Below are 112,447 nucleotides of genomic sequence, written 5' to 3'. Positions count from 1 at the left end.
CCAGGAGCGGAGGCTCTCCGGCCACGATGGCGGGCACGACGAAGAACACCAGCACGGCGAACGTGACGCCCAGCCCGGCCAGCGCGGTGACCCCTCGCCACCGTCCGAACGTCACCAGCGCCAGGGCGAACGCGGCGGCCACCATCCAGAGTCCCGTGGCGCGCTGGTGGTCCACGATCGAGTAGGACTCGCCGTCGGGCGTGGTGCTCCGGACGAGGACGACGTCGTCGCCGGCCTCGACCTCGGGAGCACCGGTCCCGTTGGGCAGCGCCACCTGCACGGAGCTCCCCGCGTCGGGGCCGTCCGTCAGGCGTACGACAGCGGAACCGCACCCGTTCACCTCGTCGGGCAGCGCCTCGGGGCACGGCTCGCGATCGAGCTCGATGATGGCTCCGTCCACCTGTGGCAGCGGCGGCTCACCCGTCGACGGCACACCGGAGGGCCACATCCAGATCATCGCGCCGAGGGTGGCGATCCCCACGACGAGGACGACGGCGAGGCCCACGCGGAGCTCACGTCGGGAGGCCGGGCCCTCACGTCGATGACCGTGTGCGCCCATGGACTGGCCACCTCATCAGATCGGGGGCCGGGAAGGCCCCGACCGTCATCGCTCGTGCCCTGGCACCGAGAGCCGATGCTACCCACGCCGGAGACTCGTGCCGCCGGGGGCGAGACCGAGCAGCCCCGAGGTCAGGGCAGCTGCTGCACCGCGATCTCGTGGCCGAGTCGCTCGAGGAGCGGGAGCGGCTCGGCGAGGCAGGTCGCGACGTCGGGCTCGATGTCGAGCAGCGCGAACGAGCCGAGGATCCCCACGCGTGCCAGCTCCGCTGGCGTGAGCGTGCTCCGGCCTGCCACCGCCACCACCGGGACGCCTGCCGCGCACGCCCGGTCGGCGACCCCGACCGGGGCCTTGCCGTGGAGGCTCTGCGCATCGAGCGAACCCTCACCAGTGACGACGAGCTCACAGCCGGCCAAGGCCTGGTCGAACCCGACCAGGTCGAGCACGAGGTCGATGCCGGGTCGTAGCGAGGCTCCCAGGACTGCGATCGCGGCGAAACCCACACCTCCTGCCGCGCCCGCCCCTGCCACGTCGCGGTGATCGGCACCGGTGGTCACTGCCACCACGTCGGCCCACCTGCTCAGCGCGGCGTCCAGCAGGCCCACCTGCGCGGGGTCGCAACCCTTCTGTGGCCCGTAGACCTCGGCAGCGCCCACGGGCCCGGTGAGCGGGTTGTCCACGTCGCAGGCCACCACCAGGCTCGCCTCCGCGAGCGCCGGGTGCAGCCCGGACAGGTCGAGCCGCGCCACGTCCGCCAGCGCCGCACCTCCGTCGGCGAGGACATCACCGGAAGGACCGCGCAGCACGGCGCCCAGGGCCGAGAGCATGCCGGCGCCCCCGTCGGTGCTGGCAGAACCCCCGATCCCGATCACCAGGTCACGGCAACCGGCATCCAGGGCTGCGACGATCACCTCGCCGAGCCCGCGACTGGACGCAGCGAGCGGAGACGCGACACCTCCGGGCAGGCGCGAGAGCCCACAGGTGCCAGCCAGCTCCAGCACGGCCGTGCAGGCGCTACGCGCATAGGTGGCAGACACCTGCTCCCCGGTAGGACCCGAGACCGTCAGCGGCACGGGGTCGAAGCCGGCCGCGAGGGCCGCGTCGACGGTGCCGTCGCCCCCGTCGGCGACCGGAACCTGTGTGATGACCGCGTCCGGGCGCGCCCGGCGGATCCCCCGGGACACGGCGGCAGCCACGTCGGTGGCCGACGCCGAGCCCTTGAACTTGTCCGGGGCCACGAGCACGCGCCTCATGCGGGTGCGGCGGTCGAGTCGCGGACGACGAGCTCGTACGGCGCGTGCCGGCGGCGCGGCCGCGCGGACGGTTCCTTGAGCGCCATCAGCAGTGCCTGCTCCCCCATGTGGGCCATCGGCAGTCGCACCGTCGTCAGCGAAGGGGAGAGGTCGCCGGCCACGGCCACGTCGTCGAAGCCGGTCACCGAAACCTGTCCCGGAACGGCGACGCCACGGGCCCGGAGCACCGACAGGATGCCGATCGCCATGTCGTCGTTGAGCGCGAGCACGGCAGTCACCTCGGGATGGGTGTCGAGGATCTCCTCCGCGGCCGCCTTACCGCCTGCACGCGTGAACTCGGCCTCCACGAGGGGCACTCCATCCACGTCGAGGCCGGCGGCGCGGAAGGCTGCCCAGACGCCTTCCAGCCGATCGGCGACCGTGGTGAGCTGACGCGAGCCCGTGGCGACAGCGATACGGCGGTGGCCGAGGTCGAGAAGGTGCGTGGCGACAGCCGTGGCCCCCTCGGTGTTGCTGGGCAGCACGGCGTCGACACCCAGGTGGTGCCGACCGATCACCGCCACCCGGCCGCCGGCCCGCTGGTAGGCATGCAGCTCCTCACGGGCCGTGGTCTGCATCGCCGGGTCGACGAAGCCCGAGCCGGCGATGATGATCGCGCCCACCCGATTGGCGATGAGGGTCCGCAGCTGGGTCAGCTCGCGCTCGGGGTCACGACCGGTGTGGCAGATCTGGACGGTCAGGCCCTCCAAGTCACCGACACCCAGGACGCCGCTGGCGATCTCGGCGAAGTAGGGGTCTCCGATCTCGTGGACGACCAGTCCGACCGAGCGCGAGGGACCGCCGGCCAGGCTCCGGGCGTGCACGTTGGCGACGTACCCCATCTGGCGAGCCAGGTCGCGCACGCGCTCGGCGACCTCCTCGCTGACGCCCGACGTGCGCGAGAGGCTGCGCGACGCCGTCGCGATGGAGACTCCTGCTGCCTCGGCGACGTCCTGCAGACGCGGTGTGGGCCGGTCCTGTGCCATGGGTCCTCCGGATCCTCGAACGAATTGGCCTGTGACCCTTGCCACAGCCGCCGACCGATGCCTACAGTAGCCGAAAGCGCTTACGAAAGCGCTTACGTTCAGTGTAGAGGAGCGACATGAAGGTCACCATGCACCACCGCCTCGGCGTCCTGGCCCTGGCTTCCTGCCTCACCCTCACGGGGTGCATGAGCTCCGGCTCGAGCAGCAGCGGCGACGACGGGGACGGCCCGATCACCATCGGCATCTCCCTCCCCCTCACCGGCGACTTCAGCGAGCCGGGCAAGGGTGTGCAGCGCGGCTACGAGGCCTGGGCCGACTACGTCAACGAGAACGGCGGCCTGCTGGGACGCGACGTCGAGCTCAAGATCCTCGACGACCAGTCCAACGCCGACCGCGTCGCCTCCGACTACGAGAAGCTGATCAACCAGGACGGCGTCGACCTCGTCTTCGGGCCGTTCTCCACCCGCTTGGTGGTGCCTGCGGCCCAGGTCGCCAAGGACTACGGCTTCCTCTTCGTGGAGCCGGCCGGTGCGGCCGAGGAGGTCTTCACCCAGGGCTTCGACAACCTCTTCTACGCCGCCCCCGCGGTCGCCGACGACCACTACAACTACCTCGCTGACGCGATCGAGGCACTGCCGGAGGCCGACCGGCCGAAGACCGCCGCCTACGCCGCGATGGACGACCCCTTCGCCATGGGCACCGCCTACGGGCTCAAGACCCGCCTCGAGGAGATGGGGGTCGAGACCGTGGTCGACGAGGTCTACCCGCCCAACACCACCGACTTCGGCTCGATCGCGGCCAAGATCGCCGACAGCAAGGCCGACGTGGTCGTCGGGGGCACCCAGTACCAGGACGCGGTCAACATGATCGTCGCGCTGCGCCAGCTCAACTACCAGCCCAAGATGGCGGCCTTCTCGACCGCGCCGACCAACCCGGAGTTCCCGGAGGCGATCGGCAAGGAGACCGAGGGCATCTTGTCCCCGACGGGCTACACACCGGAGGCGGACTACCCCACCAACGCCGAGTTCGTGGAGTACTACACCGAGAAGAACGGCACCCCTCCCGCCGAGGACGAGGCCAACGCATGGACCACGGGCCAGGTCGTGGCGGCCGCGGTCGAGGCAGTCGGCTGTGCCGATCCCGACCCCGAGTGCCAGCAGCAGCTCATCGACTGGCTGCGGGAGAACGAGGTCGACACCGTCGTCGGCCCGCTGTCCTGGGACGCGGAGGGCCGGCCGGAGGGCGCCCACCTCATCCAGCAGTACGTCGACGGCAAGATCCGCATCGTCCTGCCGGAGGACGCGGCAGAGGCCGACCTCATCCTCGAGAAGCCGCACTGGTGACGGGTCACCTGACCCACCGAAAGGCATCCTGATGTCCCTGTTCTTCCAGAGCGTGGTGCTGGGCGTGCTGCTGGGCGGGCTCTACGCCCTCCTGGCGGCCGGCCTCACCCTCTACTTCGGCGTGATGCGGGTGGTGATGATCGCCCACTCGGCGTTCCTCATCCTGTCCGCCTACCTCGCGTGGTGGTTCACCACGGAGACAGGCCTCGACCCCCTGCTGTCGCTCGTCGTGACCGTCCCGCTGTTCTTCGTCGCCGGTGTCCTGATGCAGCGGCTGCTCATCTCGCGGCTGCGGCCGGCGACGCTGACGATGATGTCGGTGCTGCTGACCTTCTCGGTGGCACTGGTCATCGAGGGAATGCTCGGCTTCGTCTTCAGCGGGACCCAGCGCCGGATCCGGCTCCCCTACAGCGGGGACAGTCTCGAGCTGTTCGGCGCCAACATCGCCGTCGTGAAGCTGATCGCGTTCGGGCTGGCGGCCGTCTCCCTCGGGGCGCTGTTCCTGATCCTGAAGAAGACGCAGTTCGGCCAGGCGCTCCGGGCCACGATCCAGCACCCCGACGCCGCCCGCCTGATCGGCATCAACACCGACCGGATCGCCGGCTACGGCTTCGGGCTGGGGCTCGCCACCGCCGCCATCGGCGGCACCGCGCTCGCCCTGGACTCGACGATCTACCCGTCCCTGCACTGGCACTGGATCGGCCCGCTGATGGCGATCATCGTGGTGGGCGGTCTCGGCAGCATCCCGGGCGCCGCCATCGCGGCGATGCTCCTCGGCCTGGGGCAGAGCCTGCTGCAGATCCCCCTGGGGACCACCTGGGCCCAGACCATCTTCTACCTCGCGCTGTTCGCCACCCTCATGGTGCGGCCGCAGGGATTCTTCGGAGGTCGTCTTGCGCAACGCTTCTGACCCCACGTCGGACTCCACGTCTGACCCCACGTCGGACTCCACGTCTGACCCCACGTCTGACCCCACCGTCCGCACGGACGCCGGCTCGAGAGGTCGCGCGGTGCTGCTCGCCAAGGGCATCGGCCTGCTGGTGCTCGCCGCCGCCGTCCTGTCCTTCCCCAGCCTCGCGCCCGACGCGTTCATCCTCTCGGTGGGCGTGGTGATCATGAGCTACGCGGTCCTCGCCACGTCGTGGAACTTCGTCGGCGGCTTCACCGGCTACATCTCGCTCGGCCACGCGGCCTACTCCGGCCTCGGCGCCTACGCCACCGCCCTCCTGGTGATCCACACCTCGCTCAACCCGTGGGTGGCGATGCTCCTCGGCGGCCTGCTCGTGGCGGCCCTCGCCGTACCGATCGGCATCGCCAGCCTCCGCGTCCGCGGCGCGTCGTTCGTGATCGTCTCGATCGCGATGGTGCTGATCCTGCTGCTGGTCTTCCAGTCGTGGGGCGAGGTCACCGGCGGCTCCAACGGGCTACGTGTCCCCCGTCCCTTCGACGAGTCGGTGCTCCGCCCGGAGCAGCACGAACGCTTCTTCTACCTCCACGTGGCCCTGCTCGCAGTGGCACTCCTCACCTGGTGGGCGATCGACCGCTCCCGATTCGGCACCGGTCTCAAGGCCATTCGCGAGGACGAGGACAAGGCGCAGTCGCTGGGGGTGCCGACCTTCAACTACAAGCTCGTGGCGTTCATCGTCTCGGCGTTCTTCACCGCTCTCGGCGGAGGGATGTACGCCCTGTGGTTCGGCTTCCTCGACCCGATCTTCCAGTTCTCGATCCTGGTCGGCTCCTACATGGTGCTGATGAGCCTGCTCGGCGGCATCCGCAGCCTCTTCGGCCCTCTTCTCGGCGCGGTGATCGTCGGCTACGCCGTCGAGTTCTTCAAGAACCAGTACGGCGACACCCAGTTCCACCTCGTCGCCATGGGCCTGCTGCTCGGCATCGTCGTTCTCTTCATGCCGGACGGCATCATCCCGGCGCTCTCGTCGCTGATCAACCGGTTCAGCCCGCAGGCCGCCTCCATCCGTGAGGTCAGTGCCGGTGAGCTCGCCGAGCAACGCAGAGCGGCGGCGAGCGAGGGCAAGGACCTCGACGCCACCGAGGCCGAGCCGACCGACAGCCTCCCCGAAGGAGCGAAGCGATGACCGAATCCGCGGGCAGCACCGCGACCGACACCCGCATCGGCCTCGCGACCGAGGGCCTGACCAAGAGGTACGGCGGCGTCACCGCCGTCGACGGCGCCTCCGTCCAGTTCCACCACGGCAAGGTCAACGCCCTGATCGGTCCGAACGGGTCGGGCAAGACCACGTTCTTCAACTGCGTGACCGGGATGATCAAGCCCGACTCCGGTCGGGCGACCTACCTCGGCGACGACATCACGGGAAAGGCCTCGCACCGGATCGCCCGCGCGGGGATCGGCCGCAGCTTCCAGCTCTGCCGGATCTTTCCCCGGATGACGGTGATGGAGAACATGCTCGTCGCCGTCCGGTCCACGAGCCTGCGCCACGTCCTGGCCCCGTCGCGCAGCGCGGGCGAGCTCGACCGGGCCCGCGAGCTCCTCGCCCGGGTCGGCATCGACCACCTCGAGAACAGCGAGGCCCGAGACATCTCCTACGGCCAGCAGAAGCTGCTGGAGCTCGCAGGAGTGCTCATGGCCGACCCGGAGACGATCATGCTGGACGAGCCGGCGGGTGGCGTGAACCCCGCCCTCATCGACCGCATCGCCAGCCTGGTGCGCGACCTCAACGCCGAGGGCAAGACGTTCCTCATCGTCGAGCACAACATGGAGCTCGTCATGAGCCTGTCGGACCACGTCGTCGTCTTCGACCGTGGCCGCCAGATCTGCGAAGGCCCGCCGTCGGTCGTGCAGAACGACCCCCGAGTCCTGGAGGCCTACCTTGGCATCTGACACCCCACCCTCGACCGAGTTCCTGCTCGAGCTCACCGACATCCAGGCCGGCTACGGCCGAGCGGCCCTCGTGCTGCGCGGGCTGACCGTCCAGGTGCCGCCGGCCACCGTCGTCTGCCTGGTCGGCCCCAACGGCGCCGGCAAGTCCACCGTCCTCAAGGTCGCCAGCGGCATGCTGACCCCGCGCTCGGGGACGATCCGGGTCGCCGGCAAGGACGTCACCAAGAACTCGCCGCAACAGATGCTGACGGCCGGCCTCTCGCACGTCCTGCAGGGACACAGCGTCTTCAAGGAGATGACGGTCTCCGAGAACGTCCTGCTGGGCGCCTACTCCGTCAAGGACAAGTCGGTCGTCTCCGACCGGGTCGACTTCGTCAAGTCGCTCTTCCCGGTCGTCGCGGACAGGTGGAACGCCCTCGCCGGTGCCCTGTCGGGTGGCCAGCAGAAGCAGGTCGAGTTCGCCCGCTCACTGATGGTCAGCCCCCAGGTCGTGCTCCTCGACGAGCCGTCGATGGGCCTCGACCCCAAGGCCACCGGCACGGTCTTCGAGCAGGTGGTGCGGATGCGCGACGCCGGCACCGCCGTGCTGCTCGTCGAGCAGAACGCGCGCCGCGCGCTGGAGACCGCCGACCTCGGCTGCGTCCTCGACCTCGGCCGCGTGCACATCCAGGGACCGGCCGACGAGCTGCTGCGCGATCCCCAGCTGGCCGAGCTCTACCTCGGTGGCCGTCCGGCGACCACCCCGACCCACTGACTCGACGTACCTCCAGGAGACCACTGTGTCCGACACGACCTACCGCATCCTCATGAACGGCGTCACCGGCCGGATGGGCTACCGCCAGCACCTGCTGCGCTCCATCCTCGCGATCCGTGAGGACGGCGGGATCCCGCTGCCTGACGGCAGCCGTCTGCAGGTGGAGCCGGTGCTCGTGGGCCGCAACGCCGACAAGCTCGCCCGGCTGGCTGCCGAGCACGGCATCGCCGACTGGTCCACCGACCTCGACACCGCGCTGGCCGAGGACCCGGCCACGATCTACTTCGACGCGCAGGTCACGAGCGAGCGCAAGAAGGCGATCCTCAAGGCCGCCGCGGCCGGCAAGCACGTCTACACCGAGAAGCCGATCGCCGAGTCCGTCGACGAGGGCAACGAGCTCGTCGACGCCGCCAGGCGCCACGGGATCATCAACGGCGTCGTGCACGACAAGCTCTACCTGCCGGGACTGATGAAGCTCAAGCGGCTCGTGGACTGCGGCTTCTTCGGCCGGATCCTCTCGGTGCGCGGGGAGTTCGGCTACTGGGTCTTCGAGGGCGACTACCTCGCGGCCCAGCGACCGAGCTGGAACTACCGCGCCGAGGACGGCGGCGGCATGGTCCTCGACATGTTCTGCCACTGGAACTACGTGCTGGAGAACCTCTTCGGCCGCATCGAGGCCGTGACCGCCAAGGCCGTCACGCACATCCCCGAGCGCTGGGACGAGCACGGCGAGCGCTACGACGCGACGGCCGACGACGCGGCGTACGCCATCTTCGAGCTCGCCGGCGGCGTCATCGCCCAGGTCAACTCCAGCTGGGCCGTGCGCGTGGAGCGCAAGGAGCTCGTCGAGTTCCAGGTCGACGGCACCCACGGATCTGCCGTGGCCGGCCTGTTCAACTGCCGCATCCAGCCGCGCGAGTCGACGCCGATGCCGGTCTGGAACCCCGACCTCCCCACCACCGAGGACTTCCGCTCGCAGTGGAACGAGATCCCCGACAACCAGCAGTTCGGCAACGGCTTCCGCGCCCAGTGGGAGGAGTTCCTGCTGGACGTGCACCACGGACGACAGCACCCCTACGACTTCGCTGCGGGCGTGCGCGGCCTCCGGCTCGTCGACGCCGGCCTCCAGTCGTCCGCCGAGGGTCGCCGAATCGAGATGCCGTGACTGCCACCACCACCACGCGGTCCGGCCACCGCACCACCGTCGCGATCCCCACTGCCGACGGCGGGTGGCGCGACGTGCAGATCCGCGAGCCGCGCGAGTGGCAGCACCGACCGGGCGGCTCGACCAGCCGGGTCGCGTTCGCGGCCGCACACGTCGTGGCGGACCCGCGCGGCGAGAACGTCCCGGGCTCCCCCGCCGTCGTCGACTGGGACTCGACGCTGGCCTTCCGGGCCCACCTCTTCTCCTACGGCTTCGGCGTCGCCGAGGCGATGGACACCGCCCAGCGCAACATGGGCCTGGACTGGCCGGCGGTGCAGGAGCTGGTCCGGCGCAGCGCCGAGCAGGCCCGCGACCACGGCGCCCGCGTCGCGTCCGGCGCCGGCACCGATCACGCCACCGCTCTGGCCACGCTCGCCGACGTGCGGGAGGCCTACCTCGAGCAGGTCGCGTACGTCGAGTCGTGCGGCTCACAGGTCATCGTGATGGCGTCGAGGCAGCTCGCCGCCCTCGCCCGCACCCCGGACGACTACCTCGGGGTCTACGACGCGGTGCTGAGCCAGGTGCGCGAGCCGGTGATCCTCCACTGGCTCGGCGAGGCCTTCGACCCGCAGCTGCGCGGCTACTGGGGAAGCCCGGACGTCGACGCGGCCACCGCGACGTTCCTCGACCTGGTGCGCGCCCATGCCGACAAGGTCGACGGGGTGAAGGTGTCGCTGCTCTCCGCGGACCACGAGATCGGCCTGCGGGCGGCACTGCCTGCGGGCGTCCGGCTCTACACGGGCGACGACTTCAACTATCCCGAGCTCATCCGTGGTGACGGCACGCACCACTCCGACGCCCTGCTCGGAGCGTTCGCCGCCATCGCGCCGGCCGCCGCGGCGGCGCTCGCCGCCCTCGACGAGGGCGACCTGGCGACGTACGACACCGAGATGGCGCCGACCCTGCCGCTGTCGCGGCACGTCTTCGAGGCGCCGACCTGGCACTACAAGACCGGAATCGCCTTCCTGTCGTGGCTCGGCGGGCACCAGCCCGGCTTCACCATGGTCTCGGGGTTGCAGTCGGCCCGCAGCGCCGTCCACCTCGGCCGGCTCTACGAGCTCGCCAACGACGCGCAGCTCCTCCCCGACCCCGACCTGGCCGCGCACCGCCTCGGGGTCTGGCTCGAGGGAGCGGGGATCGTCCGGTGACGGCCACCGAGCAGGCACTCGACCTCGACGTCCCGAGCGGCGTCCCGGCTCGCACGGCCACGCCCCCTCCGGGCGACGCCCGCCTGGCGCGGCTCTCGCTCAACCAGAAGACCGTCGACGGCTGGTCGCTGCGCGAGGCGATCGACGGCTGCGTGGCCGCCGGGATCCCGTCGATCGGGGCCTGGCGCGAGCCGGTGGCCGAGGTGGGCGTCACCAGCGCGGCGGGGTGGTTGCGCGACGCCGGCTTGCGGGTCTCCTCGGTCTGCCGAGGCGGCTTCTTCACCACCGCTGATCCGGCCGAGCAGCGCATGAGGCACGACGACAACATGCGCGCCCTCGACGAGGCGGCCGAGCTCGGCGCCCCCTGCCTGGTGCTGGTGCCCGGTGGGCTGCCCGCCGGCGACCGCGACCTGGTGCGTGCGCGCGCCCGGGCCGCGGCCGCGATCGAGGCACTGGTCCCCCACGCCCTCGACGTCGGGGTCCGCCTGGCGATCGAGCCGATGCACCCGATCTTCGCCGCCGACCGCGGCGTCGTGTCCACGCTCGCCCAGGCTCTCGACCTGGCAGAGCCGTTGCCGGTCGAGGCGGTCGGCGTCGTGGTCGACACCTTCCACGTCTGGTGGGAGCCGGGGATCGAGGAACAGATCGCTCGCGCGGGAGACCGGATCGCGAGCTACCAGGTGTGCGAGTGGATCACTCCGCTCCCCGCCGACACCCTGCTCTCCCGCGGGATGATGGGCGACGGTCACATCGACTTCCCCCACCTCACCGCCTGTGTCGCCGCTGCCGGCTACCGCGGCGACGTCGAGGTCGAGATCTTCAACGCCGAGGTGTGGGCCGCCGACGGGCATGCCGTCCTCGCCACCTCGGCGCGCCGCTACGTCGAGCTCGTGGAGCCGCACCTCTGACCTTCGGCACCGCCGGTGGAAGCACTCGCACCCCAACTCGGAAAGGACGTGAGCAGATGTTGCACAGACGGAGGACGATCGCACTCGTGGTCGGAGCGTTGGCCGTCTGGCCCGCGGCCCCGACCGGAGCCGCCACGGACGCCGTGCTGGAGGCGGGGCCGGAGCAGGTGCACGTCGTGGCACCCGCCACCCCCGAGCACTGGGACCCGCTGACGGACAGCCTCTGGGACTACGACGGCAACCAGCTCGTCCTGACCAGGCCCGGCACCAACCCCAACGACGGCGTACGCCGCCCGTTCGAGTACGCCGTGGTGACCAAGGGCCCCGAGCTCACCGACGTCAGCGTCCAGGCGGAGGTGCGGCTCGACGAGTCCGTGCAGGTCAGCAACCGCGACGTGATCATCATCTGGAACTACCAGGGGCCGAAGCGCTTCTACTACGCGCACTTCTCCCAGGACAACACGATCTATCCCCACAACGGGATCTTCGTCGTCGACAACGCCGACCGCCGTCGCATCGACGACCAGTGGACCGGCACGGTCGGCGCCCCGCCGGCCGTGACCGACGCCGAGTGGCACGACGTACGCGTCGACTACACCGCCACCACCGGGGAGATCGAGGTGTACGTCGACGGCGCGAGCGAGCCGCTCATGACCGCGACCGACACCACGTTCACCGGCGGACGCGTCGGCTTCGGCTCCTTCGACAACTTCGGGCGGACCCGCCACGTGCATGTCGTCGGGACCCCCAGCCCTGCACCCGCCACCTCATGATCCCCGCTGGTCCCCGGTCTGCCCGGGGACCAGCGAGGGCTGCCACGACCGGCCAGGGCCGTGTCAGCAGTTGTGTCACCAACCACCCACCACAGTAGGGACGCACCATGCGAAAAGCATCCTGGTGGGTCTCCGCGGTCACGGCCTCCGTGCTCGCAGCGACCCTCACCCCGTCACTGACCTCGGCCTCTGCCGAGGACGCCGGGTCCGGGCCCGGGGCTCCGCCGATCCCGCCCGACCCCTCACCCTCCACCCTCGGCCTCGTGCTCGAGGAGTACGCCCAGCTGCCCGCCTCGACCCCCAACGGGCCGTGGACCGACGTCCGCATCGGCACCCGGCACAACCGCATCAACCACATCGGCGAGCTGCCTGACGACTCGGGCCGTCTCTACGTCCCCGACCTCAACGGCAACCTCTACCTCCTCGAGGACCGTCAGCCGTCGGTCTACCTCGACGTGAAGGCGCAGTTCCCTGAGTTCCTCGCATGGCGCGGCCTCGGCTCCGGCTTCGGGTTCGTGGCCTTCCACCCCGAGTTCGCCGAGAACGGGAAGTTCTACACCACGCACACCGAGAACCCGACGGCTCCCGGAGAGCAGACCTATCCGGGCCAGCCGCTCCGCTCGAGCGGCGTCCAGAGCGTCGTCACCGAGTGGACGGCCGACGACCCGACGGCTGACACGTTCTCCGGCAGCAGCCGCGAGCTCTTCCGCTACCGCTTCGCCGGCCAGATCCACGCCATCCAGCAGATCGACTTCAACCCGACCGCCGAGCCCGGCGACGACGACTACGGCCTGCTCTACCTCGCCGTCGGCGATGGCGGCTACGGCGTCGAGAACGACATCCCGCAGCGGCTGTCCGACCCGTCGGGCAAGATCCTGCGGATCGACCCGGCCGGCACCGACTCGCCCAACGGCGCGTACGGGATCCCGGACACCAACCCCTGGGTCGGCGAGCCCGGTGCGCTCGGCGAGATCTGGGCGATCGGCATGCGCGACCCGCACCGCTTCAGCTGGGATGCCGAAGGCAAGCACGAGATGTTCCTCGGCCACATCGGCCAGCGCGCCATCGAGGCGGTCTACGAGGTCGACGGCGGCGACGACTTCGGCTGGCCCGACGTCGAGTCGCGCCTGGACTACCAGAACGACACGCAGTGCCGCCTCGACCCGATGACCGAGGAGCAGGCCGCCAAGGGCTACGACTTCCCGGTCGCGTCGTACGCGCACGAGACACCCGCCAACTGGAGCTGCAACGCCGACTCGGGCCACGCCATCTCGGGTGGCCACGTGCACCGCGGCGACCTGCCCGGGCTCAAGGGCAAGTACGTCTTCGGCGACCTGGTCAAGGGCGAGGTCTACTACGCCACCGCCGCGCACCTGCGCGACGACTCCGACCGCGAGGCCACCGTGCAGGAGATGCAGCTCTACGACACCTCCGGCACGCGGATGCGGATGTCCGACTTCGTCGGCGACGGCCGCGTCGACCTGCGCTTCGGCACCGACTCCGATCGCAGCCTCTACCTCCTGGCCAAGGCCACCGGGACGATCTGGAAGGTGGTCGACACCAGGCGCGCGCCGGTGCCCCAGGACGTCGAGCCGACCCTGCAGGACGCCCTGGTGGCGGCGTACGACTTCGAGCACCCCTTCGCCGCCAACGACTCCTACGAGGTGGACCAGGGGCCCAGCCGCACCCTCATCCGGCTCGTCAACGGCGGTGAGCAGATGCGCGTGGACGACGGCGCCTACCCCGGCTCCCTCAACGCGCTGCAGCTGCACAGTGCCGCCGAGTCGCCCACGGGCCAGGCCTGGAAGGCGGGGATCTACGAGAGCGATGCCGACGGAATGGCCTCGCTGTCGCGCTTCGCCGGCGCCGAGGGCATCACCGTGATGGGCTGGTTCAAGATGGACGGCACCAACCCGACGCCCGGCTACAACGCGATCGGCCTGGCCGGAGTCCTCTCCGGCAACTCCGACGGGCACGGCGTGCGCGCCCTGCTGGAGCTGATCCAGGTCAACGGTGAGCTCAAGCTGGTCGCGCTCGGTCGCCGGCTCGACACGGGGTCGTCGCAGACCTTTGCGGCCTCGGCGCCGTGGCAGGAGCTGCTCCCGGACGGCGAGTGGGTGCACCTGGCCGCGACGTTCGACTACACGACAGGCACCATGGCCCTCTACCGCAACGGGGAGGCGGTGGACGGCTTCTACACCAACGCCGGTGACCCGTGGCAGGTCGACGGCACTGGTACGTCGCCGACCAACCCGCGCGGCATCAAGATCGGCGGCTCGTTCCCGCAGAACGGGACCGAGCGCAACCCGTGCAACTGCCGCATGGACGGGCTGATGTTCCTCGACGAAGCGGCCTCGGCCGCCGAGGTGGCCCGGCAGCACCGCCGGCTGCTGCGGTAGTCGGCACCGTCAGCACCGGACCTCGGCCCGGGAGGCAGGCACCACGTCCTGCCTCCCGGGCCGCACCCGTCGGTCCAGTCCGGCTGCCGGTCTCGTCCGCAGGTCTGGCGAACTCCACGCCTCTCGCCCATGATGCAGGGACTGATACCTCTGGGAGGGGACATCGATGAGGCTTCCGCTGCGGTCGTGGGCAGGGAGGGCGGCCGTTGCCGCCGCCGGAATCAGCGTCGCCGTGGCGGCCGCGGGGACCGTGCCGGCACAGGCACGCCCGGATGATGCCCGCACCACCGTGACGGTGATGACCCGCAACGTCTACCTGGGGGTCGACATCCAGCGCCCGATCAGGGCAACGGCCGGCAAGACGGGCCTGGACGCGCTGGTGGCTCTCGGGAACTCGAACGTCGAGACCCGCAGCATCGTGGACCAGACGAACTTCCCGCGGCGCAGCGAGCTGCTCGCGGCCGAGATCGCTCGGACGAGGCCCGACCTCGTCGGCCTCCAGGAGGTCGCGCTGTGGCGGAGCGGCCCCCTCGAGCTGCCGCCCCCCTTCGGCTCGACGCCGCTGGGGACGCCGAACGCGCAGGAGGTCGACTACGACTACCTCCAGCTCCTGCTGCAGGACCTGCGCCAGGAAGGCGTGCCCTACAAGGCCGTGGTGGTCCAAGACGAGATGGACCTCGAGTCTCCCGCCTTCCTCGGCAACCCGGCCCTCGGGACGGTCAGCCAGGGTCGCGACATCCGGCTCACCATGCGCGACGTGATCCTGCTGCGCGCCAGCAGCACCCTGCGGGTGCTCGACAAGGGCAGCGCCCAGTACGACACCAAGGTGCCGGTGAACGTCGGCGGCTCGACCCTGAACATCATCCGGGGATACGGCTGGGTCGACGTGGCCCAGGGCTCCGGCACGTCGTTCCGCTTCGTCAACACCCACCTCGAGGCCTTCAGCTCGCTCGCGGCACTCGGACAGACCCAGGAGCTGCTGGCCGAGACGACGGCTGCGGACCGCACCACCGTGATCGCGTGCGACTGCAACTCCGACCCGTTGAACAACACCACCAAGCCGACCGACCCCATACCCGTGCCGCACTCGGCGCCCTACCGGCTCATCACCGGGGCAGGTGGTTTCACCGACATGTGGCTGGAGTGGCTCCCCGCCAACCAGGGGTGGACGTCCGGGCTCAACGAGCGGGTCGACGAACCGGCGCCGGGCAGCTGGACCCACCGCATCGACATGGTCTTCGCCAGGCCCGGACCCGGTCAGCACCTCGACGTGGTCGCGGGAGAGGTCACCGGCGACGAGCCGGCGGCCAAGGATCCTGCCACCGGTCTGTGGCCCTCCGACCACGCCGGCGTCGTGCTGACGATCTCCGGCGCCCGCAGCTGAGGCCAGCCCGTCACCGCAGAGCGGGCCGCACGTCTCCCTCGTGCTCGAAGGCGGGATGGCGGGTGCCGACCTTGCGCGCCGCGGCCAGGTGTCCGCCGAGGTACGCGCCGACCCCGGAGACCGCCGAGCCCACCAACGCCAGGGACACGCCTGCCCGGTGCCGACCCTGTCGACGCGCCACGTAGGACGCCGCGTACGTGCCGATCGCGACCGCGTTGGTGGCAGCGTGGACGAGTCCGACACGCTGCTCACGCGGCCCAGCCGCCGACCACTCGGCCCACCCGGCCCAGGCCGTCGGTCCCACCGCGAGCAGACCGGTGGCGACGAGTCGCTGGGCTGCGGGAGCCGAACCGCGCCCTCCGAAGAGGTCCAGGACAGTCGCCGAGGTCCAGGTGCCGATGACCACGTCGGTGAGCTGCGGATGCAGTGCATGACCGAGCCAGTCACCCCGCAGGACCGAGCCGCGGATGCCCGACCCGAAGAGTGAGGCGACACGGGGCTCCAGCGTTCGGACCGCGCGGTCCAGGGCCGTGGTCTCCTCGAGGCGTCGGACCCCTCGCACGAGGACGTTGGGCTCCATGTCGTCCCTCCCTACCGTCTGACCCAGGGGCCGAACGTCCGGCGACCCGGCGCCCAGTCCACGGTGCCCGTGGTCTCGTCCTTGAACCGGACGGCGACCCTGACTGTCCCGGGGTCGCCCAGGCAGCGACGCGGGACACGGATGGACACCGGCTGGTCGGCGAAGATGTCGGCGCGGGCTCGCAGGCCCGGGCACGGCACGTTGCGCGAGGGGCGGTCGCTGAAGGAACGCACCAGTCCCAGCGCGTCGTCGAAGTCCGAGTTGGCGTAGAAGGCGACGTGATAGTTCGGGCCCGGGCCGCGCCCGGCGTCGATCCAGAAGGAGTACCGCTGTCCGGCTGCCAGGGGGACGGCCGACCGGACCCGCACCGTCACGGCATCGCGGTGCACCACGCGTACGCGGGAGATGTCCACGAAGGTCGAGTCGCCCACGGGGTCGTCGACCGCCCGCGTGTCCGCCACCGCCGGGCCGGAGACTGTGGCCACGACCATGCCCAGGGTCATGCCCAGCGTCGTCCGCACAGACACTGCACGCGTGCGCCGCGACATTGCGACCATGACCTACCCCGTTCCCGAAGCGACCTGCCGACCTCCATCGTGCTGCGCGGGGACGCTCCCGGCAAGGGTTGCCCACGAAGCGGTGGTAGGACACTCCGACCGGTAGATTCGGGCGGTGCCCGACACCCGCCCCCGCCGTACCTTCGCCGTCATCAGCCACCCCGACGCGGGCAAGTCCACCCTGACCGAGGCGCTGGCCCTGCACGCGCGCGTGATCACCGAGGCCGGCGCCGTCCACGGCAAGGGCGACCGGCGCGCCACGGTCTCGGACTGGATGGCGATGGAGAAGGCACGCGGCATCTCGATCACGTCGGCCGCCCTGCAGTTCGTCTACCGCGACCACGTGATCAACCTGGTCGACACCCCGGGCCACAGCGACTTCTCCGAGGACACCTATCGCGTCCTCTCGGCGGTCGACTCCGCGGTGATGCTGGTCGATGCGGGCAAGGGGCTCGAGCCGCAGACCCTCAAGCTGTTCAAGGTCTGCGCGCTGCGCGGCATCCCGGTGATGACGGTGATCAACAAGTGGGACCGTCCCGGGTTGTCGGCCCTCGAGCTGATGGACCTCATCCAGGAGAAGATCAAGCTCCGGCCGACTCCGCTCACCTGGCCGGTCGGTGAGGCCGGCGACTTCCGCGGCGTCCTGGACCGCCGGACGGGCGAGTTCGTGAAGTACACCCGCACCGCCGGTGGTGCCACCCGCGCCCCGGAGCGACGGATGGCGCCCGCCGAGGTCGAGGAGTCCGACGCCGACCTGTGGGCAGCCGCGGTCGAGGAGCACGAGCTGCTCACCCTCGACGAGGCCGACCACGACCAGGACCGCTTCCTCGCCGGGGAGACCACCCCGGTCATGTTCGCCTCGGCGCTGCAGAACTTCGGCGTCGCCCAGCTGCTCGACCTGCTGCTCGACATCGCCCCCGATCCCAGCCCGACCGTTGGTGTCGACGGGGCGGTGCGCCGCGTCGACGACGACTTCAGCGCCTTCGTCTTCAAGGTGCAGTCGGGGATGAACAACGCCCACCGCGACCGCCTCGCCTACGCGCGCGTCGTGTCCGGGACGTTCGAGCGGGGCATGGTCGTCACCCACGCCACCACCGGACGCCCCTTCGCGACGAAGTTCGCCCAGTCGGTCTTCGGCCGGGAGACGACGTCGGTCGAGACGGCAGCGCCCGGCGACATCATCGGCTTCGTCAACGCCCAGGCCCTGCGGGTCGGCGAGACCGTCTACGTCGGCGACCCCATCGAGTACCCGCCCGTCCCGAGCTTCGCGCCCGAGCACTTCGTGACCGCCAGCGCCGGCGACATCGGCCGCTACAAGCAGTTCCGGCGCGGCATCGAGCAGCTCGACCAGGAGGGCGTGGTGCAGGTGCTGCGCTCCGACCTCCGCGGCGACCAGAACCCGGTCCTGGCAGCCGTCGGCCCGATGCAGTTCGAGGTGGTCGAGGACCGGATGACCAACGAGTTCAACTCCCCCATCCGCTTCTCCCGGCTCGACTACCAGGTCGCCCGCCGGACCGACGCCGCGGGCGCTGCCGCGCTCGCAGGGATCCGGGGAGTCGAAGTCCTCGAACGCAGCGACGGCACCCACCTGGCGCTGTTCGTCGACCAGTGGCGCGCGATGGTCACCGCGCGGGACAACCCCGACGTCATGCTCGAGGCGCTGCCCGCCGGCGGGAGCTGACCGGGCGGTTCATCCACCCTTCCTCGTCCCGGCGTAGGGCGTTTCCTCCCGGCGACCCGGGACTCCGGGCCCATGACGCCCGCAGGTCGGCTGCCGAACGATCGGTGCATGCACACGACGATCGATCGCACCCCCAGGGTGGTGGGCACCACACCCCACGCCGCGCCTGAGCACATGCTCGACATCCAGGGCCTCCGCGCCGTCGCGGTGCTGCTCGTCATCGCCGACCACGCGGGCGTTTCCTGGCTCACCGGCGGGTTCGTCGGAGTGGACGTCTTCTTCGTGCTCTCCGGCTACCTGATCACTCTCCTGCTCCTGCGCGAGGTCGAGTCCCGGGGTGGCGTGCGGATTGGCGACTTCTACGCCCGGCGCGCCCGGCGCATCCTGCCGGCCGCCACCCTCGTCCTCGTCGCGACGATGGCGTACGCCGCTCAGGTCGCCTCGGTGTCGCAGGTCCAGCGGCTGCGGGACGACGCGACCTGGTCGGCCCTCTTCGCCGCCAACTTCCACTTCGCCGAGCTCGGCACCGACTACTTCGCCCAGGGCCGTGCCCCCTCGCCCTTCCAGCACTACTGGTCGCTGGCCGTGGAGGAGCAGTTCTACCTGGTGTGGCCGGCCCTGCTCGCGATCGTGGTCCTCGTCCTCCGGAGGAGTCGTCCGCGTGGCGCCAGGACGGTCATGAGCGGGCTCCTGCTCGTCGTGGTCGTGGCGTCGCTGGCCTGGTCGGTGTGGACCACGAGCACGGCGCCCGGCCCCGCCTACTACTCGTCCCCCGGGCGGGCGTGGGAGCTGGCGATCGGCGCCCTGCTCGCGGTGCAGCGCCCGCGCCTCGGTGCGCTGGGACCCAGGGCACGGACGTGGCTCTCCTCAGCCGGGGTCGCGGCGATCGGCGTCTCGGCGATCGCGTACGACGCGGGCTCGCTGTTCCCCGGCTGGCGCGCGCTGCTCCCCGTGCTCGGCACCGCGGCCGTCGTGGTCGCCGGAGCCGGCGGCTCGACGATCGTCAACCGGGGCCTCGGCACTTGGCCCCTGGTCCGGCTGGGTGACCTGTCCTACTCCCTCTACCTGTGGCACTGGCCGTTCCTGGTGCTCGGCCCCCTGCACCCCGCCGTGCCCGAGGGCCGCACCGGGACGGTGGTGCTGGTCCTCCTCACGCTCGTGGCGTCCTTCCTCACCTTCCACCTCGTGGAGAACCCGTTCCGCCGCGGCGGTCTGTTCCGCTCAGTCCGCCGCGCTCTGGTCCTCTGGCCCGTCGCGCTGGGCCTCGTCCTGATCACGGTCGACCAGTCCGAGCAATGGGCCACCACCCAGCTCGAGGCCCGCCTCGCCGGAAACGGGATCCCCATCCCGGAACTGGCGGCCCCCGCGGCGGCGGAGCGTCACCACGGCAAGCCGGACCAAGGACCTCCCCGCCCGACCCTGGCCGAGCGCATGACCGGTGCCCTGCGGGCGGCGAGCTCGGCCGAGCCTGTGCCGTTCCCGCTGGTCAACCTGGCCGACCCCACGAAGGGCAGCCTGCTCGGAGAGGAGTGTCGGGCAGACCCTCCCGAGGCCTCCACCGCCGTGTGTCCCCTGGGCGCCGACCGCGCCCGCAGGACGATGGTGGTCCTCGGTGACTCCCAGGCCGGGCAGTGGCTCCCTGCGCTCGACCGTCTGGCCGAGCGCAGCGGGATCCGGGTCCTGCCTCTCATCAAGCTCGGATGCCCGCCGTTCGACGTACCGGTGGTGGACGGCGGAGGAGCGGACTTCTGGCAGTGCACGCAGTTCCGGGAGTGGGCGCACGCCTACATCGAGCGCGAGCGCCCGGAGCTCGTCGTGATCGCCTCCGAGGCGATGTCGCCGCGCCTGCGTCCTGCTCCGGGACTGGCCCTGGACACGACCTGGGCACGCGGGGTCGACAGCACCCTGCGCCGACTCAAGGGGCTGGGCGCGCGCGTCGTGGTCGTGGCCGACACCCCCGACCTCGCCTTCGACCCGGTCGACTGCCTGACCGCCCCCGGCTCCCGCCTCGACGATTGCGTCGGAGCTCCTCACGCAGGGCTGGAGGCGGCGAATGCCCTCACCCGACGGGTCGCCCTCGACGGAGGGGCCGGCTTCGCCGACGTACTCGAGCTGCTCTGCGTGCGCGGCCGGTGTCCCCTCGTGGTCGACCGGACAATGACGTTCTGGGACTACTCGCACGTGTCCCCCATGTGGTCGGCCGCCCTGGCCGGCGACTTCGAGACGCTCTACCGGCAAGCCCTCCGCGAGCTGCGTCAGGCCTCGTAGACGCACTCCCCGTCGATCCAGGTCGACCGCACCCGCGCAGCGCCGATCTCCTGCGGGTCCTGGAACGGGTCGCGGTCCAGGACCACCAGGTCCGCCACGGCGCCGGGACTGATGGTGCCGGCGTCGTCGCGGTGGTTCACCCACGCCGATCCACTCGTGTAGGCGGCGAACGCGGTCTCGATCCCGAGTGCCTGGTCCGGCAGGAAGGGCTCCGTGCCGGCGGGGGCCGGCTCGCCGTAGGAGGTGCGGTGGACGGCCGTGTGGATGGCGGCGAGCGGATCGGGGGTGCTGACCGGCCAGTCGCTCCCGGCGACGAGCCGGGCACCGGCGGCGTACAGGTCGCCGAAGGGGTACTGCCGACCCCCGCGCTCGGCTCCGAGGAACGGGATCGTCAGCTCGGTCATCTGGTCGTCGTTGCAGGCCCAGAGCGCCTGGATGTTGGCGGCGACCCCCACGTCCCGAAAGCGGGCGAGGTCGTCGGGGTGCACGAGCTGGAGGTGCGCGATGTGGTGCCGGTGTGCCGGGTCGGTGCCCTCGAGCGCGTCCAGGGCCTCCCGCACGCTCCTGTCCCCCAGTCCGTGGAAGTGGACCTGGAACCCGAGGCCGTCGAGCTCACCGACGTACTGGCGCAGGCGTCCCGGCTCGACGAAGGACAGCCCGGAGTTGCCCGTCGCGTGGCCGCACCGGTCGAGGTAGGGCTCGACGAGAGCGGCGGTCCCGTTCTCCGCGATGCCGTCCTGCATGATCTTGACGGCTGTGGCCGCGAACCTGCCGTGCGTGTACGCCTCGCGCTTGGCGAGGAGCTCCGCGACCTGCTCGGTGCCCCGTTCCCGGTCCCACCACAGGGCACCGACCACCCTCCCCGTGAGGTCGCCGGCGGCGGCAGCCCTGGCGTACGTCGGGCCGGCGTCCCGCATGCCCGAGTAGGAGCCGACGATGGCGTCCTGCCAGCTGGTGACGCCCAGCGAGTGGAGGTAGCGCTGGCCCTCGAGGAGGGCGGCGTACAGCTCGGCGTCGTCCGCGGGCGGGAGCACGTCGGCGAGGAGCTGCATCGCGCCCTCGTGGAGGACACCCGACGGCTGCCCGTCGGCATCGCGCTCGACGTGACCGTCCGCCGGGTCGGGGGTGCGCGCGGAGACACCGGCCGCCAGCAGGGCAACCGAGTTGACCCACAGGCCGTGGTGGTCGCGGTTGGCGAGTGCCACGGGACGGTCGGGCACGACCTCGTCCAGCTCGCGTGCGGTCGGCAGGCCGCCGGGGAACGCCGCCATCGCCCATCCCCCGCCCTGGATCCAGTCCAGGTCGCGATGCGCGTCCGCGTAGTCGCGGATGTGCTCGAGGTAGGCACCCCGGTCGGCCTCGAGTCCGCTGAGGTCGCAGCCGAGGCGCTCGAGCCCGCCCTGGACGGGGTGGACGTGGGCATCCGTGAAGCCGGGCAGCAGGAGCCCACCGGCGACGTCGACGACGCGCGCCCCGACCGGCGTCGTGTCCGCGCCGATGCCGATGATCCGGCCGCGGTCCACGACGACGTCACCGACCTGCCCGCGGTAGGCGACGCCGTCGAAGACGGTCGCGTTCTGGAAGACGGTGACGCTCACTGCTGTCGCCCCTCGACGTCGTGGATGACGGAGTCGATTCTGCACCGCGACAGGACGCGACCAAACCCCGGACGGGGCGTTGCACCTGGCCGCGGTTCAGCAGGTCCGCCGCAGACGCTGGAGGACCCGGCGTCGGCGTTGCGCGCGGATGGCGGCGGCCTGTCCGCGAGAGAGGATCACTGCCCGGCGTGCGGCCTGCTCCAGGTCAAGGCCCGCGGTCTTCATGAGGGATCCCGCAGGATGAACTGCACACGGCCGTGCTGGTCGGACTCGGCGTCCAGCTCGTGTCCCGCCACGTGGTGGGCAGGATCGGGGTCGAGGTACAGCCGGCCTCCGTCGTGCTCCACGACGTCGTCCCCAGGGCTTGGCCGCTTCACCGCTCGGACCTGCATCGGCCCGGGCTGCCCGGGACGGAACACGCGAAGCCCCGAGGTCGGCGCGAGCAGCGGATGCGCCGTGACGCGTCGAATCACGGAGCGGGCCTGACAAGTGATCGAGAGCATGGTGGGCTCGCCTCCTTGGTCTGCGGTTGCCCCGTGTTGCTGGTTCTGTTCCACCAGACACCGGCGTCCGCGCCGGGGCAAGACCCTCACCTGCACTGGTCGCACCTCGTCCGATGCCTGTCACACAACTGCAAAGTGGCGCGTGGATCGACCGTCATCCGGTCCGTGCATGGTGACGGCATGACGGGGAACCAGGGTCACCCGAGGGCCGCGCCCGCAGGATCCGCTACACCACGTCGCGTCGGGCGGCCGAGACACGCCGCGGCCAAGAGCATCCAGGAGCAGCAGCATGAACAACAGTCCGAGCACAGTTCGGGTCCGAGCGACTCGGCAAAGAGGAGCCTGTGAAGCCACCGTTGTCCGTTCGCCCACTTCCGAGGGGAGAGTCCCAGGCGGAGCTGGTGGCTCGTCGCCTCGACCGGCCCATGGGGGTGCTCGGTCTGCTGTTCGTGCTGGTCCTGACCGGACAGCTCGTCGTCACGACCCCCGGATGGTCACAGGCGTTCAGCGTGGCCGGATGGGTGCTGTGGGGCACGTTCGTCGCCGAGTTCGCGCTACGGGCGTACGTCGCTCGTGACCAGCGCCGATTCTGGCGGCGCAACTGGTGGCAGCTCCTCTTCCTGGTCCTCCCCTTCTTGCGATTCACGCGTGCGATGCGGCTGCTGCGCACCGCACGCATCGGTGGCGTCGTGTCAGCCACGGTGCGAGGCTCCCGGTCAGCGGGCCGTCTCCTGAGCGGGAGGGTCTCGTGGCTTGCCGTGACCACCACGGTCGTCGTCGTGGGGTCGAGCCAGTTCCTCTTCGTCACGGGGACGTTCACCGACTACACGCGGGCGTTGCATGGCGCTGCACTGGCCACCGTGACCGGGGAGCCCCTCGCTGCCGAAGGTGCGGTCGCGCGGGTCTCCGAGGTGGTGTTGGGGGTGTACTCGGTGGCGGTCTTCGCCACCCTCGCCGGGGCGGTGGGTGCCTTCTTCCTGCAACGAAGCGACCGTCCCAAGGAGTCAGCTCCATGAGTCCACATCCGCCGCGCCGGTGGCGAGGATTCCTCGAGGAGACGCGGACCAGTCTCTGGCCGCTGCCGGTCGCTGCACTGGTCCTGGCGGTCTCCCTCGGCGTCGCTCTGCCCCGACTGGACGCGGCCATGGGGGGCGACCTCCCCGCGTCGGTCTCGGCCACCCTCTTCGGCGGCGGGGCCGAAGCGGCCCAGATCTTGCTCAGCGCCATCGCCACGTCGTTGATCACCGTGACGTCCCTCACCTTCTCCCTCACGGTCGTGACGCTGCAGCTGGCCAGCAGCCAGTACTCCCCCAGGTTGCTGCGGACCTTCACACGTGACCGCTTCGTCCAGCGGACGCTCGCACTGTTCCTGGGGTCGTTCGTCTACGCCCTCACCGTGCTACGCACCGTGCGGACTCCAGAGGGCAGTGGCGCCGGGTTCGTGCCCCAGCTGTCCGTGACCGTGGCCTTCGCGTTCACGTTGGCCTCCGTTCTCGGCCTCGTGCTCTTCTTGGCGCACCTGGCGCGCGAGATCCGCGTCGAGACCGTCATGCGCAACGTCCACAAGGACGCCGACCACTGCATCGAGCGGGTGCTCGGCGAGCGGGAGACCTCGGTCGCGCTCCCGCAAGGGCCAGAGGGTGACGCGATGCGGCCCCTGCTCGCGCCGTCCTCGGGATTTGTCGTCGCCGTGCGGGGGGAAGCGCTCTGGGAGGCAGCTCGCGCCGTGGACGCCGTGGTGGTGGTGGACAGGCGCGTGGGGGACGCGGTCGTCGCCCACACGCCCGTTGCCCGTGCCTGGTCGGTCTCGGGGGACGTCCTGTCGGAGGAGGACGTGGAAGGGCTGCAGGAACGACTCGGACGAGCCGTGGAGATCGGGTACGAGCGAACCGCCCAGCAGGATGTCGCCTTCGGCCTTCGCCAGCTGACGGACGTCGCGGTGAAGGCGCTCTCACCCGGCATCAACGACCCCACAACTGCCGTGCACGCGCTCAATCACTCCGCCGCGCTGCTCTGCGATCTGCTCCGGCGGGACCTGGGAGCCGCGACGGTTCGTGATGACGTCGGCCGGGTCCGGGTTGTCCTGCGCCAGTGGAGCTTCCGTGAGCTGCTGGACCTTGCCGTGACCCAACCACGCATCTACGGGGCCGACGATCCCCTGGTCATGGCGGCACTGCTCGACCTTCTCGAGGCGGTGGCCTGGGCCGGCGCCGGGCAGGGTCAGCAGATCGGTGTGGAGCACCAGCTGAACCGGTCGCACCAGGTCATCGAGCAGGGTGACCTCGATGAGTCCCATCGCGAGGAGCTACGTCGTCGAGCAACCGCCGTCACAGAGGTGCTGCGCGGAGGGAGCTGACCAAGGAGGGCTCGTCCTGGTGGCCGACTCCCGGATGTCGTCGCTGACGGACTGGCCCGTTGGCGAAGTGGGTACTGTCGCGCAGAAGAGGCCCTCCCGCGGCCCCGGCGAGGAGGTCACATGAGCTCGGACCTGTCGCACGGCCGCGCGGTCGCGGGGCCGGCACTGAGGGGGCTCGTCGGCACGGCACACATCGGCCCCGCGCTGGCCGTCACCGTCCTGTCCGGCCTGCTGGCGGCGGCCCAGGGCCTCGGCCCCGGACGCGGAGCGCTCGTCGTGGCCGCGGTCCTGGCCGGCCAGCTCTCGGTGGGGTGGAGCAACGACCTGCTGGACCTCGATCGCGACCGGCGTGCCGGGCGCACCGACAAGCCTCTCGCCAGCGGCGAGGTGTCCGCCTCCGTGGTGCGCGCCTGCTGCGCGGTCGCCGTGGCGGCCTGCCTCGTCCTGTCGCTCGCCTGCGGCGCCGTGGCGGGCGTCGTCCACCTCGGCTGCGTCGCCGCCGCCTGGGCCTACAACCTGGGGCTGAAGTCGACGCCCTGGTCGTGGCTGCCGTACGCCGCGGCGTTCGGTGGCCTGACCGCCTTCGTCACACTGGCCGACGGCCAGGCACCGCCCTGGTGGTGGCCGGTCGGGGCCGCTCTGCTCGGGGTCGGCGCCCACCTCCTCAACGTGCTGCCCGACCTCGAGGACGACGCCGCCACCGGCGTGCACGGACTCCCCCACGCGCTCGGACGCCGTCGCATCGCGCCCGTCGCCGCGGCCGTCCTCGTGTCCGCCACCGCCGTGGTCCTCCTCGGCGCTGCTCCCGGCGCGGTCGTGGCCGCCGTCGCGGGGGTCGTGGTGGTCGCGCTGGCCGTCGTCGTGGTCACCGGCGCCGGACGGCGCCCGTTCGCCGCAGCCGTGGGCATCGCCCTCGTCGACGCCGTCCTGCTGGTGGCGGCCCGGTGACCTCGATGCGTACGCCCATCGAGCACTGGGACCTCGTGGTGGTCGGCGCCGGTCCGGCCGGCGCCTCGACCGCCCTGGGTGCGCTGGCGGAGGAGCCGGGACTCCGGGTGCTGCTGCTCGACCGCAGCGACTTCCCGCGCGACAAGTCGTGCGGCGACGGCATCGCCCCCCACGTCCTCGACGCGCTGGCCGAGGTGGGGGCCGCCGACGTCGTCGACGACTGGGCGCCGCTGCGACAGCTCTCGCTGTCCCACGGCGACGTCGTGGTGTCCGGTCCGATGCGCCGGGAGGTCCACGTTGTCCCGCGCACGGTGTTCGACGCCCGCCTCGTCGAGCGCGCCGTCGCCGCGGGTGCGGTCCTGCGCCGGCACCGCGTCTCGTCCCTGAGCGCGGGCCCCTCCGCGCCGGTCGTGTCCGGCGTCCTGGCGGCCAGCGTCGTCGTCGGGGCCGACGGCGCGCACTCGCTCGTCCGCACAGCACTCCTCGGCAAGCGACGCGACCCCCGAGCGATCGCGATCCGCGGCTACGCGCCGACCACCCCCGAGCTGCGGGGGCGCCAGGTGATCCGCTACGGCGAGCGCCGCCAGCCGTCGTACGCCTGGGCCTTCGACCGCGGCGACGGCCTGGCCAACGTCGGCTACGGGGAGCTGCTCCCAGGCGAGCGCGACGGCACTCCGGCTCCGAGCCGCAGGCTGCTGCTCGACCAGCTCGAGCAGCTGATCCCCGGCGCGGCTCGGGGCGGGAGCGACTGGCGCGGCCACCACCTGCCGCTCAGCAGCTGGCGATGGGCCCAGCCCGACGGCGCCGTGCTGCTGGCGGGTGACGCCGCGGGGCTGGTCAACCCGATGACGGGCGAGGGCATCTACTACGCGGTGGCCACCGGCCTGGCGGCGGGACGCACCGCCGCCCGGTGCGTGGTCTCGGGCCGGTCGTCCGAGGCCGGCGCCGAGCACCGCCGGGCCGTGCGTAGGCTGCTCGGCCAGCACCTGCGCCACACCTGGGTGGCGTCGCGGCTGGCGCAGTCGCCCCGCATCGTGGACGCGGGCATCCGCGCCGCGGACCGGGACCGGCACGTCTTCGACACCCTCGTCGAGATCGGCCTGGGAGACGGACGCATCGACGCCCGGCTCGCAGGCGGCCTGCTCGGCGCCCTGACCCGACCTCACCGACCTTCTGCACTGACCCCGAGAAACCCGAGGTGGCTGACATGAGGATCCTCTCCGCGCGCGGGGCGCTGCCCCCGCACTCCCACCCGCAGTCCGAGATCACCGAGGCGTTCGTGGACGTGATCGCCGAGGGCAGCCTCGACCGCGCCCTGCTCCGACGCTTCCACGCCAACGCGGGGGTGGAGCGCCGGCACACCGTGCTGCCGCTGGACGAGTACGCCCGGCTGGGCGACTTCGGCCACTCCAACGACCTCTTCATCGAGCACGCCGTGGAGCTCGGCTCGCGCGCCCTGGTCGACGCCCTCAAGGCCGCCGACCTGACCCCCTCCGATCTCGACCTCGTGGTGACGGCGACCGTGACCGGGCTGGCGGTGCCGTCGCTCGACGCCCGCATCGCGGCGCAGGTCGGCCTGCGCGAGGACGTACGCCGGATGCCCCTCGTCGGGCTGGGGTGCGTGGCAGGGGCCGCGGGGATCGCCCGGGTGCACGACTACCTCCTCGGCCACCCCGGCCACACCGCCGCCCTGGTCGCGGTCGAGCTGTGCTCGCTGACGCTGCAGCGCGACGACGTGTCCGTGCCCAACCTGGTGGCGAGCGGCCTGTTCGGGGACGGCGCCTCCGCCGTCGTCGCGGTCGGCGACGCGGGGCGGCCCGGGCCGGTCGAGGTGCTGGACTCGCGCAGCCGCCTCTACCCCGACAGCGAGCGCACCATGGGTTTCGACGTCACCGCGAGCGGCCTGCGCATCGTGCTCGACGCCGAGGTGCCCCACCTGGTCGAGCGCTACCTGCGCGCCGACGTCGATCTCTTCCTCGCCGACCACGGCCTGACCCGGGCCGACATCGGCTGGTGGGTCTGTCACCCCGGCGGCCCCAAGGTGATCGAGGCCCTCGAGGCTGCCCTGGAGGTGCCGCGGGATGCCGTGCAGCTGACGTGGGACTCCCTGGCCAAGGTCGGCAACCTGTCCTCGGTCTCGGTCCTGCACGTGCTCGAGGACACCTTGCGGGAGCGCCCGCCCGCCCCCGGCAGCCACGGGGTCCTGCTCGCCATGGGTCCCGGGTTCTGCTCCGAGCTGGTCCTGATGAGGGCGGAGTCGTGACCACCCTCGTCGCCTTCACGGTCCTGGTCGGCCTCGTCGGGCTCGAGCGCATCGCGGAGCTGGTCGTGTCGGTGCGCAACGCAGCCTGGAGCAAGGAGCGCGGCGGCGTCGAGACCGGGCAGGGGCACTTCCCCTTCATGGTCGTCCTGCACACCGGGCTGCTCGTGGGCGCCCTCCTGGAGGCCTGGGTCCGGCATCCCGACGTGCCGTCGCTCCTGGCGTGGTCGATGCTCGGCCTCGTCCTCGCGTCGCAGGCGCTGAGGTGGTGGTGCATCGCGAGCCTGGGACGCCGCTGGAACACGCGCGTGATCGTGGTCCCCGGCCTGCCCCCGGTGCGATCCGGCCCCTACCGACTGCTGGGCCACCCCAACTACGTCGCGGTCGTCATCGAGGGCGTCGCCCTGCCGCTCGTCCACGCCGCCTGGATCACGGCCGTGGTCTTCACCGTGCTCAACGCCGGGCTGCTCGCCGTCCGCATCCGCGCCGAGGAGGCCGCCCTCGCCACCCTGCCGTCCGACCTTCCCTCCCATCCCGGGACGGACCCCGACGCGGAGTCTGCGCGTGCGTGACCTCGTGGTCGCCGGCGGTGGGCCGGTCGGGATCGCGGCAGCCCTGCACGCCCGGCGGCTCGGGCTGGACGTCGTGGTGCGCGAGCCGCGCACCGGGCCGATCGACAAGGCGTGCGGCGAGGGGCTGATGCCGGGTGCGGTGACCGAGCTGGCCGCGCTGGGGGTCCACCCGGCCGGTCGTCCGCTGTCCGGCATCCGCTACCTCGACGGCGCCTCGCCCGACGGCGCCACCGCCACCTTCCGCCACGGTCCGGGGCGAGGGGTGCGACGCACCGTGCTCCACGCCGCGCTGGACGAGCGGCTCCGGGCCGCGGACGTCCCGGTCGAGCACCGCCCGGTCGAGCACGTCAGGGACGGCGGCGACCACGTCGTGGTCGACGGGGAGCCGGCGCGCTACCTCGTCGCGGCGGACGGCCTGCACTCGACCGTACGTCGCCTGCTCGGCCTGGACGCCCCGGCACCCGCACGCCAGCGGTTCGGGCTGCGCTGCCACGTCCAGCAGGAGCCGTGGACGTCGCACGTCGAGGTGCACTGGTCCCCCCGGGCGGAGGCCTACGTCACGCCTGTCGCCGACCACCTCGTCGGCGTGGCCCTGCTCGTGGACAAGGGCGCGCGCTTCGAGGACGTGATCGGGGACTTCCCGCTGCTGCGCGAACGGCTCACCGGCCCCATGACCCGGGTGATGGGCGCCGGCCCCCTGCGCCAGCAGGCGCGCTCCCGGGCCGCGGGCCGGGTGCTCCTCGCCGGCGACGCGGGGGGCTACGTCGACGCCCTCACCGGCGAGGGGATCGCTCTCGGGCTTGCGCAGGCCCGCGCCGCCGTGTCCTGCATCGCCGCGGACCGGCCGGAGGCCTACGACCGCCAGGCACGCCGGCTCGCGTTCCGCCACGAGCTCCTCACCCGCGCGCTGCTGCGTGCCACGCACCACGCCCCCGTACGCCGCCTGCTGGTGCCCGCCGCGCGGCGTGCACCATGGCTCTTCAGCGCCGCCGTCGACCAGCTCGCCCGACCGATCGAGGTTCCCGCATGACGTCACCCGTCCCGCTCTCCGGCACGGCCCACACCGAGTCCGTCGTCCTGCTCGACGAGGGCGGCCACGCCATCGGCACCACCGACAAGCGCTCGGTGCACCACGCCGACACGCCGCTCCACCTGGCCTTCTCCTGCTACGTCTTCGACCCGGACGGCAACGTCCTCGTGACCCGGCGCGCGCTGCACAAGCACACCTGGCCGGGAGTGTGGACCAACGCGTGCTGCGGCCACCCGGGTCCGGGCGAGGGCCTGGAGGAGGCCGTACGCCGGCGCGTCGGACAGGAGCTGGGCGTCGAGGTCGCCGACCTGCGGCTGCTCCTGCCGGAGTTCCGCTACCGCGCCGAGATGGACGGCGTGGTGGAGAACGAGATGTGCCCGGTGTTCGTCGCCACGGTCACCGGACCACTGCGCCCCGACCCCGACGAGGTGGCCGAGGTGGCCTGGGAGCCGTGGACCTCGTTCCGTGCCGGCATCCTCGACGGGACCCGCGACGTCTCGCCGTGGTGCCGTGACCAGATCGCCCTGCTGCCCGAGGACCCGGTCTCCGCACCGGCCGCCCCGCCGGACGCCCTGCCCCCGGCCGCGCGCGGCTGACCTACTGCAGCCTCGGGTCCTCGCTCGGGTCGGCGTACGTCCCCGGGCACCCGTCCGCGACTGCGTCGGGGCGCAGCTCGTAGTGCCAGGGCTCGTTGTCGTAGACCTGGCAGAGCCCGTACGTCGCGCCGTGCTCGCCCAGCCACGCCCACGCAGCCTCGGGCCCGATGTCGACCGCACCACCGGTCTCGTGCACCGACGTCCCCGGGCGGGCCACCCACTGCGCAGCCTCGGCCTCCGAGCCGCGGTCGGCGACGGCCTGCGCGAACAGTCGCTCCTGGTGTGCCTCGGAGCGCCATCCACTGGTGAGGTGGAGCACGACCCCGTCACCCGCCGCGTCCTCCGCAGCCTCGTCGAGCGCGCTGAGCAGCGCCGGATCGAGCCGGCTGACCTCGCGCGAGCGGACGTCGAAGGATGCGGCGGCCCCCTTCGGGGGCAGGTGCTGGGGACTCTGCCTGTCCCACACCCCCACGGTGCTCGGGTCTGCCGAGCTCGACGACCCCGCACGGGCCTCGCACCCCACGACCCCGATCAGCACGGCGACACAGAGCAGCAGGACGGCGGGAGATGACTGGAGCCGGGACATGGATCCAGTGAAGGGAGAGCCGCGTTGTTGGCGCGTATGCGGTTTTCGATATGCCGGCGATACGTCCCGGCTCACTAGCATCCAGACATGCGCGTGCTGGTCGTCGAGGACGAGCCCTACCTGGCCGAGGCCGTCCGCGACGGCCTGCGCCTGGAGGCCATCGCGGCGGACATCGCCGGTGACGGCGACACCGCACTCGAGCTGCTGTCGGTCAACGCCTACGACATCGCCGTCCTGGACCGCGACATCCCCGGTCCTTCCGGCGACGAGGTCGCGCGCCGCATCGTCGCCGCCGGCTCCGGCATGCCGATCCTGATGCTCACCGCGGCCGACAGGATCGACGACAAGGCCTCGGGATTCGAGCTCGGCGCCGACGACTACCTCACCAAGCCGTTCGAGCTCCAGGAGCTCGTGCTCCGGTTGCGGGCACTCGATCGCCGTCGCGCCCACCACCGGCCGCCCGTCCACGAGATGGCCGGGTTGCGACTGGACCCGTTCCGGCGCGAGGTCCACCGCGACGGTCGCTACGTCGCCCTCACCCGCAAGCAGTTCGCCGTGCTCGAGGTCCTCATGAGCGCGAGGGGCGGCGTCGTCAGCGCCGAGGACCTGCTGGAGCGGGCATGGGACGAGAACGCCGACCCGTTCACCAACGCCGTACGCATCACGGTCTCGGCCCTGCGCAAGCGCCTCGGCGAGCCCTGGCTGATCGCCACGGTGCCCGGTGTCGGCTACCGCATCGAGCCGGGGCACGAGTCGGGGCACGAGTCGGGGCATGGGTAGGGCGCCCGGACTGAGCGTCCGGCTCAGGCTCACCCTGAGCTACGCCGGGTTCCTCATGGTCGCCGGCACCCTGCTGCTCGCCACCGTGTGGGTGTTCCTCCTGCGCTACGTGCCCGACTCGACGTACCTCGGCCCCGGCCCGTTCAGCCCCACGCGCTCCGACCTCATGGACGCCTTCGTGCCGAGGGCCGCCCAGGCGATGGCGTTCCTGCTGGTCTTCGGGCTCGTCGGAGGCTGGTTCCTCGCCGGCCGGATGCTGGCTCCCCTGACCCGCATCACCAGCGCGACACGGCGGGCGGCGTCCGGGTCGCTGTCGCACCGCATCGACCTGGAGGGTCGGCAGGACGAGTTCCGCGAGCTTGCCGACAGCTTCGACGCCATGCTCGCCCGCCTGGAGGCGCACGTCGCGGAGCAGCAGCGGTTCGCGGCCAACGCCTCCCACGAGCTGCGTACGCCGCTGGCGGTCATGCAGACCCTCCTCGACCTCGCCCGGAGGGATCCTGGCGGCGACACCAGGACGCTCCTCGACCGCCTGTACGTCGTCAACGGCCGGGCGATCGACCTGACCGAGGCGCTGCTCGTGCTCAGCCGCGCCGACCAGCGGTCCTTCACCCGGGAGCGGGTCGACCTGTCCCTGCTGGCGGAGGAGGCGACCGAGACCCTGCTGCCGCTCGCCGAGCAGCGTGGCATCGTGCTCGAGACCTCGGGTGACGTCGCCCCCGCCATCGGCTCACCGTCGCTGCTCCTGCAGCTGACGACGAACCTCGTGCACAACGCGATCGTCCACAACCTCGCCGAGGGCGGCACGGTGCGGGTCACCACGAGCGTGCGCCCCGAGACGGTGGAGCTGACCGTCGAGAACACCGGCGACGTGCTCGACCCGCGGCGGGTGCCCACGCTCGCCGAGCGGTTCCGCCGGGGCTCGGAGCGCATCCACGCCGACCACGTGGGGGCCGGTCTGGGTCTGGCGATCGTCGCGAGCATCACCGAGGCGCACGACGGCGCGCTCACGCTCGCCCCAGGACCGGCCGGTGGCCTCTGCGTCACGGTCCGGCTGCCGCTCGCTCCTGCCTGAACCGGACCTGGGGTCCCCCTCAGGGGTTGGACGAGTCCGAGACCGGGACCGGAACCCCTTACCGGACCGATCGTTGAACACATGTCTCAGCTGAACGGCTGAGCCGAGGAGGGGCACTCCGTGGGGGTGCCCCTTCGTCGTGGCACGATGTCCCGGATCGCCATGACCGTCACCCCCACCGACTCCCGCAGGCTCCTGCTCGTCGTCGACGCCCCGTCGCTGCTGCACCGCAACCACCACGCGCGGGCCCACACCGGTCTCAGCGACCGCGCGGGACGACCGATCTGGGCGCTGCACGGAATGCTGCGGCAGATCCTCGAGTCGATCGACTCCTTCGCCCCGGACGCGGTGCTCTTCGGCCTCGACGACCGGACCGCATCGGTGCGCCGCGACGCCTACCCCGACTACAAGGCCGGGCGGGCCGAGAAGGACCCCGAGCTCATCGACCAGCTCGACCGCGCCGGAGCGCTCCTCGACGCTCTCGGGCTGGCGACCTTGACGCCGCCCGGACTGGAGGCCGACGACGTCAACGCCTCCGGCGCGACCTGGGCCGAGCGCCAGGGGTGGGACTGCGTGATCATCACCTCCGACCGCGACGCGTTCGCGCACATCAGCCCGCACACCCAGGTCCTGCGGCTCATCGACGGCGGTATCCACGGCTCCCCGATGCTCAACCCGGCGCGGCTCTTCAACATGTACGGCGTCCGCCCCGCCAACTACCTCGCGTTCGCCGCGCTGCGGGGCGACGCGAGCGACAACCTCCCGGGCGTCCAGGGCATCGGCGAGAAGACGGCCGCGATCCTGCTCGAGGTCGCGGGCTCGATGGAGGCGGCCTGGGCCGACGTCGACCACCTGGGCGGGCGCTCCCTGGCGACGGCGCTCGACGACTGGGCGGCGGAGAACGGGGCCAGGCGCCTCGGCGAGACCGTCGTACGACGCCTCTCGGCGCCCGGCGCCCGCGAGCGCTACGACTTCAACGTGCAGCTGATGGCTGGCCAGGACGACCTCGACCTCGGGCTGACCCCCGACGTGCCGGGGTCCCGTGGCCTGCTGCCGCTCGACCTCGACCGGGTGACCCGGGTGGTCGGGTTCCTCGACAACGACTTCACGACCGACTTCGCGGTCCGGGTGCTGACGGGCCGGCCGGCGTCGGGCTGATGGGCGTGCCCCAGGCGCGGAGGTTCAGTACCCGGCCCGGCTCGGCCAGCCGTCGGTGGCGACGTACCACGCTGCCGACGTCAGCACCACGACCATCAGAAGCGTGAAGAGCATCCCGCCGGCCACTGGCAGGAACCACCCTGGAGCACGCCGGGACCGCACTGCGACCAGCTTGACCACGACGGCACCGAAGACCGCGCAGCCCAGGACGCCGTGCACGACCGCGCGCACCGGGACCTTCTCCCCGTTGTGGAGCGTGCCGACCTCCAGACCGAGGGCCCACAGGCAGCTGTAGCCGACGAAGACCGTGAGGAGGAGGGCGACGGCCCCGGAGATCCGGTGCGCCGTGCCCAGCCAGGACGGCACGCGGCGCCCGAGGACGCCGTACAGCCACAGGCCACCGACGAGCTGGAGCACCACCAGCACGCCGATCACGGTCGAGACCACGACCTTCATCTCGATGACCGTCCGGAAGCCGAGGTCGGTCGTCCCGCTCAGGGTCGGGTCGTGCACCCGACCGAACACGCCCAGCAGCACCGCGACGACGGCCCCGGCGGCGAACGCGCCCAGCGGCACGGCCATGCTCCTCGTCACGGGCCCCGTCGCGGCATGCTCCGTCATGGGCTCAGGATGGCGTCGAGGGCGGGTGTTTGGCCAGCGGCCCGGATCAGCCGGATCCGGCGCCTGCGGCGATGGCGGGCAGGACTGCCGCGGTCATGATCGCCGCGTTCATCGCCGCGATCGCGCGGGCCACCGCTTCGCCGGCCTTGACCTCGGTCGAGACCTGTTCGATCCGCCTCTTGAGGTCACGCCGACCGAGCGTTCCCTTCTCCTCGGCGAGCACCTTCCCGACGACGCCGAGGCCCTGCAGGATCGCCAGCAGGGTCGCGTCCTCGGGGCGAGGTGTGCCGCCGTGCAGCACGAGCCTCAGCTGCTCGCGGGTGCGGCGCTCCGGCTCCGGGTCCACCACCGGGTACTTCGCGGGCACCAGGCCCATCGCGCGCGTCTCCTCGACCTCGATCACCCGCGCAGCGGCGAGTGCCCTCGCGACGGGCTCCTCGACGGCCAGCTTGCGGTCCGTCACGAGGGAGGACAGCTTCTTCCCGTCGCGCTCGACCAGCCGCGCGAGGGCGGCGTCCAGCGCGGGGTGTCCCGAGGTTCCCGGCACGAGGACAGTCACCCGCGGGTCCTTGTCCTCACTGAGCGTGACCCGCTCGGCCAGCACCAGGTCCGTGATGACGGCCGCGGCGATGCCGAAGCCGCGCTGCGTCGAGGCCCTCTCGGGCTTGCCGTCATCGCGACGCAGCAGCAGGAACAGCTCCTCGGCGATCAGCATGACGCGAGCCTAGGGCGCAACGCCCTGCTCTGCGTCGTCGTTCTGGTGCAGGTCGACGTTGATCAACCGGGCCGCCAGGTCGACGGCCGGGCCGAGCAGGAAGATCACTGCGAGGGTGCCCACACCGACGGTGGCGCCGAGCAGCCAACCCCCGAGCGCTCCCCCGCCCTGCACCAGGCTGTAGCTCCACTTGAAGGCGGTCGGCGGGTCCCAGGCGAGCGCCGCGGCCTCGGCCGGACCGGCACCGGTGTGGCTGCCGAGGTAGAGGGCGATCCCGATCGCGAGGACCGGGAAGGCCGCGGCGAGCAGGACGCTGCGCCAGACCAGGTGGTCGGGGGTCTCGAGCAGGTCCAGCACCACGGACACCGTGACTCCGACCAGCACCACCTGGACCACCGTGCCGACGCCCGGGTAGACCTTCCGCAGCGCCGCCAGCGCCACGAGCACGACGCCGACGACCAGGTTGACGATCCAGAACCCGACCCCGGTCGCCAGGGAGAGCCCGTTCACGAACGTCGAGTAGCCGTCCGACCCGAGGTCGGCAGCGAGCAGCATCGCCACGCCCGCGCCCAGCACCACGCAGCCGACCAGGAGCATCGCCGTACGGCGTGGGCTGGGAATCACGGTGCCAGCATCTCAAAGGTCCCGGCGCGGCTGCTCGGTGGTCGGGTGCCGGCCGTCGCCTCCGCCGTTCTGAGGTGCGAGCGGAGCGAGCCTAGAAACCACGGTCGGCGCGGCGACGGTCGTGCCCGGCGAAAAGACTCACGCGGGGAAAGACGCACGCCCATCCGCATGGGTAAGCCGCTTCGGACATCCGGCTCCATCGTCCGCCGCGAGAAGCATCTGTCTGAGCAATGGTCGAGGCGCCTAGGAACACGCTGCCGCGCGCACACGGCGATCGCGGCTGTTGGACGCCTGTAGAAAGGGATTGTCAACCGGACCTGGAGCCGATGGACGGGTCACCATGACGATCTAACGCCAGCCGGTGAGCTTGCCGGGGTTGACCACCATCCACACGTCGGTGACGAGGCCGCCGACGACTCGCAGGTTGACGACTGCTCGCACTTCGCCGTCGTCGGTCATGGTGAGCCCGAGCCCGTCGGCGGTGACCCGCACCGCAACTGCCCAGGTCCGCCTCTTCCTGAGAACGCCGAGCAGGAACCGCGCGACGCGCGTGGGCCCGACGACGGGATTTCGGGCCGCGCTCACCACGCCGCCACCGTCGGAGCGGAGGGTGACCGAGGCATCCAGCAGCCTGGTGAGCGCGTCCAGGTTGCCGCCCGCGGCGGCCGCGACGAACGCCCGGACCACCGCATCGTGCTCGGCGGGCGGGGCGACGATGCCGCGGTGGTCCGCGACTCGGCGCCGAGCGGAGGTCGCGAGTTGCCGCACCGCCGTCGGTGAACGGCCGACGATCTCGGCGATCTCGGGGAAGGGCAGCGCGAACACGTCGTGCAGCACGAACGCCACGCGCTCCGCGGGCGTCATCATGTCGAGAACCACCAACAACGCCGTGCTGACGGTGTCGTCGAGGGTCACTCGATCGACCGGGTCGGGGGCCGAGCCGTCCCCGAGAAGACCCGCCGGCACCGGCTCGGGCAGCCACTCGCCGACGTACTGCTCCCGCCGGGCGCGCGCCGACTTCAACACGTCGAGGCAGATCCTGCTCCCGACCCGGGTCAGCCAGCCCTGCGGGTTGCCGATCGCCCCGCGCTCTTCCTCGGTGAGGCGGTACCAGCGCAGGTAGGTCTCCTGCACCGCGTCCTCGGCCTCCTCAAGGGTGCCGAGCATCCGGTAGGCCAGGGCAATCAGCCGTCGCCGTTCCGCCATCACCACGTCAAGGTCGTCCATCGGCCCTCCCTCGCTGCTCACCCCAGGATGACGAGGCGCACAACCGAAGTGTGAGGTCACGACCTCACACTTCGAGGCGCCGCCTCGTCATCCCATGAAACGCCCGCGAACCGCCGGGCCATCGAGGACAGGAAGTCATCATGCTGCCGCACGTCAACCTCACGAAGCTCTTCCCGGCTGCCTACGAGGCCCAACTCGCCGCAGACAAGGCCGCCGAGGAGGCCGCGGTGACCGCAGGCCTCGACCCGCTGCTCGTCGAGCTGGTCAAGGTGCGCGCCTCGCAGCTCAACGGATGCGCCTTCTGCCTGCGCATGCACACCCGCGACGCGATCGAGAAGGGCGAGATCCCCGACCGCCTGGCCCTCGTCGCGGCCTGGTGGGAGTCGCGATACTTCACCCCACAAGAGCAAGCCGCCCTCACCCTCGCCGAACGGATCACCCGGATCGGCGACGAGCACACCGCCGCCGCCCCGCAGGTCGACATCGAGGGCGTCCTGGAAGAGAAGCAAATCGCCGCCGTCACCCTGCTCATCATCGTCATCAACACGTGGAACCGGCTCGCCATCGCCGGCCACTATCCCGTCACCCCCTGACAGCGGCACAGAAGAAGCGCGGAAGGCCAGCGCATCGCGTCACAGCAGGAAACCTGGCCGGGGAATGGGGCCCCGGCGAAATTCCAGCAGTGGTGATGACGCCGCTTCCTCGGAGACTGCTTCGCTACGCTGCGTTGAGCAGACCTGTTGACCTGATTGGGAGGAACGATGGGCAAGCCCCGCATCTTCTTGGGTTCGTCGGGCAGGCAGGCGAAGTTTCTCCAGGCGCTCGGCCGCGGGCTCGCGGACGTTGCGGACGTCGAGCCATGGACGGCGACGTTCAATCCCGGTACCACCACCCTCGGGCGCCTGGTCGAACTGACCCGCGAGGTCGACTTCGCCGCATTCGTCTTCGCCCAGGACGACTGGACCAGCGGCGAACCGACCACACTGGACGCCGATGCAGCGGCCGCCGGCATGGCTTCCCCGCGTGACAACGTCGTCTTCGAGGCTGGGCTCTTCGGAGGCGTCCTTGGCATGGAGCGAACCTTCATCCTGCACGCGAACGGCGCGAAACTGCCGACCGACCTACTCGGCCTGACCTGCGTCCGTTACGGCGACGCCGCCAAGGCAGCCGAAGTCAAAGTCGTCAACCAGAAGCTGCGCAAAGCGATCGAGGACCTCGGCGGCCTCTCCCGAATCGAGGGACTCTGGTGGCAGTTCTCGATCACCGAGCGAACCACCCTGGAGCCCTCCGCGGTGAGCCTGCTGCGCATCTCACGCGATCGCGAGCGGATGCTCGAGGTGAACGGGCGCGCCTGGCAGGAGGACGGCACCCTCTCCGCCCGCTACTGGAGCGAGGCGACCAAGGAAACGAAGGGCCCCGCAGGCGTCTTCTACGCCTGGAAGGGCGAGCGCCCACGCCACCTGAACGCACCGGCGATCCACGGCACCGCCGAGATCAAGCTCGAGACGGAAGACCGCGCCTCCGGCTATTGGATCACCCGGTCCGACGCCGAACCCACGCTCAACGCCCGGACGGCAGGGGTCTACCTGCGCGCCGAGGCCGACGATCTCGCCATCTTGGACGGACGCGACAACCACGCCCGTGCCGCACTGATCGCCGAGCGGATCGAGGACTGGAAGTCGCTCGCGAACTCATGAGGGACTCAATGCCCGCGCCCGCAGAACTCCTGCAGCGATGGGCGCGCGATCCAGAGGACGAGTCTCCGTCCTCTAGCGCTGCAGCTGTGATCAGCAGCCCTGTCTAGACACTGAGCGCCTGCTGTCCATGCATGATGGCCTCTGTTCGGCAGACTCGTCGGCATGGGCGGCACAGCGCGTAAGGGGATGCGCCGATTCTGTGCGCCATGTGCAGCCCGTAGGACCCAGCAGAGGAACCGGCCGTTGCCAGGTCGGTGTGTCAGCGGTTGAGGTGCGAGCGGAGCGAGCCTCGAAACCATGCCTGAGGACCCCGCGATCTTGACGTTCTCTGGACTTCCAAGACCGGGGGGAGTGTCGGTGGCCTCCCGTAGAATCGAACACATGATCGACACGCTGGCAGGGCCCGGGACCGAGGTCGACGACGACCTCACCGCCGCCGGCCTGCTCGCCCTCGCCCGCGATCGCAAGTCCGCCGAGGACCGCGCGGCCGCCGACCTGCTCGACCTCGCCGCCCGATGGGCCGACCTCCACCCGCCCGAGTCGATCCACCACGCCGCCACGTTCACCAGCGGCGGCGGGATCGGACTCGAGGTCGAGGAACCCATCGCCGGGGACGGCTGCCCCACGGTGGCGGAGTTCTGCGTCGCCGAGCTCGGCACCGTCCTGGGCATCTCCACGGTCTCGGCGAAACGGCTCATCGGGCACGCCCTCGAGCTGCGGCACCGGCTCCCGCGGTTGTGGGCGCAGGTGCAGTCCGGCCGGGTGCCGGCCTGGCGGGCCCGTTCGGTGGCCGAGGCCACCATCCACGCCACCCCGTCCCTGACTCCTGAGGCGGCCGGGTGGGTCGACGCCCAGGTCGCGGCCGTGACCGGAAGAGTCGGGCCCGCGCAGCTGGACCGGCTGGTCGCGGAGACCATCAAACGTTTCGAGCTCGCCGCGGCGGATCCGGCGGCGGACCCGGAGGACGGTTACCTCTCGGTGGACCCGCGGCACGTCACGGTCCACGGCGAGGACGTCCACTTCGCCGGCACCGTACGGATCGAGGCGGAGGTCGACCTGGCCGACGCCCTCGACGTCGACCGCGTGCTGACCCACGGCGCCGAGCGGCGCAAGGCCCTCGGCTCCACCGAGTCCCTCGACGCCCGAAGGGCTGCCGCCCTCGGTGACCTCGCCCGCACGCAGACCGCACTCGACCTCCACCGTCAGGGCGGGGCCGGTCCTCGTGACGGCGATGATCTGCCCCCGGCGCGCGAGGTCGTGCTGCACGCCCACTTCGACGCTTCACTTGATGGGCTGAGCACCGTCTTCGGGCCGACCGGGCGGCTCGAGGAAGGCCAACGTCTCCTGCTGCTGGAGCAGGTCCGGGCCTGGTGCGGCGAGTCCCGGACGAAGGTGACCGTCAAGCCCGTCATCGACCTCAACGCTCACCTCGAAGCGCCCGGCTACGAGGTCCCCGACCGGATCCGCGAGCAGGTCATTCTCCGCGACAGATCGTGCGTGTTCCCCTTCTGCACCAGACCCGCCCGCCGGTGCGACGTTGACCACGTCATCGAGTACGGCCACGACGCCGACACAGAAGGCCGACCACAACCCGGCCCTACCGTGACGCCCAACCTCGCCGCGCTCTGCCGGTTCCACCACCGCCTCAAGACCCACACCGCCTGGCACTACGACGTCATCGGACCGGGTGAGTTCGTGTGGACCAGCCCCCACGGCCACCGCTACCGCCGCGACCCCACCGGCACCACCGCCCTCGACCCGCCCGGCATCCCTCGACCACGACGACCATGACCCCGCCCCACACCCCGCCACCGATGCGATGGCGGGGCCACAGGCATGTCGGCGCCTTACCTCACTGAACGCTCCGCGGCCATCCCCGATGACTCCCCGGCTAACACCAGGCGAGAGCTCGACCAACCAGCCCCGACACACCTTCCCGCCGAGGCCGACCCGTCGTAGGTTGGCGCGGACCCCTCTCGGAAGGTTCTCCCATGCGTTCTCGGCCCCTTCGTCCGACCCTCGTCGTCGCGGCGGCACTCGCAGCCGCTGGACTCGTGGTCCCGGCGCTCACCGCGCCGGCCAGCGCAAGTGACGCGCGAGGCGGGTCGCGAGAGGCGTACAGCGAAGCCGTCGAGCTCCGCTTCGCGACTTTCAACGCCTCGCTCAACCGCGCCGCCGCCGGGCAGCTGCTGACCGACCTCAGGTCGGGCACCAACCAGCAGGCGGCCAACGTCGCCGAGACGATCCAGCGCACCGATCCCGACGTCGTGCTGGTCAACGAGTTCGACTACGAGCCCGACGGGGAGGCCGCGGAGCTGTTCCGCGACAACTACCTCGAGAAGTCGTGGAACGGGTCGACGCCGGTCGACTACCCCTACTACTTCGTCGCACCGAGCAACACCGGGGTGCCCACGGGCTTCGACCTCAACAACAACGGCGTCGTCGGGGATCCCGGCACCCAGGCCGGCGGCGACGACTCCTACGGATTCGGGCTCTACCCGGGCCAGTTCGGCATGGTCGTCTACTCGAAGTACCCCATCGCGACCGACGACGTCCGCACCTTCCAGCACTTCCTCTGGAAGGACATGCCCGGCGCCGTGCTTCCCGACGACCCGGCCACTGCGGCCCCGGCGGACTGGTACTCCGCCGAGGAGCTCGCCGTCCTCCGCCTGTCGTCGAAGTCGCACTGGGACGTGCCGATCAGGGTGCCGGGCCGCAAGCCCGTGCACTTCCTCGTCTCGCACCCCACGCCGCCCACCTTCGACGGCACCGAGGACCGCAACGGCACGCGCAACCACGATGAGATCCGGTTCTGGGCCGACTACGTCAGCGGCGGCTCGCGCGCGGCCTACATCTACGACGACGAGGGCGGCGAGGGCGGGCTCGGCCGCGCACAGGACTTCGTCATCGCCGGTGACCAGAACGCCGACCCGTTCGACGGCGACTCGTTCAACGATGCGATCCACCAGCTGCTCGGGCACCCTCTGGTGCAGGACCCGCACCCGAGCTCCGCGGGCGCCGTCGAGGCGGCGCTGCGCGACGGTCGCGCCAACCTCACCCACCAGGGACCGCACGCCGAGGACACGGCCGACTTCGCCGACGGCGCACCCGGCAACCTCCGTGCCGACTACGTCCTGCCCAGCGCGCGCCTCGAGCCGCTCGGCGCCGGCGTGTTCTGGCCGGTGTCGACCGACCCGCTGTTCCGCCTGGTCGGCACCTTCCCCTTCCCGACGAGCGACCACCGCCTCGTCTGGGTGGACCTGCGGCTCCCGGAGGGACGCGGCCGCTGACCCTGCCGCTGACCTCGGGGGAGGTTCGCGCAGGGGCCCGGTGACGTTCACCTGCCGTGCACCTTGCGTCTCCCCGCCGGGCGACGGCGGTGGCCAGAGTCGTGGCCACATCCGCTCGTCCGACCACGTCCCGGGAGATCTCCATGCCCCCTTGCCCGAGCCCCGCCGCCGCGCCCTCCGCCGCCACCTCCGCCGACATCGCCCCCCGCACGTTGCTCCCGATGGCGGGTCGCACGCACGGCAACCGGAGCCCGGTCACCTGCCACCTGCGGTGCGGGGACGCCTGCTCGGTCCCGGCGCCCAACACCACCGAGACGTCGTACTTCCGTGACGTCGCCGCGCGGGCGCTCAGTCGCCGATCCGTTGTCGGCGCCGGCCTGACGGCGGCCGCGGTCGCGGCGCTCCCGATGACCCCGGCGGCAGCCAGGCCCGGGCTGGCTGCCGCCAGGCCGACGACCGGCGGGACGGGCCTGCCCTTCACGGCGATCGCCCCGCAGGCCGTGACGGTCGACGACGTCACGGTGCCGGCCGGCTACCGGTGGGACGCGATCCTCCGCTGGGGCGACCCGATCCTCCCCGGTGCGCCGGCCTTCGACGCCGCACACCAGACGCCCGAGGCGCAGGCCGGGCAGTTCGGCTACAACAACGACTACCTCGACATCATCGAGACCAACCGCGCCGGGACCAGCGCCCTCCTCGTGTGCAACCACGAGTACACCAACGAGGCCCTCATGTTCCCGCCCGGCACCGCGCCGGAGACCGTGATCCGCACGGCCTGGGCCGCGCACGGCATGTCCGTGGTCGAGCTGACGCGCCGCAACCGCGGCGACGCGTGGACGTACGTCCCCGGCGCGCGGCTCAACCGGCGGATCACCCTCGACACGCCCTTCGCCGTCGACGGGCCGGCGGCCGGGTCGGGCCTGCTCCAGACCGTGGCCGACCCGACCGGCCGCACGGTCCGCGGCACGATGAACAACTGCGCCGGCGGTACGACGCCGTGGGGCACGGTCCTGTCCGGCGAGGAGAACTTCAACCAGTACTTCCGCGCCACCGGCACCAACCCCCGGGAGACCCGCTACGGGCTCGGCGCCCAGGACGCCCGCAACTGGCGCTCGATCGACCCCCGCTGGGACGCCACCACCACCGACTTCGCCAACGAGCCCCACCGGTTCGGGTGGATCGTGGAGGTCGACCCGACCGACCCGACCTCGACCCCGGTGAAGCACACCGCCATGGGCCGCTTCAAGCACGAGGGCGCCCACGTCATCGTCAACCGCGACGGCCACGTGGTCGCCTACATGGGCGACGACGAGCGCTTCGACTACCTCTACCGCTTCGTCTCGCGCGACACGTTCCGCCCCGGCAACAGCGCCAAGGCCCGTCGGCACAACCTCCAGCTCCTCAGCGAGGGCGACCTGTCGGTCGCGCGCTTCACCGGTGACGGCCTCGAGGACGGCGTCAGCGACGGGACCGGCGAGTGGATCCCGCTGACCAGCGGCGGACAGTCGATGGTGCCGGGATTCAGCATCGAGGAGGTGCTGGTCTTCACCCGGCTGGCCGCCGACGCCGTGCAGCCCACCAAGATGGACCGGCCCGAGGACGTCGAGCCCAGCCTGCGCAGTGGCCGCGTCTACGTCGCCTGCACCAACAACACCGACCGCGGCAAGGTGGGCAAGGAGGGTCCGACGGAGCCCAATCCGCGGGCCGCCAACAAGGACGGTCACGTCGTCGAGCTGCTGCCGACCGGCGGTGACCACACCGCCGCGACCTTCGGCTGGAACCTGTTCCTCATCTGCGGCGACGCCGCGTCCGCGGGCACGTACTTCGGCGGGTGGACCGGTCCGGTCTCCCCCATCTCCTGCCCCGACAACGTCGCGTTCGACAGCGAGGGCAACCTCTGGGTCTCCACGGACGGCCAGCCGAACGCCATCAAGCTCAATGACGGCCTGTTCAAGGTGCCGGTCGAGGGACCCGAGCGCGGACACGTGCAGCAGTTCCTGGCCGTGCCGTCCGGCGCCGAGACCTGCGGGCCCGTCATCCACGACCGCGAAGGCTCGGTCTTCGTGGCCGTCCAGCACCCCGGTGAGGACGGGTCCTGGGCGGCTCCGCAGTCGCGCTTCCCGGACTACGTGCCTGCCGGCGGCACGCCGGCGGCCGGCCAGTTCGCCGGCCCGCGCCCGACTGTGGTGCAGGTGACGCGCGCCTGAGCGGCCCTACCATCGCGGGGTGCACCGCCCCCTCATGATCGCCAGCAGCGTCACCGTCCTCTCGGTGGCGCTGCTGGTGTTCGCGATCGGACTGGGGTGGCTCGGTCCGGACGTGGGCCGGGGAGGGAACTTCTGCGAGGCGCGCGACGGCGTCGTCCGACAGCCGGTCAACACCCTCTCCAACGCCGGATTCGTCGTCGCCGGGCTCCTCGTCGCCCGCCGGGCCGCGCGCGCCTCCTCAGCGGATCGCGTGATGTCGCGGACCGTCGCCACCGTCTACGCCTGCGTCGTGGTGCTCCTCGGTCCGGCATCGGCGGCAATGCACGCCACCCAGAGCGAGTGGGGTGGCCACCTCGACATGCTGAGCATGTACCTCGTCGCCGGGTTCGTCGCGTCGTGGGCCTGGGTCCGCTGGACCGGGCGCGGCACGACGGCCTTCGTGGCGGTGTACCTCGTCTGCGTGGCGGCGTGCGAGCTGGTCGGCCTCTGGCCTGACCCCGTCCCGGTGGTGCTCCATGCCGGCAACCTGGCGTTCGGGGCGCTGCTGCTGGCGGCGGCGGTGCTGGAGGCCATGCTGTGGCGGCGCGGCGACACCGACCTGGTCCTGCGCCACGGTGTCGTCGCCCTGGTCGCCATGCTGGTCGCGTTCACGATCTGGCTGCTGAGCAACGCCGGCTGGTGCGACCCCACCTCGATCTGGCAGGGCCACGCCGCCTGGCACCTGCTGTGCGCGGTGGGGGCGTACTGGTTGTTCCGGCTCTACGACTCCGAGGTGAGCAGGACCTGACGTGGGCCTTCCTCGTCCCGCCGGCGGGCGGCCACCGCGCCGACCAGCAGCCCGAGCAGTGCTCCCGGCACCACCCACCGCCAACCCGTGAGGGAGAACCACGAGGCGTCCGGCTCGTCCGGGCTCGCGGGCGCCGACGTCGGCTGCGCGACCTCCGCTGCCAGCGTGACCACCTGGGGAGACGCACTCCGGTCCAGGACTCGCGTGAGGAGCTCCACGAGGTTCTCCGGGGAAGCCAGGGGCTGCCACCCGGCGCCGCTGTCGGCGGAGAGCGACGTCGACACCCACGCCGTGCCGTCGCGCGCGACGTGGACGCGGTCGAACCGCCACGGCGACACGTCGTGGATCATCCAGGTCAGGCTGTAGTAGTCGCCTTCCCCACCGGGCGGCTGGGACTTGCCCCGTGTGTCCGTCGCGGGGAGGAGCCCGAGCAGGGCGTCGTACGCCGCGTCGTCGTAGTAGAGCGCAGCGGCGGCCTGCCCCTGCTGGGTGATCAGCACGCTCGTGGGGCCGCCGGCGTGGGCCGCGCCCGGAAGGCCGACTGCGGCCGAGAGGGCGATGAGCGCTGTGGCCAGGATCCTGTGCATGGCTCCTCCTCGGAGACGTTCGATGCACGGGATACACCGCCGGTGGGGACCGGGTTCCGGCTAGGAGCCCGACGCCGCGATCTCCGTCGCCTCCTCGAGGTTCAGGTCACCCTCGAGCCGCAACGTGAGGTCGCCGTCGAGCCAGACCAGCGTCGGCGCGGCGAGTCGCGACGGCAGCTGCCTGACGTCGCCCTCGGCAGACATCACCGTGACCTCGTGCGCCGTCGGCAGCCAGAGCGCGTCACCATCGGACACCGTCACCCGCACCGCCCCGGGGGCCGTCTTCCAGAACAGCGGCTCCACCGATCCGCGGAACTGGTCGAGGCGCAGCGTGCCGGAGTCCGTCGACCAGCTCAGCGACACGACCAAGGCGTCCGCCGAGACCTCCACGCCGTCCGGCGGCCCCAGCGCAGGAGGCACGACCGGCGTGAAGCCCACGACCTCTGCCGCCTGGCCGAGACCCAGGGGCCCCGCGGCCGTCGGGACGACGGGCGTCCCGGTCGCCGGGTCGCCGGACTCCACCGCGACGCCGTGGAACCCGAGCCACTCCCGGATCGTCGCGCCGACCGGGGACACGACGACCCCGCCGCCCAGGAGGCCCAGGAGGAGGCCGGCCACCCAGCGGCGCCAGCGACTGCGCGGCCGAGCCGAGCCGATCCGCGACATGACTGCGGTGTCCAGCCCGTCGGGGACGGGCACCCGCAGGTCGTCCGCCAGCTCCGCGAGGCGTCGCTCGAGCGCGTCAGGCATGGTCCACCTCCTCGATCATGGAGCCCAGGTCGTCCCGCAGCCGGCCGAGCCCCCGGCTGAGCCGCGACTTCACGGTGCCGCGTGGCACGCCGAGGACGACGGACGTCTCCGCCTCGTCGAGCTCGAGGAGGTAGCGGCAGACCACCACCCGGCGCTGCGTGGCGGGCAGCCGCTCGACCGCCGCCAGCACCTGCTCCTTCGCCTCGCGGTCCGCCACGTCGACGGACGGGTCGTCGAGCAGGGTCGGCAGTGCGCGTGCGTCCCGCTCCTCCCGCGCCGAGCGTCGTACGGCGGACCGGTGCGCGTTGCGGGCCTCGTTGGCGACGATCCGCAGCAGCCACGGCCGGAACGGCCGGTCGACGTGGAACCGGTCGAGCGATCGGAACGCCTTCACGAGAGCCTCCTGCACCGCGTCCTCGGCATCGCTGCCTGCCCCGAGCAGCACCGCGGTGCGCATCGCCATCGAGGCGTGCCGGCGCACCAGGACGGCGTACGCGTCGGTGTCTCCGGCGCGCACCCGGCCGATCAGGGTGGCATCGTCGTCGGCGCTGATCGTCACTCCGTCCAGAGGGGTCCCAGCACCGTGTCTACACCGTCGGGGCGCAGGTGGTTCCCTGCCTGCCTCGGCCCGTCGCTCAGGCGTCGGCCATCGCGACGAAGCGACCGTCGGGGGTGACGGGGTTGTCCTCGTTGATCGCCGCCACCGCCTCGGTGAGCTCGGCGTCCGCCAGAGGACGGCGGTGGTCGAGGTGGACGCCGGCGATCATGCAGCGCACGGACCCGCCGGCCAGCTCGATCGTCGGGATGTCGACGGCGACGATCTCGCACGACTCCTCGATCGCGGCTACCTGCTCGGGCCGCAGCGACCGCTTGGCCCGGGCCGACATGGCCATGATGTAGCGGCGCCTGCCGTCCGGCGTACGACCGCACAGCTCGACGGCGTTGCCGGCGAACTCGCGGACCTGCTGCTCGGTCAGCTCGATGATCGTGCGGCCCGTCACGGCCAGCCGCTCGCGCACCTGCTCCCGGCGGTGCTCGTCGGGGATCATCTCGAGCGCGATCATGGCGACCTCGGTGCCGACGCAGGCGATGACGTTGGTGTGGTAGACCGGCACGCCTGCGGAGTCGACCGCGTCGAAGGCCATCGGCTCGTAGTTGAAGTCCGTGCAGAACCGCTCGAGCACCGCGACGTCGGCGCGATAGCTGCGCGCGGTGTAGGCCACGCGGGAGACGTGGTCGAGCACCATCGCGCCCGTGCCCTCGAGGAAGATGCCGTCCGGCTCGAGGCCGGAGTAGTCGACGATCGCCTGGACGCGGTAGTCGGACTTGAGCATCTCCAGCACGTCGGTGCGGCGCTCGTGGCGGCGGTTGGAGGCGTACATCGGATAGACCGCGACGGTGCCCCCGGCGTGGGTGGAGAGCCAGTTGTTGGGGAACACGCTGTCGGGGCGGGTGTGGTCGTCGTCCTCGAAGACGTGGACCTGTACGCCGGCCTCCCGCAGCGCCGCGGAGAGCGCGTCCATCTCGGCGAGCGCCTTGGCCGAGGTCGCCTCGTCGGACTGACCGGCCGGGGGATCGGCCTGGAACGCGTTGTCGGCAGCGGTCGCCGGGTTGGGGACGAAGCTGGTCGCGCGGATGAGGATGACTGCTGAAGGGGCCTGGGCGCTCACGGGAGGAATGTAGGCCACCCGGGGGCGCGGGTCAGAACCCGCGGGAGCCCCCGCCACCGCCGCGGCGCGAACCGCCCCCGCTGGCGGCGGTCCCCGCTACGTCCCGGGGTGACTCTCCCCGACGGCCGCGGCCATCAAACCAGCCACCTCGGCCGGATCGTGGCTGATTGCCGATTCGTAGCAGGTCAGCTCGGTCACGACCCAGCCAGGCACCTCGCTCGCGCGCCACAGGCCGGACGGCACGATGCCGCGCTCCTCGGTGAAGGCGAGCACCCGTTCGTTGACCTCGTCGGCCGTGCCCCGGCCATAGGCGAGGAAGGTCGCGATGTGCGGCTCCTCGGGGAACGTGGTGAACCCGTGGTCGCCCAACGCCGCCGCGAGCTCGATGGCCCAGGCGCGGTAGTCGGCGAACTTCGTCAGCTGCTGGCGCAGGCCCATGAGCCCACCGACGGCGGCTGTTGTCATCGAGAAGATCGTGCCGCCCATCCGCGCACGCCACGTCCGCAGCTCGCCGGCCAGGTCCTCGGGGCAGACGACGACGGCGCCGCTGGACCCGCCGAGGCCCTTGTAGAGAGAGACGTACATCGAGTCCACGAGCTCCCCCACCTCGGCCAGGCTGCGGTCCCAGTGGGGCACCGACTCCCAGATCCGGGCGCCGTCGGCATGCAGCGGTACGCCGCGCTCCCGCGCCGCCGCGGACAGCTCCACGAGCTCGTCCCAGGTCGGCAGGAGGCAGCCGGCATCCCGCAACGGCAGCTCGACCAGCACCGCACCCAGCCGGCCGCCGACCTTCGCGAGCGCGTCCGCGGTGGCCGTCTGCCGACCGGTCGTCAGCCACTCCAGCTCCAGGCCCAGCACCCGGCGAGGACCGTCCTGCTCGTGGTGGACCAGGTGCGAGAGGTCGGGCAGCGCGACCCGTCGCGACCCCGACCGGTCGCACCATGCCCGCAGGGTCGCCTGCTGGGCCATCACCCCGCTGGGGAACAGCACAGCGGCGGGCTTGCCGAGCAGCTCGGCGACGTCCGCCTCGACCTGGGCGACCGCACCGCGCTCGCCGTAGCGGTCCCACTCGATCCCCTGCTCCTCGGCGAACGTCGCGAGGTCGCGGAACATCTCGGCCGGCGTCGACGGCGGGCGCCAGAAGATCGCCTCGGCGGACGCCGACGCCGCCCGAAACCGGGCCGGGAGGTCGTTCACGCCTGGCGCTTGAACCAGTACGTCGTCCGCGGACCGGGGATCACCTGAACGAGCTCCCATCCGTTGACGCCGAGGGTGGAGAGCAGGTCCTCCCACGACTCGGTGCCCTCGACCAGCGCCTCGGGATCGGCGTTGTAGCCGCCGACCTCCACGTTGTCCTGGTCGTCGACAGTGATCTCGAGGTGCGCCCAAGAAGCCATGCCGCGATCCTGCCACGACGCTGGTCGTGGCGGTCAACAGCCGTCAGCGCCAGCAGCGCGACCAGAGGCCTGTGCCCAGTCGCTCGGATCGGGCCTCGGCCCGCCGGTAGGCGTCCGTGCGGCGGAAGGGATCGCCGCGGTGGACGTACACCTGCGCATGGCCGGACGCGATCTGCGCCTTGCCCACGTCCCGGCCGCCGCGCTCGACGTACCGCAGCAGCCGGTCGTAGCGGTCACGGTCGGCCTGGGTCGGGTCCGAGACGAGCCGCACCGTCGACCCGACGGGGGCGAGCGCAGCCATCGCGGCGCTGGCGTCCGGGCCGCCGCACTCCACCTGCTCGTGGACCTCCGGGGTGTCGATGCCCAGGACGCGGACGTACTCCTCGCTCCCGTCCGCGAGCCGCACCTTGAGCGTGTCGCCGTCGGTGACGCGTACGACGCGGGCGCGGTCGCGGTCGGCCCCACCCCCTGCACCGAGCAGGTCGCGCACCTGCGGTGGCAGGGCGGTGGTGGTGGTGACCAGCTTCGGGAGCGCGACGAGCACGGCTGCCACCAGCACGAGCAGGGCCAGACGACGCATGGGAGAAGCCTCCCGGATCAGGCGCGCTGCCGCCCGCGTTTCCGGAGTTCTGTGCGGATCATCCGCCGAGCCGCCACTCGTGCATCACCCGGCAGTCACCCGACTCCCACCAGGCGAGCTGGAGCCGGTCGAGGAGCGCGTCGACGGGGAGGACGCCGGAGAGCAGGTCGCGCGTGGAGGTGATGCTGACCCCCTCCGACGCCGCGTCGACGGTGAGGTGGGGCTGCACGTCGTCGCCGAACTCACCGCCGTACGGCGGCCAGTCGGGGAACGCTGTCACGAGCCGGGCGGTGAGGTCCCGCAGCTGGTCGTCGGGGTCGGGCACCAGGTGGATGATCCCGTTGGGGAACTGCGCCAGGTCGGCCAGCCTGAGCCGGAGCGGCTGGGTCGATGCGGCCAGCGCGCCGATGGTGGTCAGTGACGCCGTCGACGGTGCGGGGTCGAAGGGTCCCAGTGCGGTGATGTGCGCGTGCCCGAAGCATGGGTCGGCCGAGACGAATCCCGCGTCGTAGTGGGCCGTCCGCGCCCGCACCCAGTCCTCCAGCGGAGGGACCGGGAGCTGCAGGACGGAGTGGCCGGTCACGGGGACAAGACTGGCAGGACCGTCCCGGCCGTCCGTGGCTAGGCTGGCGCGGCCATGGATCACGACACGCACCAGCCCCGCCGCATCGCCCCGCCCTCCCCCGCAATCGCCGCGCTGGCGCAGGAACGCCTCGCCGGGCTGGCGACGCCACCCGGCGCCCTCGGCCGGGTCGGCGAGGTCGGCGCCTGGCTGTCCGCGGTCCAGGGCGAGGTGCCACCGCACCCCCTGACGGACGTACGCCTGGTGGTGTTCGCCGGTGACCACGGTGTCGCCGCGCACGGCGTCTCGGCCTACCCCGCCGCCGTCACCGAGGCGATGGTGCGCACGATCGTCGCCGGCCGTGCAGGGGTCTCGGCCCTCGCGAAGGAGCACGGCGTCACGGTGACCGTCCTCGACGTCGCGGTCGACGCCGACCTCGCGGACCTCCCGGCCGCCATCACCGCCCACAAGGTCCGGCGCGGTTCCGGAGCCATCCACCTCACCGACGCCATGACGCGCGAGGAGGCCGACCGCTCCCTCGCACTGGGCGCCCAGGTGGCGCGGGAGCTGGTCGAGGACGGCGCCCAGCTGCTCATGACCGGCGACCTCGGCATCGGCAACACCACGCCCGCCGCCGCGCTCGTCGCGGCGGTGCTCGGGCTGCCGGCGGACGAGGTCACCGGCCGCGGCACCGGCATCGACGACGACGGCTGGACGCGCAAGCGTGACGTGATCGCGCAGGCGCTCACCCGGGCCGAGGGCCGCACCGCGGACCCGGTGGAGGTCCTCACCGCGCTCGGCAGCGCGGACCTGGCCGCCGCCACCGGCTTCCTCGTCGAGGCCGCCTCGCTCGGCGTGCCGGTCGTCCTCGACGGGCTGATGTCGCTCGCCTGCGCCGTCGTGGCCGAGGCGCTCGCTCCGGGCGCCAGTGCCTGGTGGGTCGCTGGGCACCGCTCGACCGAGCCTGCCCAGGCCCACGCGCTCAAGTCGCTCGGCCTCGAGCCGCTGCTCGACGTGGGGATGCGGCTCGGCGAGGGCTCGGGCGCCGTCGCGGCGCTTCCGGTGCTGCGCTCGGGGATCGCGGTGCTGCGCGACGTCGCGCTGCTCTCCGAGATCCTGCCTTCGTGACCGTCGTGCGCGACGCCTGGTTGCTGGCCACCGGGACCCTGACCGCCGTCCGGGTCCCGCCACCCGCTCGGGTCGACCGGTCGGTCGCCGGGCTGGCGATGGTCCTCGCGCCGTTCGCCGCCCTCCCGCTCGGCGCCGCCGCCGTCCTGGTCGTGCTGGTCGCGGACCTGGTCGGCCTGCCCCCGCTGGCGACGGCGTACGTCGTGCTGGTCACGCTGGCGCTCGGCACGCGCGCGTTCCACTGGGACGGGCTCGCCGACACCGCCGACGGGCTCACTGCTTCCTACTCCCCCGAGCGCTCGCTCGAGGTCATGCGCACCGGTCCCGTCGGCCCGGCGGGCGTCGTCGCGGTCGTCCTGGTGGCCGGCCTGCAGGCGGCCGGGCTGACCGCCGTCCTGCGCCACGAGCACGCGTGGTGGGCGGTCGGCCTCCTGGTCTGCGCCTCTCGCGCGTGCCTGGCCGTGGCCTGCGTACGCGGGGTCCCGGCAGCCCGCCCCGACGGCCTCGGCGCCCCCCACGTCGGGGCGGTGCCCGTCCTCGGAGCCGCGGCGTCGCTCGTCGTGGCCACGGTGGCTGTGGCGCTCGCCGGCCACGGGCTCGGATCGGTGTGGCCGATGCTGGCCGGGATGGTCGTGGTGCTGGCAGTCGTGGTCGCCCTCCTGCTCCGGTGCGTACGACGCCTCGGCGGCATCACGGGCGACGTCCTGGGCGCGGCCGTGGAGGTCTCCTTCGCGGTGCTGGCGCTGGCGGCGGCCACCGTCTGAGGCGCCCTCGGCCGTCGGCGGTCCCTCTGCGAAGATCCTCGCCATGCGGATCCTGGTCACCGGCGGCGTGCGGTCCGGAAAGTCCACCCACGCCGAGGCCCTGATCGGCGACGAACCCGCCACCTACGTGGCCCCGGGCCCCACCCCGGACGCCGAGGCGGACCCCGACTGGACCGCCCGGGTCGCGGCGCACCGAGCGCGTCGGCCGGCGTCGTGGACGACGCTCGAGACCCAGGACCTGGCCCACGTCATCAGCCACGCGGAGCACCCGGTGCTGGTCGACTGCCTCGGCACCTGGCTCACCGCGCTGATCGACGCCGCGGATGCCTGGGAACAGGACGCGGACACTGTCCACGACCTCGTCGTGTCCCGCGCCGACGAGGTCGCCGAGGCCGTGCGAGCGTGCGGGCACGACGTCGTGGTCGTCACCAACGAGGTGGGGCTCGGGGTGGTGCCCGAGCACCGGTCCGGTCGCCTGTTCCGCGACCTCCTGGGCACCGTCAACCAGCGTATCGCCAGCGCCTGCGACGAGGTGCACCTCGTCGTGGCGGGTCGCGTGCTGCGGCTCTGAGTCGGCGAAGAGAGGACACCGGATGAGGACCTTGTACGTCGTCACGCACCCAGAAGCCACGCACCACGTAGAAGGCCTCGTCGGTGGACAGCACGACTCCGCACTCACTGCGAGGGGGCGGCGGGACGCCGAGGCCATCGCTGCACGTCTCGGCCAGATGATCCCGCGCGACGTCGAGGTGGACCTGTTCACGTCGGACCTGAGGCGTACCTCCGAGACAGCCGAGGCCATCGCGAAACGACTGGGCCTGGCGACGATCCCGCTGCGCGACCTGCGTGAGAAGTCGTACGGCGTCGCCGGGGGGAGGCCGCAGAGCTGGCTCGACGAGCGCTTCGTCCCGCCACCCGCCGTGGGGGAACGCATGCACCACGATGAAGGCGTCGAGGGCGCGGAGACCAAGGCCGAGCTCGCCCACCGCGTCTATCGGGCTGTCGACCACGTCCTGGCTCGCGACAGCGAGCACCAGATAGTCGTCACCCACGGCATGGCCCTCACCTTCGTCATCTGCGCATGGATCCGGATGCCCATCGAGGCAGCCGGTTATGCCGCGTTCCGGTCGACCAGTGGAGGCATCACTGTTCTCCGCGACGACCGCTTCCACAACCGGGCGGTGGTTTCACTCAACGACGCGTCGCACCTGGGTGCCCAACCGGCGGATTAGGAGGTGGCGGCACACGACACCCGCTCAGGGCAATCCGTTGTCGTACGCCGCCAGGGTCACCCCCGCCACGCTCAGGACAGCAGGACGAACGAGCCCAGCGCCACCAGCCACGATACGAACGAGCCGAGGAGGAAGTACTCGGTCATCTGGTGGATGCGCTCCTGGTCGTGGCGCGAGGACAGCTCGGGGAAGCGCAGCAGGCCCTTGGCCGCCACCACGATGCTCGCCGCGGTGACCTGACCGCCCAGCGCGAGCGCGAGGATGAAGATCCGCTCCAGCGGCCCCAGCAGCCGACCGCCCTTGAGCCGCGTCGGCGGCATGTCGCCGTTGGCCAGGGGATGGATGGTGCCGGTGGACTTGAGCACCAGCCTCACCAGCACGTTGCCGGTGGACAGCTGGATCCCGAAGGCTCCGGCCATCAGCAGGAACCGGTCGGGGCTGACGCCGTCCAGGATCGGCAGCGTGACCGACCCCAGCCAGCGCTCGAGCGGACCGGACGCCTCGGGAGCGAGACCGGACAAGGCCACGACGAGCGACACCGCCAGCACGAAGACACCGAGCGGCAGCCAGGCCGGCCCCGGGTGGCCGAAGCCCCACGTCACCGTCAGCCCCCACAGCAGCACGACCGCGACGATCGCAAGCAGAGCCCCCACGTCGCGCCCAGAGGTGAGCCCGGCGAACAGTCCGGCGCTCAGCGCGACCAGGGCACCCACGCACTCGGGCAGGAGGCGTGTCTTGCGCACCGAGTGGGTCAGGTCGGTGACGGCGAAGCCGATCAGCAGGATCCCGAGCCAGCTCATCGGTCCTCTCCTCCTTCTGGGTCCACCAGGGGTCCGCTCTGCGGCCCCATCAGCTCGTGGGCGGCGACGATCGCCGCCAGTCCGTCGGCACGCACACGCTGTGACACCGCCGAGGCACTGATTCCCAGCGCATCGGCGAGGTCGCGCTGCGTCTCGTGGGACAGCAGACCACGCAGCACCGACACCGAGCGCTCCGACAGGCCGCTGACCCGCTCGTCGCGCAGCATGAGGGCGGCGTTGACCAGCCCGGGATCGGGAGCATCCGGTGCACCCTCAGCCGCGGCGTACGCCGTGCGCAGAGAGCGCGACGCCGGCGTCCGCTCCGCTTGGGCGACTGCCTCGATCGCGGCGCGCGCGGCCCACCAGCCGGGGCCGTCCTCGATGCCGGACTCGTCGTCGAGCACCGTCGTGGCGCCCCAGCCGATGCCGTGGCGCACGTCGTACGCCGGCGCCAGCCGCACCCGGACGAGGAGCGTGGCCTGCATCGCGGCGCCGACGGTGGCGAAGGTTCCCTGGTACTCGTCGCCCGCCGTGATCCACAGCGGGCGCACCGGCTCGAGCACGTGGTTGACCTCGGCGAGCGCCGCGTCGAGCCGCCGGTGCAGGTCGGCCCGATCGCCGGACGTGCGCGACCCGACGAGGTCACCGATCACGGTCGCCACGACGGTCATGCCGTCAGCATGAAGGTCATTGCTTCATCTGTCCAGAGATGAAGACATTTCCTTCATTCCCAGAACGCCCGTTCGACGACCGCGTGCGCTCGCCGGGTGGTGCGGAGATAGTCGTTGACCATCTGGTCCGAGCTTCCTTGAGGATAGCCGAGCACGCGGGCCACTGCTGCCCGCTCACGCGCGTCGCGGGGCAGCTGGTCGGACGGCTTGCCGCGCACCAGGGTCACCGCATTGCGCACCCGGCTGACCAGCCGCCAGGCCTCGGCCAGCGTGCGGGCGTCGGCCTCCGCGATCAGCCCGGCCTCGGCGGCCGCCTCCAACGCAGGCAGGGTCTGCGGCGTGCGCAGCCCCTCCACCGTGCCCGCGTGGCGCATCTGCAGGAGCTGGACGGTCCACTCGACGTCGGCCAGCCCGCCGCGCCCGAGCTTGAGGTGCGTCTGCCGGTCGGCGCCCCGCGGCAGCCGCTCGTCGTCCACCCGCGCCTTGATCCGGCGCACCTCCATCACGTCGCGCTGCGAGATCCCCTCGACCGGGAACCGGATCGGGTCGATCAGCTCGGTGAAGCGCCGTCGCAGGTCCTCGTCGCCGGCGACGGGGTCGGCGCGCAGCAGCGCCTGGAACTCCCACACGTGCGACCACTTGGCGTAGTAGGCGGCGTAGGACTCCACGGTGCGCACCATGGGGCCGTTCTTGCCCTCGGGACGCAGGTCGGGGTCCACCTCCAGAGGCGGGTCGCTCGCCGGGAGCGACAGCAGCCGCCGCACCTCCGAGACCACCGCCTTGGCGAAGGACGCGGCGACCTGCTGCTCGACGCCCTCGACCGCCTCGTGCACGAACATCACGTCGGCGTCGCTGCCGTAGGACAGCTCGAAGCCGCCGTAGCGACCCATGGCGATGACCGCGATGCGGCTCGGCGGCGCCTCCAGCCCGCGCTGGGCGCACACCGACTCGGTGGCGATGTCCAAGGTGGCCTGCAGCGTCGCGTCGGTGAGCCGGCTCAGGCCCTGCCCGACCACGGCCACGTCGGTCCCCGCGACCAGCTCTCCACACGCGATCCGCAGCAGCTCGCGACGGCGTACGGCTCGCACCGCACCGACGGCGGCCTCGGGTGACTCGGCCCGCTCGAGCAGCGCCTGCATCTCCGCGAGCGCGGCCTCCGCGCTCAGCGGCACCAGGGGCTCCCCCAGCATCTTCACGCCCTGCGGCTCGCGCTCGAGCAGGTCGGTGGCGTAGCGCGAGGTGCCGAGGACGTGCGCGAGCCGCTGGGCCACCTCGCCCTCGTCGCGCAGCATCGTGAGGTACCACGGCGTACGTCCCAGGCTCTCGCTGATCCGTCGGAAGCCGAACAGCCCGGCGTCCGGGTCTGCCGAGTCGGCGAACCACTCCAGCAGCACCGGCAGCAGCGTCCGCTGGATGTCGGAGGTGCGCGAGACGCCGCTGGTCAGCGCCTCGAGGTGGCGCAGGGCCGCCTTGGGGTCGGCGTACCCGAGGGCCGCGAGCCGGGCCTCCGCGGCCTCCAGCGACAAGCGGGCCTCGGTGCCGGGGAGCTTGGCGACGGCGCCGAGCAGGGGCCGGTAGAAGAGCTTCTCGTGCAGCCGGCGCACCTCGCGGCGGTGGTAGCGCCACTGCTTGTCGAGCTGGACGGCCGGCTCGGAGAGGTGGCCCAGCGACCGGCCGAGCCGGCGCAGCGACGCCTCGTCCTCGGGCAGGACGTGGGTGCGCCGCAGCTGGTAGAGCTGGATCCGGTGCTCGAGGGTGCGGAGGAAGGCGTAGGCCTCGTGCAGCTTCTCGCCGTCCTCGCGCCCGACGTAGCCGCCTCGCGTCAGCTGCGTCAGCGCGCTCAGGGTGGCGCCCTCCCGCAGGGAGGGATCGGCGCGACCGTGCACCAGCTGGAGGAGCTGGACGGCGAACTCGACGTCGCGCAGGCCACCCGAGCCGAGCTTGATCTGGCGCTCGGCCTGGTGGGCGGGGATGTGGTCCACCACTCGACGTCGCATCGCCTGGACGTCCGTGACGAAGCCGTCGCGCTCGGCGACGCTCCACACCATCGGCTCGATCATCTCGAGGTAGGCCCGCCCGAGCCGGCGGTCGCCGGCGACCGGACGCGCCTTGAGCAGGGCCTGGAACTCCCAGGTCTTGGCCCACTTCTCGTAGTAGCCGCGGTGGCTGGCGAGGGTGCGGACCAGGGGCCCCTGGCTGCCCTCGGGACGCAGGTTGGCGTCGACCGGCCAGATCGCGCCCTCGCGGGTGTGGTCGGCGCAGATCCGCATCAGGTGCGAGGCCAGCTGGGTGGCGACCCGCAGCGCGGTGCCCTCGTCGGCGCGCTCCCCCGACTCCAGCTGGGCGGGCTCGTAGACGAAGACCACGTCGACGTCGGAGATGTAGTTGAGCTCGTGCCCGCCGCACTTGCCCATCGCGATCACCGCGAGCCGGGCCGAGCAGGCGGTCTCCCCGACCCGCGCCCGGGCGACGGCCAGCGCCGCTTCGAGCGTCGCCGCCGCGAGGTCGGAGATCTCCGCGGCGACGTCGTCGACACCGACGTGGTGCGCGAGGTCGCGCGCGGCCAGCCGCAGCAGGATGCGGCGGTACTCCACGCGCAGCAAGTCGAGGGCCTCCGCGTCCGGGAGGCCGGACACCGGCACGTCGTCCCGCGGGTCGGCGCCGACGGCCTCGAGCATCGCCTCGCGGACGGCGTACGCCGCCGGCCGGGTGCTGCCGAGCGTCGGGTCGGTGAGCTCGCGCCAGTGCTCGGGATGCCGGACCAGGTGGTGCGTCAGCGCCACGCTGGCGCCCAGCACGCTGCACAGCCGCATCGCGGTGCCCTCGTCGTCGGCGACCTCGCGGAGCATCGCCGGGCCCGCTCCTGCCGCCTGCTCGTCGAGGGCGTCGGCGAGGCGGAGCAGCCCCGCCAGCGCCGCATCGGGATCGGCGGTCGCAGCGAGCTTGTCCGTCAGCGGCCGGCCGGCCGCGCCGAGCCGCTCGATGCCACGAGCAGCGGCGGCGCCGTCGACGAAGCCGATCCGAACGAACGTCCCGGACGAGCTCATCTTTCGTCTCAGAGGACCGGCAGCATCCGGTCGCGCTCGTAGGCGGAGACCTGCGTGCGGTACTCCTCCCACTCCGCGCGCTTGTTGCGCAGGAAGAAGTCGAAGACGTGCTCGCCGAGCGTCTCGGCCAGGAGCTCGGAGTCCTCCGCGATCCCGATCGCGTCCCACAGGCTCTTGGGCAGCGGCGAGATGCCCAGCGACTTGCGCTCGCGCTCGGTGAGCGACCACACGTCGTCCTCGGCCTCGCGCGGGAGCTCGTAGCCCTCCTCGATCCCCTTCATGCCGGCCGCCAGCACGACGGCGAAGGCGAGGTAGGGGTTGCAGGCCGGGTCGACCGTGCGCAGCTCGATGCGGGTGGACTGGCCCTTGTTGGGCTTGTACATCGGCACCCGGATCATCGCCGAGCGGTTGTTGTGGCCCCAGCAGATGGAGGAGGGAGCCTCACCGCCCCCGAGCAGGCGCTTGTAGGAGTTGACCCACTGGTTGGTGACGACGCTGATCTCGCTGGCGTGGCGCAGGATGCCGGCGATGAACTGCCGGCCCGTCTTGGACAGCTGGTACTGCGCGCCGGCCTCGAAGAACGCGTTGCGGTCGCCCTCGAAGAGCGAGACGTGGGTGTGCATGCCGGAGCCGGGGTGGGTGGTGAACGGCTTGGGCATGAACGTGGCCCAGATGTCCTGCCCCAGCGCGACCTCACGGACGACGGTGCGGAAAGTCATGATGTTGTCGGCGGTGGTGAGCGCGTCGGCGTAGCGCAGGTCGATCTCCTGCTGGCCGGGACCGCCCTCGTGGTGGCTGAACTCCACCGAGATGCCCATCGCCTCGAGCATCGTGATCGCCTCGCGGCGGAAGTCGGAGCCGCGCGACTGCGCGGTGTGGTCGAAGAACCCGCTGCGGTCCACCGGCTCGGGCTCGTCGCCCTTCCCCGGCGCGTTCTTGAAGAGGTAGAACTCGATCTCGGGGTGGGTGTAGAACGTGAAGCCCTTGTCGGCCGCCTTGCTCAGCGTGCGCTTCAGCACGTGCCGCGGGTCGGCGTACGACGGGCTGCCGTCGGGCATGACGATGTCGCAGAACATGCGGGCCGTCGCCGGTCCGCCGTCCTCGCCGGTGCGCCACGGCAGGATCTGGAACGTCGAGGCGTCGGGGTGGGCGAGCATGTCGGACTCGTAGACGCGCGCGAAGCCCTCGATGGCCGAGCCGTCGAAGCCGATGCCCTCCTCGAAGGCGTTCTCGAGCTCGGCCGGAGCCACGCTCACGCTCTTGAGGAAGCCGAGCACGTCGGTGAACCACAGCCGGACGAACCGGACGTCACGCTCCTCGAGCGCGCGGAGTACGAAGTCCTCTTGCTTGCCCATGGCTGCAGCCTAGGGGGACGCCCGGTCCCCACGGGCGGCAGGCCGAGGAGCGGTCGGTGCCAGCGCGCGGGATCAACTGCCCGACGCCTCAGCGACAGATGTTGACGTCCTGCGAGCCGAGCACGCCGTCCCACACCTGGCGCATCGGCGGGAGCCAGCTCTGCGTGGTCGGCACGAAGGCGATGCTGCCGGGCACGCGCCCGTGCACGCCGTCGACCTCGACCTCCTCGACCACCAGCGGGACTGTCACCGCGCGGCGGCGTACGCCCTCCCAGCAGGCCGACGCCCGCTTCTTCGTCACGGCCTCGTCGAGGGTGATGCTGTCGCCGACACCCTTGCCGTTGTAGCGCCACGCGACGGTGGTGGCGTAGCCGGTGTGGCCCTCCCAGGGCGCGCCGACCGTGACGGACAGGCCCCACGTGCGCTTCGTGGCGACCCGGAAGGTGACCGTACCGTCCTCGACGGTCCGGGTGCGCGACTGCCAGACGTGGACGACGTCGGCATCGAGGGTGCTGCGGGCGTTGACGAGCTGGATCTCGCAGCCCTCGCAGTCATCGACGGTGAACGTCAGCCGCGTGCGGGGCGCGCCGCGCTCGTCCCCCGCGGCGGTGCCTGTGGTGGCGACGGTCGCGGTCGGGGCAAGCACCGTGGCGAGAAGTGTCGCGAGAAGGGCCGCGCCTGCCAGTGCGGTCGTGCGGACGGTGACGGGACGTGTGGGCATGCTCGTTCTCTCTCCCCTGGGTGGTGGACTCCTACTGGACGCGGTCGGCGGCCCAAAGGTTGCCTCCGCCCGTCAGTCGTCACCCAGCGTGTTGCGCTCGATCTCGGCGAGCGTGGGCCGGCCGCGGTTGCAGAACACCTCGAGGTCCACGGAGCTGCGGCCGTCGCTGAAGACCGCGTCGACGTCGTCGTCGGGTCCCTCCTCCCAGCTGACGATCCGCCAGCCGGCGGCCTTGTCGGGCCGGGCCGCGACGCCGTACGCCCAGGTGTCGCGGCACTCGACCACGAACGCACCCCACTCGCCGGCCACCTCGTCGCGCACCGGCGGCCCCTCCGGCACCGAGGCGGGCGGCTTCACCGTGTCGTTGCGGAGCACCTCGTCGCCCACCGGTCCCCGGTCGCGGATGGTGGCGCCAACGGTCGAGACCGCGAAGACGCCGACCAGCACGGCCACGGCCGTGGTGGCGGCCCACAGGCCGACGAGCAGCATCCGACGTCTCACCGGCCCATCGTGCCCGCTGGCACGTCAGCACGAGGCCATGCGGTGGTTAAGGCGTTGCTAAGGGCGGCTCCGGCCGGTGCGGTGGACGGTACGGTCTCGGCGTGGCGGAGGTGCTGATCATCGAGGACGACGACCGGATCCGGCCGTTGCTGGTTCGGGCGCTGCGCGAGCTCGGCCACACGGTCACCTCCGCGCCGACCGGCATGGCCGGTCTCCAGCTGGCAGTCGACTCCTCGCCCGACCTCGTGGTGCTCGACCTGGGGCTTCCCGACGTCGACGGCACCCAGGTCCTCTCGATGCTCCGCGCGGTCAGCAGCGTCCCGGTGATCATCGCCAGCGCCCGCGACGACGACCCGTCCCTCGTGGGCGCCCTCGACGCCGGCGCCGACGACTACGTCGTCAAGCCCTTCACCAGCGCCCAGCTCGACGCCCGGGTGCGGGCGGTGCTCCGCCGGGTCGAGACCGGCCGCGAGCGCCCCGCCACCCTCACCGTCGGCGGCCTCTCCGTCGACCTCGCGGGCCGCCGGGTCCACCTCGACGGTCGGGAGGTCGACCTCACGCCCCGCGAGTTCGACCTGCTCGCCCACCTGGTCGAGCGACCCGGCGAGGTCGTCACCAAGCGCGACCTCCTGGTCGAGGTGTGGCGCCAGCCGTGGGGCGGCTCCGACAAGACCGTCGACGTCCACCTGTCGTGGCTGCGGCGCAAGCTGGGCGAGACCGCGGCCGCGCCTCGCTACCTGACCACCGTCCGCGGCGTCGGCGTACGACTCGCGGCCCCGCCCGAGGCAGGCTGACGTGCGGCGCAGCCTCCTGGTCACCGCAGCCGCGGCGATCTCGATGGTGCTGCTCGCGATGCTGGTGCCGATGGCGATCCTGGTGCGCAGCTATGCGCTGGAGGACCGGCTGGCGCGCGCCGCGCTGGAGGTGCAGGCCGTCGAGACCGTCGTGTCGGGGCAGGACAAGGGCGCCGTCGCGGCGTACGTCGACCGGCTCAACGACGCCGACGAGCACGCGCAGGTCACCGTGCTCTACCCCGACGGCGAAGGGGTCGGACCGCAGCCCGGGGAGGATGCGAAGGTCCTCGACGCCCGCAACACCGGCCGGGCGCGCGTCGACGACGTCGCCGGCGGCTCGCAGATCCTCGTCCCGGTCTCGCGCGGCGGCAACTCCGCGCTTCCCGAGCAGACCCCGGTGATCCGGGTCGTCGTGGACGAGCCTGGCCTCAGGTCGGTGGTGGGCGTGGCCTGGGGCTTACTGGCGCTGCTCGCCCTGGCGTTGCTCGCAGGCTCGCTGGTCGTGGTCGACCGGCTCGGTCGTTCCTTCGTGGACCCGATCCGGCAGCTGGCGCAGCACACCCAGTCGCTCGGTCGGCCGGGCTCCGCGGCGCCGCTGCCGGCGGTCGAGGGACCGCCCGAGGTGCAGGAGCTCGCCGGTGCCGTCCGCCGCCTGGTCGGCCGCATCGAGCTGCTCCTCGCCCGCGAGCGCGAGTCCGTCGCCGACCTGTCCCACCGGCTCCGCACGCCCGTGACCGCGCTGCGACTGCGCGTCGAGGCCGTTGCCGACCCCGACCTGCGCGAGCGGCTCGGGTCCGACCTCGATGCGCTGCAGGCGACCGTGGACGAGATCGTCCGCGAGGCGCGTCGCTCCGAGCGCGAGGGACTCGACCCGCGCACCGACGCGGTCGCGGTCATCGCGGACGGCGTACGCCACTGGGAGCCGCTGGCCGAGGACCAGGGCCGGTCGTTCACGCTCGACCTGGCCACGTCAGGTCCCCTGCTGCGCACCAGCCGCGCCGACCTCGAGGCGATGGTCGACGTCCTGCTGGACAACGCCTTCAGCCACACCGCCGACACCGACGCCGTACGCATCACGCTGACCGCCACCGACGAGCAGGTCGAGCTGGTCGTCGAGGACGCCGGGCCGGGACTGCCCCCTGGCCTCGACGCGACCGGACGCGGCGCCAGCGGAGCGGGGTCGACCGGGCTCGGCCTCTCGATCGCGGCCCGGACCGCAGAGGAGTCCGGCGGCTACGTGACCACCGGGTCCTCGGACATGGGAGGAGCCCGGGTCGCCATCACGTTGCGGACGGCCTGACCCGGGCTCCTCCGAACCCGCAGGCGGGCTCAGCGCAGGCTGACCGACAGCGAGCAGGCGCTGCCGCCGACGGGCTTCACCGACAGCGTGAACGTGTCCTTGCCCCCGGTGTTGCGGCGCCGGGTCTCGACGTCGAGCTCGCCCTCGTCGTCGGCGCGCAGGACCCGCGAGGTGGCGACCGTGCCGTCGTGACGGACGGTCACCTTCCACTCGCTTCCGGCGCGGGCGCCTTCGAGGTCGCCGCTGACCTCGAAGCCCCCGCGCTCGCGGTCGACGTTCAGCTCGTAGACGGCACCTGCGCAGCTGCCGCGACGCTCGACGTCGGCGTTCGCAGGAGCGGCGGTCAGCACAGCTGTGCCGGCTGCTGCGGTGGCGACCAGGGCGGTGGTGGCGATCAGGTTCTTCTTCATGGATTCTCCTCAGGAATGGGGTGGGGCGGGTGCGGTTGGTCAGGAGCCGAGGCTGGCCGTGCAGGGCTCGCCGTCGGCGGGGGTGAAGGTGGCGGAGTACGTCGCGTCGCCGGGGTTGCCGTCGCTGAACGCGTCGACGTCGATCTCGCCGTCCTCGTCGGTGGTGCGCGTGCCGGTGAGCAGCGAGGAGTCCCCCCGCACGAGCGCGACCTCCCACTCCTCGCCGGGACCCGACGACTGGAGCTCGGCACTCACCTCGGTGCCGCCGTCCTCGGCCTCGGCGCCGAGCTCCCACGTGGCGGAGCCGCACGTGCCGCGCTCAGTCGTCTGGGCCTCGACCGACTGGTCGACCGCCCACCAGGCTCCGAGACCGATCACGACCGCGGCCGCGGCGGTGCCGCCGATGACTGCCTTCTTCTGCACGATTCCTCCTTCGTCCAACGACGTCGGGCGACGTCGTGACCAGAAGGCTCGTCCGCGTGCGGCTAAACCCGCACCAGCCGCTCGTTAACGGCGGGCAAAGGCTGGTCGAGACCGGAGTCAGCCGGCCGGGACGTCCCGCTCGATCTCCGTGAGCCAGGCCGTGCCCTTGGCGTCGCTGGGCATCCGCCAGTCACCGCGCGGGCTCATCGTGCCGCTCGCGCTCACCTTGGGGCCGTTGGGCAGGGCGGAGCGCTTGAACTGGTTGGCGAAGAACCGCTTGACGAAGACCTCCAGCCAGCGGCGTACGGTCGGCAGGTCGTAGGCGACACGGGCGCCCTCGGGATAACCGGGCGGCCACTCCCCCGACTCGGCGTCCTTCCACGCGTGCCACGCCAGGAAGGCGATCTTGCGGGGCCGGAAGCCGTGGCGCACGACGAGCGCGAGGGTGAAGTCCTGGAGGTTGTAGGGGCCGACGGAGTCCTCCGTGGCCTGCGGCTTCTTGCCCTCCTCGGTGGGGATCAGCTCCGGGGTGATCTCCTGCTCCAGGATCTCGGCCAGCACCTCGTTGGCCTTCTGCTCGAACTCGCCGTGGCTGATCACCCAGCGGATCAGGTGCTGCACGAGCGTCTTCGGGACGCCGGCGTTGACGGCGTAGTGCGACATCTGGTCGCCGACGCCGTAGGTGCACCAGCCGAGCGCGAGCTCGGAGAGGTCGCCGGTGCCGACGACGATGCCGCCGCGCTGGTTGGCGAGCCGGAAGAGGTAGTCGTAGCGCAGCCCGGCCTGGACGTTCTCGAAGGTGACGTCGTAGACCTTCTCGCCGAGGGAGTAGGGGTGCTCCATGTCCTTGAGCATCTGCTCGGCCGCCGGGCGGATGTCGAGCTCCTCGAAGGTGACACCGAGCGCCTGGGACAGCCGGATGGCGTACCCCTTGGTGGTGGAGCCGGTGGCGAAGCCGGGCATCGTGAAGGCGAGCACGTCGCTGCGCGGGCGGCCGAGCCGGTCCATCGCCTTGCACGCGACGATCAGGGCGTGGGTCGAGTCGAGTCCGCCGCTGACGCCGATGACGGCCTTCGGCGTGCCGATCGCGGCCAGGCGCTGCTCGAGGCCGGAGACCTGGATGTTGTAGGCCTCGTAGCAGTCGAGCTCGAGCCGCGCCGGGTCGTCGGGGACGAACGGGAAGCGGTCGACCTTGCGCAGCAGCCCGATGTCGCCGGTCGGCGGCTCGAGCTCCCACTCGACCGTGCGGAAGCGCTGCACGCGCTCGGAGTGGGTGCGCCGGTTGTCGTCGAAGGTCCCCTGCCGCAGGCGCTCCTGCCGCACGCGGTCGAGGTCGACGTCGACGACAGTGCGGCGCGGCCCGTCGGGGAAGCGCTCGCCCTCGCCGAGCAGGTCGCCGCACTCGTAGACCATCGTCTGGCCGTCCCAGCTCAGGTCGGTCGTCGACTCCCCCTGCCCGGCCGCGGCATAGACGTACGCCGCGGAGCAACGCGAGCTCGCGCTGCGGACCAGCAGCCGACGGTCCTCGGCGCGAGCGACGGTGATCGGCGACCCGCTGAGGTTGGCGAGCACGGTCGCCCCGGCCAGCGCAGCCTCGGCACTCGGCGGCACCGGCACCCACATGTCCTCGCAGACCTCGACGTGCAGGTCGAGTCCGGGGACGTCGAGGCAGCGGAAGACGAGGTCGGGCCCGAACCGCGCCTCCTGGCCGGCGACGCTGATCCACTCCAGCTCGCGGTCGTCACCGGGCGCGAACCAGCGGCGCTCGTAGAACTCGCGGTAGTTGGGCAGGTAGGCCTTGGGGGCCACGCCCAGCACCTGGCCGCGGTGCACCACGACAGCGCAGTTGTAGACCCGGTTGCCCTGGACGATCGGCGCCCCCACGACGAGGAGGGTCATCAGGTCGCCGCTGGCCGCCACGATCTCCGCCAGCGCCTCCTCGACCGAGGCGAGCAGGGCGTCCTGGAGGAACAGGTCGTCGACCGAGTAGCCGGTCAGGCACAGCTCGGGGAACACCGCGACGGCGACGCTGTCGTCGTGACAGGCCCGCGCCTGCTCGATGACGGCCGCCGCGTTGGCGGCGGGGTCGGCGAGGTGCACCGGCAGCGTGCACGCGGCGACCCGCGCGAAGCCCTGGGCGTAGGCGGAGTAGAAGTCCACGCCCTCACTCTAGGGAACCACCGCGCGTAGACGCGCGGACACAACCCTGCCGAGCGGGCCCCGGCCACGCCTGGGCCCGTCGCCGGACGGGCACCAATGTCCGCGCGTCTACGTCCGCGCCCCGGGAAACCCGGTGGACACTCGATCTACCGTGAGGGTGTGGACATCACGCGGTGCGTCACCGACGCGGACTACGAGCAGTGGCGGCAGGTGCGCATCGCGGTCGTGCCCTTCGAGCGGACCCAGTCCCTGGCCGAGCTCCGGGCCGGCGACTCCCCCGACCGTCTCCTGCTGCTGGCCCGCGAAGGCGGCACCGTCCTCGGCCACGGTCTGGCGCAACGAGCGGAGAGCGCCAACTCCGGCGGTGTCATCCCGCGCGTCCTGCCCGAGCACCGGCGCCGCGGCGTCGGCACGGCGCTGCTGCGCCAGCTGGCCGACCACGTCGCCTCCCTTGGGCTCCCCCTGCTGCGGGCGAGCGTCGACGACGAGCCCTCCGAGCTGTTCGCGCGGCGCTTCGGGTTCGCCGAGGTCAACCGCGAGATCGAGCAGACCTACACCATCAGCACGACGCCCGATGTCATCCCGCCTCCTCCGGGCATCGAGGTGGTCGCCGCCCACGAGCGCCCGGGACTGTGGGAGGCGTCGTACGAGCGGTTCGGACGCGAGGCGCTGACAGGCTTCGCAGTCGACACGCCCTTGGACGTCAGCCTCGAGCGGTGGACGCGTGACTGGCTGGGCGACCCCATGTTCCTGGCCCTCCACGACGGTGAGGTCGCCGGGTGCGCGGGTCTCGGCCTCGACACTGACGAGCCGACGCGTGCGGAGAACTCCCTCACTGCCGTCCGCGGCGACTGGCGGGGCCGGGGACTGGCGATCCACCTCAAGCAGCGGACCCTGGCGTGGGCGGCGGAGCACGGGATCACCGAGGTCTACACCTGGACGCAGGACGGCAACGCGGCGATGCGCACGCTCAACACCCGGTTGGGCTACGCCACCACCAGGACCGGCATCCAGCTCTCCCGCGAGCTGCCGCTCGACTGATCGGCGGCGTTCACAACGACGTCGGTGACGGCTAGCGTCCTCCGCATGGTGCGTCTTCTCGCTTCGTCACTCGCCCTCGCCATCACGTTGGCGCTCGCTCCCCTCGACACCCCGGTCGCGCCCGCCGCGAGCGCGCCGTCGCCGTCCGCGTCACACCGCCCCGCCGCCCCGGCACTGAAGGTCCGCACCGTCGTGCGCGGACTCCAGAACCCGTGGGACGTCCAGCAGGGCGCCGGAGGGCGGTTGCTCGTCTCGGAGCGCGACCGCGCCCGCATCAGCGTCGTACGCAACGGCAAGAGGCGCACGCTCGCCCGGCTCGGACGGCTCGTCTGGGTCTCCGGCGAGACCGGCCTGCTCTCGCTCGCCGTGGATGCCGGCTCGCGCACGCTGTGGGCCTGCCACGGCGCGAGGACGAGCAACGGCCCCGAGGTGCGGGTGACGCGGTGGCGGGTCGACCGCCGGTGGCGCACCCTCTCCCACCGGAAGGTGCTGCTCAGCGGGTTCCCGGCCACGTCCGGGCGCCACGGCGGCTGCCGGCTGCTGCTCGAGCGCGAGGGAGACGCACTTCTCGTCGGCACCGGTGACGCGGCGGTCGGCACCAACCCGCGCGACCTCGACTCCCTCGGCGGCAAGGTGCTACGGGTGCACCGCCGCACCGGCGGTCCGATGCCCGACAACCCGTTCGCCGGCTCGACCACCGCCCGGCGCTTCGTCTGGACCTACGGTCACCGCAACGTGCAGGGCCTCGCCCAGCGCGCCGACGGGTCCGTGTGGTCGGTGGAGCACGGCAGCGACCGCGACGACGAGGTCAACCTCCTCGTCCCCGGCGGCGACTACGGCTGGAACCCGGTGCCGGGGTACGACGAGTCGGTGCCGATGACCGACCACTCGCTCCCCGGCGTCCAGCAGGAGGCGGCATGGTCCTCCGGCGCGCCGACCATCGCGACGTCAGGTGCGGCGTGGGTGCGCGGCGAGCAGTGGGGCTCGCTGGACGGGACCCTCGCCGTCGCCGCCCTCAAGGGGTCCGAGGTGATGTTCCTCCGCTTCGACGACCAGGGCGGACTCCTCTCCGTGACCCGACCGAAGGTCCTCCAGCGCTTCGGGCGGCTCCGCTCGGTGACGTCCACGCGCAACGGGGACCTGCTGGTGACCACGGACAACGGCGCCGGCGACCGGGTCCTGCGGATCTCGCCGCGCTGACTCCTCCCCAGACCCGGCCGAGGGGGTTTGAGCAGGGCTCGGGCGCGGGAGAAGGAGGACATGACGCCTCGCCCACCCGATCCGGCGGCACCCGACCCGGCCCTGGCCGACCCGATGCTGCGCGTCCTGCGCGAGCAGCACCCCGAGGTCGACATCGTGGTGCTGCCGCAGCCGGCGCCCGCGCCGCAGTCGCCCGAGCTCACCCTCGCGCAGCGAGGCACGCTCGCAGCTGACCTCGACGGAGCGCTCGACGACCTCCTCGCCCGCCTCTCCACCGACCCCGCGACCGGACCCGTCGCCCGCGACGGCGCCTGGCGCACAGACGAGTGGCACCAGACCTGGTACGAGTGCGTCGCCGTGGTCGACGCTCTCGAGGCGGGCGGCAACATCGCGCTCCTGCGCTCGACGGGCCAGGCGCTCGTCGGGCTCGGGTGGCAGGCCAGACCGGTTCCGGGCGACCGTCCTCGGCTCGTGGCCCGCCATCGCGGCGGCCTGTGGGCCACCGCGACCGTGCGTCCCCAGTCCCTCGTCCTCACCCTCCGCACAGCCAAGGTGCGGGCCGCCGACGAGGAGGCGTCATGACCCTCCAGATGTGGACGGCGACCCTCGCCCGGGCGCGGACAGCCTGGGAGGAGCAGTCCGAGGGCCTCGACGGCCCCCGCAAGAACCTCGCCCAGGCTGATCCGACCCTCTTGGGCGACGCCGTCCAGGGGGCCGCCGACGCGTTCCTGACCACGTGGGAGCAGCGGGTGCTCGTCCTGCGTGACCTGGCCTCGGGCCACGCCGACGCCCTCGCCCAGTCGATGTACGACTTCCTCCTCACCGACCAGGACAGCGTCCGCGCCACCCAGGACCTGCTCCCGTGGGAGGACCGCGACACCGCGCCGGTCTCGGCGGTGGGCCCGTGACCACCATCGCCGTGCCCGCGTGGCTCCCCCGTGAGCCCGAGCTGAAGGTCCAGGAGAGTGCGGGCGCCGTCCTCACCGACGTACGCGCTGCCGCCACGGCCGTGAGCGACGTCGCCGAGTGGGCACGCGCCAACGGCGCCCCCGACGACTTCAGCGGCGACGCCGCCGACGCCGCGTCGCACGCGGTCACGCGGTTCGCCACCGACACCGACGCCGTCGGGGCCGCTCTCGAGCGGGGTGCGCTCGCCATCGACGCGTTCCTGACCCAGATGCGACAGCGTCGATCCGAGCACGCCGACCTCATGGAGCGGCGCCAGCGCCTCAACAGCGACCGTGAGGCGCTGCTGCAGCGGATCGAGACCGCCACCGAGGACCAGGTCCCGGCCCTCCAGGCCGAAGCAGCCCAGCTGCGCGCGGCCTTCGACACCTATCACCAGGACCTCCAGGCCTGGCGCGACCGCGTGGACGCCGACGAGCAACGGTGCGTACGCGCGCTCGCCGCCGTCGACCAGCTCGCCGAGGGCCTGGCGGCCGCGGCCGACTCGTCCCGCGCCGACTCCGACGCGCTCGCCGCCGAGCTGCGCCGGCTCGGCACCGACACCGACGCGGTCAACGCCTGGTGGAACGGCCTCTCGCAGGCCGAGCGCAATGCCCTGCTCATCAGCGACCCGAGCCTCGTCGGCAACACCAACGGGGTGCCGACCGGCGACCGGGACGAGGCCAACTCCGCCGCCGTGCAGCGCGACCTCGAGTACCTCCTCGCCCGGCAGGCCGCCGGTGACACGTTGAGCGCCTCGGAGCAGCGCTGGCTCGAGAACGCCCAATCCATCCAGAAGGCCGTCGACCAGGCGTCGTCCCCCGCGTGGGACGGCCTCGACGTCGACGCCTTCATCATGGCCTACCAGCCGCACGCGTTCGGCGGCGACGGCATCGCCGCCGTCGCCTACGGCGACCCCGACACCGCCGACCACACGGCCGTCTACGTGCCGGGCATCATGCAGGACGGCACCATGATCGACGAGAACGGCAGCCAGGCGCTCAACCTCTACGAGGAGACGGTCAACCAGATGGCCGCCGAGGTGCCGCCCCGCGAGGGCTCGGTGTCCACCATCGCCTGGATCGGCTACGACTCCCCCAACTTCAACCCCGAGTCGATGTGGCCGTGGGACCTCGGCGACTCCGCCGGCGACGTGTCGCACACGATCACCGAGGCCAACGCGGCGGCGGGCGGCCTCGCGCTCTCGCAGTTCGTCGACGGCCTCAACAGCACCCACAGCAGTGGCGACCAGCCCCACCTGACGGTGATCGGCCACAGCTACGGCTCGACCACCTCGTCGTACGCCGCGGCCGGTGGCATGGACGCCGACAGCCTCGTGCTCATCGGCAGCCCCGGCGCCAGCGAGGGCGTGGACCACGTCTCCGACCTCAACATGCCGACCGGCCAGGTGTTCGTCGGGGCCGCCGACCACGACCCCGTGTCGTGGCTCGGCGGCGAGGACGGGCTGTTCCCGGGGACGTGGGACGACAGCCTCGGTCTGGGTGCCGACCCTGCCCAGCACGACTTCGGCGCGGTCAACTTCGCCGTCGACAACGGTCAGGAGTTCCACGGGACCGGGCTGGTCACCACCGGGTTCATGGAGAACCACGTCAACTACTTCGACGACGCCAGCGCCACCCACGACAACGCCGCACTGGTCAACATGGCCAACATCGTCTCGGGCAACACCGACGCCGTCGAGGACACCGGAGGTCGCACCCAGGAGGCCCACGACTACCTCTACGACTGGGTCGGCGGCGAGGTGCAGCACCACGTGGTCGACCCGGTGGTCGAGACCTACGAGGGCGTCCGCGACGGGGTCGTCGAGACCTACGAGGGCGTCCGCGACGGCGTGGTGGAGACCTACGAGGGCGTCCGCGACGGCGTCAACGACACGGTCGACGGTGCCCGGGACGCGTGGGACGACCTCTGGCCGGACCAGTGGCCGTGAGGGCTACGGTGACTGCCATGCGCGCCACGCTGACCGTCCTCACGCTGGTCGCCCTCGTCGTCGGCGTCTCGTCCTGCAGCCTGGGCTCCGACGACGTGTCCGCGCGGGATCGGGAGAAGCAGGTGGTCGACGCGGTCTCCGAGGCCGTCCCCCTCGCCGAGCAGGCGCTCGGCGCCACCGAGGTCGAGATCGGCGGCGGGTGGAGCTCCTGCCCGGGCGGGGTCGGGCACACCTACTCCGGGGGCGGGACGCTGGTCGCGCCGGAAGGTGACGGCGCCGCACAGCTCGACGCCCTTCGCACGGCGCTGACCGACGCCGGCTTCGAGGACGGCACCCAGGTCGACGGGCACGTGAGCGTGCGCCGCGGTGAGGTCGACCTGGACTTCCAGCCCTCGGCCGCCCGCGGCCAGGGGGCGTGGAAGGTCAGCTTCAGCGGGCCCTGCAAGCGCTACGCCGGCGACGACGAGGACTACGTCCAGGAGCAGGGCCTGGCTCCCGCCACCACCCTGCTGCCGTGAACCCCGCACGCCGGGGTGACCATCGCCACACCGTCGTTCGCCCTCCTCCGGACTAGCCTGACGAGTGGTCCGTGGACTCCATCAGGGAGCTGCGAGATGACGAGGAGCTACCCATGTCTTCACAGCCCGAAGAGACCGCCCCCTACGGCTCCGGCCCGGCGGCCCCGGCGGCCCCGGTCAAGCGAGTGCGCACCCATCATCTGCGGGAGATGAAGGAGCGCGGCGAGAAGATCACCATGCTCACGGCGTACGACATGTACACCGCGGCCACCTTCGACGAGGCCGGCATCGACCTCCTCCTGGTGGGTGACTCGGCCTCCAACAACGTCTTCGGCAACGAGACCTCGCTGCCCGTCACTGTCGACGAGCTGCTCCCCCTCACGCGCGCGGTGGCGCGGTCGGTCAAGCGGGCCATGGTCGTCGGCGACCTCCCCTTCGGCAGCTATCAGGCCTCGCCCGAGCAGGGCTACCTCACGGCCGTCCGGTTCATGAAGGAGGCGGGTGCCCACTGCGTCAAGCTGGAAGGCGGCGCCGAGATGGCACCCGTCATCGAGAAGTGCACCCGCGGCGGCATCCCGGTGATGGCCCATATCGGCTTCACCCCCCAGTCCGAGCACGCCCTCGGCGGCTACCGCGTCCAGGGCCGCGGCGACGCGAGCGAGCGGATCGTCGCCGACGCGCACGCCGTCGAGGAGGCCGGTGCCTTCGCCGTCGTCATGGAGATGGTGCCCGGTGACGTCGCCGAGCAGATCAGCAAGGAGCTGACCATCCCGACGATCGGCATCGGCGCCGGCGCGGGCTGCGACGGCCAGGTGCTGGTGTGGCAGGACGCCTTCGGGCTGCGCACCGGCAGGATGGCCCGCTTCGTCAAGCAGTACGCCGACGTGCACGGTGTGCTGCTCGAGGCGGCCAAGGCGTACGCGGACGACGTGCGCGGCGGCACCTTCCCCGGACCCGACCACACTTTCTGACCCCTGCCTGACCCGCCGGCCTGACCCGCTGGCCTGACCCGCCGACCGGGTCACGCCCAGTCGAGGAACCTCGCGCCACCCACGACGCTCGCGACCCACACGAGCGCCACGAGCAGCGGGAGCAGGGCGACCACCTTGGGCCGGGTGCCGAACCAGCCGATGGCGAGCAGCAGCGCCGCCACCCACACGAGCGCGAGCAGCGTGATCGCCCACCACGGCGCGCCCACCGCCACCGGAGTCGCGCCGATCAGGAAGGCCACGCACGCCAGGCCCACCAGGCCGACGAACGGCCAGGGCGACAGGGGCTCTCGGACGCGACGCTGGTGCACGCCGACACGCTAGTCGGTGACAACGCGACCGGCGCGCGGCAGGATCAGGCTTCCGACGAAGCGAGGAGTGAGCTGTGAGCGAGACCCCGGTCAAGAAGACGGCAGCGAAGAAGACCGCAGCCAAGAAGGCCCCCGCCAAGAAGACCGCAGCCAAGAAGTCAGCTGCGAAGAAGACAACGGCGAAGAAGTCGACGACCAAGAAGACCCCAGCCAAGAAGACCCCAGCCAAGAAGACCGCTGCGAAGAAGACGGCTCCTGCCAAGAAGGCCGCGCCGGCACCGCAGGCCGCCGTCCCGAAGCCGACCAAGGCTGCCAAGCGCTCGCCTGCCGAGCGAGCCGTCGAGGCCGGCAGCCATGCGATCGAGGCCGGCACGCATGCGATCTCCGAGGTCACCAAGACCTTGGACAAGGGCACCAAGCGGGCGCTGAAGAGCGTGCGCGCTGCTGCCGACCTCGCTCAGTCGGCCTCACCCCTCAAGGGCAAGAAGAAGAAGTGATCAGTGGTCCGGCGTGCCTGGGGTGATCCCGTCCCCGGGGTCGGGAGCGTCGTCGTCGTTCCAGGCGGGGTCGTTGTCCCAGGCCTCGTTGCGCTCCCGGACCTTCTCCAGGGCTCGGGAGGCCTCCTCCGACGATGGGTAGGGGCCGAGGCGGTCGGCGTTCTTGCAACCGTCGTGGCCCTCGACGGTGTGGTGAGTCAGGCAGAACCAGTATTCGTTCTCGCTCATGGCCCGAAACTACACTCGCCCACGTGTCTGCCGTAGCCCCTGCCGTCATCTCGCCGCGTCGCGTCGTGCCCGCGCACATCGCCCGTCCCGAGTACGTCGACCAGCCCGCCCCGGAGCGCTTCGCGGGCGAGGAGGTCAAGGACGCCGAGACCATCGAGAGGATGCGGATCGCCGGCCGCCTGGCCGCCCAGGCCCGCGAGCTCGTCGGCGCGCACGTCGTGCCGGGAGTGACCACCGACGAGCTCGACCGGATCGGGCACGAGTTCCTGTGCGACCACGGGGCCTACCCCTCGACACTGGGCTACCGCGGCTTCCCGAAGTCGCTGTGCTCCAGCGTCAACGAGGTGATCTGCCACGGCATCCCCGACTCCCGCGTCGTGGAGGACGGCGACATCGTCAACATCGACATCACCGCCTTCATCGGCGGCGTCCACGGCGACACCAACGCCACCTTCCTCGCCGGCGACGTCGACGAGGAGTCGCGCCTGCTCGTCGAGCGGACGAAGGAGTCCCTCGACCGGGCGATCAAGGCGGTCAAGCCGGGCCGGCGGGTCAACATCATCGGCCGGGTGATCGAGGCCTACGCGCGGCGCTTCGGCTACGGCGTCGTACGCGACTTCACCGGCCACGGCATCGGCACCGCGTTCCACTCCGGGCTGATCATCCCCCACTACGACGACGAGCGCTTCGACGACGAGATCCGCGTCGGGATGACGTTCACCATCGAGCCGATGCTCAACCTCGGCACCCCCGACTACGACATGTGGGACGACGGCTGGACCGTCGTGACCAAGGACCGCCGTCGCTCCGCGCAGTTCGAGCACACCCTGCTGGTCACCGAGGACGGCGCCGAGGTCCTCACCCACCCCTGATCCCCGCTAGGATCGTGGGTGAGTGGGTCGGCCGGGCGGCCGCGGTCCGACACGAAGGTGGCGGGTCGAGGAAGGTCCGGGCTCCACAGGGCAGGGTGGTGGCCAACAGCCACCCGGGGAAACCCGCGGGACAGTGCCACAGAGAACAGACCGCCGCTCCTCACGGAGCGGTAAGGGTGAAACGGTGGTGCAAGAGACCACCAGTGCGCCAGGCGACTGGCGCAGCTAGGCAAACCCCACCCGGAGCAAGATCAGACAGGATGCGTTCGAGGGCGGCCCGCCCGAGCATCCGGGTAGATCGCACCAGGCGGCCGGCAACGGTCGTCGCAGATGGATGGCCGCCCCCGCGCCTGAGCATGTCTCAGGTGAGGGACAGAACCCGGCCTACAGGCCGGCCCACTCCTCAGACACCCGGCAGGTGCAGCACATGGCCACCGTGCCGGGCCTTGGCGGCCAGGTAGTCGACGTTGCCCGGGCCGACGTGCAGTCCCGTGTGCACGTGCTGCTCGACCCGGATGCCGGCGTCCTCGAGCTGGGCGGCCTTGTCGGGGTTGTTGGACAGCAGGCGCAGCCGGTCGACGCCGAGGGCGCGCAGCATCTGCACGGCGACCGTGTAGTCGCGCTGGTCCTCCGCGAACCCGAGGGCGCGGTTGGCCTCGTAGGTGTCGAGTCCCTGCTCCTGCAGGGCGTAGGCGTCGATCTTGTTGTAGAGGCCGATGTCACGGCCCTCCTGGCGAAGGTAGAGCAGGTAGCCACCCTCTGCGGCGATGCGGGTGACCGCCTCCTGCAGCTGCGGTCCGCAGTCGCAGCGGGCGCTGCCCAGCACGTCACCGGTCAGGCACTCGCTGTGCAGCCGCACCAGCGGGGTCCGCGCGCGCCGGCGGGCGTCCTCCAGCGACCAGTCACCCAGGCTCACCGCGACGTGCTCGCGCCCGTCCACCAGGCCCTCGAAGGTGAACATCCGGGCCGGCACGGAGGACCCGTCGGGCGTACGCATGGGCAGCCCCACGTGACGGCGGATGGTGGCCGCGACCGGCTGGTCAGGGAGGCGTTCGACGCTCATGCGGGGTCCCCGCGGAAGTGTGGGCTGGAGGAGCGCAGCGGGGGAAGCCCGCAGTTTCGTGGGGTGTTCATGCGGTCTCCTCGAATCGGGTCGAGAGGGCGTAGCGCAGCAGCACCACGTCACCGATCTGTCGTGTCTCCGCCAGGCGGGCCCGGTGCCCGGGGTTCCACGGGAACGCGCCGTCCCCCACGAACCTGCGGGCCTGCGAGGTGCCGACGAAGAAGGGGGCGACGACGAGGTGGAGCTCGTCGGCCGCCGCGGAGGTGAGGAACTGCGTGTGCACCCGGCCTCCCCCCTCGACCATCAGCCGCCGCACGCCGCGGTCGTAGAGGTCCTCGGTCAGCCGGCCGACCTCCACCTGCTGGCCGCCGTCCACGACGGTCGCGACCCGCGCCAGCCGGCTGCGCGCCGCGGCGACCGAGGCGCTCGTGCAGTAGACGATCTTCTCGCTGTCACCGGTGGCGAAGAAGTTGCTGGCCGCGTCGAGGTGCGCGTGCCGCGTCATGGTCACCTTCGCCGGCGACTCCGGCAGCCCGCGCGCCCGCCGGCGCTCACGCAGCGCGGGGTCTCGGACGAGCAGCCGGGGGTTGTCGTCGCGGACCGTCCCGGCGCCGACGAGGATGGCGTCGCACTCGGCGCGCACCCGGTCGACGCGGTCGAGGTCCGCGTCGTTGGACAGGACCAGCCGCTCCTCGGTCGCGCCGCCGAGGTAGCCATCGAGCGAGATGCTGCAGCTCAGGATCGTGTAGGGGCGCTCAGGCACGGGCCCGTCCTCCTGCCTCGACGTGGATCACCCGGGCCCGCTCCGGCCCGCGAGCGCGGAGGAGCACGACGACGCCCGGGAGGTTGGCGACCAGCACGATCGCGCCGTAGGCCACGGCGGTCGCCACACCGGTGCCCGCACCGAGGCCGGCGGCCGCGAACACCCACGCGGCGATGCCCTCGCGCGGTCCCCACCCGGCCAGGTTCAGCGGCACTGCGGCGACGACCAGCACCACCACGGCGAGCGGCACCAGCGTCGTGACCGGTGCGGAGACGCCCACTGCCCGCGCAGCCACGACGTACGTCGTCAGGTGCCCGGCCACCGCGACGACCGAGGCCACGACGATCCCGGGCCAGGACCGGCGTACGAGGAGCGCGAGCGTGATGTCGTCGCGCACGACGCGTGCCACGCGGCTCCACCAGGTCGGACGCTCCGGGGTGTGTCGCACCAGGAGCACGACGCCGATCACCGCCATCACGACTACGGCGAGCGCCCACGGGAGCGCCGCCCGGACCGGGGACGGGAGCAGAAGCAGGACGACGAGAGCGAGGAGCGCCTGCACCACCTGCCCGGCGAACCGCTCCCAGCCGACCGCCCGCAGGGCCCGTCCGGTCTCCCCGGTCGAGCGTCCGTGCACCAGCCCGCGGTGCACGTCACCGAGCACGCCGCCGGGCAGGACCGTGTTGAGGAGCTGGGCGCGGTAGCACGCCGCAACGGCCGTGGGCAGCTCGATGGCGACCCCCAGCTCGCGTGCGACGAGCTGCCAGCGCCAGGCGCAGGCAGCGGTCGTGACCAGGGTGACGCCCAGCCCGAGCGCGACCACCCCCGCGTCGAGGGCACGCAGTCCTGCCACCACGGACTCGCTCCCCACCTGCCAGACCACGAGGGCGAGCACCAGCGCGCCGACCAGCCAGCGCCACCTCGCCACGGAACTCGCCGCGGAGCTCGCCACGGAAGAGGCGCTCATGCCGCCACGTCCCGTACGACGGATCCCACGAGCTCGGCGGTGACCGACCATCCGGCCAGCTGCGATCGTCGTTCGAGTGCCGCGGCGCGCAGGCGCGAGCGCAGCGAGGTGTCCGAGAGCCACGACCTCAGCGCCGCCGCCAGCTCGGCGCGGTCGCCCGGACGCACCACGATGCCCGGCACGGCACCGTTCGCCGTCTCGCCGATGGCCTCGCGCACCCCGCCGACGTCGTGGGCGACGACCGGCAGCCCGTGGGCCAGTGCCTCCGTGACGACCATGCCGTAGGTCTCTGCGCGGCTGGGCACCACCAGCAGGTCGGCGGCGGAGTACGCCGACTGCAGCGCGTCCCCTGCCAGCGGCCCGGGGAACCGGCAGCGGTCGTCGATCGCGAGTCCCGCGGCGGTGACCTGCACGGCTGCCGCGAAGTCCGGCTCGACCGACGTCGAGCCGACGGCGCTCCAGGTCCAGGAGAGGTCGCGCAGGTGCGCGAGGGCCGCCACGAGGTGGTCGTGCCCCTTCACGGTGCTGACCGTCCCGACCGTCAGCAGGGACGTGCCGCCCGGCGAGCCCGCGGCCACGGCTGCACGCTCGACGCCCGGGTGGGCGACGTGCACGCGCCCGGGCTCGACGTCGTACTCCCCCACCAGCCAGTCCCGGCACCAGGCGCTGGGCGTCAGGACGGAGGCGGCGGCGGCCACCACGCGGCGCTCGTCCGGTCGGGCGGCCTCGTCGTCGACGCCGGCCGGCAGGTGCATGAGCAGCACGATCCGCAGCCGTCCACCCTCGGGCACCATCACCGAGGGCAGCCGTGAGGCGAGCAGCCCGTCGACGAGCACGGTCGCGCCGTCCGGGAGCCGGCGCAGAGCCCGCGCGAGGCCACATGACCCCAGGTCGGCGGACCACGGCCAGCCGCCCTCGACCTCGATCACGTCGACCGGCCGGCCCTGTCGCGCCAGTGCGGAGCACAGCTCGCGGTCGTAGGTGTTGCCGCCGCTCGCCCGTGCCGGGTCGTCGGATCCTCCCGGCACGACCACGTGCAGCATCCCGGGCGTCACAGCGATCGCTCGTAGCTCGCCCACGCGACGTGGGACTCGTGCAGCGTGACCACGAGCCCGCTGAGTCCCGGCGCGGGCCCGAGCGCACCGGCCGCCACCTGCTCGGCCAGTCGGTCGGCCACGTGGCGCGCCAGCACCTCGGTCGTCGTGTTGGTCCCGGCGAAGATCGGCTCCTCGTCGAGGTTGCGGTAGGACAGCTCGGAGACGACGGCCCTCAGCGCGTCGGTCGCCTGGGCGATGTCGACGAGGATCCCGTCCTCGTCGAGGACGTCCCCGCGGAACGTCGCGTCCACGACGAACGTGGCGCCGTGCAGCCGCTGGGCGGGTCCGAACACCTCGCCCCGGAAGCTGTGGGCGACCATCATGTGGTCGCGGACCGTCACGCCGAACACGGGACCTCCTCCTCCTCGTCGAGCGGGCCGTAGGTCACGCCGTGGCACAAGGCGGGCAGCTCGCGCGAGACCAGCCGGGGCATCACCTCGGGCAGCGACTCGAAGGCCGACTCCCCCGTCAGCAGGCTGTCGAACGCCACGTCCCGCAGCAGCCGCAGCGCGAGCGCGAGGCGTTGCGAGGTCGTCCGGCTGTCGCGGCGCGCCGGGGACACGCGGCCCACCTGGCTCCCCCTCAGGGTCAGCCGTCCCACGTGGAAGCTGCCGCCGAGCGAGAGCGTCGTGGGCTGGTCGCCGTACCAGCTGAGCTCGAGCACCGTGCCCTCCGGCGCGAGCAGCTCCAGAGAGCGTTGGAGGCCGGCTGAGGTGGCGCTGGTGTGCACCACCAGGTCGCACCCGCCCTCCGCGTCCTGGGGCAGCGCGAAGTCCACGCCGAGCGCGGCCGCAACGGACGCGCGTGACGGGTCGATGTCGACCAGGGTCACCGTCGTGCCGGGAACTCGCGCGGCCAGCCGGGCCACGGAGCACCCGAGCACCCCCGCCCCGACGACCGCCACGCGGTCGCCCACCAGAGGCGGCGCGTCCCACAGCGCGTTGACCGCCGTCTCCACGATGCCGGCCAGCACCGCTCGTGCCACGGGCACCCCGTCCGGCACGGGGACGACTGCCGAGGACGGAACGACGTACGCCGTCTGGTGCGGGTGCAGGCAGAACACGTTGCGGCCGCGCAACGTGTCGGGGCCGTGCTCCACGAGACCGACGTTGAGGTAGCCGTACTTCACCGGTCCCGGGAACTCGCCGTCCTGGAAGGGCGCCCGCATCGCGCTGCGCTGGTCGACCGGCACGTGACCGCCGAAGACCAGGCTCTCGGTCCCCCGGCTGATGGCCGAGCGCAAAGTCCGCACGACGACGTCCTCGGGCCCCGGCGGCGGCAGCGAGACGTCTCGGATCTCGCCGACCCCCGGTTCCCTGAGCCAGAAGGCCCGGGCCTCTCCTCGCACTCGTCCACCTCTGCTCGTTCGGTGTGAACCAGGAGGGACCGTGCTCCGTTCCCTCTCCTGATGCTCCCTGTACGCCGGGATGAACGGAGTGGGTGTGCCGTCGGTTCAACGCCGGGCCTGGTCGGTCGTGCTGACCCTACTGTCGCTCACCCTCGTGGCGGTCGCGCTCACGTCGCCCAACCGGCTCGAGGAGATGACACCGACCGCCCTCCTGCGGCTGCCGCTCGAGCTGCTCGTCCTGCTCGCGGTGGTGCTCGTCCTGCCGGAGCGCTTCGTACGCCTCCGCCGGCTGCTGGTCGTCACCGCCGGCACGCTGCTGGGCGTCGTCACGATGTCCAAGCTGCTCGACGTGGGCTTCTTCCAGGCGCTGAACCGGCCGTTCGACCCGATGATCGACTGGCGCTACGCCGGCTCCCTCGTGGAGACGGTGCGGGGTGCCGCTGAGGGACCGCTCGGGGTCCTGCTCCTGGCAGGCGCAGCCGCAGCCCTCCTCGCCGCTCTCGTGCTGGTGCCGCGCGCCGTCGTACGTGTCTCTGGCGCCGCCCTGCGCCACCGGACCGCGACTGTGCGCCTGGTCTCCGTGCTCCTGCCCCTCTGGCTGGCTCTGAGCCTGCTCGGGGTGCGTCCCGGCACCCTCCCCGTGGCGTCGCGGGACACGGCGTCGTACGTCTACGGGCAGGTCGCGCGCGTGCCGTCGCAGCTGCGCGACCAGCGCGAGTTCGTCGCCGCGGCGGAATCCGACCCGATGCGCGACCAGCCCGCCGACCAGCTGCTCACCGCCCTGCGGGGCAAGGACGTCGTGTTCGTGTTCGTCGAGAGCTATGGACGCGTCGCGCTCGACGACCCGGGCCTCTCGCCCGCTGTCGACGTCGCCCTCGAGGACGGCGCGCGCGAGCTAACGCGTACGGGCTTCAGCGCCCGAAGCGGCTGGCTGACCTCGTCGACCTTCGGAGCGCTGAGCTGGCTCGCGCACGCCACGCTGCACGCGGGCCTGTGGGTCGACACCCAGCAGCGCTACGACCACCTCGTCACGACGCCTCGCGAGACCCTCTCGAGCCTGTTCGGGCGGGCCGGTTGGCGCACCGTCGCGGCCGTCCCTGCCAACACCCGCGCCTGGCCGCAGGGGGAGTTCTACAACTATGACCACGTCTACGACTCGCGCAACATCGGCTACCGGGGGCCACGCTTCGGCTACCCGACCATGCCCGACCAGTTCACCCTCGACGCGTTCCGGCGGCTCGAGCTCGAGCCACGCGACCGCGTGCCGGTCATGGCCGAGATCGACCTGATCAGCAGCCACGCCCCGTGGTCACGCACCCCACGCCTCGTCGCACAAGAGAGCGTGGGCGACGGATCGGTCTTCGACGGGATGCCCGAGACCCTGCCCTCCGAGGCCGACATCTGGCCCGACCCGTCCCGGGTGCGCGCGGCGTACGCCGGGTCGATCGCCTACTCGCTGCAGTCCGTCTTCTGGTTCCTGTCGAGCACCAGCGACGAGGACCTCGTGGTCGTCATGCTGGGCGACCACCAGCCGGCGACCATCGTGTCCGGAGAGGACTCGGGACACGACGTGCCGGTGACGGTGATCGCGGCCGACCCGGCCGTCATGGACCTGATCAGCGGGTGGGGGTGGGACGACGGCCTCCGACCCTCGGACGAGGCGCCGGTCTGGCGGATGGACGCGTTCCGCGACGAGTTCCTCGCGGCATTCGGCCCGGAGGGCAAGACTGTGAGCACCCGAGCGAGCACGCGGTGAACCGTTCGGAGTCGCCGGGCGTCTCCCCGGGCAGGAGGAGTGAGGTGCCGAAGGACGAGGTCGCGCAGATGCGACGGGTGCACGACGAGCACGCCGACGTGCTCTGGCGCTTCTGCCTGCGCCTGGTCGGCAACGACCGCTCCCACGCCGAGGACGTCACCCAGGAGACGCTGCTGCGCGCCTGGCGCCACCGCACCATCCTCGAGAGCTCACCGGCAGCCGTGCGCTCCTGGTTGTTCACCGTGGCCCGCAACATCGTGATCGACGACTGGCGCAGCCGCCGTGCCCGACCGGAGTCCCCGGTCGAGGAGGTCCCCGAGCCACGACGCTCGGCGGAGGACGACGCGAGCGACCAGCTGCTGCTCTCCTGGATGGTGGCCGAGGCGCTCACGCACCTGTCCGAGGACCACAGGATCGTGCTGCTCGAGTGCTACTACCGCGGGCGGTCGGTCGCCGACGTGGCGCGCCGCCTCGGCATCCCCCCGGGCACCGTGAAGTCCCGCACCCACTACGCCCTGCGCGCGCTCCGGCTCGCCCTGGAGGAGATGGGGGTGACCGGATGAGCTGCGACTTCGCCCACGACGACGCGGCCTACGTGCTCGGCGCCCTCAGCCCCGCCGAACGCCTCGAGTTCGAGCGGCACCTCGAGACGTGCGACGCGTGCACGCGGTCGGTCCGCTCACTGGCCGGCATGCCCGGGCTCCTGGACCGGATCGACGCGAGCGTGCTCGAGAACCCGCCGGACGACCCGCCCCTGCCCTCCACCCTCCTGCCCGCGCTCAACCGTGCCGTCGAGGACCGCCGTCGGCGGCGCACGGCCGTGTTCGCCGGCCTCGCTGCCGCGGCCGCGGTCGCAGCCCTCGCCGTGCCGGTGGTCCTGACCAGGGGCGACGACGCTCCGCCCGTCAGCGGACCGGGCACGAGCAGCTCGGCCGTGGTGGAGACCCGGGCGATGAGGCCCGTCGGCGAGGTGCCGATCCAGGCCACCCTGGGCCTGGAGGCGGTCACCTGGGGCACCCGGTTGCTGATCACCTGCACCTACGACCGCGAGTGGGTCGACGTCGAGCTGCCCGGCAAGGTCGACTACCTGCTGTTCGTCACCACGGAGGACGGGCGTACGGAGCAGGTGGGCAGCTGGCGCTCCGTCGACGGCACCACCATGGAGGTGCCCGCCGCCACCTCCGTCGGTCGCGACGACATCGCTGACGTGGAGGTCCGGACGACCGACGGCCGCGTCGTCCTACGACTCGACGCGTGAGCGGAGCGGGTTGTCCGCGACGAGCAGGATCGCCCCTGCCACCGCCGCGACGACCTCGGAGACGGCCGCGACCCACACCGCCCAGCCGGTCCAGCTCGCCGTGACTCCGAACAGGCCGACCGTCGTGGCCAGCACGAAGGCGAGCAGCGTGGAGAGGCCGAAGCCCACCGCGAGGAAGGGCGGCACCCAGTGCCGCCACACCAGGAGCAGCACGGCGATCACCGCGCCGCCGACGGCGTTGAGCATGAACGAGGGTCCGAGGAAGTCGTCGTCGCGGGCGAAGTCCAGCCAGAGGTAGAGGTGCACCGCTGCGGACACGAGCACCGAGACTGCTGCAACCACACGCATGTCTGTCACCTGCTTCGATCGAGGGCCTTGCCAGGGAGAACGGGGCGTCCGGCGGTTCGGTTCATCCGGGTCGGGCGCCGTCGCCAGAGCCACACGACGTCCCAGCCGAACGACTCGGCGAGCAGCAGTCCGGCCGCAACCAGCGCGGCGTACGTCACGGGGTCCGGCGCGGAGCCGGAGGCCGCCACGACGAGGACCGTCCCGACGAAGGCCGCGACGACCTTGCGCCAGTAGCGCGGGGGCAGCGGCTGCTGCATCCACGGCAGCACCCACGTGGCTACCGCGTAGGCGTAGCGCACGACCCCCATGGCCAGCACCCAGCTGCCGGCCGAGCTGGCGACGTGGACGCTGAGCACGAGGATCAGGAAGGCATCGGCCTCCCCGTCCAGCCGGGCGCCGTACGCCGATGCGGTGCCCGTGCGCCGAGCCACCCGGCCGTCGACGAAGTCGAGGGCGAGCGCCACCACTGCCAGCGGCACCAGGGTGCCGCCGACCTCGGTGTCGGTGACCAGCGACTCGGCCGCGAGGGCCGCGACGCCGCAGGCGAGCACGGCCCGCGTCAGGGTGACCAGGTCGGCAGGGCCCAGCGTCATCACCCGGTCGACCCCGGCCCTGCACGCGGCGGACCCGGCGAGCACGCACGCGCAGGCCAGTCCGACGATCCAGCCCACCCGGCCGACGCCGGGGGCCATGCCGAGGACGGCGAGCAGGACGACCACGCTCACCAGACCGGTCACCAGACCGAGACGGACACCGACCACAAGGACCTCCTCGCCGGGGAGTACGCACCGCCCAGGCGTGGGGTTCACCGGCGGCGGGCGGCGCTCACGCCAGGCGGAACGCCACCGCCCGCGACGCCGGGTCGGCCTGCACCAGCTCCACCGTGACCTCCTCGCCGAGCGGCAGGTCCTGCTCGCCCGTCACCGACGCCTCGATGGCGGGCTCGCGGATGGTGATGTCGCCCCTCTTCTTGTCCTTGTCGTCGAGCTCGACCACGACGGCGGCGAAGGTGTCACCGACCCGCTCGGCGAGCAGCTCCGCCTCGCAGAGGTCGACGACGGCGTTCTCGTACTGGTTGGCGCGCCGACCGGAGTCGGTCATGGTGTCGGGCAGCTGCGACATCGCGGCGATCACCCAGTCGGGCACGTCGGTGCCGGCGCACAGCGCCACGCAGATCTCGCCGGCGTAGCGGTCGGCCAGGCGGCGCAGCGGCGCAGTGACGTGGGCGTACTCGGAGGCGAGCGCCGAGTGCTGCGCCAGCTCGGGGAGCTCGCCGTTGAACGTGACGTAGCCGGCGCCGCGCAGCAGCCGGGTGCACGCGACGACCATCGCCGCGTGCGTCGGCCTGGAGGGGTCGAGCGTCCGGATGAAGTCGGGGTAGAGCTGCTCGGCCGGCCACTCGATCCCCAGCGCCCGTGCGGTGCGGTGCAGCCGCTTGACGTCGCGTGGATCTGCCGGCGGCAGGGTGCGCAGGACGCCGACGCGGGCGTAGACCATCAGCGAGGCCGCGGCCATGCCGGTCAGCAGCGAGATCTGCGCGTTCCAGGTCTCGACCGCCGTCAGCCGGCGGAACTCCAGCCGCCAGTGGCCCGCCTCGTCCTCCACGAGCTCCTGCTCGGGCAGCGGAAGCGACACCCCGCCCCGCGCGGCCTCACGTGCCAGCCGCAGCTCGCCGACCTCCTTGAGCAGTCCGATCAGCTCGCTGGCACGGTCGGCGTCGAGGTCGGCCTGGACACCCTCGTAGGACAGCTTGGCGCGCGACTTCACCAGCGCCCGCTCGACGTCGACGTCCGTGCCCTCGCCCGTCCCGTCGACCTTGATGGTCCACAGCAGGGCGGGCCGGACCTCGTCGGGGAGCAGCGACGCCGCGCCCTCGCTGAGCACGGGCGGGTGCAGCGGGACCTTGGAGTCGGCGCCGTAGAGCGTCTCTCCGCGCCGGTGGGCCTCGACGTCGACGGCGTCCCCGGCCGTCACGAACGCCGCCACGTCGGCGATCGCGTAGTGGACGACGTAGCCACCTGGGTTCTGGGGGTCGCGCTCGATGTGCATCGCCTGGTCGAGGTCGCGGGCCGACTCCGGGTCGATCGTGACGAGCTCGATGTCCGTGCGGTCCAGGTCGGGGAGCCGTGGGTTTGCGGCCGCCTCGGCCGCAGCCTGCTCGACCGCATCGGGGAAGGCCGGCGAGACCTTCAGCTCGGCCTGGATCGCCGCGATGCCGTCCCGCATCTGCTGCGCAGACACGCTGTCCCCGCTCGGTCGGACCTTCACCACACGATTGCTGGGCATGTCCCGACCCTAACCGGGAGCCGTCGAATCCCGGACCCGCGACGACAAGGGTCGGACGCGCACCTACCCTGTGCGCGTGCTGATCCTGCTGCCGCCCAGCGAGGGCAAGACCGCTCCCCGACGGGGCAAGCCCCTCGACCTCTCCTCGCTTGCCTCACCCTCGCTGACCGCGACCCGTACGACGTTGCTGGAGGCACTCACCTCCCTGTGCCGTGACGACGCCGACAAGGCGGCTGCAGTGCTCGGCCTCGGCCCAGCACAGCGCGACCTCGTGCAGCGCAACGCGTCCCTCGACTCCGCGCCGACCGCCCGTGCGGACGCGATCTACACCGGCGTCCTCTACGACGCACTGGACCTGGCGACCCTCTCCCCCGCGGCCAGGCGCCGCGCCACCACTCGCGTCGCAGTGACCAGCGCCCTGTTCGGACTGCTCCGGCCCGGCGACCGGATCCCCGCCTACCGGCTCTCCGGTGACGCCGTCCTCCCGGGCGTCGGCTCGGTCGCCGGCGCGTGGCGGGAGGTGCTGGGCGAGGCGATCACCGACGCGATGCGCCAGGGGCTGCTCGTGGACCTCCGGTCCAGCACGTACGCCGCCTTCTGGAGGCCCACACCGGACACGGCCCGCCGGGTCACGACCGTGCGCGTCCTCCACGAGTCGGGCGGCAGGCGCACCGTCGTGAGCCACTTCAACAAGGCCACCAAGGGCCGCATCGTCCGAGCCCTGCTGGAGGACGGCGCGGACCCGCGCACCCCGAAGGCGCTCGCCCAGACCCTCGTCCGCCTCGGCTGGACCGTCGAGGTCGGCGCGCCGACGCCGAAGGGCACCCAGCTCGACGTCGTCGTGAGCGAGGTCTAGCGCAGCGGGATCACGTCGGTCGCCTCGAGCGGATCCATCCCGCACAGCGCCAGCAGGTCGGCGATGATCGAGCGCACCTGCGCGAGGATCACCTCGGCGGACAGGTCGTCGCTGTGCTCCACGGCTGCAGTGGCCCGGCCCAGCGCGATCAGGTCGTCGACGACGACGGTGGCCATCCGGTCAGCCACCAGCTCCCGGGCGACCCGCTCCGACAGCACGGCGAGGTCCCGCATCAAGGACGCGTACGACGCCGGCACCGGCTCGCGGCGGTAGCACGCCACCGCCACCCTGCGGACGACGACGCGGGTGTTGCGCAGCGCCACGTCGAGGGGCTCGACGAGGTCGGCGAGCCGGCGCTGGTCCTCGCCGTGCCGTCGGCGGAACGGCGAGGAGCTCACGACCGAGAGGCCCTCCTCCGATGCGGCCCGCAGCTCGGCGATGAGCACGTCGGTGGACCGGGCGTCGCGCAGGGCGGCGAGCGCGAGGTCGATGTCACCGTCTCCGAGTCGGTCCGCGGCCGAGCGCAGCAGCTCGGCGATCTTGCGCACGACGACGGCGGCCTGGTCGCGCGGCTTTCGCAGCGGTGCCCGGGGCACCACGGTCGCGGCCACGAGCGCCACGGCACCGCCGATCAGGGCGTCGGTCCAGCGCAGGAAGGCGTCCCCCGGAGCCGGGGCCAGCGCGGCGACCACGATCCCCTGGACGGCCGCCTGGATGATCAGCAGCTGTCCCGCGTCGAGCAGCAGGGCGATGGACATGCCGGCAGCGACGATCAACGCGATCTGGAAGCCGCCCGACCCGATGAGGTGGGTGGTGACGTCGCCGAGCAGCACACCCAGCGCGACGCCCACGGTGACCTCGGCGACGCGGCGCTGCCGCTGGCCGTAGGACATGCCGAGCGACACGACAGCCGCGATCGGCGCGAAGAAGGGCAGGTGGTGCTCGAAGACGTCGGCGGCCAGCCACCAGGCGACGCCTGCCGCGATCGCGCACTGGCCGATGACCCAGCCCTTCGCGCGGAGTCGACCGACCCGGGCGCGCAGCGACGTACGACCGCGCGCCGCCATCAGCTCCGCGTCGGGCAGTCGCATGTGGTGCCGGCTCTCAGAGTCCCGACTCGTCGGTGCGCACCAGGATGCGCTGGCACTCCTCGCACCGGATGACCTCGTCCTTCGGCGCGGACCGGATGCGCGAGAGCTCGGAGGAGTCGAGGCTCATGTTGCAGCCGCCGCACTGGCGCGCGCGCAGCAGCGACGCCCCGATGCCCTTCTGCTCGCGGAGCCTCTCGTAGAGCGCCATCAGGTCGTCGGGCATCCCCTTGACGGCGCTCTCGCGGGCGTCTGAGACCTCGGCGAGCGAGGCGTCGATCGCGGCCTGCTTGTCGTCGCGGAGCGACACCAGCTCGCCCAGCCGCGCGTCGATGTCGTCGGCGCGGATGCCGAGGCCGTCGAGCACCTGCTGGGCCTCCTCGAGCGCCTCCATCACCTCGAGCTCGGCGTCCTCCAGGGTCGAGATGCGCCGCTCGAGGGAGACGAGCTCGTGCTGCATCCGCTCGAGGTCCTTGGGGTTGGTGATCAGGCCGGTGTCCATGCGGGTCCGGTCGCGCTCGCGACGGGTCCTGACCTGCTCGACCTCGCGGTCGGCCTTGGCCTGCTCGACGGTGAGGTCGTCGACGACGATGCGTGCGTCGCGGACCCGGTCGGTGAGCTCGGTGCGCTCATTCTCGAGCGCCGCGATCTCGGTCAGCTCGGGCAGGTGGGATCGCTGGTGGCGCAGCTGGGCGGCACGCGAGTCGAGCTCCGCGACGTCGAGGAGCGTGAGCTGGTGGGTGGGATCGGCCTTCAACAGCTCTCCTGGGGGACTTTCAGTGACGGAACTTCCACGGGTCGGTGCACAGCGTGCTGACCCGGGTGTCGACCCTATCGCCCATCTCCGCTCGCACCCGACCCTCCACCACCGGGAGCCAGGTCCACTCCGCCGCCCAGTGCGCCACGTCGACCAGGGCCGGGCCTCCGTGCTCGAGGAACTCCCCCGCCCGGTGGTGGCGCAGGTCGCTGGTGAGGAAGACGTCGACGTCGCTGCGGACGAGCTCGTCGAGGAGGAAGTCACCGGCTCCGCCGCACACGGCGACCCGCCGCACCGGGCGGTCCGGTTCGCCGGCCACCCGGACGCCGTGTGCCGTGGCGGGCAGCACTCCCGCGACGTGTGCCGCGAACCGCTCCAGGGTGGTCTCGTCCACGGTGCCGATCCTGCCGGTGCCGGTCTGCGCGAGACCCGGGTCGGCGAGCGGGACCACGTCGAAGGCCGGCTCCTCGTAGGGGTGGGCGGCCAGCAGTGCCCGCACCACCGCCGTACGCCGTCCGCGCGGCACGACCACCTCGACGCGCACCTCCTCGACGACCTCGAGCTCGCCCACCTGCCCGATCGCGGGCGAGGCGCCGTCGAGCGGGCGGAACCGGCCCTCACCGGTCGTCGACCAGGAGCAGGAGTCGTAGTCGCCCAGCCGTCCGGCTCCCGCATCGGCCAGCGCGACCCGCACCGCGTCGGCCGACTCCACCGGCGCGAAGACCACGATCTTCTCGAGGGCACCCGACGCGGCAGTCCGGATCGGCGAGAGGTCGCGCAGGCCGAGGGCGAGCGCCAGCGACTCCGAGACGCCCGACTCCGCCTGGTCGGCGTTGGTGTGCGCGGTCAGGAGGGCGCACCCGCCGGCCGTCAGCGTGTGCAGCGTGCGCCCCTTGGGCGTCGTCGCCGCGACGGAGCTCACAGGCGTGAGGAACAGCGGGTGGTGCACGACAAGCAGGTCGGCGCCCCACTCCACGGCCTCACGGGCGACCTCGATCGTCGGGTCGACGGCGAACATCACCCGGGACACCTCCGCCTCCGGGTCCCCCGCGACCAACCCGACCGCGTCGAAGGAGTCGGCCGTGGCCGGCGGATACCAGGAGTGCAGCAGGTCGACGACGTCCGCAAGCGTTGGCATGCTTCTGATCATCCCCGATGTCGCCCGGCCTAGTTGACCTGCCGCTCCTGGCCCTCCCAGTAGGGCTGGCGCAGCTTGAACTTCTGCAGCTTGCCGGTCGCGGTGCGCGCCAGCTCGTCGCGGAACTCGACCGACGTCGGGGCCTTGTAGCCCGCAGCGTGCTCCTTGCACCAGGCGATCAGCTCGGCCTCCATCTCAGGACTGCCGCTCTCCCCCTCGGCCAGCACGACCAAGGCCTTGATGGTCTCGCCCCACTTCTCGCTCGGCACGCCGATCACCGCGACCTCGGCGACCGCCGGGTGCGAGAACAGCACGTCCTCGACCTCGATGGAGGAGACGTTCTCGCCGCCGGTGATGATGACGTCCTTCTTGCGGTCACTGATCGTGAGGTAGCCGTCGTCGCCGATGACCCCGCCGTCACCGGTGTGGAACCAGCCGTCGACGAGCGCCTTCTCCGTCTCGTCCGGTCGCTCCCAGTAGCCGTCGAGGATGACGTTGGACCGTGCCAGCACCTCGCCCTGGTCGTCGGTGCGCAGGCGTACGCCGATGGCCGGCGCGCCGGCGCGGACCAGCTTGGCGGCCCGCTCCTCCGCCGGCAGGTCGTCCCACTCCGCCCGAGTCCGGTTGACGGTGAGCAGCGGCGAGGTCTCCGTGAGGCCGTAGATCTGCATGAACTCCCAGCCGAGGTCCTCCTGCACGCGCACCACGGTCTGGGTGGGAGGCGGCGCGCCCGCCATGATGATCCGGACGCGGTCGCGGCCGGGGATCTCGCCCTCCCACGACTGCGCCGCCTCCAGCACGGCCGCCGCGACGGCGGGCGCGGCGCACATCACCGTCACTCCGTGCTGCTCGACGCGGCGCAGGATCTCGGCGCCGTCCACCTTGCGCAGCACGACCTGCGGCACCCCCATGCCCGCCATCGTGAACGGCATGCCCCAGCCGTTGGCGTGGAACATCGGCAGGGTGTGCAGGTAGACGTCGCGGTCGCTCACCCCGGCGTGGAGGCCGAAGGTCAGCGCGTTGGTCCAGAGGTTGCGGTGGGTGAGCTGCACGCCCTTGGGCCGCGCCGTGGTGCCCGAGGTGTAGTTGATCGTCGCCGTCGCGTTCTCGTCCGGCTGCCACTCGCGCGGCTCGCTGCCGGGTGCGGCGAACATCGACTCGTCCTCGCCGAGCACGAAGGTGTGCTCGACGTCGATCTCGGCGAGCGAGCCGGCCAGCTCCGGGTCGACGTAGAGCACGCGGGCGCCCGAGTGCGCGACGATGTAGGAGATCTCGTCGGGTCGCAGCCGGAAGTTGATCGGCACCAGCACCCGGCCCGAGCCGCACACGCCGAAGAACGACGTCAGCAGGCGCGCGGAGTTGTGGCTGATGACCGCGACCCGGTCGCCGACCTCGATGCCGAGCTCGTCCAGCCGGGCCGCCTGCCGGCGCGAGAGCGCGTACGCCTCGGCGTAGGTGAGCGAGCCGAGCGACTCGGCCGGCTGGTCGGGCTCGTCGACGATGCCGACGCGCTCGCCGTAGACGACGGCGGCGCGCTCGATGAAGTCGGTGACGCTGAAGGGGACGATCACGGCAGCTCCCATCTCGACCATCTGCTGGTGCGCCCACTGTGGCACGCGTCGCCCACCGTCACGAGAGGTCGCCCGCGTGCTGCGGTGGGCGGCGGCGGGACGTCGATGAGCGGCGCATGAGAGACCTCTCATCCAGGACTCATCGACGGCACACGTGCCGCTTCCACGATGGCGCCATGTCGTTGCTGGCCAAGGCGTTTCTCGCCCTCGTGGCCCTGTCACTCGTCGCGGTCGCCGTAGGCCTTGCCGGCTGGTCCGACGAGCCCCCGCCTGACCGCAGCCGTCCGGTCATCATCGGCCGGACGGGTGACGTCGACGACGACCGGGCGCGCGGGGGCCACGACCGGCCACGACCGGAGCCCTCGCCACGCCAGGAGGACGATCCCGGATCGGGCCCGAGCGTTGTCACCCCGAAGCCGCGGGAGCTCACCTCGACCGACGGGCTCGACGAGGCGGGCGACGGAGACGAGGCCGATCCGGGAGAGGATGGCCAGGACGACGACACCGGCCAGGACACCAGCGAGGACGTGGATGACGACGAAGGCGGCGAGGGCGACGATGGGGGCGACGACTGATCCCCCGGCGCGCGCCCGGCGTCGGTGGCGCTGGGGACCGATCCCAGTCCGCACCCGCATCGCCGCCACGATCGCGGTCGTCACCGCCGTCGCCATGGCCTCTGCGGGACTCATCGTCTACGTCTTGGAGTCCCAGCGGATCGACAGCACCCTCAACCAGCAGATCGATCAGGAGATCGAGGAGTTCCGGGTCCTGGAGGGGGGCCTCGACCCCGAGACGGGCGAGCCGTTCGAGGACGTCGAGCGCCTCCTCCGGCTCTTCCTCGAGCGCAACGTCACTGACGACGACGAGATGCTGGTGATCTACGTCGACGGCCAGGCCCGCCAGTCGTCGCCGAACCAGTTCGGCCAGGCCATCCTCGACGACCCCGCCTACCAGCAGGCCATCGACCGGCTCAGCCGGCGCGGCGGCACCGAGGTCATCGACAGCGCCCGCTACCACGAGGTGTGGGTCACCCGGGTGAACGTCGAGGACGTCCGCAGCACGACGGCCGGCGGTGCACTCGTGATTATCAACTACGCCGACGACGAGCGGAGCGAGCTCGACCGGACCATGCAGACGTACGGCGTCGTCACCCTCATCTTCCTGGGCTTCATCACGTTGCTCGCCCTCTGGCGGGCCGGGCGACTGCTGGCGCCGCTGACCGCACTGCGCAGCACCGCGGCCGAGATCGGCGCCACCGACCTGTCGCGTCGCATCCCCGAGCAGGGCAACGACGACATCACAGCGCTCACCCGCACGATCAACGGGATGCTCGAGCGACTGGACTCCGGCTTCACGGCTCAGCGCCAGTTCCTCGACGACGCCGGCCACGAGCTCAAGACGCCCCTCACCGTGCTCCGCGGACACCTCGAGCTCCTCGACCACGGCGACCCCGCCGAGCTGGCCGAGACCCGCGACCTCCTGCTCGACGAGGTCGACCGGATGTCCCGCCTGGTCGGCGACCTGATCCTGCTGGCCAAGACCCGGCGCCCCGACTTCCTCGTCCCCGGCGAGGTCGACCTCGACCACCTCACCCGGTCGCTGCTCGCCAAGGCGCGAGCCCTGGGCGAGCGCGACTGGCAGCTCGACGAGACCGCGGCGGGCACCGCTGTCCTGGACGAGCAGAAGATCACACAAGCGGTGCTCCAGCTCGCCGACAACGCGGTCAAGCACACCGACCCCGGCGACACGGTCGCCATCGGCTCGGCCCGCGAGGGCGGCCGGATCCGGCTGTGGGTGCGCGACACCGGCGACGGCATCGCCCCCGCCGACCGCGAGGCCGTGCTCGAGCGGTTCGGCCGCGGCCGCGTCCGTCCCGGCGACGACGGCTTCGGCCTGGGTCTCTCGATCGTCCGGGCCATCGCGGACGCTCACGGCGGCGAGGTCGTCATCGAGGACGCCCGACCGCGAGGAGCGCATGTGGAGATCACCCTGCCCGATCGCGCGAAGGAGACGACGTGGCCCAGATCCTGATCGTTGAGGACGAGCAGCGCATCGCCTCGTTCGTGGCCAAGGGCCTGCGCGCTGAGGGCCACCAGCCGACCGTGGCCGTCGACGGGCCGAGCGGGCTCGACGAGGCACTGTCGGGTCGCTTCGACCTGATGGTGCTCGACATCGGCCTGCCGGGGATGGACGGGTTCGAGGTCCTCGACCAGCTGCGTTCCCAGGGCAGCCGGATGCCGGTGATCGTGCTGACCGCACGTGACTCGGTCACCGACACCGTCACCGCACTCGACAGCGGGGCCGACGACTACATGCCCAAGCCCTTCCGGTTCGCCGAGCTGATGGCGCGGATCCGGTTGCGGCTGCGCGCCCTGGCCCCGGCCGACGCCCCCGCCAGCGGCGACGACCTCGTGGTGGGCGGGCTGCGCCTGGACCGGCGTACCCGCCGCATCTCGGGGCCGCACGGCGACTCCGAGCTGTCGGCACGTGAGTTCGCGCTGGCCGAGATCTTCCTGCTCAACCCCGGCCAGGTCCTGACCAGGGAGCAGCTGCTCGACCTGGTGTGGGGCTACGACTTCGACCCGGGCTCCAACGTGGTCGACGTCTACGTCGGCTACCTCCGCCGCAAGCTCGGCGGAGCGGCGATCTCGACGGTCCGCGGGGTCGGCTACCGGCTCGACGCCTGAGCCGGGCTCTGCCGTGGACCTGGGTCAGCCCCTGATCCGGAAGCCGGCGAGCGAGCCCCGCGGCAGGCCGGCCAGGACCGGCTCCAGCGCGTCGGCGACCTCGTGCGGCCGCGGACGGTCGGCCGGGTCGCGTCGCAGGCACGCCGCCACCACTGACGCGACCGTCCCTGGCACGCCGTCGGGCAGCCGTGCCGGCTCCTGCGCCAGCTGCGGGAACCGCAGTCGTACGTCGTCCGCGTCGGGGTCACCGTCGGCGAACGGCCGGTGGCCGGCGACGGCGTGGAAGAGCGTGGCGCCCAGGCCCCACACGTCGGAGGCGTACGACGGCACCTGCTCCCCCGGCGCGCACTGCTCGGGAGCCATGTAGGCGTCTGTGCCGATCGGGTACCTCAGCCGCCGTGCGTCCTCCTCGGGACGGGCGACGGAGAGGTCGATCAGCCGCGCCGGGGCGCCCATGATCACGTTGCTCGGCTTGATGTCCAGGTGCGTCCAACCCAGCTGGCGCAGGTAGTGCAGCGCCGACGCGACGTCGATGGCGAGCGGCAGGTACTGCTGCTCCTGCAGACGCCCGTGGCGGCGGATCAGGCTGGAGAGACGCGGGCCGTCGATGTGCTCGAGCACCACGTGAGGCCGGGCGCCGTCCTGGCCGTCGCGCAGGCAGCGGACGACGACGGGGTGGTTGATCGTGTCGAGGGCCAGGACCTCCCGGCGCAGTCCGCGCAGGGAGGCCTCGTCCTCGACCTGGGAGGGACGAAGCACCTTGACGACGACCGCCGACCAGGTCACCTCGTCGAAGCACAGCCACGCCTCGTAGGCGGAGCCGCCGCCGAGACGCCGCAGCGTGCTCAGCCCCGGGGCGAGGAGGTCGCCCTCCGCGAAGTGCCAGACGTCGTCCCGCGTGCGCATGTCCCCTCCCCTCCCGGTTCAGCCGCGGGTGTCGTTGCGGCTGCGGTCGTTGGTCTGGTTGGCCGACCAGTCCCGGGTGCGGTCGCCGCCGTCCCGGGTCCAGTCGCGGGTCTTGTCGGCGCGGCTGACGTCGCGGTCGCGGCTGACACCGGTGAAGTTGCTGGCCGTGTTGTCGAAGGTGTTGGCACTCGCACCGGTGCGCGAGCGGGTGTCGTCGTCGTTGCTCTCGTCGTCGTTGGTGTCGTCGTCATCGTCGTCGGCGACCAGCACCAGCGACGGAGCCTCGTCGTCACGCTTGGCAGCCTCGTCGGCGGCCGAGGCGACGATCGGCGAGGACATGCCGACCAGGCCGATCACGGTCAGACCGGCGACGCCCGTCAGGGCGGTGGGAAGGAGGTTCTTCATCATGGTTCCTCTCGTCGGGGCACGTGGCCCGGTGGACGGGAGAAAGACTGGTGCGGCGGCGTGAGCCGACCGTGAGGCGACGATGAGAGGGCTCTCATGCAGGCGCAGGCTGCACGGGACCTGGGTGCGTCGGGACGGTTTCGAACCGCCGACCGCTCGGGTGTAAACCGAGTGCTCTACCGCTGAGCTACCGACGCGCGCATCGCCTGACCACCACGGGTGTCGACGAGGCTGGCACAGACTACGGGACGGGCCGGTCCGGGCCGAAAATTGCATCGCGCTGCGAAATGAGTTGAGCCGCTGGCGTCTCGGGTCACCAGCGGCTCAACAAGAAAAAGATTACACCAGCCCTCAAGGGCGTCCCATGAATCCCGCATTTGTGCCGGGGCGGTCTAGACCAGGTCCCGATTCCACGCTCAGGACACGGCTTCGTGCAGCTCGCGGAGGTGCTCGTCGAGGTCGCGCCCGTCGGGGTTCGCGTTGTGCACCGACCAGCGCAGGCGGCCCTCCCGGTCCACGACGTACGACGACCGGCGGGGGGCGCCCTTGACCGGGTCGAAGACCTCGTAGGCCATGGAGACCGCGCCGTGCGGCCAGTAGTCGGAGAGCAGCGGGAAGTTGAGTCCCTCGGCCTCGGCGAAGGAGCGCAGCGCGTATACGGAGTCGCAGGACAGGGCGAGCACCTCGGTGTCGAAGGTGAGGAACTCGTCGAGCCGGTTGCGCACGCCCGCCAGCTCACCGGTGCACACGCCGGTGAAGGCGAATGGGTAGAACATCAGCGCGACGGCCTTGCGGCCACGGAAGTCGCTGAGCCGCACGTCCTGCCCGAACTGGTCGCGCAGCACGAAGTCGGGTGCCTCGTCGCCGATGCACAGGCCCTCGCGCGTCACGACCCGCCCTCCTCGCGCTGGGCCAGCTCGCGCTTGAGGATCTTGCCGGTGGCGTTGCGCGGCAGCTCGTCGAGGAACACGATCTCGCGGGGCACCTTGAAGCGGGCCAGGTTGGCCTTCACGTGCTCGCGCAGCTCGTCCTCCGACACCTCGCCGCTGCGCACCACGAAAGCGCGCAGGCGTTGGCCGTAGTCGTCGTCGTCAACACCGATCGCGGCGACCTCCTGCACCTGCTCGTGCGTGACGAGGCAGTCCTCGACCTCCTGCGGGAACACGTTCTCGCCGCCGGAGACGATCATGTCGTCGTCGCGACCGGCCACGTGCAGGCGGCCGTCGGCGTCGAACCAGCCCACGTCGCCCGACGACATCAGGCCGTCGACGACCTCCTTGGAGTCGCCGCTGGTGTAGCCCTCGAACAGCAATCCGTTGCCGACGAAGATGCGCCCGGTCTCCCCCTGCGGCAGCTCGTCCCCGCGCTCGTCGAGGATCTTCACGACGGTCCCGTAGGGCGGCTTGCCGGCCGAGGTCGGATCCGCACGCAGGTCCTCAGGAGTGGCGATCGAGGCGTAGGCCACCTCAGTGGACCCGTAGATGTTGTAGAGGTTGTCGCCGAAGCGGTCCATCCACGCCTCCGCCAGGGTGGCCGGCAGGGCGGATCCCGACGACGCGACGACCTCGACGCGGCTGAGGTCGACCTCGTCGAGCCGCTCGGGCTCGAGCGCGAGCATCCGCTGCAGCATCACCGGGATCACGACCATCGACTGGCACCGCTCGTCCTGCGCGGTCCGCAGCGCCGTGGCCGGGTCGAACGTACGTCGCAGCACGACCGTCGAGCCCAGGAGCATGGCCAGCGCGAGGTGGGCGAAGCCCCACGTGTGGAACAGCGGCGCCGCGATGTGCGTACGCCATCCCGCCCGCAGCGGCATCCTCGACAGCAGCGAGACGGCCGCGTCGATACCGGCCTCCTTGCGGGGAGCCCCCTTGGGCGTGCCGGTGGTGCCGGAGGTGAGGATGACGATCCGGGCGTGGCGGTCGGGCGGCTGCAGGTCGCCCTCGTCGTGGGCCGAGACGAGCTGCTCGAGCGTCTCGGCGGAGTCTCCCTCGTCGTCCGTCCACGCCAGCACGCGGCGCTCGACGTGCGCACCGGCGAGCAGGCCCGTGAACTCCTCGTCGTGGATGATCATGCTCGGCGCCTCGCGCTCGAGCACGTCCACCAGCTGCGGACCCGCGAAGGCGGTGTTGAGGTAGAGGATGTCGGCGCCGAGCTTGGCGACCGCGATCGAGGCGTCGATGAAGCCCCGGTGGTTGCGGCACATCACTGCGACGGAGTCGCCCTCCCCCACGCCGCGCTCGGCGAGCGCCCGCGCCAGGGAGTTGGAGCGCCGGTGCAGCTCGCCCCACGTCAGCTCGCCCAGCTCGTCGACGACTCCGACCTGGTGCGGCGACCGCGCGGCGAGCGTCGCGAATCCGCCGGCGGGTCCGGTGCCCCAGCGCAGGACCACCCGACCGATGGAGGCGAGGGTCCTGGGCCCGTAGGGACGGATCACCCCGGCGCGTCCGAGGACGCGCACAGTGGTGCCGACGCCTGCTGCTCTCGAGGAGAGGGTGCCTGCGAGGTTGCGGCCAGTCACGCGGGCGTCTTCGGAGCGACCAGCCGGGTGGCCTGCCAGTCCTTGCTGACCGCTGCAGTCGTCGTCTGGGAGAGCCCCGCGATCGGGGCTGCCTCGGCGATGTCCGCGGCGTCCACCGTGCCGGGTCGGCCCACCTTGGGCGTCAGCAGCCAGATGGAGCCGCCGCCGACAAGGTCGGTCAACGCATCGACGAGCCCGTCGACCAGGTCGCCGTCGTCGTCACGCCACCACAGCAGCACGGCGTCCACGACATTGCCGTAGTCGCCGTCGACCATGTCGGCGTCGATGACGTCCTCGACCGCGACGCGAAGCTCGTCATCGGTGTCGTTGTCCCAGCCGAGTTCCTGGACGACCATGCCGGGCTTCAACCCCAGCCGGTCTCCCATACCGGTCGCCTGGGCAGAATCGCCCACCGTCGAGCTCACGCAGTGCCTCCAATGTTCGGGTGCCCATAGTCCACCCGAACAGCGTAGGCGCCGCAACCCCGTCCCGGTCGGCGGGCGTCGGGCTGGCGCGGAGACTGGCCCGGTGACTGGCCCGGAGACTGGCCAGGAGTCGGGTCGGAGTTGGGTCACTTCCTGGCCGTCATTCGGACTACCCACGGGTAGATTTCGTGGCGGCGGCTCGCGTGACACGATGCAGGTGTGAGTGACGTAGACAAGTCCACGCAGAGCACGACGCGGCCGTCCCCGGCCATCGCGTCGGTGATCCACGAGGGACTTCCCACCCAGCTGCCGGACATCGACCCCGAGGAGACCCAGGAGTGGCTCGCGTCCTTCGACGCGATGCTCGACGACCGGGGCCGTGACCGGGCGCGCTACGTCATGCTCCGTCTCCTCGAGCGGGCTCGGGAGAAGCAGGTCGGCGTGCCGGCCCTGCGCTCGACCGACTACATCAACACCATCCCGCCCGAGCGCGAGCCGTGGTTCCCCGGCGACGAGGAGATCGAGCGCCGGATCCGCGCGTTCATCCGCTGGAACGCCGCGGTCATGGTGTCGAGCGCCAACCGCAAGGGCCTCGAGGTCGGCGGTCACATCGCCACCTACCAGTCCTCGGCCAGCCTCTACGAGGTCGGCTTCAACCACTTCTTCCGCGGCAAGGACCACGACGGCGGCGGCGACCAGATCTACATCCAGGGCCACGGCTCGCCGGGCGTGTACGCCCGCGCCTTCCTCGAGGGCCGCCTCAGCGAGGAGCAGCTCTACCGCTTCCGCCAGGAGGTCCAGCACGGCAAGGGCGCCGGCCTCCCGTCCTACCCCCACCCGCGGTTGATGCCCGACTTCTGGGAGTTCCCCACGGTGTCGATGGGCCTCACCGCCATCAACTCGATCTACCAGGCCCGGTTCAACCGCTACCTCCACAACCGCGGCATCAAGGACACCGACCAGCAGCGCGTGTGGGCCTTCATGGGCGACGGCGAGATGGCCGAGCCCGAGTCGCTGGGCGCGATCCGCGTCGCCGCCCGCGAGGAGCTCGACAACCTCACGTGGGTCATCAACTGCAACCTCCAGCAGCTCGACGGCCCGGTCACCGGCAACGGCAAGATCATCCAGGAGCTCGAGGCCAACTTCCGCGGCGCCGGGTGGAACGTCATCAAGGTCGTCTGGGGCCGCGAGTGGGACGCCCTGCTCGCCAAGGACGTCAACGGCGTCCTGGTCAACCAGATGAACACCACCCCCGACGGCGCGTTCCAGACCTACTCCACCGAGGACGGCGCCTACGTGCGCGAGCACTTCTTCGGCGGTGACACGCGCCTGCGCAAGATGGTCGAGCACATGAGCGACACCCAGATCGAGAAGCTGCCTCGCGGTGGCCACGACTACCGCAAGGTCTATGCCGCCTTCGACGCCGCGAGCAAGCACACCGGTCAGCCGACGGTGATCCTGGCTCACACCATCAAGGGCTGGACGATCGACGCACTGGAGGGCAAGAACGCCACCCACCAGATGAAGAAGCTGACCCTCCCGGACCTCAAGAAGTTCCGCGACCGGCTCTACCTGCCGATCAGCGACCGCGACCTCGAGGAGTCCTACGAGAGGACCGGCGGGGCGCCGTTCTACCACCCCGGCGCCGACTCCCCCGAGATCGAGTACATGCTCGAGCGCCGCAAGGCCCTCGGCGGCTCGATCCCGCGCCGCGTCAACCGCGCCACCGCTCTCAAGCTGCCTGGCGACGAGCTCTACGCCGAGCTCAAGCAGGGCTCCGGCAAGAACAAGTTCGCCACGACCATGGCCGTCGTCCGCCTGCTGCGTGACTGGATGAAGGACCCGGAGATCGGCGACCGCCTGGTGCCGATCGCGCCCGACGAGTACCGCACCTTCGGCATGGACTCGATGTTCCCGAGTGCCAAGGTCTACAACCCCGGCGGCCAGCAGTACGAGTCGGTGGACCGCAAGATGCTGCTCTCCTACAAGGAGTCCGCGCAGGGGCAGATGCTGCACGAGGGCATCTCCGAGGCGGGTGCCATGGCGTCCGCGACGGCCGCCGGATCGGCGTACTCGACCCACGGCGAGCACATGATCCCGTTCTACATCTTCTACTCGATGTTCGGGTTCCAGCGCACGGGCGACTCGATCTGGGCGATGGCCGACCAGCTCGCCCGCGGCTTCCTCATCGGCGCCACTGCCGGTCGCACCACGCTGACGGGCGAGGGCCTCCAGCACGCCGACGGGCACTCGCCGCTGATCGCCGCGACCAACCCGGCGATCGTGCACTACGACCCCGCGTTCTCCTACGAGATCAGCCACATCATGCAGAACGGCCTCGCGAGGATGTACGGCGCCGACGCCGAGGACGTCATCTTCTACCTCACCGTCTACAACGAGCCCGTCTCCATGCCGGCCGAGCCGTCCGACGTGGACGTCGAGGGGATCCTCAAGGGCATCCACAGGGTCTCCGTCGCTGAGGGAGAGGGTCCGCGCGTGCAGCTGATGGCCTCCGGAGTCGGCTTCCCGTGGGTCAAGGAGGCTGCTCGACTCCTCGCCGAGGAGTGGGGCGTGCAGCCCGACCTCTGGTCGGTGACCTCCTGGAACGAGCTCGCCCGCGACGGCGCCGCCGCCGAGGAGTGGAACCTGCTCAACCCGGGCGAGGAGCCGCGCTCCGCCTACGTCCGCGACAAGCTCGCCGGCGCGCCGGGTCCGGTCGTTGCGGTGTCCGACTACATGCGGGCCGTCCCGCTGCAGATCGCCCGCTGGGTGCCGGCTGACTACCGCGTGCTCGGTGCCGACGGCTTCGGGTTCGCCGACACCCGACCGGCCGCCCGCCGCTTCTTCCACATCGATGCCCAGAGCGTCGTCGTCCAGGCCCTGCAGTCCCTGGCCGACGCCGGCGAGGTGCCCGTGGAGAAGGTCGTGGAGGCCGCGCGGCGCTACCGGATCGACGACCCGACGGCGGTCAAGGACGTGCAGCAGGAGGGCGGGGACGCCTGAGAACGATCACCTGGTGACTCACGCCTCCCGCGCATAAGCGGCGGGAGGGTGGCCCACCAGCTGCGTGAAGGCCCGGATCAGGTGGGACTGGTCGGCGTAGCCCAGCTGCGCCGCCAGCTCCGCCCAGTCCACCTCGGCGGCACCGTGCGCGGCCGCCGTGACGTCGAGGAGCCGGAACCGCTGCACCACCCACTTCGGACCGATGCCCACGTACGAGCCGAACCGGCGCTGCAGCGTCCGCAGGCTCACCCCCGCGAGCTCGGCCAGCTGCTCGGCGCGGACGAGGGAGGTGTCCTCCTCCACCTGCTCGACCAGGTCGGCCAGCGTGTCGACCAAGGGGTCGTCGACCCGGGTCAGGCCACGGAGCCACTCGGCCAGGAGGGCGGCCCCGTCCTCGGGTCGCTCGCACGCCAGGACGTCGGCTGCGACCCGGCGATCGTCCACGCCCAGCACCTCGGCCGCCGGCACCTCCCGCCCCTGCAGCACCGCGACGTCCTCGCGCAGGAAGGGCCGGAACCCGGCCGGGCGGAAGCCTGCCGCCACGGTGAGCCCGGTCCCCTCGAGCCTGCGATGGAACATCCGCGGGTGCACCCCGTGCACGAGCAGCCGCGGCTCGCCGTCGACGACCTCGGCCGTGAGGTGCACGACCGGGCGCGGGACGACCTCCTGCACGTGCGACCGGGGCGTGTCCCACCGCACCCACCAGAAGTAGTCCACGACGCCCGCGAGGTCGGGATCCGGCTCGGAGCGCCCGACCTGGATCCGGTGCTCCGCACGGCTCGGTCGCATGATCGCTGCCTGCGCGCGATCCGATCGGGAGGGCACCGACCCAGCCTAGGGCGGGGAGCCGACGTCGCCTGTCGCGTTTGTCCAAGCCGTGCAGGAGGGCACCGGTCGAGACTGGTGCCGACCCACCGGACGAGCAGGAGGAACGAGCAGTGGCGGAGCAGCAGCAGACGGCACGGATCGCGATGGTGACCCTGGACTGCGCGGAGGTCGCGCCGTCGGCCGAGTTCTGGTCGGCGATGCTGGGATGGGAGGTGGCCGCCAGCTCCGACGACTACGCGATGCTGACCGGCCCCGCGGGCGGACCGGCCCTGGGTCTGGGCCGGGTGGACGACCACCGACCGCCGTCCTGGCCCGACGAGGGCGGTCGCAAGCAGTTCCACCTCGACCTCGCGGTCGACGACCTCGACGCCGCCACGCAGCGTGCCGTCGGACTGGGCGCCCGTCTCGCCGAGCCGCAGCCCGGTGAGACGTGGCGGGTGCTGATCGACCCGGCCGGGCACCCGTTCTGCCTGACCGACGCGGCCAACTGGGGCTAGCGACCTATGCCCCCGCTGCGCGGCGTACGGCGTGGACGGGCGACCGCGGCGACTGGCCCGCCTCGGCCTGCACGGGCGCCTCGGGAGGGCCCGCGTCGATCAGGTCACGCCAGTGGTCGCGGTCGTAGCGGGACGGCTCGGTGGAGCGGATGAAGTCGCGCACGATCTTCACGAACCGCTCGGGATGGTCCTTGTGCGGGAAGTGGCCTGCGTTGGGGACGATCTCGACCTGTGCCGTCGGTGCGAGGGCGCGCGCGTTGCTGGCGTGGCCGACCGGGATGACGAGGTCGTCGGCGCCCCACACGACGCACATCGGCATCGCTTCGGTGAGGTAGGCGCGGTCGGCCATGGTGACGATCTGGCCCTTCCAGTCCACCACGGCCCGTACGACGTGGCGGATCGCGGCCCGGGCGCGCGGATCCTTGAACGAGTCGTAGATGGCGGCGACCTCGCCCAGGTCGCGCAGCTGGCTCACGCCGCTGCCGGCCAGCAGCCGCATCGCCCCCGTCGTGAGGTGGCGGATGCCCGGCGCGGACAGCACCGCCATCGCCTGGTGGAACCCGGGTGTCGTGATGGCCCGGATGGCCGGCGTGACCTCGGGACCGAGTCCGCCGGACGCGACGAGCACGAGGCGCTCAGTGCGCTCGGGGAACTGGTAGGCGAACTGCATCGCCACTCCCCCGCCGAAGCTGTGCCCCACGACCGTCACGGTGTCGATGCCCAGCAACGTGAGCAGGTCACGCATGCCGTTGGCGTAGCCGCCGAGGCTGTAGTCCGCACGCGGCTTGTCCGACTCGCCGTGACCCAGCAGGTCCGGCGCGATGACCGTGTGGGTGCGAGCCAGGGACTCGAGGACCGGTGCCCAGGTCGTGTGGTCGCACCCCAGTCCGTGGAGCAGCAGCAGGGCCGGCCCCGTGCCCATCCGGACGTAGGCGCGGCGGTGCCCGTGCACGGTGACGTACTGCACGTGCGCGGGACCGCTGCGACGGGGCACTCGACCTCCAGGATCAGGACAGGTCCCGGATTCAACCAGATCGGTCCGGCCGTCGACTCGGCGCCGCCCCGCCACGCGACGTCGTGACCTCGGCGGACGCCGGCGCGGGCACTTGACGGCTTCGTGGGAATCCCACTACGGCCGCCGCCGCACTACAGTCGTGGCATGCCCCCGTCCCGCCGCCGTGCAGCGCAGGCGCTGCGCAACTCGTCCGGGGCCCTGAGCACGGCGGCCACGGGACGGATGTCGACGGACCTGCCGTGGTTCGACGACCTGAGCGCGGAGGACCGCTCGTGGGTCGGCCTGATCGTCCAGGCCGGCATCCGCGGCTTCGTCGAGTGGTACGACGCCGAGGTCGAGGCGCAGGTGCACGCCCCCCTCGACGTGGTGGTGTTCGGCGCCGCGCCGCGCGAGCTGACCGGCGTGATCTCGCTGCAGCAGACGGTGGAGCTGGTGCGGCTGAGCATCCGGGTGGTGGAGACCAACATCGACGCCCTGCTGCACCCCGACGACGTGGGCGAGGTCCACGACGCCGTCATGCTCTACGCGCGCGAGGTCGCCTTCGCCACCGCCGCCGTCTATGCCCGGGCAGCGGAGTCCCGGGGGGCGTGGGACGCGCGCCTCGAGGCACTCGTGGTCGACGCCGTCGTGCGGGCCGAGGCAGACGAGACCGTGCTCTCCCGCGCGAGCGCACTGGGGTGGGGTGCGCACGGGGATGTCGCCGTGGTGCTGGGCGCCGTGCCTCCGCACCGGGCGGAGCTCGACGTCTTCGAGTCCGTACGCCGCTCGGCTCGCGCAGGCGACATGGATGCGCTCTGCGCCACCCAGGGCGAACGGCTCGTCGTCATCCTCGGGGGCGTCACCGACCCGCTCAAGGCGGCGACACGGCTGCTCGACCACTTCGGCGACGGTCCGGTCGTGGTGGGTCCGGTCACGGCCGACTTGGCCCATGCCAACGCCTCGGCGCGCGCCGCCCTCTCCGCCCACCGGGCCGCGAGCGGCTGGCCGGACGCCCCACGACCGGTGGCCAGTCGCGACCTGCTCCCCGAGCGCGCGCTCGCCGGCGACGGTCACGCGCGGCGCCACCTGGTCGACGAGGTCTACCTGCCGCTGGTCGCCGCGCGCGGCACGCTGCTCGAGACGCTGGGCGCCTGGTTCGAGCACGGCTCGTCCATCGAGGGCACGGCCCGTGCCCTCTTCGTGCACCCCAACACGGTGCGCTACCGCTTGCGCCAGATCTCCGAGGTCACCGGATGGTTGCCGACTCGACCCCGCGAGGCGTTCGCCCTGCAGTTGGCCCTCATCCTGGGGCGCCAGTCCGGGCGTACGGAATTGTAGGAAACCTACAAGAATCCGCGGGTGAGTTCGTCGGCGTTCGACCCGCGTCGCGCCCCGCGGACCCGGCAGAGTGGTCACGTGCTCGTCATCGTCGCTCCCGGCCAAGGGGCCCAGACCCCCGGTTTCCTCAAGCCCTGGCTGGAGGACCGCACCTTCGCCGCGCGCTTCGACTGGCTGGCCACGGTCGCTGGCATCGACCTGGCCCACTACGGCACCGAGGCTGACGCGGAGACCATCCGCGACACCAGGATCGCCCAGCCGCTGCTGGTCGCCACCGGCCTCGTCGCCGCCCTCGACGTCTTCCCCCACCCTGCCGACACCTTCTCCCGCATCGGCGCCGTGGCGGGCCACAGTGTCGGCGAGCTGACGGCCGCCGCCGGTGCCCGCGCCATCACCGCGGAGCAGGCGATGGTCCTGGTGCGCGAGCGCGGCAACGCGATGGCCGGCGCCGCCGCCACCACCGCCACCGGCATGACCGCCGTGCTGGGTGGTGACCGCGAGGAGGTCCTGGCCGCCATCGAGCGCCACGGTCTGACCCCCGCCAACGACAACGGACCCGGCCAGGTCGTCGCCGCCGGCACCATGGAGCAGCTGGCAGCGTTCGCCGACGATCCGCCGGCCAAGGCGCGCCTGATACCTCTGAGCGTGGCCGGAGCGTTCCACACCTCCCACATGGCTCCGGCCGTCGACCGGATGGGCGCCTTGGCCCGGTCGGTCTCGACCCACGACCCGCGCACCCCGTTGATCTCCAACCGCGACGGCCAGATCGTCCACGACGGTCGCGAGGTCCTGCGTCGCATCGTCGGCCAGATCGCCAACCCGGTGCGCTGGGACCTCTGCATGGAGACGATGACCGACCTGGGCGTGACCGGAATCCTGGAGATGCCGCCCGCGGGCACGCTCACCGGCATCGCCAAGCGCGCGCTCAAGGGCGTGGAGACGTTCGCGCTCAAGACGCCCGACCAGCTCGAGGCGGCCCGCGAGTTCTGCGACAAGCACGGCGAGGCGTCCATGATCGAGACGACGCCCACGTGGCGGATGATCGTCTCACCGGCCAAGGGCACCTTCCACGTCTCCGCCGAGGCGGCCGACCTCGACGTCCTGCAGCCCGGCGCCGCGATCGGTGACGTGGCCAGCCTGCGCGATCGCACCGAGATCACCGCGCCGCACGGAGGCTCGGTCGTCGAGTGGCTCGTCGAGGACGGCGACCTGGTCTCGCCCGGCCAGCCCCTCCTGCGCCTGCACCCCGAGGCGACCGTCTGATGGCCAGGATCACCGCCGCCACCGGAGCGGCCCACTCACGCATCCTCGGCCTCGGCGCCTACCGGCCCGTCCGCGTCGTCCCCAACGCCGACGTCGTCGACGCGATCGACTCCAGCGACGAATGGATCCAGCAGCGCTCCGGCATCAAGACGCGCCGATGGGCCGGGCCGGAGGAGTCGGTCCAGATGATGTCCGTGGAGGCGTCCCGGATCGCGCTCGAGCGAGCCGGCCTCGACGCCCGTCAGATCGACTGCGTGGTCGTGGCCACGGTCAGCCACCTGCTCCAGACACCCGCAGTCGCCACCGCGATCGCCCATGAGCTCGGCACCGACCAGGCCGCCGCCTTCGACATCTCCGCAGCCTGCTCGGGGTTCTGCCACGGCATCTCCCTGGCCTCCGACTTCGTGCGCGCCGGCAGCGCCCGCTACGTCCTGGTCATCGGGGTCGAGCGTCTCACCGACATCCTTGACCTCACCGACCGCGGCACCGCCTTCATCTTCGCCGACGGCGCGGGGGCGGCGGTCGTCGGCCCGAGCGACACTCCTGGCATCGGCCCGGTCGTGTGGGGCTCCGACGGCGAGCAGTTCGACCTGATCCGGCAGCGCGAGGACTGGCGCGACGTCGTCGGGAGTCCCGAGGTGCCTGGCAGCGGTGTCATGCCGCACCTGGTCATGCAGGGCAACCCCGTCTTCCGCTGGGCGTCCTTCGCCATGGCCAAGGTCGGCCAGCAGGCTCTCGACCGCGCCGGCATCACCCTCGACGAGCTCGACGTGTTCGTGCCCCACCAGGCCAACATGCGCATCATCGACGCGATGGCCCGCTCCATGAAGCTGCCCAGCACCGTACGGATCGCCCGCGACATCGCCGACCAGGGCAACACCTCGGCTGCCTCCATCCCGCTCGCGCTCGATCGGATGATGGCCGAGGGGGAGGCGAAGTCCGGCGACACCGCGCTGCTCATCGCGTTCGGCGCCGGACTCTCCTACGCCGCGCAGGTCGTCACCGTCCCCTGAGCGGCCCCCCACTCTCAACACCCCACCACCAGTCGCACCACCCAAGGCCCCGACACGGGGCCCGCCAACAAGAAAGGGAAGGCCCATGGCCACCACCGAAGAAATCCGCGCCGACCTCGCTGACATCGTCAACGAGGTGGCCGGCGTCGACGCCGACGACGTCCAGCTCGACAAGTCCTTCGTGGACGACCTCGACGTCGACTCGCTCTCCATGGTCGAGGTCGTCGTCGCCGCCGAGGAGAAGTTCGGCGTGACGATCCCCGACGACGAGGTCAAGAACCTCAAGACCGTGGGTGACGCCGTCGCCTTCATCGAGCGCTCCCAGGGCTGAGCCCTCCCCGACCCGTCGCGGGCGGCCGGCCTGACCCGGCCGCCCGCGACCAGTCCCCACCAGCTCCCGCGAGAAACGGAACCCCACTGATGTCCTCGACCCGTGTAGTCGTCACCGGCCTCGGCACCACCTCACCCGTCGGTGGTGACGTCCCCACGACGTGGCAGGCGATGCTGGCCGGCACGTCCGGCGTCCGGCACCTCGACGACGACTGGGTGGACTCTCTCCCCGTGAGGATCGGCGGCCGCGTGGCCGTGGAGCCGTCCGAGGTTCTCGACCGGGTCAAGGCGCGCCGACTCGACCGCTCCAGCCAGTTCGCGATGGTCGCGGCCGAGCAGGCGTGGGCGGACGCCGGGCTCGAGGGCTCAGGCCTGGAGCCCGAGCGCCTCGGCGTGGCCGTGGCATCGGGCATCGGTGGCGTGACCACCTTGCTCGCCAACTACGACGCCCTCCTCGAGAAGGGCGCCCGCCGCGTCTCCCCGCTGGCCGTGCCGATGCTCATGCCCAACGCGCCGGCCGCCAACGTGAGCCTCAAGTACGGCGCCCGCGCCGCGGTCCACGCGCCGACCTCGGCGTGCGCGTCCGGCAACGAGGCGATCGCCATGGCGATCGACCTGATCCGGCTGGGGCGCGCCGACGTCGTGATCGCCGGCGGCTGCGAGGCCGCGATCCACCCCCTGCCGATGGCGGCCTTCGCCAACATGATGGCGCTCTCCAAGACCGGCAGCGAGGAGGGTGGGGACCCCACGACGGTCTCCCGCCCGTGGGACACCGGACGCGACGGCTTCGTCCTCGGCGAGGGCGGCGCCGTGCTGATCCTGGAGTCCGAGGAGCACGCCCGCGCCCGCGGCGCCAAGGTCTACGCCGAGGTGCGCGGCGCCGGCATCAGCAACGACGCCCACGACATCGCCCAGCCCGACCCCGAGGGTCGCGGCGGCACCCGCGCCATCAAGATGGCGCTGCGCGAGGGTGACGTCGACCCGGCGACCGTCGTCCACGTCAACGCCCACGCCACCTCGACGCCGAAGGGCGACATCGCGGAGGGCCTGATGCTCCACGCGGTCCTCGGTGAGCACGTCGACCGATGCGTGGTCACCAGCACCAAGTCGATGACCGGGCACCTGCTCGGCGGCGCCGGGGCCCTCGAGGCGGTCGCCACCGTGATGGCGCTGCACGACCGGCTCAGCCCGCCGACCATCAACCTGGACGACAAGGACCCCGAGGTCGACCTCGACATCCCCACGTCGAAGCGTGAGCTGCCGCAGGGCGACATCGTGGCGCTCAACAACTCCTTCGGCTTCGGCGGCGCCAACGTGGCCGTGGCCTTCGGGAGCGTCTAGACACCTGACGACGTTCTCCCCGCCTCGCTCCTCCGTGGCAGCTCCGCGGGGACCCCGGAAGGACCTTGCATGACCACCACCGCCACCAAGCCGGCCAAGCTCCCCCGCCAGGACGACCCCCGCAACCCGGTCCACCGCCTCACCGCCCTGCTCGACGAGGGCACCCTCGAGCTGATCACGCCCGACGACGAGTCCGGCATGCTTGCGGCGGTCGGTCGCGTGGACGGCACCTCCGTCGTGGCCTTCTGCAGCGACGCCACGGTCATGGGCGGGGCGATGGGGGACGTCGGCTGCCGCGTGGTGGTCGACGCCTACCACCGCGCCATCACCGACGGCGTACCGATCATCGGGCTGTGGCACTCCGGCGGCGCGCGCCTGGCCGAGGGGGTCCTCTCGCTCCATGCCGTGGGCCGCATCTTCCAGGTCATGACCCAGGCCTCGGGCGTGATCCCGCAGATCTCCGTGGTGCTCGGGCCCGCCGCCGGCGGCGCCGCCTACGGACCCGCGCTCACCGACGTCGTGATCCTCGGCCCCGAGGGCCGCATCTTCGTGACCGGGCCCGACGTGGTGCGCTCGGTGACCGGCGAGGACGTCGACATGCTCCGCCTCGGAGGCCCCGAGCCGCACGGTCGCCGCTCGGGAGTCGTGCACATCCTCACCGAGTCCGAGCGTGAGGCGCTCGACCGTGCCCGCACCGTCGCCTCCCTCCTCGGCGCCCAGGGCAGCCTGGCCGCGGAGTCCGTCGAGGACCGCGACCTCGGCGCCCTGCTCCCGGAGTCGAAGAAGCGGGCCTACGACGTCCACCCGCTCGTCGACGGCCTTTTCGACGAGGGCACCATGCAGGAGCTCCACGCCCGCTGGGCCCCCAACATCGTCACGGCGCTGGGCCGTTTCGGTGGTCGTACGGTCGGCGTCGTGGCCAACAATCCACTGCGTCTCGGCGGGTGCCTCGACTCCCTCTCGGCGGAGAAGGCGTCGCGGTTCGTCCGCATGTGTGACGCCTTCGGCGTCCCGCTCGTCGTCCTGGTGGACGTGCCGGGCTACCTCCCCGGCGTCGGCCAGGAGTGGGACGGCGTCGTACGCCGTGGTGCCAAGCTGCTGCACGCCTTCGGCGAGTGCGTCGTGCCGCGGGTGACGCTGGTGACCCGCAAGACCTACGGCGGTGCCTACATCGCGATGAACGCGCGCTCCCTCGGCGCGACACGCGTCTTCGCCTGGCCGGGCGCCGAGGTGGCGGTGATGGGCGCGGTTGCCGCGATCCGGATCCTGCACCGCCGCAAGCTCGCCGAGGTCTCCCCCGAGATCCGCCCGCAGGTCGAGGCCGAGCTGGCCGTCGAGCACGAGCGCATCGCCGGTGGCGTGGACAAGGCCGTCGAGATCGGCGTCGTGGACGAGGTCGTCGAGCCCACCCGCACCCGCAGCGCCATCGCTGCGGCGATGCGGCACGAGATCGACACCGCCGGCGTACGCCGCGGACGGCACGGCAACATCCCGCTCTGACCCCGTCGGCGACGTAACGGGCGTCACACCCTCTCGTTGAACACCTCAGACCCTCGGAGGTGTTCCATGTCGAGCCTGCTCGCAGCCGTCACCCTCGCCACGGCCGGCCTCGTGCCGATCCCGCTGCTCCCTCCTGCCGAGCCAGCGGCGGACAGCCAGGCACAGGTCGAGCAGGTCGAGGTGCCCGCGACCCTGGACGCGGCGGACGGCCGGCTGCGACGAGGCTGCAAGGACTACCGGTACACCTACGCGGTCACCACGTCCTCGCAGGACTGGACCCTCGACATCGCCCTGCAGGACCGTCGCGGCAAGGGCGTACACGCCCGGTCACTGATCGGGCCCAGCGACCCCACCACCGCCGTCCTGACCTACCGGCTGTGCCAGTGGGCCACCGTGCCCGGACGGTTCACGCTCACCGGCGTCCTGGTCTCGTACGACGGTGCCCAGGAGACCTCGGCGACGGTCACCGAGACCTTCCGGCTGCGCCGACGCAATCCCTGAGACGCCCGGGGTGGAGGGTGGCGCTCAGACCACCTGGTGCAGCCAACGCACCGGAGCGCCCTCGCCGGCGTGGCGGAAGGTCTCGAGCTCGTCGTCCCAGGGCTTGCCCAGCAGGTTGTCGATCTCGAGCAGGAGCGTGGTGTCCCCCAGTGCCGCCTTGACGACTGCGGCCTTGAGCCGGTCCTCGGGAATCAGGATGTCCCCGTGCGGCCCCGTGATCGCGTGGAAGATTCCCAGGTCGGGCGTGCACGAGAAGCGCGTGCCCTCGGTGGAGGTGGTGGGCTCCTCGGTGATCTCGAAACGCAGGTGGTTCCACCCTCGCAGGGCCGACGCGACCGCAGCCGCCGTGCCGGCGACGCCGCTCCACGAGAGCTCGGCCCGGTAGGCCCCGGGCTGGGCAGGCTGAGGCGTCCAGTCCAGCGAGACGGCAACTCCGAGGACTCCGCCCACGGCCCACTCGATGTGCGGGCAGAGTGCAGAGGGAGCAGAGTGCACGTAGAGAATGCCCCGCGTCCCCGGACCGTCCGGGCGGGAAGCAATGCGTGTGGTCACCACGACCTCCTTGAGTTCCGACGCTCCAGATGCGCCTTCCCCAGCGGTCTGTCGTCGTTGCTCAACGCGAGTCGAGTGACACCTATGTGATTAGTGGCTCCATTGTGGCCCATGGGACGCCGGAACGCCAGCGTGTCGCGCCGGCACGCTCAGGACTGCTGCTTGCGCTCCAGCTGGTCGGCCCGCTCGGCGGCGTCGGTGAGCTCCTCGGAGTCGATCGCGTGGGTGCGGTGGAACCACGCTAGCGCGTCCGACTCTCGACCCGCCGCCTCCAGCGTGTCGGCGTACGCGTATCGCAGCCGGACCACCCACGCCGAGCGGTTCTTGGACGTGAGCGGCGCGAGCTCGAGAGTACGCAGTGCGGCGTCCAGCTGACCCATGTCGCGCCGCGCCCCCGCCTCGACCAGAGTCATCTCCGCCTTCGCCTCGGTGCTGAAGTTGGCGACCGACGGGCTCTTGCCGAGCTTGATGGCCTGCTCGGGATTGCCGAGCGCACGGTGGCAGTCCGCCATGATCGGCAGGTAGTCGGTGGCACCGTTCATCCGCTTCGCGGCCCGGAGCTCGGCCAGGGCCTCCGCGTAGTGACCCGCTGCGTACGCAGCCTCGCCGGTAGCCTCCCGGACCACCGCCAGGCGCGAGGCACGGGCGCGGGCGGCCAGCGTGTGCTGGTAGGCCTTCTCCGGGTCCTCGTCGATCAACAGGCCGGCTGCGGCCAGGTGACGGGCCACGCGAGCGGCCAGCTTCTCCGGCAGCCCCTTGAGCTGGGCACGGACGCCGGGGGCGAGCTCGGCACCGGTCACGTCCTCGGGCAGGTCGGGGCCGTCGTACTGCGCCTGGTCGACAGTGCGGGGCTTCTCCTCGGAACGGCCCCGGAAGCCGCGGTCCTTGCCGCGGGGCTGCTCGTCGCGTGACCCGCGACCGCGAGAATCACCGGCACCCGGTCGACCGGTCCCTCCTCGGGCACCACCCCGCGAGTCGCTACGCGAGTCGCCGCCTCGGGAGTCGCTGCCGCGCGAGCCGGACGCTCCACCTCGCGACGGGGCACCGCCCCGGCCGCTGGCAGGCTTGCCTCGTCCGGCGCCGGATCCATCTCGCGACGGACGCTGTCCTCGTCGGTCCTCGGCCACAGCCGCACTTCCCTTCTCACACCATCGGCCCCGTCCTGGGGCCACGGTACTCACACTGCAATGAAATGACGCAGAGGCCACCAGGTATCTGGTGGCCTCTGCCAAATGTATGTCCGGCGGCGTCCTACTCTCCCACAACCTCTCGGTTGCAGTACCATCGGCGCTGAAAGGCTTAACTTCCGGGTTCGGTATG

Annotated in this window: 114 protein-coding genes, 1 tRNA gene, 1 rRNA gene and 1 other RNA gene (1 of these 117 cut by a window edge); 61 read left to right on the top strand and 56 right to left on the bottom strand. The window is 71.9% G+C overall.

The window, feature by feature from the left end:
• The 3 genes from J3P44_RS05660 to J3P44_RS05650 form a co-directional block, all read right to left on the bottom strand.
• Positions 1-559, bottom strand: partial view of a YibE/F family protein gene (locus tag J3P44_RS05660; protein ID WP_255889279.1) — the beginning only. It extends 602 nt beyond the left edge of the window; only the first 559 of its 1,161 coding nucleotides appear in the window; the start codon lies at positions 557-559; its stop codon lies off the left edge, out of view.
• 131 nt (positions 560-690) lie between these two features.
• Positions 691-1,797, bottom strand: coding sequence for a glycerate kinase (locus J3P44_RS05655; protein WP_255889278.1), 1,107 nt, complete (start codon positions 1,795-1,797; stop codon positions 691-693).
• 11 nt (positions 1,798-1,808) lie between these two features.
• A complete protein-coding gene (locus J3P44_RS05650) occupies positions 1,809-2,837 on the bottom strand; it encodes a LacI family DNA-binding transcriptional regulator (protein WP_255889277.1) in 1,029 nt (342 codons plus the stop codon).
• A gap of 116 nt (positions 2,838-2,953) precedes the next feature.
• On the opposite strand from J3P44_RS05650, the gene J3P44_RS05645 reads away from it, so the two are divergent.
• The 11 genes from J3P44_RS05645 (at position 2,954) to J3P44_RS05595 (ending at position 15,607) form a co-directional block, all read left to right on the top strand.
• The gene (locus tag J3P44_RS05645) at positions 2,954-4,180 is read left to right on the top strand and encodes an amino acid ABC transporter substrate-binding protein (RefSeq protein WP_255889276.1); all 1,227 of its coding nucleotides are present in this window, start codon (positions 2,954-2,956) and stop codon (positions 4,178-4,180) included.
• Positions 4,181-4,211: 31 nt separating this feature from the next.
• On the top strand, positions 4,212-5,090 hold the full coding sequence (locus J3P44_RS05640) for a branched-chain amino acid ABC transporter permease (RefSeq protein WP_255889275.1): 879 nt from the start codon (positions 4,212-4,214) through the stop codon (positions 5,088-5,090).
• A gap of 100 nt (positions 5,091-5,190) precedes the next feature.
• Positions 5,191-6,273, top strand: coding sequence for a branched-chain amino acid ABC transporter permease (locus J3P44_RS05635; RefSeq protein WP_255889274.1), 1,083 nt, complete (start codon positions 5,191-5,193; stop codon positions 6,271-6,273).
• Positions 6,270-7,037, top strand: coding sequence for an ABC transporter ATP-binding protein (locus tag J3P44_RS05630; protein WP_255889273.1), 768 nt, complete (start codon positions 6,270-6,272; stop codon positions 7,035-7,037). The genes J3P44_RS05635 and J3P44_RS05630 overlap by 4 nt, the downstream gene beginning before the upstream one ends.
• Positions 7,027-7,791: an ABC transporter ATP-binding protein gene (locus J3P44_RS05625; RefSeq protein ID WP_255889272.1), complete on the top strand. Its 765-nt coding sequence runs from the start codon at positions 7,027-7,029 to the stop codon at positions 7,789-7,791. The genes J3P44_RS05630 and J3P44_RS05625 overlap by 11 nt, the downstream gene beginning before the upstream one ends.
• 25 nt (positions 7,792-7,816) lie before the next feature.
• Positions 7,817-8,956 carry a Gfo/Idh/MocA family protein gene (locus J3P44_RS05620; RefSeq protein WP_308212220.1) on the top strand — a complete coding sequence of 380 codons (1,140 nt, stop codon included), beginning with the start codon at positions 7,817-7,819 and terminating at the stop codon, positions 8,954-8,956.
• Positions 8,953-10,143, top strand: coding sequence for a dihydrodipicolinate synthase family protein (locus J3P44_RS05615; protein ID WP_255889271.1), 1,191 nt, complete (start codon positions 8,953-8,955; stop codon positions 10,141-10,143). Before J3P44_RS05620 ends, J3P44_RS05615 begins: the two co-directional genes overlap by 4 nt.
• Positions 10,140-11,051 carry a sugar phosphate isomerase/epimerase family protein gene (locus tag J3P44_RS05610; RefSeq protein ID WP_255889270.1) on the top strand — a complete coding sequence of 304 codons (912 nt, stop codon included), beginning with the start codon at positions 10,140-10,142 and terminating at the stop codon, positions 11,049-11,051. The genes J3P44_RS05615 and J3P44_RS05610 overlap by 4 nt, the downstream gene beginning before the upstream one ends.
• 86 nt (positions 11,052-11,137) lie before the next feature.
• Positions 11,138-11,824, top strand: coding sequence for a hypothetical protein (locus tag J3P44_RS05605; RefSeq protein WP_255889269.1), 687 nt, complete (start codon positions 11,138-11,140; stop codon positions 11,822-11,824).
• Between the two features lie 107 nt (positions 11,825-11,931).
• The gene (locus J3P44_RS05600; RefSeq protein WP_255889268.1) at positions 11,932-14,223 is read left to right on the top strand and encodes a PQQ-dependent sugar dehydrogenase; all 2,292 of its coding nucleotides are present in this window, start codon (positions 11,932-11,934) and stop codon (positions 14,221-14,223) included.
• Between the two features lie 166 nt (positions 14,224-14,389).
• Complete coding sequence (locus J3P44_RS05595) at positions 14,390-15,607, top strand: endonuclease/exonuclease/phosphatase family protein (protein WP_255889267.1); 1,218 nt, start codon at positions 14,390-14,392, stop codon at positions 15,605-15,607.
• A 10-nt stretch (positions 15,608-15,617) separates the two neighbouring features.
• On the opposite strand, the gene J3P44_RS05590 is transcribed toward J3P44_RS05595, so the two are convergent.
• Together J3P44_RS05590 and J3P44_RS05585 are read right to left on the bottom strand one after the other, a co-directional pair.
• Positions 15,618-16,187 carry a DUF2231 domain-containing protein gene (locus J3P44_RS05590; protein WP_255889266.1) on the bottom strand — a complete coding sequence of 190 codons (570 nt, stop codon included), beginning with the start codon at positions 16,185-16,187 and terminating at the stop codon, positions 15,618-15,620.
• Positions 16,188-16,198: 11 nt separating this feature from the next.
• Complete coding sequence (locus J3P44_RS05585; RefSeq protein ID WP_255889265.1) at positions 16,199-16,690, bottom strand: hypothetical protein; 492 nt, start codon at positions 16,688-16,690, stop codon at positions 16,199-16,201.
• Between the two features lie 169 nt (positions 16,691-16,859).
• On the opposite strand from J3P44_RS05585, the gene J3P44_RS05580 reads away from it, so the two are divergent.
• Both J3P44_RS05580 and J3P44_RS05575 read left to right on the top strand, forming a co-directional pair.
• Positions 16,860-18,425: a peptide chain release factor 3 gene (locus J3P44_RS05580; protein WP_255889264.1), complete on the top strand. Its 1,566-nt coding sequence runs from the start codon at positions 16,860-16,862 to the stop codon at positions 18,423-18,425.
• A gap of 108 nt (positions 18,426-18,533) precedes the next feature.
• Complete coding sequence (locus tag J3P44_RS05575) at positions 18,534-20,693, top strand: acyltransferase family protein (protein ID WP_255889263.1); 2,160 nt, start codon at positions 18,534-18,536, stop codon at positions 20,691-20,693.
• On the opposite strand, the gene J3P44_RS05570 is transcribed toward J3P44_RS05575, so the two are convergent.
• Positions 20,681-22,291 carry an amidohydrolase gene (locus tag J3P44_RS05570; protein WP_255889262.1) on the bottom strand — a complete coding sequence of 537 codons (1,611 nt, stop codon included), beginning with the start codon at positions 22,289-22,291 and terminating at the stop codon, positions 20,681-20,683. The genes J3P44_RS05575 and J3P44_RS05570 overlap by 13 nt on opposite strands.
• Positions 22,292-22,512: 221 nt before the next feature.
• On the bottom strand, positions 22,513-22,764 hold the full coding sequence (locus J3P44_RS05565; protein ID WP_255889261.1) for an iron-sulfur cluster assembly accessory protein: 252 nt from the start codon (positions 22,762-22,764) through the stop codon (positions 22,513-22,515).
• A 431-nt stretch (positions 22,765-23,195) separates the two neighbouring features.
• On the opposite strand from J3P44_RS05565, the gene J3P44_RS05560 reads away from it, so the two are divergent.
• The 8 genes from J3P44_RS05560 to idi all read left to right on the top strand — a co-directional run bounded on the left by J3P44_RS05560 (position 23,196) and on the right by idi (position 30,556).
• Complete coding sequence (locus J3P44_RS05560; RefSeq protein ID WP_255889260.1) at positions 23,196-23,810, top strand: hypothetical protein; 615 nt, start codon at positions 23,196-23,198, stop codon at positions 23,808-23,810.
• Positions 23,807-25,150 (top strand): DUF2254 domain-containing protein, encoded by a 1,344-nt coding sequence (locus J3P44_RS05555; protein ID WP_255889259.1) that lies wholly within the window; start codon positions 23,807-23,809, stop codon positions 25,148-25,150. The genes J3P44_RS05560 and J3P44_RS05555 overlap by 4 nt, the downstream gene beginning before the upstream one ends.
• Before the next feature lie 120 nt (positions 25,151-25,270).
• Positions 25,271-26,098 carry a UbiA family prenyltransferase gene (locus tag J3P44_RS05550; protein ID WP_255889258.1) on the top strand — a complete coding sequence of 276 codons (828 nt, stop codon included), beginning with the start codon at positions 25,271-25,273 and terminating at the stop codon, positions 26,096-26,098.
• Positions 26,099-26,103: 5 nt separating this feature from the next.
• Positions 26,104-27,309, top strand: coding sequence for a geranylgeranyl reductase family protein (locus tag J3P44_RS05545; protein ID WP_255889257.1), 1,206 nt, complete (start codon positions 26,104-26,106; stop codon positions 27,307-27,309).
• A complete protein-coding gene (locus J3P44_RS05540; protein ID WP_255889256.1) occupies positions 27,306-28,361 on the top strand; it encodes a type III polyketide synthase in 1,056 nt (351 codons plus the stop codon). The genes J3P44_RS05545 and J3P44_RS05540 overlap by 4 nt, the downstream gene beginning before the upstream one ends.
• The gene (locus tag J3P44_RS05535; RefSeq protein WP_255889255.1) at positions 28,358-28,930 is read left to right on the top strand and encodes an isoprenylcysteine carboxyl methyltransferase family protein; all 573 of its coding nucleotides are present in this window, start codon (positions 28,358-28,360) and stop codon (positions 28,928-28,930) included. The genes J3P44_RS05540 and J3P44_RS05535 overlap by 4 nt, the downstream gene beginning before the upstream one ends.
• Positions 28,923-29,960: an NAD(P)/FAD-dependent oxidoreductase gene (locus J3P44_RS05530; RefSeq protein ID WP_255889254.1), complete on the top strand. Its 1,038-nt coding sequence runs from the start codon at positions 28,923-28,925 to the stop codon at positions 29,958-29,960. The genes J3P44_RS05535 and J3P44_RS05530 overlap by 8 nt, the downstream gene beginning before the upstream one ends.
• Positions 29,957-30,556, top strand: coding sequence for an isopentenyl-diphosphate Delta-isomerase (gene idi / locus J3P44_RS05525; RefSeq protein ID WP_255889253.1), 600 nt, complete (start codon positions 29,957-29,959; stop codon positions 30,554-30,556). Before J3P44_RS05530 ends, idi begins: the two co-directional genes overlap by 4 nt.
• Before the next feature lies 1 nt (position 30,557).
• Here idi and J3P44_RS05520 read toward each other — a convergent pair whose 3' ends face one another.
• Positions 30,558-31,142: a M15 family metallopeptidase gene (locus J3P44_RS05520; protein WP_255889252.1), complete on the bottom strand. Its 585-nt coding sequence runs from the start codon at positions 31,140-31,142 to the stop codon at positions 30,558-30,560.
• Positions 31,143-31,229: 87 nt separating this feature from the next.
• Between J3P44_RS05520 and J3P44_RS05515 the strand changes: the two genes are divergently transcribed.
• From J3P44_RS05515 to J3P44_RS05505, 3 genes are all read left to right on the top strand, one after another.
• On the top strand, positions 31,230-31,922 hold the full coding sequence (locus J3P44_RS05515; RefSeq protein WP_255889251.1) for a response regulator transcription factor: 693 nt from the start codon (positions 31,230-31,232) through the stop codon (positions 31,920-31,922).
• Positions 31,915-32,997 carry a sensor histidine kinase gene (locus tag J3P44_RS05510; RefSeq protein ID WP_255889250.1) on the top strand — a complete coding sequence of 361 codons (1,083 nt, stop codon included), beginning with the start codon at positions 31,915-31,917 and terminating at the stop codon, positions 32,995-32,997. The genes J3P44_RS05515 and J3P44_RS05510 overlap by 8 nt, the downstream gene beginning before the upstream one ends.
• A 162-nt stretch (positions 32,998-33,159) precedes the next feature.
• Positions 33,160-34,155, top strand: coding sequence for a 5'-3' exonuclease (locus J3P44_RS05505; protein ID WP_255889249.1), 996 nt, complete (start codon positions 33,160-33,162; stop codon positions 34,153-34,155).
• 24 nt (positions 34,156-34,179) lie between these two features.
• Here the strand turns inward: J3P44_RS05505 and J3P44_RS05500 are convergent, their stop codons facing one another.
• The 4 genes from J3P44_RS05500 to sigJ form a co-directional block, all read right to left on the bottom strand.
• A complete protein-coding gene (locus J3P44_RS05500; protein ID WP_255889248.1) occupies positions 34,180-34,776 on the bottom strand; it encodes a DUF6529 family protein in 597 nt (198 codons plus the stop codon).
• 46 nt (positions 34,777-34,822) lie between these two features.
• Positions 34,823-35,491 (bottom strand): GOLPH3/VPS74 family protein, encoded by a 669-nt coding sequence (locus J3P44_RS05495; protein WP_255889247.1) that lies wholly within the window; start codon positions 35,489-35,491, stop codon positions 34,823-34,825.
• A gap of 9 nt (positions 35,492-35,500) precedes the next feature.
• Positions 35,501-36,115, bottom strand: a complete 615-nt coding sequence (locus J3P44_RS05490) for a DUF6198 family protein (protein WP_255889246.1) — start codon at positions 36,113-36,115, stop codon at positions 35,501-35,503.
• Positions 36,116-36,463: 348 nt separating this feature from the next.
• Positions 36,464-37,342, bottom strand: coding sequence for an RNA polymerase sigma factor SigJ (gene sigJ / locus J3P44_RS05485; RefSeq protein WP_255889245.1), 879 nt, complete (start codon positions 37,340-37,342; stop codon positions 36,464-36,466).
• A 140-nt stretch (positions 37,343-37,482) separates the two neighbouring features.
• Here sigJ and J3P44_RS05480 point away from each other — a divergent pair, with 140 nt between their 5' ends.
• From J3P44_RS05480 to J3P44_RS05455, 6 genes are all read left to right on the top strand, one after another.
• Positions 37,483-37,935 (top strand): carboxymuconolactone decarboxylase family protein, encoded by a 453-nt coding sequence (locus tag J3P44_RS05480; protein ID WP_255889244.1) that lies wholly within the window; start codon positions 37,483-37,485, stop codon positions 37,933-37,935.
• A gap of 168 nt (positions 37,936-38,103) precedes the next feature.
• Complete coding sequence (locus J3P44_RS05475; protein WP_255889243.1) at positions 38,104-39,039, top strand: TIR domain-containing protein; 936 nt, start codon at positions 38,104-38,106, stop codon at positions 39,037-39,039.
• A 381-nt stretch (positions 39,040-39,420) separates the two neighbouring features.
• On the top strand, positions 39,421-40,830 hold the full coding sequence (locus J3P44_RS05470; protein ID WP_255889242.1) for an HNH endonuclease signature motif containing protein: 1,410 nt from the start codon (positions 39,421-39,423) through the stop codon (positions 40,828-40,830).
• 200 nt (positions 40,831-41,030) lie between these two features.
• Positions 41,031-42,329, top strand: coding sequence for an endonuclease/exonuclease/phosphatase family protein (locus tag J3P44_RS05465; RefSeq protein ID WP_255889241.1), 1,299 nt, complete (start codon positions 41,031-41,033; stop codon positions 42,327-42,329).
• 143 nt (positions 42,330-42,472) lie between these two features.
• Positions 42,473-44,536, top strand: a complete 2,064-nt coding sequence (locus J3P44_RS05460) for a PhoX family protein (RefSeq protein WP_255889240.1) — start codon at positions 42,473-42,475, stop codon at positions 44,534-44,536.
• A 19-nt stretch (positions 44,537-44,555) separates the two neighbouring features.
• Positions 44,556-45,323, top strand: a complete 768-nt coding sequence (locus tag J3P44_RS05455) for a ceramidase domain-containing protein (protein ID WP_255889239.1) — start codon at positions 44,556-44,558, stop codon at positions 45,321-45,323.
• Here the strand turns inward: J3P44_RS05455 and J3P44_RS05450 are convergent.
• From J3P44_RS05450 to J3P44_RS05415, 8 genes are all read right to left on the bottom strand, one after another.
• Entirely contained in the window at positions 45,296-45,910 is a 615-nt protein-coding gene (locus J3P44_RS05450; protein ID WP_255889238.1) for a hypothetical protein, read from the bottom strand. The two genes, J3P44_RS05455 and J3P44_RS05450, sit on opposite strands and share 28 nt — an antisense overlap.
• A gap of 60 nt (positions 45,911-45,970) precedes the next feature.
• On the bottom strand, positions 45,971-46,660 hold the full coding sequence (locus J3P44_RS05445; protein ID WP_255889237.1) for a hypothetical protein: 690 nt from the start codon (positions 46,658-46,660) through the stop codon (positions 45,971-45,973).
• Positions 46,653-47,219 carry an RNA polymerase sigma factor gene (locus J3P44_RS05440; protein WP_255889236.1) on the bottom strand — a complete coding sequence of 189 codons (567 nt, stop codon included), beginning with the start codon at positions 47,217-47,219 and terminating at the stop codon, positions 46,653-46,655. Before J3P44_RS05440 ends, J3P44_RS05445 begins: the two co-directional genes overlap by 8 nt.
• A gap of 76 nt (positions 47,220-47,295) precedes the next feature.
• A complete protein-coding gene (gene ctlX, locus J3P44_RS05435; protein ID WP_255889235.1) occupies positions 47,296-48,330 on the bottom strand; it encodes a citrulline utilization hydrolase CtlX in 1,035 nt (344 codons plus the stop codon).
• Positions 48,331-48,426: 96 nt separating this feature from the next.
• Complete coding sequence (locus J3P44_RS05430; protein WP_255889234.1) at positions 48,427-49,527, bottom strand: threonine aldolase family protein; 1,101 nt, start codon at positions 49,525-49,527, stop codon at positions 48,427-48,429.
• The gene (locus J3P44_RS05425; protein ID WP_255889233.1) at positions 49,524-49,727 is read right to left on the bottom strand and encodes a hypothetical protein; all 204 of its coding nucleotides are present in this window, start codon (positions 49,725-49,727) and stop codon (positions 49,524-49,526) included. The genes J3P44_RS05430 and J3P44_RS05425 overlap by 4 nt, the downstream gene beginning before the upstream one ends.
• Before the next feature lie 43 nt (positions 49,728-49,770).
• Entirely contained in the window at positions 49,771-50,307 is a 537-nt protein-coding gene (locus J3P44_RS05420; RefSeq protein WP_255889232.1) for a thermonuclease family protein, read from the bottom strand.
• A 58-nt stretch (positions 50,308-50,365) separates the two neighbouring features.
• On the bottom strand, positions 50,366-50,890 hold the full coding sequence (locus J3P44_RS05415; protein WP_255889231.1) for a 2'-5' RNA ligase family protein: 525 nt from the start codon (positions 50,888-50,890) through the stop codon (positions 50,366-50,368).
• Between the two features lie 54 nt (positions 50,891-50,944).
• Here J3P44_RS05415 and cobT point away from each other — a divergent pair, with 54 nt between their 5' ends.
• Genes cobT through J3P44_RS05395 form a run of 4 tightly spaced genes read left to right on the top strand, consistent with a single transcriptional unit; the run spans position 50,945 to position 53,993 of the window.
• Positions 50,945-51,997: a nicotinate-nucleotide--dimethylbenzimidazole phosphoribosyltransferase gene (gene cobT, locus J3P44_RS05410; RefSeq protein ID WP_255889230.1), complete on the top strand. Its 1,053-nt coding sequence runs from the start codon at positions 50,945-50,947 to the stop codon at positions 51,995-51,997.
• A complete protein-coding gene (locus J3P44_RS05405) occupies positions 51,994-52,761 on the top strand; it encodes an adenosylcobinamide-GDP ribazoletransferase (protein ID WP_255889229.1) in 768 nt (255 codons plus the stop codon). Before cobT ends, J3P44_RS05405 begins: the two co-directional genes overlap by 4 nt.
• 43 nt (positions 52,762-52,804) lie before the next feature.
• Complete coding sequence (gene cobU / locus J3P44_RS05400) at positions 52,805-53,332, top strand: bifunctional adenosylcobinamide kinase/adenosylcobinamide-phosphate guanylyltransferase (RefSeq protein WP_255889228.1); 528 nt, start codon at positions 52,805-52,807, stop codon at positions 53,330-53,332.
• Between the two features lie 22 nt (positions 53,333-53,354).
• Positions 53,355-53,993: a histidine phosphatase family protein gene (locus tag J3P44_RS05395; RefSeq protein ID WP_255889226.1), complete on the top strand. Its 639-nt coding sequence runs from the start codon at positions 53,355-53,357 to the stop codon at positions 53,991-53,993.
• 71 nt (positions 53,994-54,064) lie between these two features.
• Here J3P44_RS05395 and J3P44_RS05390 read toward each other — a convergent pair whose 3' ends face one another.
• The 6 genes from J3P44_RS05390 to J3P44_RS05365 form a co-directional block, all read right to left on the bottom strand.
• Entirely contained in the window at positions 54,065-54,793 is a 729-nt protein-coding gene (locus tag J3P44_RS05390) for a hypothetical protein (protein WP_255889225.1), read from the bottom strand.
• A complete protein-coding gene (locus J3P44_RS05385) occupies positions 54,790-55,464 on the bottom strand; it encodes a SatD family protein (RefSeq protein ID WP_255889224.1) in 675 nt (224 codons plus the stop codon). The genes J3P44_RS05390 and J3P44_RS05385 overlap by 4 nt, the downstream gene beginning before the upstream one ends.
• Before the next feature lie 53 nt (positions 55,465-55,517).
• On the bottom strand, positions 55,518-58,511 hold the full coding sequence (locus tag J3P44_RS05380; protein ID WP_255889223.1) for a bifunctional [glutamine synthetase] adenylyltransferase/[glutamine synthetase]-adenylyl-L-tyrosine phosphorylase: 2,994 nt from the start codon (positions 58,509-58,511) through the stop codon (positions 55,518-55,520).
• A gap of 8 nt (positions 58,512-58,519) precedes the next feature.
• Entirely contained in the window at positions 58,520-59,866 is a 1,347-nt protein-coding gene (glnA, locus tag J3P44_RS05375; protein ID WP_255889222.1) for a type I glutamate--ammonia ligase, read from the bottom strand.
• 88 nt (positions 59,867-59,954) lie between these two features.
• On the bottom strand, positions 59,955-60,587 hold the full coding sequence (locus J3P44_RS05370) for a hypothetical protein (RefSeq protein WP_255889221.1): 633 nt from the start codon (positions 60,585-60,587) through the stop codon (positions 59,955-59,957).
• Positions 60,588-60,659: 72 nt separating this feature from the next.
• On the bottom strand, positions 60,660-61,088 hold the full coding sequence (locus tag J3P44_RS05365; RefSeq protein ID WP_255889220.1) for a hypothetical protein: 429 nt from the start codon (positions 61,086-61,088) through the stop codon (positions 60,660-60,662).
• A gap of 101 nt (positions 61,089-61,189) precedes the next feature.
• Between J3P44_RS05365 and J3P44_RS05360 the strand changes: the two genes are divergently transcribed.
• Both J3P44_RS05360 and J3P44_RS05355 read left to right on the top strand, forming a co-directional pair.
• Positions 61,190-61,882, top strand: a complete 693-nt coding sequence (locus J3P44_RS05360; RefSeq protein ID WP_255889219.1) for a response regulator transcription factor — start codon at positions 61,190-61,192, stop codon at positions 61,880-61,882.
• A 1-nt stretch (position 61,883) separates the two neighbouring features.
• Entirely contained in the window at positions 61,884-63,182 is a 1,299-nt protein-coding gene (locus J3P44_RS05355; protein ID WP_255889218.1) for a sensor histidine kinase, read from the top strand.
• Between the two features lie 29 nt (positions 63,183-63,211).
• Here the strand turns inward: J3P44_RS05355 and J3P44_RS05350 are convergent, their stop codons facing one another.
• The 3 genes from J3P44_RS05350 to J3P44_RS05340 all read right to left on the bottom strand — a co-directional run bounded on the left by J3P44_RS05350 (position 63,212) and on the right by J3P44_RS05340 (position 66,175).
• Positions 63,212-63,592: a hypothetical protein gene (locus tag J3P44_RS05350; RefSeq protein ID WP_255889217.1), complete on the bottom strand. Its 381-nt coding sequence runs from the start codon at positions 63,590-63,592 to the stop codon at positions 63,212-63,214.
• A 39-nt stretch (positions 63,593-63,631) separates the two neighbouring features.
• A complete protein-coding gene (locus J3P44_RS05345) occupies positions 63,632-64,015 on the bottom strand; it encodes a hypothetical protein (RefSeq protein ID WP_255889216.1) in 384 nt (127 codons plus the stop codon).
• Between the two features lie 117 nt (positions 64,016-64,132).
• The gene (locus J3P44_RS05340) at positions 64,133-66,175 is read right to left on the bottom strand and encodes an NAD(+) synthase (RefSeq protein WP_255889215.1); all 2,043 of its coding nucleotides are present in this window, start codon (positions 66,173-66,175) and stop codon (positions 64,133-64,135) included.
• 159 nt (positions 66,176-66,334) lie between these two features.
• Between J3P44_RS05340 and J3P44_RS05335 the strand changes: the two genes are divergently transcribed.
• The 7 genes from J3P44_RS05335 to panB all read left to right on the top strand — a co-directional run bounded on the left by J3P44_RS05335 (position 66,335) and on the right by panB (position 72,801).
• On the top strand, positions 66,335-67,216 hold the full coding sequence (locus tag J3P44_RS05335) for a GNAT family N-acetyltransferase (protein ID WP_255889214.1): 882 nt from the start codon (positions 66,335-66,337) through the stop codon (positions 67,214-67,216).
• A 45-nt stretch (positions 67,217-67,261) separates the two neighbouring features.
• Positions 67,262-68,416, top strand: a complete 1,155-nt coding sequence (locus J3P44_RS05330; RefSeq protein ID WP_255889213.1) for a PQQ-dependent sugar dehydrogenase — start codon at positions 67,262-67,264, stop codon at positions 68,414-68,416.
• A gap of 60 nt (positions 68,417-68,476) precedes the next feature.
• The gene (locus tag J3P44_RS05325; RefSeq protein ID WP_255889212.1) at positions 68,477-68,998 is read left to right on the top strand and encodes a hypothetical protein; all 522 of its coding nucleotides are present in this window, start codon (positions 68,477-68,479) and stop codon (positions 68,996-68,998) included.
• Positions 68,995-69,324 carry a hypothetical protein gene (locus J3P44_RS05320; RefSeq protein ID WP_255889211.1) on the top strand — a complete coding sequence of 110 codons (330 nt, stop codon included), beginning with the start codon at positions 68,995-68,997 and terminating at the stop codon, positions 69,322-69,324. The genes J3P44_RS05325 and J3P44_RS05320 overlap by 4 nt, the downstream gene beginning before the upstream one ends.
• Positions 69,321-71,312 (top strand): alpha/beta hydrolase, encoded by a 1,992-nt coding sequence (locus J3P44_RS25410; protein ID WP_255889210.1) that lies wholly within the window; start codon positions 69,321-69,323, stop codon positions 71,310-71,312. The genes J3P44_RS05320 and J3P44_RS25410 overlap by 4 nt, the downstream gene beginning before the upstream one ends.
• 17 nt (positions 71,313-71,329) lie before the next feature.
• A complete protein-coding gene (locus tag J3P44_RS05310) occupies positions 71,330-71,830 on the top strand; it encodes a hypothetical protein (protein WP_255889209.1) in 501 nt (166 codons plus the stop codon).
• A gap of 113 nt (positions 71,831-71,943) precedes the next feature.
• Complete coding sequence (gene panB / locus J3P44_RS05305) at positions 71,944-72,801, top strand: 3-methyl-2-oxobutanoate hydroxymethyltransferase (protein ID WP_255889208.1); 858 nt, start codon at positions 71,944-71,946, stop codon at positions 72,799-72,801.
• A gap of 50 nt (positions 72,802-72,851) precedes the next feature.
• On the opposite strand, the gene J3P44_RS05300 is transcribed toward panB, so the two are convergent.
• Positions 72,852-73,130 (bottom strand): hypothetical protein, encoded by a 279-nt coding sequence (locus tag J3P44_RS05300; RefSeq protein ID WP_255889207.1) that lies wholly within the window; start codon positions 73,128-73,130, stop codon positions 72,852-72,854.
• A gap of 74 nt (positions 73,131-73,204) precedes the next feature.
• Here J3P44_RS05300 and J3P44_RS05295 point away from each other — a divergent pair, with 74 nt between their 5' ends.
• Entirely contained in the window at positions 73,205-73,627 is a 423-nt protein-coding gene (locus tag J3P44_RS05295) for a histone H1-like repetitive region-containing protein (protein WP_255889206.1), read from the top strand.
• Here J3P44_RS05295 and J3P44_RS05290 read toward each other — a convergent pair whose 3' ends face one another.
• On the bottom strand, positions 73,628-73,855 hold the full coding sequence (locus J3P44_RS05290) for a hypothetical protein (RefSeq protein WP_255889205.1): 228 nt from the start codon (positions 73,853-73,855) through the stop codon (positions 73,628-73,630).
• 23 nt (positions 73,856-73,878) lie between these two features.
• On the opposite strand from J3P44_RS05290, the gene map reads away from it, so the two are divergent.
• The gene (map, locus tag J3P44_RS05285) at positions 73,879-74,727 is read left to right on the top strand and encodes a type I methionyl aminopeptidase (RefSeq protein WP_255889204.1); all 849 of its coding nucleotides are present in this window, start codon (positions 73,879-73,881) and stop codon (positions 74,725-74,727) included.
• A gap of 23 nt (positions 74,728-74,750) precedes the next feature.
• Positions 74,751-75,130: RNase P RNA component class A (gene rnpB, locus J3P44_RS05280), an RNA gene on the top strand.
• On the opposite strand, the gene J3P44_RS05275 is transcribed toward rnpB, so the two are convergent.
• The 6 genes from J3P44_RS05275 to J3P44_RS05250 form a co-directional block, all read right to left on the bottom strand.
• The gene (locus tag J3P44_RS05275) at positions 75,131-75,790 is read right to left on the bottom strand and encodes a GTP cyclohydrolase II (protein ID WP_255889203.1); all 660 of its coding nucleotides are present in this window, start codon (positions 75,788-75,790) and stop codon (positions 75,131-75,133) included.
• Positions 75,791-75,857: 67 nt separating this feature from the next.
• Positions 75,858-76,553: a RibD family protein gene (locus tag J3P44_RS05270; protein WP_255889202.1), complete on the bottom strand. Its 696-nt coding sequence runs from the start codon at positions 76,551-76,553 to the stop codon at positions 75,858-75,860.
• Entirely contained in the window at positions 76,546-77,520 is a 975-nt protein-coding gene (locus J3P44_RS05265) for a lysylphosphatidylglycerol synthase transmembrane domain-containing protein (RefSeq protein WP_255889201.1), read from the bottom strand. The genes J3P44_RS05270 and J3P44_RS05265 overlap by 8 nt, the downstream gene beginning before the upstream one ends.
• Positions 77,517-78,599 carry a glycosyltransferase family 4 protein gene (locus J3P44_RS05260; protein WP_255889200.1) on the bottom strand — a complete coding sequence of 361 codons (1,083 nt, stop codon included), beginning with the start codon at positions 78,597-78,599 and terminating at the stop codon, positions 77,517-77,519. The genes J3P44_RS05265 and J3P44_RS05260 overlap by 4 nt, the downstream gene beginning before the upstream one ends.
• The gene (locus J3P44_RS05255) at positions 78,572-78,967 is read right to left on the bottom strand and encodes a 6-pyruvoyl trahydropterin synthase family protein (protein ID WP_255889199.1); all 396 of its coding nucleotides are present in this window, start codon (positions 78,965-78,967) and stop codon (positions 78,572-78,574) included. Before J3P44_RS05255 ends, J3P44_RS05260 begins: the two co-directional genes overlap by 28 nt.
• Positions 78,955-79,965: a zinc-dependent alcohol dehydrogenase gene (locus J3P44_RS05250; RefSeq protein ID WP_255889198.1), complete on the bottom strand. Its 1,011-nt coding sequence runs from the start codon at positions 79,963-79,965 to the stop codon at positions 78,955-78,957. The genes J3P44_RS05255 and J3P44_RS05250 overlap by 13 nt, the downstream gene beginning before the upstream one ends.
• Positions 79,966-80,092: 127 nt before the next feature.
• Here J3P44_RS05250 and J3P44_RS05245 point away from each other — a divergent pair, with 127 nt between their 5' ends.
• Genes J3P44_RS05245 through J3P44_RS05235 form a run of 3 tightly spaced genes read left to right on the top strand, consistent with a single transcriptional unit; the run spans position 80,093 to position 82,979 of the window.
• Positions 80,093-81,721, top strand: a complete 1,629-nt coding sequence (locus J3P44_RS05245; protein ID WP_255889197.1) for a sulfatase-like hydrolase/transferase — start codon at positions 80,093-80,095, stop codon at positions 81,719-81,721.
• 44 nt (positions 81,722-81,765) lie between these two features.
• Positions 81,766-82,284 carry a sigma-70 family RNA polymerase sigma factor gene (locus tag J3P44_RS05240; protein WP_255889196.1) on the top strand — a complete coding sequence of 173 codons (519 nt, stop codon included), beginning with the start codon at positions 81,766-81,768 and terminating at the stop codon, positions 82,282-82,284.
• Positions 82,281-82,979: an anti-sigma factor family protein gene (locus J3P44_RS05235; RefSeq protein WP_255889195.1), complete on the top strand. Its 699-nt coding sequence runs from the start codon at positions 82,281-82,283 to the stop codon at positions 82,977-82,979. The genes J3P44_RS05240 and J3P44_RS05235 overlap by 4 nt, the downstream gene beginning before the upstream one ends.
• On the opposite strand, the gene J3P44_RS05230 is transcribed toward J3P44_RS05235, so the two are convergent.
• The 3 genes from J3P44_RS05230 to J3P44_RS05220 form a co-directional block, all read right to left on the bottom strand.
• Complete coding sequence (locus tag J3P44_RS05230; protein WP_255889194.1) at positions 82,962-83,327, bottom strand: hypothetical protein; 366 nt, start codon at positions 83,325-83,327, stop codon at positions 82,962-82,964. The genes J3P44_RS05235 and J3P44_RS05230 overlap by 18 nt on opposite strands.
• Before the next feature lie 5 nt (positions 83,328-83,332).
• Positions 83,333-84,088, bottom strand: a complete 756-nt coding sequence (locus tag J3P44_RS05225; RefSeq protein ID WP_255889193.1) for a CDP-alcohol phosphatidyltransferase family protein — start codon at positions 84,086-84,088, stop codon at positions 83,333-83,335.
• 64 nt (positions 84,089-84,152) lie between these two features.
• On the bottom strand, positions 84,153-85,613 hold the full coding sequence (locus J3P44_RS05220; protein ID WP_255889192.1) for an RNB domain-containing ribonuclease: 1,461 nt from the start codon (positions 85,611-85,613) through the stop codon (positions 84,153-84,155).
• Positions 85,614-85,689: 76 nt separating this feature from the next.
• On the opposite strand from J3P44_RS05220, the gene yaaA reads away from it, so the two are divergent.
• A complete protein-coding gene (yaaA, locus tag J3P44_RS05215; RefSeq protein WP_255889191.1) occupies positions 85,690-86,469 on the top strand; it encodes a peroxide stress protein YaaA in 780 nt (259 codons plus the stop codon).
• Here the strand turns inward: yaaA and J3P44_RS05210 are convergent.
• The 5 genes from J3P44_RS05210 to J3P44_RS05190 form a co-directional block, all read right to left on the bottom strand.
• Entirely contained in the window at positions 86,466-87,560 is a 1,095-nt protein-coding gene (locus J3P44_RS05210) for an FUSC family protein (protein WP_255889190.1), read from the bottom strand. The two genes, yaaA and J3P44_RS05210, sit on opposite strands and share 4 nt — an antisense overlap.
• A 13-nt stretch (positions 87,561-87,573) precedes the next feature.
• Positions 87,574-88,314, bottom strand: a complete 741-nt coding sequence (locus J3P44_RS05205) for a zinc ribbon domain-containing protein (protein ID WP_255889189.1) — start codon at positions 88,312-88,314, stop codon at positions 87,574-87,576.
• A gap of 19 nt (positions 88,315-88,333) precedes the next feature.
• Positions 88,334-89,452, bottom strand: a complete 1,119-nt coding sequence (locus J3P44_RS05200; RefSeq protein WP_255889188.1) for a Nif3-like dinuclear metal center hexameric protein — start codon at positions 89,450-89,452, stop codon at positions 88,334-88,336.
• A 29-nt stretch (positions 89,453-89,481) separates the two neighbouring features.
• On the bottom strand, positions 89,482-91,068 hold the full coding sequence (locus J3P44_RS05195) for an AMP-binding protein (protein ID WP_255889187.1): 1,587 nt from the start codon (positions 91,066-91,068) through the stop codon (positions 89,482-89,484).
• A gap of 173 nt (positions 91,069-91,241) precedes the next feature.
• Complete coding sequence (locus tag J3P44_RS05190; RefSeq protein WP_255889186.1) at positions 91,242-91,712, bottom strand: hypothetical protein; 471 nt, start codon at positions 91,710-91,712, stop codon at positions 91,242-91,244.
• Between J3P44_RS05190 and J3P44_RS05185 the strand changes: the two genes are divergently transcribed.
• Positions 91,693-93,054: a sensor histidine kinase gene (locus J3P44_RS05185; RefSeq protein ID WP_255889185.1), complete on the top strand. Its 1,362-nt coding sequence runs from the start codon at positions 91,693-91,695 to the stop codon at positions 93,052-93,054. The two genes, J3P44_RS05190 and J3P44_RS05185, sit on opposite strands and share 20 nt — an antisense overlap.
• Positions 93,039-93,710 carry a response regulator transcription factor gene (locus tag J3P44_RS05180; RefSeq protein WP_255889184.1) on the top strand — a complete coding sequence of 224 codons (672 nt, stop codon included), beginning with the start codon at positions 93,039-93,041 and terminating at the stop codon, positions 93,708-93,710. The genes J3P44_RS05185 and J3P44_RS05180 overlap by 16 nt, the downstream gene beginning before the upstream one ends.
• A gap of 24 nt (positions 93,711-93,734) precedes the next feature.
• On the opposite strand, the gene J3P44_RS05175 is transcribed toward J3P44_RS05180, so the two are convergent.
• The 6 genes from J3P44_RS05175 to J3P44_RS05150 form a co-directional block, all read right to left on the bottom strand.
• A complete protein-coding gene (locus tag J3P44_RS05175) occupies positions 93,735-94,616 on the bottom strand; it encodes a serine/threonine-protein kinase (RefSeq protein WP_255889183.1) in 882 nt (293 codons plus the stop codon).
• Between the two features lie 18 nt (positions 94,617-94,634).
• Entirely contained in the window at positions 94,635-95,024 is a 390-nt protein-coding gene (locus tag J3P44_RS05170) for a hypothetical protein (protein WP_255889182.1), read from the bottom strand.
• A 122-nt stretch (positions 95,025-95,146) separates the two neighbouring features.
• Positions 95,147-95,218 (bottom strand) — tRNA-Val (locus J3P44_RS05165).
• A 219-nt stretch (positions 95,219-95,437) separates the two neighbouring features.
• Entirely contained in the window at positions 95,438-95,911 is a 474-nt protein-coding gene (locus J3P44_RS05160) for a peroxiredoxin (RefSeq protein WP_255889181.1), read from the bottom strand.
• Positions 95,908-97,542, bottom strand: coding sequence for an AMP-binding protein (locus J3P44_RS05155; protein ID WP_255889180.1), 1,635 nt, complete (start codon positions 97,540-97,542; stop codon positions 95,908-95,910). The genes J3P44_RS05160 and J3P44_RS05155 overlap by 4 nt, the downstream gene beginning before the upstream one ends.
• Positions 97,539-97,928: a DUF3052 domain-containing protein gene (locus J3P44_RS05150; protein WP_255889179.1), complete on the bottom strand. Its 390-nt coding sequence runs from the start codon at positions 97,926-97,928 to the stop codon at positions 97,539-97,541. Before J3P44_RS05150 ends, J3P44_RS05155 begins: the two co-directional genes overlap by 4 nt.
• Before the next feature lie 258 nt (positions 97,929-98,186).
• Between J3P44_RS05150 and aceE the strand changes: the two genes are divergently transcribed.
• Positions 98,187-100,970, top strand: a complete 2,784-nt coding sequence (gene aceE / locus J3P44_RS05145) for a pyruvate dehydrogenase (acetyl-transferring), homodimeric type (protein ID WP_255889178.1) — start codon at positions 98,187-98,189, stop codon at positions 100,968-100,970.
• Between the two features lie 18 nt (positions 100,971-100,988).
• Here the strand turns inward: aceE and J3P44_RS05140 are convergent, their stop codons facing one another.
• Positions 100,989-101,795, bottom strand: coding sequence for a DUF6597 domain-containing transcriptional factor (locus tag J3P44_RS05140; protein WP_255889177.1), 807 nt, complete (start codon positions 101,793-101,795; stop codon positions 100,989-100,991).
• A 113-nt stretch (positions 101,796-101,908) separates the two neighbouring features.
• Between J3P44_RS05140 and J3P44_RS05135 the strand changes: the two genes are divergently transcribed.
• Positions 101,909-102,295: a VOC family protein gene (locus J3P44_RS05135; protein ID WP_255889176.1), complete on the top strand. Its 387-nt coding sequence runs from the start codon at positions 101,909-101,911 to the stop codon at positions 102,293-102,295.
• A 4-nt stretch (positions 102,296-102,299) separates the two neighbouring features.
• On the opposite strand, the gene J3P44_RS05130 is transcribed toward J3P44_RS05135, so the two are convergent.
• Complete coding sequence (locus tag J3P44_RS05130) at positions 102,300-103,289, bottom strand: alpha/beta fold hydrolase (RefSeq protein ID WP_255889175.1); 990 nt, start codon at positions 103,287-103,289, stop codon at positions 102,300-102,302.
• 165 nt (positions 103,290-103,454) lie between these two features.
• Between J3P44_RS05130 and J3P44_RS05125 the strand changes: the two genes are divergently transcribed.
• From J3P44_RS05125 to J3P44_RS05095, 7 genes are all read left to right on the top strand, one after another.
• Entirely contained in the window at positions 103,455-104,627 is a 1,173-nt protein-coding gene (locus J3P44_RS05125; RefSeq protein WP_255889174.1) for a PucR family transcriptional regulator, read from the top strand.
• A 78-nt stretch (positions 104,628-104,705) separates the two neighbouring features.
• Positions 104,706-105,890: an acyltransferase domain-containing protein gene (locus J3P44_RS05120; protein ID WP_255889173.1), complete on the top strand. Its 1,185-nt coding sequence runs from the start codon at positions 104,706-104,708 to the stop codon at positions 105,888-105,890.
• Positions 105,890-106,903, top strand: a complete 1,014-nt coding sequence (locus J3P44_RS05115) for a beta-ketoacyl-ACP synthase III (RefSeq protein WP_255889172.1) — start codon at positions 105,890-105,892, stop codon at positions 106,901-106,903. Before J3P44_RS05120 ends, J3P44_RS05115 begins: the two co-directional genes overlap by 1 nt.
• 85 nt (positions 106,904-106,988) lie before the next feature.
• Positions 106,989-107,234, top strand: a complete 246-nt coding sequence (locus J3P44_RS05110; protein WP_056599877.1) for an acyl carrier protein — start codon at positions 106,989-106,991, stop codon at positions 107,232-107,234.
• Between the two features lie 89 nt (positions 107,235-107,323).
• Positions 107,324-108,574, top strand: a complete 1,251-nt coding sequence (locus tag J3P44_RS05105; protein WP_255889171.1) for a beta-ketoacyl-[acyl-carrier-protein] synthase family protein — start codon at positions 107,324-107,326, stop codon at positions 108,572-108,574.
• A gap of 69 nt (positions 108,575-108,643) precedes the next feature.
• A complete protein-coding gene (locus tag J3P44_RS05100) occupies positions 108,644-110,074 on the top strand; it encodes an acyl-CoA carboxylase subunit beta (protein WP_255889169.1) in 1,431 nt (476 codons plus the stop codon).
• Positions 110,075-110,140: 66 nt separating this feature from the next.
• Complete coding sequence (locus tag J3P44_RS05095) at positions 110,141-110,575, top strand: hypothetical protein (protein ID WP_255889168.1); 435 nt, start codon at positions 110,141-110,143, stop codon at positions 110,573-110,575.
• A gap of 24 nt (positions 110,576-110,599) precedes the next feature.
• On the opposite strand, the gene J3P44_RS05090 is transcribed toward J3P44_RS05095, so the two are convergent.
• From J3P44_RS05090 to rrf, 3 genes are all read right to left on the bottom strand, one after another.
• The gene (locus J3P44_RS05090) at positions 110,600-111,127 is read right to left on the bottom strand and encodes a DUF3145 domain-containing protein (RefSeq protein WP_255889167.1); all 528 of its coding nucleotides are present in this window, start codon (positions 111,125-111,127) and stop codon (positions 110,600-110,602) included.
• Between the two features lie 149 nt (positions 111,128-111,276).
• Entirely contained in the window at positions 111,277-112,254 is a 978-nt protein-coding gene (locus J3P44_RS05085) for a tetratricopeptide repeat protein (protein ID WP_255889166.1), read from the bottom strand.
• A 111-nt stretch (positions 112,255-112,365) separates the two neighbouring features.
• A 5S ribosomal RNA gene (gene rrf, locus J3P44_RS05080) occupies positions 112,366-112,447 on the bottom strand; the annotation flags it as partial.

This window comes from Nocardioides astragali (assembly GCF_024436375.1).
GTDB classification, from domain to species: Bacteria; Actinomycetota; Actinomycetes; order Propionibacteriales; family Nocardioidaceae; genus Nocardioides; species Nocardioides astragali.
Note: the sequence above shows the minus strand (reverse complement) of the source record. Positions and strands in the feature narration are given on the sequence as shown.

What these genes read in the sequence shown, in the direction of transcription:
- J3P44_RS05150 (WP_255889179.1), bottom strand. Translation starts at nt 97,928, where the DNA reads ATGGGAGACCGGCTGGGGTTGAAGCCCGGCATGGTCGTCCAGGAACTC.
- J3P44_RS05290 (WP_255889205.1), bottom strand. Translation starts at nt 73,855, where the DNA reads ATGAGCGAGAACGAATACTGGTTCTGCCTGACTCACCACACCGTCGAG.
- J3P44_RS05550 (WP_255889258.1), top strand. Translation starts at nt 25,271, where the DNA reads ATGAGCTCGGACCTGTCGCACGGCCGCGCGGTCGCGGGGCCGGCACTG.
- J3P44_RS05230 (WP_255889194.1), bottom strand. Translation starts at nt 83,327, where the DNA reads ATGCGTGTGGTTGCAGCAGTCTCGGTGCTCGTGTCCGCAGCGGTGCAC.
- J3P44_RS05105 (WP_255889171.1), top strand. Translation starts at nt 107,324, where the DNA reads ATGTCCTCGACCCGTGTAGTCGTCACCGGCCTCGGCACCACCTCACCC.
- J3P44_RS05505 (WP_255889249.1), top strand. Translation starts at nt 33,160, where the DNA reads ATGACCGTCACCCCCACCGACTCCCGCAGGCTCCTGCTCGTCGTCGAC.
- J3P44_RS05380 (WP_255889223.1), bottom strand. Translation starts at nt 58,511, where the DNA reads ATGAGCTCGTCCGGGACGTTCGTTCGGATCGGCTTCGTCGACGGCGCC.
- J3P44_RS05200 (WP_255889188.1), bottom strand. Translation starts at nt 89,452, where the DNA reads ATGCCAACGCTTGCGGACGTCGTCGACCTGCTGCACTCCTGGTATCCG.
- J3P44_RS05630 (WP_255889273.1), top strand. Translation starts at nt 6,270, where the DNA reads ATGACCGAATCCGCGGGCAGCACCGCGACCGACACCCGCATCGGCCTC.
- J3P44_RS05510 (WP_255889250.1), top strand. Translation starts at nt 31,915, where the DNA reads ATGGGTAGGGCGCCCGGACTGAGCGTCCGGCTCAGGCTCACCCTGAGC.
- J3P44_RS05640 (WP_255889275.1), top strand. Translation starts at nt 4,212, where the DNA reads ATGTCCCTGTTCTTCCAGAGCGTGGTGCTGGGCGTGCTGCTGGGCGGG.
- J3P44_RS05110 (WP_056599877.1), top strand. Translation starts at nt 106,989, where the DNA reads ATGGCCACCACCGAAGAAATCCGCGCCGACCTCGCTGACATCGTCAAC.
- J3P44_RS05545 (WP_255889257.1), top strand. Translation starts at nt 26,104, where the DNA reads ATGCGTACGCCCATCGAGCACTGGGACCTCGTGGTGGTCGGCGCCGGT.
- J3P44_RS05645 (WP_255889276.1), top strand. Translation starts at nt 2,954, where the DNA reads ATGAAGGTCACCATGCACCACCGCCTCGGCGTCCTGGCCCTGGCTTCC.
- J3P44_RS05650 (WP_255889277.1), bottom strand. Translation starts at nt 2,837, where the DNA reads ATGGCACAGGACCGGCCCACACCGCGTCTGCAGGACGTCGCCGAGGCA.
- J3P44_RS05595 (WP_255889267.1), top strand. Translation starts at nt 14,390, where the DNA reads ATGAGGCTTCCGCTGCGGTCGTGGGCAGGGAGGGCGGCCGTTGCCGCC.
- J3P44_RS05385 (WP_255889224.1), bottom strand. Translation starts at nt 55,464, where the DNA reads ATGACCGTCGTGGCGACCGTGATCGGTGACCTCGTCGGGTCGCGCACG.
- J3P44_RS05185 (WP_255889185.1), top strand. Translation starts at nt 91,693, where the DNA reads ATGGCCTCTGCGGGACTCATCGTCTACGTCTTGGAGTCCCAGCGGATC.
- J3P44_RS05555 (WP_255889259.1), top strand. Translation starts at nt 23,807, where the DNA reads ATGAGTCCACATCCGCCGCGCCGGTGGCGAGGATTCCTCGAGGAGACG.
- J3P44_RS05465 (WP_255889241.1), top strand. Translation starts at nt 41,031, where the DNA reads ATGCGTTCTCGGCCCCTTCGTCCGACCCTCGTCGTCGCGGCGGCACTC.
- J3P44_RS05265 (WP_255889201.1), bottom strand. Translation starts at nt 77,520, where the DNA reads ATGAGCGCCTCTTCCGTGGCGAGCTCCGCGGCGAGTTCCGTGGCGAGG.
- J3P44_RS05470 (WP_255889242.1), top strand. Translation starts at nt 39,421, where the DNA reads ATGATCGACACGCTGGCAGGGCCCGGGACCGAGGTCGACGACGACCTC.
- J3P44_RS05575 (WP_255889263.1), top strand. Translation starts at nt 18,534, where the DNA reads ATGCACACGACGATCGATCGCACCCCCAGGGTGGTGGGCACCACACCC.
- J3P44_RS05460 (WP_255889240.1), top strand. Translation starts at nt 42,473, where the DNA reads ATGCCCCCTTGCCCGAGCCCCGCCGCCGCGCCCTCCGCCGCCACCTCC.
- J3P44_RS05115 (WP_255889172.1), top strand. Translation starts at nt 105,890, where the DNA reads ATGGCCAGGATCACCGCCGCCACCGGAGCGGCCCACTCACGCATCCTC.
- glnA (WP_255889222.1), bottom strand. Translation starts at nt 59,866, where the DNA reads ATGGGCAAGCAAGAGGACTTCGTACTCCGCGCGCTCGAGGAGCGTGAC.
- cobU (WP_255889228.1), top strand. Translation starts at nt 52,805, where the DNA reads ATGCGGATCCTGGTCACCGGCGGCGTGCGGTCCGGAAAGTCCACCCAC.
- J3P44_RS05420 (WP_255889232.1), bottom strand. Translation starts at nt 50,307, where the DNA reads ATGCGTCGTCTGGCCCTGCTCGTGCTGGTGGCAGCCGTGCTCGTCGCG.
- panB (WP_255889208.1), top strand. Translation starts at nt 71,944, where the DNA reads ATGTCTTCACAGCCCGAAGAGACCGCCCCCTACGGCTCCGGCCCGGCG.
- J3P44_RS05170 (WP_255889182.1), bottom strand. Translation starts at nt 95,024, where the DNA reads ATGATGAAGAACCTCCTTCCCACCGCCCTGACGGGCGTCGCCGGTCTG.
- J3P44_RS05495 (WP_255889247.1), bottom strand. Translation starts at nt 35,491, where the DNA reads ATGCTGATCGCCGAGGAGCTGTTCCTGCTGCTGCGTCGCGATGACGGC.
- J3P44_RS05475 (WP_255889243.1), top strand. Translation starts at nt 38,104, where the DNA reads ATGGGCAAGCCCCGCATCTTCTTGGGTTCGTCGGGCAGGCAGGCGAAG.
- J3P44_RS05350 (WP_255889217.1), bottom strand. Translation starts at nt 63,592, where the DNA reads ATGAAGAAGAACCTGATCGCCACCACCGCCCTGGTCGCCACCGCAGCA.
- J3P44_RS05100 (WP_255889169.1), top strand. Translation starts at nt 108,644, where the DNA reads ATGACCACCACCGCCACCAAGCCGGCCAAGCTCCCCCGCCAGGACGAC.
- J3P44_RS05190 (WP_255889186.1), bottom strand. Translation starts at nt 91,712, where the DNA reads ATGAGTCCCGCAGAGGCCATGGCGACGGCGGTGACGACCGCGATCGTG.
- idi (WP_255889253.1), top strand. Translation starts at nt 29,957, where the DNA reads ATGACGTCACCCGTCCCGCTCTCCGGCACGGCCCACACCGAGTCCGTC.
- J3P44_RS05395 (WP_255889226.1), top strand. Translation starts at nt 53,355, where the DNA reads ATGAGGACCTTGTACGTCGTCACGCACCCAGAAGCCACGCACCACGTA.
- J3P44_RS05500 (WP_255889248.1), bottom strand. Translation starts at nt 34,776, where the DNA reads ATGACGGAGCATGCCGCGACGGGGCCCGTGACGAGGAGCATGGCCGTG.
- J3P44_RS05275 (WP_255889203.1), bottom strand. Translation starts at nt 75,790, where the DNA reads ATGAGCGTCGAACGCCTCCCTGACCAGCCGGTCGCGGCCACCATCCGC.
- J3P44_RS05600 (WP_255889268.1), top strand. Translation starts at nt 11,932, where the DNA reads ATGCGAAAAGCATCCTGGTGGGTCTCCGCGGTCACGGCCTCCGTGCTC.
- J3P44_RS05520 (WP_255889252.1), bottom strand. Translation starts at nt 31,142, where the DNA reads ATGTCCCGGCTCCAGTCATCTCCCGCCGTCCTGCTGCTCTGTGTCGCC.
- J3P44_RS05445 (WP_255889237.1), bottom strand. Translation starts at nt 46,660, where the DNA reads ATGCCTGACGCGCTCGAGCGACGCCTCGCGGAGCTGGCGGACGACCTG.
- J3P44_RS05310 (WP_255889209.1), top strand. Translation starts at nt 71,330, where the DNA reads ATGCGCGCCACGCTGACCGTCCTCACGCTGGTCGCCCTCGTCGTCGGC.
- J3P44_RS05515 (WP_255889251.1), top strand. Translation starts at nt 31,230, where the DNA reads ATGCGCGTGCTGGTCGTCGAGGACGAGCCCTACCTGGCCGAGGCCGTC.
- J3P44_RS05370 (WP_255889221.1), bottom strand. Translation starts at nt 60,587, where the DNA reads ATGCCCACACGTCCCGTCACCGTCCGCACGACCGCACTGGCAGGCGCG.
- J3P44_RS05125 (WP_255889174.1), top strand. Translation starts at nt 103,455, where the DNA reads ATGCCCCCGTCCCGCCGCCGTGCAGCGCAGGCGCTGCGCAACTCGTCC.
- J3P44_RS05540 (WP_255889256.1), top strand. Translation starts at nt 27,306, where the DNA reads ATGAGGATCCTCTCCGCGCGCGGGGCGCTGCCCCCGCACTCCCACCCG.
- J3P44_RS05210 (WP_255889190.1), bottom strand. Translation starts at nt 87,560, where the DNA reads ATGCGACTGCCCGACGCGGAGCTGATGGCGGCGCGCGGTCGTACGTCG.
- J3P44_RS05585 (WP_255889265.1), bottom strand. Translation starts at nt 16,690, where the DNA reads ATGACCCTGGGCATGGTCGTGGCCACAGTCTCCGGCCCGGCGGTGGCG.
- J3P44_RS05450 (WP_255889238.1), bottom strand. Translation starts at nt 45,910, where the DNA reads ATGCACAGGATCCTGGCCACAGCGCTCATCGCCCTCTCGGCCGCAGTC.
- J3P44_RS05330 (WP_255889213.1), top strand. Translation starts at nt 67,262, where the DNA reads ATGGTGCGTCTTCTCGCTTCGTCACTCGCCCTCGCCATCACGTTGGCG.
- J3P44_RS05220 (WP_255889192.1), bottom strand. Translation starts at nt 85,613, where the DNA reads ATGCCCAGCAATCGTGTGGTGAAGGTCCGACCGAGCGGGGACAGCGTG.
- J3P44_RS05095 (WP_255889168.1), top strand. Translation starts at nt 110,141, where the DNA reads ATGTCGAGCCTGCTCGCAGCCGTCACCCTCGCCACGGCCGGCCTCGTG.
- J3P44_RS05425 (WP_255889233.1), bottom strand. Translation starts at nt 49,727, where the DNA reads ATGGCTTCTTGGGCGCACCTCGAGATCACTGTCGACGACCAGGACAAC.
- J3P44_RS05480 (WP_255889244.1), top strand. Translation starts at nt 37,483, where the DNA reads ATGCTGCCGCACGTCAACCTCACGAAGCTCTTCCCGGCTGCCTACGAG.
- sigJ (WP_255889245.1), bottom strand. Translation starts at nt 37,342, where the DNA reads ATGGACGACCTTGACGTGGTGATGGCGGAACGGCGACGGCTGATTGCC.
- J3P44_RS05590 (WP_255889266.1), bottom strand. Translation starts at nt 16,187, where the DNA reads ATGGAGCCCAACGTCCTCGTGCGAGGGGTCCGACGCCTCGAGGAGACC.
- J3P44_RS05175 (WP_255889183.1), bottom strand. Translation starts at nt 94,616, where the DNA reads ATGCGCACGCGGGACGACGTCTGGCACTTCGCGGAGGGCGACCTCCTC.
- J3P44_RS05320 (WP_255889211.1), top strand. Translation starts at nt 68,995, where the DNA reads ATGACCCTCCAGATGTGGACGGCGACCCTCGCCCGGGCGCGGACAGCC.
- J3P44_RS05235 (WP_255889195.1), top strand. Translation starts at nt 82,281, where the DNA reads ATGAGCTGCGACTTCGCCCACGACGACGCGGCCTACGTGCTCGGCGCC.
- J3P44_RS05390 (WP_255889225.1), bottom strand. Translation starts at nt 54,793, where the DNA reads ATGAGCTGGCTCGGGATCCTGCTGATCGGCTTCGCCGTCACCGACCTG.
- cobT (WP_255889230.1), top strand. Translation starts at nt 50,945, where the DNA reads ATGGATCACGACACGCACCAGCCCCGCCGCATCGCCCCGCCCTCCCCC.
- J3P44_RS05325 (WP_255889212.1), top strand. Translation starts at nt 68,477, where the DNA reads ATGACGCCTCGCCCACCCGATCCGGCGGCACCCGACCCGGCCCTGGCC.